94 protein-coding genes, 1 tRNA gene and 1 riboswitch (2 of these 96 cut by a window edge) are annotated in these 115,343 nt (G+C 68.5%); of the genes, 44 read left to right on the forward strand and 51 right to left on the reverse strand.

Annotated features, from left to right (window positions below):
* Both ACJMKZ_RS05160 and petA read right to left on the reverse strand, forming a co-directional pair.
* Positions 1–118 carry the beginning of a cytochrome b gene (locus ACJMKZ_RS05160; protein WP_405232125.1) on the reverse strand. The gene continues 1,139 nt to the left of window position 1, outside the view, so the window shows 118 of its 1,257 coding nt (coding positions 1–118); it begins with the start codon at positions 116–118; the stop codon falls past the left edge of the window.
* 4 nt (positions 119–122) lie between these two features.
* Entirely contained in the window at positions 123–713 is a 591-nt protein-coding gene (gene petA / locus ACJMKZ_RS05165) for a ubiquinol-cytochrome c reductase iron-sulfur subunit (protein WP_405232126.1), read from the reverse strand.
* A gap of 229 nt (positions 714–942) precedes the next feature.
* On the opposite strand from petA, the gene ACJMKZ_RS05170 reads away from it, so the two are divergent.
* Positions 943–2,076 (forward strand): S1C family serine protease, encoded by a 1,134-nt coding sequence (locus tag ACJMKZ_RS05170; protein WP_405232127.1) that lies wholly within the window; start codon positions 943–945, stop codon positions 2,074–2,076.
* On the opposite strand, the gene murA is transcribed toward ACJMKZ_RS05170, so the two are convergent.
* Positions 2,073–3,377, reverse strand: coding sequence for a UDP-N-acetylglucosamine 1-carboxyvinyltransferase (murA, locus tag ACJMKZ_RS05175; RefSeq protein WP_405232128.1), 1,305 nt, complete (start codon positions 3,375–3,377; stop codon positions 2,073–2,075). The genes ACJMKZ_RS05170 and murA overlap by 4 nt on opposite strands.
* A gap of 25 nt (positions 3,378–3,402) precedes the next feature.
* Complete coding sequence (locus ACJMKZ_RS05180; protein WP_405232129.1) at positions 3,403–3,645, reverse strand: BolA family protein; 243 nt, start codon at positions 3,643–3,645, stop codon at positions 3,403–3,405.
* Positions 3,646–3,828: 183 nt separating this feature from the next.
* Here ACJMKZ_RS05180 and ACJMKZ_RS05185 point away from each other — a divergent pair, with 183 nt between their 5' ends.
* The 11 genes from ACJMKZ_RS05185 to mgtE all read left to right on the forward strand — a co-directional run bounded on the left by ACJMKZ_RS05185 (position 3,829) and on the right by mgtE (position 13,125).
* Positions 3,829–4,809, forward strand: coding sequence for a calcium/sodium antiporter (locus tag ACJMKZ_RS05185; protein WP_405232130.1), 981 nt, complete (start codon positions 3,829–3,831; stop codon positions 4,807–4,809).
* Positions 4,810–4,840: 31 nt separating this feature from the next.
* Positions 4,841–5,812: a KpsF/GutQ family sugar-phosphate isomerase gene (locus tag ACJMKZ_RS05190; protein WP_405233138.1), complete on the forward strand. Its 972-nt coding sequence runs from the start codon at positions 4,841–4,843 to the stop codon at positions 5,810–5,812.
* 2 nt (positions 5,813–5,814) lie between these two features.
* Positions 5,815–6,333, forward strand: a complete 519-nt coding sequence (locus ACJMKZ_RS05195) for a KdsC family phosphatase (RefSeq protein ID WP_405232131.1) — start codon at positions 5,815–5,817, stop codon at positions 6,331–6,333.
* Positions 6,330–6,890 carry an LPS export ABC transporter periplasmic protein LptC gene (lptC, locus tag ACJMKZ_RS05200; protein WP_405232132.1) on the forward strand — a complete coding sequence of 187 codons (561 nt, stop codon included), beginning with the start codon at positions 6,330–6,332 and terminating at the stop codon, positions 6,888–6,890. Before ACJMKZ_RS05195 ends, lptC begins: the two co-directional genes overlap by 4 nt.
* Positions 6,865–7,578: a lipopolysaccharide transport periplasmic protein LptA gene (gene lptA / locus ACJMKZ_RS05205; RefSeq protein WP_405232133.1), complete on the forward strand. Its 714-nt coding sequence runs from the start codon at positions 6,865–6,867 to the stop codon at positions 7,576–7,578. Before lptC ends, lptA begins: the two co-directional genes overlap by 26 nt.
* Complete coding sequence (gene lptB / locus ACJMKZ_RS05210; RefSeq protein ID WP_405232134.1) at positions 7,575–8,300, forward strand: LPS export ABC transporter ATP-binding protein; 726 nt, start codon at positions 7,575–7,577, stop codon at positions 8,298–8,300. Before lptA ends, lptB begins: the two co-directional genes overlap by 4 nt.
* A 61-nt stretch (positions 8,301–8,361) precedes the next feature.
* Entirely contained in the window at positions 8,362–9,762 is a 1,401-nt protein-coding gene (locus tag ACJMKZ_RS05215; protein WP_405233139.1) for an RNA polymerase factor sigma-54, read from the forward strand.
* A gap of 103 nt (positions 9,763–9,865) precedes the next feature.
* Entirely contained in the window at positions 9,866–10,186 is a 321-nt protein-coding gene (gene hpf, locus ACJMKZ_RS05220; RefSeq protein WP_405232135.1) for a ribosome hibernation-promoting factor, HPF/YfiA family, read from the forward strand.
* A 58-nt stretch (positions 10,187–10,244) separates the two neighbouring features.
* Positions 10,245–10,739, forward strand: a complete 495-nt coding sequence (locus ACJMKZ_RS05225) for a PTS sugar transporter subunit IIA (protein WP_405232136.1) — start codon at positions 10,245–10,247, stop codon at positions 10,737–10,739.
* A gap of 9 nt (positions 10,740–10,748) precedes the next feature.
* Positions 10,749–11,663 carry an RNase adapter RapZ gene (gene rapZ, locus ACJMKZ_RS05230; RefSeq protein WP_405232137.1) on the forward strand — a complete coding sequence of 305 codons (915 nt, stop codon included), beginning with the start codon at positions 10,749–10,751 and terminating at the stop codon, positions 11,661–11,663.
* A 112-nt stretch (positions 11,664–11,775) separates the two neighbouring features.
* Positions 11,776–13,125, forward strand: a complete 1,350-nt coding sequence (mgtE, locus tag ACJMKZ_RS05235) for a magnesium transporter (protein ID WP_405232138.1) — start codon at positions 11,776–11,778, stop codon at positions 13,123–13,125.
* A 17-nt stretch (positions 13,126–13,142) separates the two neighbouring features.
* Here mgtE and ACJMKZ_RS05240 read toward each other — a convergent pair whose 3' ends face one another.
* The 8 genes from ACJMKZ_RS05240 to tkt form a co-directional block, all read right to left on the reverse strand.
* The gene (locus ACJMKZ_RS05240; RefSeq protein ID WP_405232139.1) at positions 13,143–14,336 is read right to left on the reverse strand and encodes a patatin-like phospholipase family protein; all 1,194 of its coding nucleotides are present in this window, start codon (positions 14,334–14,336) and stop codon (positions 13,143–13,145) included.
* Positions 14,337–14,387: 51 nt separating this feature from the next.
* Entirely contained in the window at positions 14,388–15,563 is a 1,176-nt protein-coding gene (locus tag ACJMKZ_RS05245; protein WP_405232140.1) for a vWA domain-containing protein, read from the reverse strand.
* Between the two features lie 3 nt (positions 15,564–15,566).
* Positions 15,567–16,418, reverse strand: coding sequence for an AAA family ATPase (locus tag ACJMKZ_RS05250; RefSeq protein ID WP_405232141.1), 852 nt, complete (start codon positions 16,416–16,418; stop codon positions 15,567–15,569).
* A gap of 74 nt (positions 16,419–16,492) precedes the next feature.
* Complete coding sequence (locus ACJMKZ_RS05255; RefSeq protein ID WP_405232142.1) at positions 16,493–18,892, reverse strand: penicillin acylase family protein; 2,400 nt, start codon at positions 18,890–18,892, stop codon at positions 16,493–16,495.
* A gap of 12 nt (positions 18,893–18,904) precedes the next feature.
* Positions 18,905–20,338: a pyruvate kinase gene (pyk, locus tag ACJMKZ_RS05260; RefSeq protein WP_405232143.1), complete on the reverse strand. Its 1,434-nt coding sequence runs from the start codon at positions 20,336–20,338 to the stop codon at positions 18,905–18,907.
* A gap of 122 nt (positions 20,339–20,460) precedes the next feature.
* Complete coding sequence (locus ACJMKZ_RS05265; protein ID WP_405232144.1) at positions 20,461–21,639, reverse strand: phosphoglycerate kinase; 1,179 nt, start codon at positions 21,637–21,639, stop codon at positions 20,461–20,463.
* Positions 21,640–21,720: 81 nt separating this feature from the next.
* Complete coding sequence (gap, locus tag ACJMKZ_RS05270; protein WP_405232145.1) at positions 21,721–22,734, reverse strand: type I glyceraldehyde-3-phosphate dehydrogenase; 1,014 nt, start codon at positions 22,732–22,734, stop codon at positions 21,721–21,723.
* 64 nt (positions 22,735–22,798) lie between these two features.
* Entirely contained in the window at positions 22,799–24,829 is a 2,031-nt protein-coding gene (gene tkt, locus ACJMKZ_RS05275) for a transketolase (RefSeq protein WP_405232146.1), read from the reverse strand.
* A 196-nt stretch (positions 24,830–25,025) separates the two neighbouring features.
* On the opposite strand from tkt, the gene metK reads away from it, so the two are divergent.
* The 4 genes from metK to ACJMKZ_RS05295 all read left to right on the forward strand — a co-directional run bounded on the left by metK (position 25,026) and on the right by ACJMKZ_RS05295 (position 29,382).
* A complete protein-coding gene (metK, locus tag ACJMKZ_RS05280; RefSeq protein WP_405232147.1) occupies positions 25,026–26,186 on the forward strand; it encodes a methionine adenosyltransferase in 1,161 nt (386 codons plus the stop codon).
* Between the two features lie 64 nt (positions 26,187–26,250).
* Positions 26,251–27,564 carry an adenosylhomocysteinase gene (ahcY, locus tag ACJMKZ_RS05285; protein ID WP_405232148.1) on the forward strand — a complete coding sequence of 438 codons (1,314 nt, stop codon included), beginning with the start codon at positions 26,251–26,253 and terminating at the stop codon, positions 27,562–27,564.
* A gap of 112 nt (positions 27,565–27,676) precedes the next feature.
* Positions 27,677–28,453, forward strand: a complete 777-nt coding sequence (locus tag ACJMKZ_RS05290) for a metallophosphoesterase (protein WP_405232149.1) — start codon at positions 27,677–27,679, stop codon at positions 28,451–28,453.
* Entirely contained in the window at positions 28,450–29,382 is a 933-nt protein-coding gene (locus ACJMKZ_RS05295; RefSeq protein WP_405232150.1) for a TraB/GumN family protein, read from the forward strand. Before ACJMKZ_RS05290 ends, ACJMKZ_RS05295 begins: the two co-directional genes overlap by 4 nt.
* Positions 29,383–29,400: 18 nt before the next feature.
* Here ACJMKZ_RS05295 and ACJMKZ_RS05300 read toward each other — a convergent pair whose 3' ends face one another.
* Positions 29,401–29,565 carry a rubredoxin gene (locus ACJMKZ_RS05300; protein ID WP_405232151.1) on the reverse strand — a complete coding sequence of 55 codons (165 nt, stop codon included), beginning with the start codon at positions 29,563–29,565 and terminating at the stop codon, positions 29,401–29,403.
* Positions 29,566–29,696: 131 nt separating this feature from the next.
* Here ACJMKZ_RS05300 and hemL point away from each other — a divergent pair, with 131 nt between their 5' ends.
* Positions 29,697–30,971, forward strand: coding sequence for a glutamate-1-semialdehyde 2,1-aminomutase (gene hemL / locus ACJMKZ_RS05305; protein ID WP_405232152.1), 1,275 nt, complete (start codon positions 29,697–29,699; stop codon positions 30,969–30,971).
* A 3-nt stretch (positions 30,972–30,974) separates the two neighbouring features.
* On the opposite strand, the gene ACJMKZ_RS05310 is transcribed toward hemL, so the two are convergent.
* From ACJMKZ_RS05310 to ACJMKZ_RS05320, 3 genes are read right to left on the reverse strand one after another with little or no spacing between them, the layout of a single operon-like run.
* Positions 30,975–31,574 carry an LON peptidase substrate-binding domain-containing protein gene (locus tag ACJMKZ_RS05310; RefSeq protein ID WP_405232153.1) on the reverse strand — a complete coding sequence of 200 codons (600 nt, stop codon included), beginning with the start codon at positions 31,572–31,574 and terminating at the stop codon, positions 30,975–30,977.
* Positions 31,575–31,632: 58 nt separating this feature from the next.
* Positions 31,633–32,994, reverse strand: coding sequence for a UDP-N-acetylmuramate:L-alanyl-gamma-D-glutamyl-meso-diaminopimelate ligase (mpl, locus tag ACJMKZ_RS05315; RefSeq protein ID WP_405232154.1), 1,362 nt, complete (start codon positions 32,992–32,994; stop codon positions 31,633–31,635).
* 26 nt (positions 32,995–33,020) lie between these two features.
* Positions 33,021–33,521 carry a hypothetical protein gene (locus ACJMKZ_RS05320; RefSeq protein WP_405232155.1) on the reverse strand — a complete coding sequence of 167 codons (501 nt, stop codon included), beginning with the start codon at positions 33,519–33,521 and terminating at the stop codon, positions 33,021–33,023.
* 68 nt (positions 33,522–33,589) lie between these two features.
* Here ACJMKZ_RS05320 and rnd point away from each other — a divergent pair, with 68 nt between their 5' ends.
* A complete protein-coding gene (gene rnd, locus ACJMKZ_RS05325) occupies positions 33,590–34,705 on the forward strand; it encodes a ribonuclease D (RefSeq protein ID WP_405232156.1) in 1,116 nt (371 codons plus the stop codon).
* On the opposite strand, the gene ACJMKZ_RS05330 is transcribed toward rnd, so the two are convergent.
* On the reverse strand, positions 34,672–35,316 hold the full coding sequence (locus tag ACJMKZ_RS05330; protein WP_405232157.1) for an adenylate kinase: 645 nt from the start codon (positions 35,314–35,316) through the stop codon (positions 34,672–34,674). The two genes, rnd and ACJMKZ_RS05330, sit on opposite strands and share 34 nt — an antisense overlap.
* Positions 35,317–35,494: 178 nt before the next feature.
* Here ACJMKZ_RS05330 and ACJMKZ_RS05335 point away from each other — a divergent pair, with 178 nt between their 5' ends.
* Positions 35,495–36,769 carry a 6-phosphofructokinase gene (locus ACJMKZ_RS05335; RefSeq protein WP_405232158.1) on the forward strand — a complete coding sequence of 425 codons (1,275 nt, stop codon included), beginning with the start codon at positions 35,495–35,497 and terminating at the stop codon, positions 36,767–36,769.
* A 238-nt stretch (positions 36,770–37,007) separates the two neighbouring features.
* Positions 37,008–39,029, forward strand: a complete 2,022-nt coding sequence (locus tag ACJMKZ_RS05340) for a sodium-translocating pyrophosphatase (protein ID WP_405232159.1) — start codon at positions 37,008–37,010, stop codon at positions 39,027–39,029.
* Between the two features lie 164 nt (positions 39,030–39,193).
* Here the strand turns inward: ACJMKZ_RS05340 and ACJMKZ_RS05345 are convergent, their stop codons facing one another.
* Positions 39,194–41,497 (reverse strand): bifunctional diguanylate cyclase/phosphodiesterase, encoded by a 2,304-nt coding sequence (locus ACJMKZ_RS05345; protein ID WP_405232160.1) that lies wholly within the window; start codon positions 41,495–41,497, stop codon positions 39,194–39,196.
* Between the two features lie 255 nt (positions 41,498–41,752).
* Between ACJMKZ_RS05345 and ACJMKZ_RS05350 the strand changes: the two genes are divergently transcribed.
* From ACJMKZ_RS05350 to ACJMKZ_RS05360, 3 genes are all read left to right on the forward strand, one after another.
* On the forward strand, positions 41,753–42,403 hold the full coding sequence (locus tag ACJMKZ_RS05350) for a protein-L-isoaspartate O-methyltransferase family protein (protein WP_405232161.1): 651 nt from the start codon (positions 41,753–41,755) through the stop codon (positions 42,401–42,403).
* Positions 42,404–42,444: 41 nt separating this feature from the next.
* A complete protein-coding gene (locus tag ACJMKZ_RS05355) occupies positions 42,445–42,765 on the forward strand; it encodes a rhodanese-like domain-containing protein (RefSeq protein ID WP_405232162.1) in 321 nt (106 codons plus the stop codon).
* A gap of 128 nt (positions 42,766–42,893) precedes the next feature.
* Complete coding sequence (locus tag ACJMKZ_RS05360; protein WP_405232163.1) at positions 42,894–44,297, forward strand: TolC family outer membrane protein; 1,404 nt, start codon at positions 42,894–42,896, stop codon at positions 44,295–44,297.
* 13 nt (positions 44,298–44,310) lie between these two features.
* Here ACJMKZ_RS05360 and waaA read toward each other — a convergent pair whose 3' ends face one another.
* The 4 genes from waaA to ACJMKZ_RS05380 all read right to left on the reverse strand — a co-directional run bounded on the left by waaA (position 44,311) and on the right by ACJMKZ_RS05380 (position 50,000).
* Entirely contained in the window at positions 44,311–45,588 is a 1,278-nt protein-coding gene (gene waaA, locus ACJMKZ_RS05365) for a lipid IV(A) 3-deoxy-D-manno-octulosonic acid transferase (RefSeq protein WP_405232164.1), read from the reverse strand.
* Between the two features lie 16 nt (positions 45,589–45,604).
* Positions 45,605–47,029 carry a bifunctional D-glycero-beta-D-manno-heptose-7-phosphate kinase/D-glycero-beta-D-manno-heptose 1-phosphate adenylyltransferase HldE gene (gene hldE / locus ACJMKZ_RS05370; protein WP_405233140.1) on the reverse strand — a complete coding sequence of 475 codons (1,425 nt, stop codon included), beginning with the start codon at positions 47,027–47,029 and terminating at the stop codon, positions 45,605–45,607.
* A gap of 68 nt (positions 47,030–47,097) precedes the next feature.
* On the reverse strand, positions 47,098–47,805 hold the full coding sequence (locus ACJMKZ_RS05375; protein WP_405232165.1) for a TSCPD domain-containing protein: 708 nt from the start codon (positions 47,803–47,805) through the stop codon (positions 47,098–47,100).
* A gap of 62 nt (positions 47,806–47,867) precedes the next feature.
* On the reverse strand, positions 47,868–50,000 hold the full coding sequence (locus ACJMKZ_RS05380) for an adenosylcobalamin-dependent ribonucleoside-diphosphate reductase (RefSeq protein ID WP_405232166.1): 2,133 nt from the start codon (positions 49,998–50,000) through the stop codon (positions 47,868–47,870).
* Between the two features lie 510 nt (positions 50,001–50,510).
* On the opposite strand from ACJMKZ_RS05380, the gene ACJMKZ_RS05385 reads away from it, so the two are divergent.
* From ACJMKZ_RS05385 to ACJMKZ_RS05400, 4 genes are all read left to right on the forward strand, one after another.
* Positions 50,511–50,954 carry an Hsp20/alpha crystallin family protein gene (locus ACJMKZ_RS05385; protein ID WP_405232167.1) on the forward strand — a complete coding sequence of 148 codons (444 nt, stop codon included), beginning with the start codon at positions 50,511–50,513 and terminating at the stop codon, positions 50,952–50,954.
* Positions 50,955–51,171: 217 nt separating this feature from the next.
* On the forward strand, positions 51,172–52,521 hold the full coding sequence (locus tag ACJMKZ_RS05390; RefSeq protein ID WP_405232168.1) for a DegQ family serine endoprotease: 1,350 nt from the start codon (positions 51,172–51,174) through the stop codon (positions 52,519–52,521).
* Between the two features lie 104 nt (positions 52,522–52,625).
* On the forward strand, positions 52,626–54,656 hold the full coding sequence (locus tag ACJMKZ_RS05395) for a transglycosylase SLT domain-containing protein (protein WP_405232169.1): 2,031 nt from the start codon (positions 52,626–52,628) through the stop codon (positions 54,654–54,656).
* Positions 54,653–55,618, forward strand: coding sequence for a complex I NDUFA9 subunit family protein (locus ACJMKZ_RS05400; RefSeq protein WP_405232170.1), 966 nt, complete (start codon positions 54,653–54,655; stop codon positions 55,616–55,618). The genes ACJMKZ_RS05395 and ACJMKZ_RS05400 overlap by 4 nt, the downstream gene beginning before the upstream one ends.
* A 17-nt stretch (positions 55,619–55,635) precedes the next feature.
* On the opposite strand, the gene ACJMKZ_RS05405 is transcribed toward ACJMKZ_RS05400, so the two are convergent.
* Entirely contained in the window at positions 55,636–56,646 is a 1,011-nt protein-coding gene (locus ACJMKZ_RS05405) for an aminopeptidase (protein ID WP_405232171.1), read from the reverse strand.
* Between the two features lie 26 nt (positions 56,647–56,672).
* On the opposite strand from ACJMKZ_RS05405, the gene ACJMKZ_RS05410 reads away from it, so the two are divergent.
* Positions 56,673–57,902 carry a multifunctional CCA addition/repair protein gene (locus ACJMKZ_RS05410; protein ID WP_405232172.1) on the forward strand — a complete coding sequence of 410 codons (1,230 nt, stop codon included), beginning with the start codon at positions 56,673–56,675 and terminating at the stop codon, positions 57,900–57,902.
* A gap of 48 nt (positions 57,903–57,950) precedes the next feature.
* Here the strand turns inward: ACJMKZ_RS05410 and ACJMKZ_RS05415 are convergent, their stop codons facing one another.
* A complete protein-coding gene (locus tag ACJMKZ_RS05415) occupies positions 57,951–58,748 on the reverse strand; it encodes an undecaprenyl-diphosphate phosphatase (RefSeq protein WP_405232173.1) in 798 nt (265 codons plus the stop codon).
* A 46-nt stretch (positions 58,749–58,794) separates the two neighbouring features.
* A complete protein-coding gene (locus ACJMKZ_RS05420; protein ID WP_405232174.1) occupies positions 58,795–60,018 on the reverse strand; it encodes a class I SAM-dependent methyltransferase in 1,224 nt (407 codons plus the stop codon).
* A gap of 71 nt (positions 60,019–60,089) precedes the next feature.
* Between ACJMKZ_RS05420 and ACJMKZ_RS05425 the strand changes: the two genes are divergently transcribed.
* On the forward strand, positions 60,090–60,854 hold the full coding sequence (locus ACJMKZ_RS05425) for a pteridine reductase (protein WP_405232175.1): 765 nt from the start codon (positions 60,090–60,092) through the stop codon (positions 60,852–60,854).
* Between the two features lie 19 nt (positions 60,855–60,873).
* On the opposite strand, the gene ACJMKZ_RS05430 is transcribed toward ACJMKZ_RS05425, so the two are convergent.
* The 4 genes from ACJMKZ_RS05430 to tsaD all read right to left on the reverse strand — a co-directional run bounded on the left by ACJMKZ_RS05430 (position 60,874) and on the right by tsaD (position 64,207).
* Complete coding sequence (locus ACJMKZ_RS05430) at positions 60,874–62,223, reverse strand: S41 family peptidase (RefSeq protein WP_405232176.1); 1,350 nt, start codon at positions 62,221–62,223, stop codon at positions 60,874–60,876.
* A gap of 82 nt (positions 62,224–62,305) precedes the next feature.
* Positions 62,306–62,806: a 2-amino-4-hydroxy-6-hydroxymethyldihydropteridine diphosphokinase gene (gene folK / locus ACJMKZ_RS05435; protein WP_405232177.1), complete on the reverse strand. Its 501-nt coding sequence runs from the start codon at positions 62,804–62,806 to the stop codon at positions 62,306–62,308.
* A 1-nt stretch (position 62,807) separates the two neighbouring features.
* Positions 62,808–63,167, reverse strand: coding sequence for a dihydroneopterin aldolase (gene folB / locus ACJMKZ_RS05440; RefSeq protein WP_405232178.1), 360 nt, complete (start codon positions 63,165–63,167; stop codon positions 62,808–62,810).
* Positions 63,168–63,178: 11 nt separating this feature from the next.
* Complete coding sequence (tsaD, locus tag ACJMKZ_RS05445; RefSeq protein WP_405232179.1) at positions 63,179–64,207, reverse strand: tRNA (adenosine(37)-N6)-threonylcarbamoyltransferase complex transferase subunit TsaD; 1,029 nt, start codon at positions 64,205–64,207, stop codon at positions 63,179–63,181.
* Positions 64,208–64,397: 190 nt separating this feature from the next.
* On the opposite strand from tsaD, the gene rpsU reads away from it, so the two are divergent.
* The 4 genes from rpsU to rpoD all read left to right on the forward strand — a co-directional run bounded on the left by rpsU (position 64,398) and on the right by rpoD (position 68,858).
* The gene (gene rpsU, locus ACJMKZ_RS05450) at positions 64,398–64,613 is read left to right on the forward strand and encodes a 30S ribosomal protein S21 (RefSeq protein ID WP_405227569.1); all 216 of its coding nucleotides are present in this window, start codon (positions 64,398–64,400) and stop codon (positions 64,611–64,613) included.
* A 79-nt stretch (positions 64,614–64,692) separates the two neighbouring features.
* Entirely contained in the window at positions 64,693–65,139 is a 447-nt protein-coding gene (locus tag ACJMKZ_RS05455) for a GatB/YqeY domain-containing protein (RefSeq protein ID WP_405232180.1), read from the forward strand.
* Between the two features lie 84 nt (positions 65,140–65,223).
* Positions 65,224–67,002, forward strand: coding sequence for a DNA primase (gene dnaG, locus ACJMKZ_RS05460; RefSeq protein ID WP_405232181.1), 1,779 nt, complete (start codon positions 65,224–65,226; stop codon positions 67,000–67,002).
* A gap of 38 nt (positions 67,003–67,040) precedes the next feature.
* A complete protein-coding gene (gene rpoD, locus ACJMKZ_RS05465) occupies positions 67,041–68,858 on the forward strand; it encodes an RNA polymerase sigma factor RpoD (protein WP_405232182.1) in 1,818 nt (605 codons plus the stop codon).
* Positions 68,859–68,951: 93 nt separating this feature from the next.
* Here rpoD and ACJMKZ_RS05470 read toward each other — a convergent pair whose 3' ends face one another.
* Both ACJMKZ_RS05470 and ACJMKZ_RS05475 read right to left on the reverse strand, forming a co-directional pair.
* Entirely contained in the window at positions 68,952–69,872 is a 921-nt protein-coding gene (locus tag ACJMKZ_RS05470; RefSeq protein WP_405232183.1) for an endonuclease/exonuclease/phosphatase family protein, read from the reverse strand.
* Positions 69,873–69,889: 17 nt separating this feature from the next.
* Positions 69,890–70,246 (reverse strand): YqcC family protein, encoded by a 357-nt coding sequence (locus ACJMKZ_RS05475; RefSeq protein ID WP_405232184.1) that lies wholly within the window; start codon positions 70,244–70,246, stop codon positions 69,890–69,892.
* Positions 70,247–70,370: 124 nt separating this feature from the next.
* Between ACJMKZ_RS05475 and ACJMKZ_RS05480 the strand changes: the two genes are divergently transcribed.
* Positions 70,371–70,447, forward strand: a tRNA-Ile gene (locus tag ACJMKZ_RS05480).
* Positions 70,448–70,620: 173 nt separating this feature from the next.
* Here ACJMKZ_RS05480 and ACJMKZ_RS05485 read toward each other — a convergent pair.
* The gene (locus tag ACJMKZ_RS05485) at positions 70,621–73,095 is read right to left on the reverse strand and encodes a winged helix-turn-helix domain-containing protein (protein ID WP_405232185.1); all 2,475 of its coding nucleotides are present in this window, start codon (positions 73,093–73,095) and stop codon (positions 70,621–70,623) included.
* A gap of 602 nt (positions 73,096–73,697) precedes the next feature.
* Here ACJMKZ_RS05485 and ACJMKZ_RS05490 point away from each other — a divergent pair.
* On the forward strand, positions 73,698–76,064 hold the full coding sequence (locus ACJMKZ_RS05490) for a TonB-dependent receptor (protein WP_405232186.1): 2,367 nt from the start codon (positions 73,698–73,700) through the stop codon (positions 76,062–76,064).
* Positions 76,065–76,169: 105 nt separating this feature from the next.
* Here the strand turns inward: ACJMKZ_RS05490 and ACJMKZ_RS05495 are convergent, their stop codons facing one another.
* The 5 genes from ACJMKZ_RS05495 to ACJMKZ_RS05515 form a co-directional block, all read right to left on the reverse strand.
* The gene (locus tag ACJMKZ_RS05495; protein WP_405232187.1) at positions 76,170–76,505 is read right to left on the reverse strand and encodes a hypothetical protein; all 336 of its coding nucleotides are present in this window, start codon (positions 76,503–76,505) and stop codon (positions 76,170–76,172) included.
* Positions 76,502–77,761 carry an MgtC/SapB family protein gene (locus ACJMKZ_RS05500; protein ID WP_405232188.1) on the reverse strand — a complete coding sequence of 420 codons (1,260 nt, stop codon included), beginning with the start codon at positions 77,759–77,761 and terminating at the stop codon, positions 76,502–76,504. The genes ACJMKZ_RS05495 and ACJMKZ_RS05500 overlap by 4 nt, the downstream gene beginning before the upstream one ends.
* A gap of 73 nt (positions 77,762–77,834) precedes the next feature.
* Positions 77,835–79,205, reverse strand: a complete 1,371-nt coding sequence (locus ACJMKZ_RS05505; RefSeq protein WP_405232189.1) for an SLC13 family permease — start codon at positions 79,203–79,205, stop codon at positions 77,835–77,837.
* A gap of 83 nt (positions 79,206–79,288) precedes the next feature.
* A complete protein-coding gene (locus ACJMKZ_RS05510) occupies positions 79,289–79,894 on the reverse strand; it encodes a superoxide dismutase family protein (protein WP_405232190.1) in 606 nt (201 codons plus the stop codon).
* A 65-nt stretch (positions 79,895–79,959) separates the two neighbouring features.
* Positions 79,960–80,586 carry a rhomboid family intramembrane serine protease gene (locus tag ACJMKZ_RS05515; protein ID WP_405227548.1) on the reverse strand — a complete coding sequence of 209 codons (627 nt, stop codon included), beginning with the start codon at positions 80,584–80,586 and terminating at the stop codon, positions 79,960–79,962.
* A gap of 189 nt (positions 80,587–80,775) precedes the next feature.
* Here ACJMKZ_RS05515 and uvrA point away from each other — a divergent pair, with 189 nt between their 5' ends.
* From uvrA to ACJMKZ_RS05530, 3 genes are all read left to right on the forward strand, one after another.
* Positions 80,776–86,235, forward strand: a complete 5,460-nt coding sequence (gene uvrA / locus ACJMKZ_RS05520; protein ID WP_405232191.1) for an excinuclease ABC subunit UvrA — start codon at positions 80,776–80,778, stop codon at positions 86,233–86,235.
* A gap of 77 nt (positions 86,236–86,312) precedes the next feature.
* Positions 86,313–87,338, forward strand: coding sequence for a MerR family transcriptional regulator (locus tag ACJMKZ_RS05525; RefSeq protein WP_405232192.1), 1,026 nt, complete (start codon positions 86,313–86,315; stop codon positions 87,336–87,338).
* Positions 87,339–87,344: 6 nt separating this feature from the next.
* Positions 87,345–88,970: a hypothetical protein gene (locus ACJMKZ_RS05530; RefSeq protein ID WP_405232193.1), complete on the forward strand. Its 1,626-nt coding sequence runs from the start codon at positions 87,345–87,347 to the stop codon at positions 88,968–88,970.
* Here the strand turns inward: ACJMKZ_RS05530 and ACJMKZ_RS05535 are convergent.
* The 7 genes from ACJMKZ_RS05535 to ACJMKZ_RS05565 all read right to left on the reverse strand — a co-directional run bounded on the left by ACJMKZ_RS05535 (position 88,859) and on the right by ACJMKZ_RS05565 (position 96,225).
* Positions 88,859–90,034: a saccharopine dehydrogenase family protein gene (locus ACJMKZ_RS05535; RefSeq protein ID WP_405232194.1), complete on the reverse strand. Its 1,176-nt coding sequence runs from the start codon at positions 90,032–90,034 to the stop codon at positions 88,859–88,861. The genes ACJMKZ_RS05530 and ACJMKZ_RS05535 overlap by 112 nt on opposite strands.
* The gene (locus ACJMKZ_RS05540; protein ID WP_405232195.1) at positions 90,027–90,479 is read right to left on the reverse strand and encodes an MOSC domain-containing protein; all 453 of its coding nucleotides are present in this window, start codon (positions 90,477–90,479) and stop codon (positions 90,027–90,029) included. The genes ACJMKZ_RS05535 and ACJMKZ_RS05540 overlap by 8 nt, the downstream gene beginning before the upstream one ends.
* Before the next feature lie 260 nt (positions 90,480–90,739).
* Positions 90,740–91,879: a DUF3570 domain-containing protein gene (locus tag ACJMKZ_RS05545; protein WP_405232196.1), complete on the reverse strand. Its 1,140-nt coding sequence runs from the start codon at positions 91,877–91,879 to the stop codon at positions 90,740–90,742.
* A 10-nt stretch (positions 91,880–91,889) separates the two neighbouring features.
* Positions 91,890–92,123, reverse strand: coding sequence for a DUF4266 domain-containing protein (locus ACJMKZ_RS05550; RefSeq protein WP_405232197.1), 234 nt, complete (start codon positions 92,121–92,123; stop codon positions 91,890–91,892).
* Positions 92,124–92,145: 22 nt separating this feature from the next.
* Positions 92,146–92,817, reverse strand: a complete 672-nt coding sequence (locus ACJMKZ_RS05555; RefSeq protein ID WP_405232198.1) for an outer membrane beta-barrel domain-containing protein — start codon at positions 92,815–92,817, stop codon at positions 92,146–92,148.
* Positions 92,787–93,530 carry an SH3 domain-containing protein gene (locus tag ACJMKZ_RS05560; RefSeq protein WP_405232199.1) on the reverse strand — a complete coding sequence of 248 codons (744 nt, stop codon included), beginning with the start codon at positions 93,528–93,530 and terminating at the stop codon, positions 92,787–92,789. Before ACJMKZ_RS05560 ends, ACJMKZ_RS05555 begins: the two co-directional genes overlap by 31 nt.
* Before the next feature lie 4 nt (positions 93,531–93,534).
* Complete coding sequence (locus ACJMKZ_RS05565) at positions 93,535–96,225, reverse strand: HzsA-related protein (RefSeq protein ID WP_405232200.1); 2,691 nt, start codon at positions 96,223–96,225, stop codon at positions 93,535–93,537.
* A 693-nt stretch (positions 96,226–96,918) separates the two neighbouring features.
* Positions 96,919–97,003: riboswitch (cyclic di-GMP riboswitch) on the forward strand.
* Positions 97,004–97,125: 122 nt separating this feature from the next.
* Between ACJMKZ_RS05565 and ACJMKZ_RS05570 the strand changes: the two genes are divergently transcribed.
* Genes ACJMKZ_RS05570 through ACJMKZ_RS05580 form a run of 3 tightly spaced genes read left to right on the forward strand, consistent with a single transcriptional unit; the run spans position 97,126 to position 102,421 of the window.
* Entirely contained in the window at positions 97,126–98,307 is a 1,182-nt protein-coding gene (locus ACJMKZ_RS05570) for a hypothetical protein (protein ID WP_405233141.1), read from the forward strand.
* A 14-nt stretch (positions 98,308–98,321) separates the two neighbouring features.
* Complete coding sequence (locus tag ACJMKZ_RS05575; protein ID WP_405232201.1) at positions 98,322–100,790, forward strand: LamG domain-containing protein; 2,469 nt, start codon at positions 98,322–98,324, stop codon at positions 100,788–100,790.
* A gap of 29 nt (positions 100,791–100,819) precedes the next feature.
* Complete coding sequence (locus tag ACJMKZ_RS05580) at positions 100,820–102,421, forward strand: hypothetical protein (RefSeq protein ID WP_405232202.1); 1,602 nt, start codon at positions 100,820–100,822, stop codon at positions 102,419–102,421.
* A 68-nt stretch (positions 102,422–102,489) separates the two neighbouring features.
* Here ACJMKZ_RS05580 and ACJMKZ_RS05585 read toward each other — a convergent pair whose 3' ends face one another.
* Together ACJMKZ_RS05585 and ACJMKZ_RS05590 are read right to left on the reverse strand one after the other, a co-directional pair.
* Complete coding sequence (locus tag ACJMKZ_RS05585; protein WP_405232203.1) at positions 102,490–103,413, reverse strand: alpha/beta hydrolase; 924 nt, start codon at positions 103,411–103,413, stop codon at positions 102,490–102,492.
* A gap of 28 nt (positions 103,414–103,441) precedes the next feature.
* Positions 103,442–104,263 carry an SDR family NAD(P)-dependent oxidoreductase gene (locus ACJMKZ_RS05590; RefSeq protein WP_405232204.1) on the reverse strand — a complete coding sequence of 274 codons (822 nt, stop codon included), beginning with the start codon at positions 104,261–104,263 and terminating at the stop codon, positions 103,442–103,444.
* A gap of 53 nt (positions 104,264–104,316) precedes the next feature.
* Between ACJMKZ_RS05590 and ACJMKZ_RS05595 the strand changes: the two genes are divergently transcribed.
* The 3 genes from ACJMKZ_RS05595 (at position 104,317) to ACJMKZ_RS05605 (ending at position 107,454) form a co-directional block, all read left to right on the forward strand.
* Entirely contained in the window at positions 104,317–105,237 is a 921-nt protein-coding gene (locus tag ACJMKZ_RS05595; RefSeq protein WP_405232205.1) for a peptidyl-prolyl cis-trans isomerase, read from the forward strand.
* Positions 105,234–106,448, forward strand: a complete 1,215-nt coding sequence (locus tag ACJMKZ_RS05600; RefSeq protein ID WP_405232206.1) for a HupE/UreJ family protein — start codon at positions 105,234–105,236, stop codon at positions 106,446–106,448. The genes ACJMKZ_RS05595 and ACJMKZ_RS05600 overlap by 4 nt, the downstream gene beginning before the upstream one ends.
* Positions 106,449–106,542: 94 nt before the next feature.
* Positions 106,543–107,454 carry a haloalkane dehalogenase gene (locus tag ACJMKZ_RS05605; RefSeq protein ID WP_405232207.1) on the forward strand — a complete coding sequence of 304 codons (912 nt, stop codon included), beginning with the start codon at positions 106,543–106,545 and terminating at the stop codon, positions 107,452–107,454.
* 6 nt (positions 107,455–107,460) lie between these two features.
* On the opposite strand, the gene ACJMKZ_RS05610 is transcribed toward ACJMKZ_RS05605, so the two are convergent.
* The 5 genes from ACJMKZ_RS05610 to ACJMKZ_RS05630 all read right to left on the reverse strand — a co-directional run.
* Positions 107,461–108,024, reverse strand: coding sequence for an SRPBCC family protein (locus ACJMKZ_RS05610; protein WP_405233142.1), 564 nt, complete (start codon positions 108,022–108,024; stop codon positions 107,461–107,463).
* 2 nt (positions 108,025–108,026) lie between these two features.
* A complete protein-coding gene (locus tag ACJMKZ_RS05615) occupies positions 108,027–109,571 on the reverse strand; it encodes an acetolactate synthase large subunit (RefSeq protein WP_405232208.1) in 1,545 nt (514 codons plus the stop codon).
* A 64-nt stretch (positions 109,572–109,635) separates the two neighbouring features.
* The gene (locus ACJMKZ_RS05620) at positions 109,636–112,839 is read right to left on the reverse strand and encodes an efflux RND transporter permease subunit (RefSeq protein WP_405232209.1); all 3,204 of its coding nucleotides are present in this window, start codon (positions 112,837–112,839) and stop codon (positions 109,636–109,638) included.
* A gap of 4 nt (positions 112,840–112,843) precedes the next feature.
* On the reverse strand, positions 112,844–114,037 hold the full coding sequence (locus tag ACJMKZ_RS05625) for an efflux RND transporter periplasmic adaptor subunit (RefSeq protein ID WP_405232210.1): 1,194 nt from the start codon (positions 114,035–114,037) through the stop codon (positions 112,844–112,846).
* On the reverse strand, positions 114,034–115,343 hold the 3' portion of the coding sequence (locus tag ACJMKZ_RS05630) for an efflux transporter outer membrane subunit (RefSeq protein ID WP_405232211.1). It continues 121 nt past the right edge of the window; 1,310 of the gene's 1,431 nt are visible here — the last part of the coding sequence; its start codon lies off the right edge, out of view; it ends in the stop codon at positions 114,034–114,036. The genes ACJMKZ_RS05625 and ACJMKZ_RS05630 overlap by 4 nt, the downstream gene beginning before the upstream one ends.

Consider the following 115,343-nt stretch of genomic DNA (forward strand, 5'->3'; position numbering starts at 1 on the left):
CGTAGTATTCGGTGACATGCTCCTTCAGCATGCTCTCCAGCGGGAAGCGGTCGTTGATCCACTTCACCAGCCCACCGCCGCGGGTCGACTCGGTCACTTCAGCTTCCGTTCTAGCCATGGTCTTACGCTGCTCCCGTCTCGTCACCGACCAGTATCACGTCGTCATTGATGAAGCGGTACGGCGGCACCGGCAGGTTCAGCGGTGCCGGCACACCCGAGTACACCCGGCCGGACAGGTCGAACTTCGAGCCGTGGCACGGGCAGTAGAAACCGCCGTACCAGTCGTCGCCCAAGTCCGCGGGCTGGACCTCGAACCGCTTGATGGGCGCGCAGCCGAGGTGGGTGCACTGGCCGACCACCACGAAGTACTCGGGTTTCCGCGCCCTCGCCTGGTTTTCCGCATATTCGGGCTGGTCGGATTCGGAGGAGTCCGGGTCGCGCAGGTATTGTTCAACTTTATCCAGCCGCCCCAGCATGTCCTCGCTGCGACGCAGCACCCAGACCGGCTTGCCGCGCCACTCGACACGCACCATCTCGCCGACCTCCAGAGGGCCGACGTCGATCTCCACCGGTGCGCCGAGAGCCTCGGCACGGGCGCTGGGCCGCAGGGAAATAACGAAAGGCGCCGCGGCGAGCACCGCGCCCACACCGCCGGTTACGGCGGTGGCTACAGCAAGGAAATGACGTCTGCTGCGATCAACGTCGTCCGTCATCAGGCACTCCCATACAACCGGCTATGACAAGCTCGTTCTAGGTTTGGCTCGAAACTGGTAAATTGGCTGAGATTCCCGGCGGGAGCCTGACAGGCCCGGAGAGGTCCTGGGCCGGAGGCCGCGCGTGGGTCAAAACCGGGATTATACACACCGCCAGACGGAGTTGCCTACCAGCGGGCCGCCGGATGACCCGGGTCCGGGCGGTGTCCACGAGCGTCACGAGAGCGTTATGGCAGGCATCCAGCGGGCAATCTACTTCCTTGTCCAGTCGGTCGTGATCGGGCTGGCCGCGGCCTTCCTGATCGTGCTGGTGAAACCGGAGCTGATGCCCGTCTCCGGCGGGCCGGAAGCCGCCGGTCTCTCCGCCCCGGGAGGTTACGCCGACGCGGTGGCCCGCAGCGCCCCCGCCGTGGTCAACGTATACACCACGCGGCTGGTGCGCGACGGTGCGCGGCCCGAGGAGCGCCGGCCGGAACGCTTCCGGCTCGACTCCAGTCTCGGCTCGGCCGTCATCATCGACGACGAGGGTTACCTGGTCACCAACTACCACGTGGTCGCCGGCGCGGTGCAGATCCGGGTGCAGCTCGCCGACGGCCGGGTGGCCGACCCGGTGCCCGTGGGCCAGGACCTGGAGACCGACCTGGCGCTGCTGAAGATCGACCTGCCGGACCTGCCGGCGGTGCCACTGGGCCGCTCGGACCGGCTGCGCATCGGTGACGTGGTGCTGGCCATCGGCAACCCCTACGGCCTGAGCCAGACGGTGACCCAGGGCATCGTCAGCGCGACCGGCCGCGGCCTGCTAGGCCTGACCACGTTCGAGAACTTCATCCAGACCGACGCTGCGATCAACACCGGCAATTCCGGCGGCGCGCTGGTGAACACGCGCGGCGAGCTGGTGGGCATCAACACCGCCGTGCTCGCGCAGGACATCGCCACCGAAGGCATCAGCTTCGCCATCCCGGTAAATCTCGTGCGCGGCGTGGTGCGCGAGCTGAAGGAGCACGGCCGCGTCATCCGCGGATGGCTCGGCATGGAGCCCGACGATCTCACACCCGCGGAATTGGCGGCACTGGGCCTCGAGAGTACGGGCGGTATCCTGCTGGAACGGGTCCACGAGGACAGCCCGGCGAGCCGCGCCGGTCTCCGGCGGGGCGACGTGCTGGTGGCGATCGACGGTGCGCCTATCGGCAACACCCAGCAGGCGCTGCTGCGGGTGGCCGGCGTGAAACCGGGCACGCGCCTCGCCATCACGGGCATCCGCGACGGAGAGCGCTTCGCGACCGAGGCGGTCGTCGGCGAGCGGCCGCAGTTCCGGCCGGCGCCCTCTGCCTCGCCCGAGTCGTCGGCCGACTCTCCCCCTTAGCCGGTCGCCCGCCCCGCGCGGGCCTCGCCGGCGCCGGTCTCGCTGCCGGGCACCCGCCGTATCATGGCGCCGAGCTGACGCAGCTTCTCCTCGATGCACTCGTAGCCGCGGTCGACGTGGTAGATGCGGTCCACCAGGGTATCGCCTCTGGCGACCAGCCCCGCGAGCACCAGCCCGGCGGAGGCCCGGAGGTCCGTGGCCATGACCGGGGCGCCCTGCAGTGCCTCCACCCCTTCCGAGATCGCCGTGTTCCCCTCCAGGCGGATGCGCGCGCCCATGCGCTGCATCTCGAGCACGTGCATGAAGCGGTTCTCGAAGATGGTCTCGGTGATGGTGCCCACGCCTTCGGCCACGGCATTCAGCGCGCAGAACTGCGCCTGCATGTCCGTCGGGAAGGCGGGATAGGGCGCCGTGCGGATGTCCACGGCGCGCGGCCGTCGCCCGCCCATGTCCAGTTCGATCCAGTCCTCGCCCGTACTGATCTGCGCACCCGCCTCGGTGAGCTTGGCGAGCACCGCCTCCAGGATATCCGGCCGGGTCTGTTTCAGCCGGACGCGGCCACGCGTCATGGCGCCGGCCACCAGGTAAGTGCCGGTCTCGATCCGGTCCGGCAGCACCGTATGGCGCGTGCCCGAGAGCGTCTCGACGCCCTGGATGCGGATGGTGCCGGTGCCGGCGCCCTCGATGCGGGCCCCCATGCTGTTGAGGAAGTCGGCGAGATCCGCCACCTCCGGCTCGCGCGCCGCGTTCTCCAGCACCGTCTCGCCCCGAGCCAGTGTGGCCGCCATCATCAGATTCTCGGTCCCGGTGACAGTCACCGTCTCGAACACGAAGTGGGTGCCTTGCAGACGGCCGGCGCGGGCGCGGATGTAGCCGTCCTCGATCTCGACCTCGGCGCCCATCGCCCGCAGCCCCGCCACGTGCAGGTCCACCGGCCGGGCGCCGATGGCGCAGCCGCCGGGCAGCGAGACGTCGGCGGCGCCGTGGCGCGCCACCAGCGGCCCCAGCACCAGGATGGAGGCGCGCATGGTCTTCACGAGGTCGTAGGGGGCCCGCAGCTCGCGGATGGCCGAGGCGTCCACCTCCACGCTGAGCCGGTCGTCCACGGTGACCTCCACGCCCATGCGCTGGAGCAGCGAGATGGTGGTGGTCACGTCCCTGAGATGGGGGACATTGGCGACGGTGACCCGGTCCGAGGCCAGCAGGGTGGCCGCGAGGATCGGCAGCGTGGCGTTCTTGGCTCCGGAGATGCGAATCTCGCCGTCCAGCGCCGTGCCGCCGGTGATCTTCAGTTTGTCCATGGTCGCAACCGGGCTGCCGGGCGCCTCAGCCCTGGCGGCTCCACTCGTCGGGCGTGAAGGCGCGGATCGAGAGCGCGTGGATTTCGCGGCCCATGCGCTCGCCGAGACAGCCATAGACCATCTGGTGGCGCCTGAGCGGCCGCTGTCCCTCGAACTGCGGGCTCACGACGACGGCCTCGAAATGGGTGTTGTCGTCGCTGGCCACCTGCGCCCGGGTGTCGGGCAGGCCCTGCTCGATAAGCTGCGAGATTTCCTGAGGTGTAATCATCCCCAAACTGATGAAGCACTCTGTATGATTCCGCGCGCAGTGTAGCCCAAAGGCAGTCCCGACCCAACGGCTGCGCCCGGCGTCGCGGCGGCCGGGTCCTATTGTGTATGATTCTGCCCCTCTTCGCCGCGGGGGGCGGCTGTCGCGGGCGCTGCATCGCCCTTTCGAGGTTGGAACCTGACCATGTTGCTCGATCTCATCTCCGTCGCGATCGGCCTGGCACTCCTGATCTGGGGCGCGGACCGTTTCGTGGTGGGCGCAGCGGGGACGGCTCGCAACCTGGGCGTCCCCACGCTGCTGATCGGGCTCACCATCGTCGGCTTCGCGACCTCTGCACCAGAGATCCTCGTCTCCGTGGTCGCCGCCCTCGCGGGGCGCCCGAGCCTCGCGCTCGGTAACGCGATCGGCTCGAATATCGCCAACGTCGCCCTGGTGCTCGGGGCCGTCGCGGCGGTGCGACCCATCCTGGTGACCTCCACCATCCTGCGCCGGGAGATGCCCCTGCTGCTGGCGGTGACCCTGCTCACGCTCGCCCTGTTCCTGGACCTGCGCCTGACCCGCATCGACGGCTTCGTGCTGCTCGGGGCCCTGATAGTGGTGCTGTACTGGATCGTGCGGCTCGGGACGGGGGCGCGCGCCGCCGATCCCATCGAGGCGGAATACGAGGCCGAGATTCCCCGCGACATGCCGATGCGCACGGCCATCCTCTGGCTGGCGGTGGGCCTCGCCGTGCTGCTCGTGGGCTCGGAACTGCTGGTGGACGGCGCCCTCCAGCTGGCCCGGCAACTCGGTGTCAGCGAACTCGTGATCGGCGTCACCCTGGTGGCCATCGGCACCAGCCTGCCGGAACTTGCGGTGTCGCTGGTGAGCGCGCTGAAGGGCGAGCAGGGCCTGGCCATCGGCAACATCCTCGGCTCCAACATGTTCAACCTGCTGGCGGTCATCGGCCTGGCCGTCGTCATCCATCCGGCGACGGTGGAACCGACGGTGCTTACGCTGCACTTCTTCGTCATGGTGGCCGTCACGCTGGTCCTGTTCGCGATGACGTACAATTACGCAGACGCCGGCCGTATCGGCCGACTGGAAGGCGTGGCGCTGCTCGTCGCGTTCGTGGCTTACCACGCCTACGTGGTCTCGCAGAACCTGGGGCAGACGCTCACCTGAGCCGCGGCGGCGACGCCGCCAGGAGCGAAAGCTGGACGCAAGAGCCACCAGAGAACTGGCCCGCAACGTGCTCGGCATCGAGGCACGGGCGGTACAGGACCTGGCCGAACGCATCGGCGAGGAGTTCGACCGCGCCTGCAGCCTCTGCCTGGCCTGCGCCGGGCGCATCGTCGTCACCGGCATGGGCAAGTCCGGTCACATCGGCGGCAAGATCGCGGCCACCCTGGCCAGCACCGGCAGCCCGGCCTTCTTCGTCCACCCGGGCGAGGCGAGCCACGGCGACCTGGGCATGATCACCGCCACCGACCTGGTCATGGCCGTCTCCTATTCCGGCGAGACCCAGGAGATCGTCACCATCCTGCCGCTGGTCAAGCGGCTCGGCGTGCCGCTGATCACGCTGACCGGCAAGCGCGATTCCACGCTGGCGAGGGCCTCGGACGTGGTCCTCGACGTCGGCGTTCGGGAAGAGGCCTGCCCGCTCAATCTGGCGCCCACCGCGAGCACCACGGCGACGCTGGCGATGGGCGATGCGCTGGCGGTGGCGCTGCTCGAGTCGCGCGGCTTCACGGCCGAGGATTTCGCCCGCTCGCATCCCGGCGGCAGCCTGGGCCGGCGTCTGCTGCTGACGGTGGGCGACATCATGCACACCGGCGAGGACGTGCCGCGGGTGAGCCCCGGAGTCACGCTCAGCGAGGGCCTCCTGGAGATGACCCGCAAGGGCCTCGGCATGACCGCGGTGGTGGACGACTCCGGCCGGGTGGTCAGCATCTTCACCGACGGCGACCTGCGCCGCACGCTCGACACCGGCGTCGACATCCGCGCTACGACCATGGCGGAGGTCACCCATCCCGGCTGCCTGACCGTGACACCGGACACCCTCGCCGCGGAAGCGGTGCACATCATCGAGCAGAACAAGATCACGGCGCTGCTGGTCGTGGACGAGCGCGAGCATCTGATCGGGGCGCTGAACATCCACGACCTGTTCCGCGCCGGCGTCATGTAGCGGTGGCGGACCTGAGCGACAGGCTGGCCCGGCTGCGTCTGATCGTCTTCGACGTGGACGGCGTGTTCACCGACGGGCGCTTCCTCATGGACGAGGATGGCAGGGAATACAAGGCCTTCCACACCCAGGACGGCTATGGCGTGCGCCGGCTGCTCGAAGCGGGGGTGCAGGTGGCCATCATCAGCGGCCGGCGCTCCGGCGCCGTCGACCGGCGCATGGCGGAGCTGGGCGTGACCCGGGTCGTGCAGGGCTGCCGGCACAAGATTCCCGAACTCCGTGCGCTGGCGGACGAACTCGGCATCGACTTGGCCGAGGCGGCCTACGTGGGCGACGACCTGCCCGACCTGGAGGCGATGCGCACCTGCGGCCTCGCCATCGCTGTGGCCAACGCCGTCGACGACATCGTCGCCGGGGCGGATTACGTCACGACCCGCAGCGGCGGCCACGGCGCCGTCAGGGAAGTGGCCGATCTCGTCCTCGCCGCAAGACTCGCCGCCCGCAACGAAGGCGCCTCAGCGTGAACCTCCGCGGCGTCCTCGCCCTGCTGCTGCTGGCGGCGGCCGCCGTCGGCACCTGGCTGCTTAGCCTGCGGGGAACCGAAGAGGTGCCGGAGGCGGCCGATCCGAGCACGATCGTCAGCGGCTACTACATGCGGGATGCCACTGTCACCGGTACGGCCGAGGACGGCGACGTTCTGTACCGGTTGCACGCGGCGGAGGCGACCCAGGCGGCGGACGGCGGGCCGGTGCAACTCACCGACGTGACCGTGCGCTACAGCCCGGAGGCCACCGTGCCCTGGTCGCTGACCGCCGCCAGCGGGGTGCTGGAGCCGGCGTCGCGGAAGATCGTGCTGAGCGGCAACGTGCGCGCGGTCAGCGAGCCGGACGACAACGGCGAGGTCACCGAGCTCACCACTCCGCACCTGGAATTCGACCCGCGCGCGAAGACGGCGAGCACCGAGGAACGCGTCACAATCCGCATCGGCGAGCAGAGTCTGTCGGCGACCGGCATGCTAGCATTCCTGCAGGAAGACCGAGTGGAGCTGAAGTCCAATGTCAGCGGCAAATTCATGCCCTGACGCCGGGCGCATCGTGCGCCGGCGCGGGTTCAAGAAGCGGCTCGCGACCGCGCCCCTCCTGGCGGCGGCCGCCGTCCTGCTGGCGGCTCCCCTCGCCTCCCCGGGCCAGAGCCTCCGCGAGGGCATCGACAGCCGGCTGCCGATCTCGCTGGATGCCGACTCCAGCGAATTCGACCGCCGCAACAACCTGATGATCTTCCGCGGCCTGCGCATCACCCAGGGCACGATCGGCATCGAGGCGGACCTGGGTCAGACGCTGTTCGGAGGCGACAGCAGCCCGGACTTCCGGGACAGTGTGTGGCGCTTCGAGGGGGACGTGACGATCGACGTGGATACCACCAACATCCTCTGCGACAGCGCCGAACTTACGTTCAGGGATCACCGCCTGGCCAGCGCCGTGGCCGCCGGAGACCCCGCACGGTTCCGCGACGTACGGCCCGAGGAAGGCACGGTGACCACCGGCCGGGCCGGCCGTTTCGAATACGACGTGACCGCCGGCAGGGTTACCTTCACCGACGATGCGCGCATCAGCGAGGGCTCCAATACCATCGCCGGCGATCTGCTGGTCTACGACCTCAACCAGCAGGTGGTGACCGCCCGCGGCCGGGAGGGCGAGGACGGCAAGGTGAGCCTCACGATCGTGCCCGAGGAGGTGGAGCAGCGCCTGGACGACGACGAGGCGCCATGAGCATCCTGAGCGTCCAGGACGTCCACAAGAGCTACAAGTTCCGGGAAGTCGTCAAGGGTATCTCGCTGGAGATCTCCAGCGGCGAGGTCGTCGGCCTGCTGGGCCCAAACGGCGCCGGCAAGACCACGGCCTTCTACATGATCGTGGGCCTGATCCCCTGCGACAAGGGACGCATCCTGCTGGACGGTCAGGACCTCACCCACCTGCCCATGCACCGCCGCGCCCGGCTCGGTCTCGGCTATCTGCCCCAGGAGGCTTCCATCTTCCGCAAGCTCACCGTCGAGCAGAACGTGCTGGGGATCCTCGAGACCCGGGACGAGCTGGAGCGCAGCGACCGCGAGCGCATCCTGGACGAGCTGCTGGACGAGCTGCATGTCGGTCACGTACGCACGAGTCTCGGCATGAGTCTGTCCGGCGGCGAGCGCCGGCGCGTGGAGATCGCACGGGCGCTGGCGGCGGACCCGCGCTTCGTGCTGCTGGACGAGCCTTTCGCCGGCGTCGACCCGATATCGGTCATCGACATCCAGCGCATCATCCGCCACCTGAGCGACCGCGGCATCGGGGTCCTCATCACTGATCATAATGTGAGGGAGACCCTCGGAATCTGCAGCCGAGCCTATATACTCAACGAGGGGTCACTGATCGCAGAAGGCACGCCCGAGGAGATTCTGGCGAACCGCCACGTGCGACAGGTCTATCTGGGCGAGGGGTTCCGGCTCTGACCATCGGCAGACGCACACGAACTCACCGGCAGCGCGAAAGCGGCTGCCCGGCAGCAAGATGTTGAAACCGTCACTCCAGCTAAAACTCAGTCAGCAGCTGACGATGACGCCGCAGCTGCAACAGGCCATCCGTCTGTTGCAGCTGCCCGTGATGGACCTGACGGCGCAGATCCAGGAAGCGCTGGAAGAGAACGTGATGCTGGAGGCGGAGGAGCTGCCGGAGCCGCCGCGCGTGAACGGCGAGTCCGCCACCGAAGAGGCACCGGGCGACGTGCGGGCGGTCACCGCGGAGGACAGCTGGCGCGACCTGCCCGCGAGGAGCCAGGACTCCGGCTGGAGCGGCGATCGCGGCATGTCCGAGTTCGCCGACGAGAGCCAGGAATCGCTGCACGAGCACCTGCACTGGCAGCTCGAGCTGGAGAAGTTCACGCCCCGGGAGATGCTGATCGGCGAGGCGATCATCGACGCCATCAACGACGACGGCTATCTCACCGTCTCCCTGGACGAGATCCGCGACATCGCCGGACCCGAGCTGAACGTCAGCGAGGAGGACGCCGAGCGTACGCTCCGGAAGATTCAGCGCTTCGACCCGGCCGGCATCGCGGCGCGCTCGCTTTCCGAGTGCATCGACCTGCAGCTGCGCCAGCTCGCCGGGGACACGCCCGGTCTCGGGCTGGCCCGCGAGCTCGCGGCCGAGCACCTGGAGCTGGTCGCCGAGAACGACCCGGCACACCTGCAGCGCGAACTGCAGGTGTCGGGCGACGAACTCACCGACGCGCTGGCACTCATCCGCGGCTGTCATCCACGACCCGGGCAGGCCATCGCACCCGCCCGCACCGAGTACGTCATCCCGGACGTCTTCGTGCGCAAGATCGACGGCGAGTGGCTGGTCGAGATCGCCTCCTCCGGCATACCCCGGCTGACCGTCAACCAGCGATACGCCGAGATGCTGCGCGGCGACGGCGGGCATACGGCGCTGAAGGCGCAGCTGCAGGAGGCCCGCTGGCTGGTCCGCAGCCTGGAGATCCGCAACGAGACGCTGATGAAGGTGGCCACCTGCATCGTCGAGCGCCAGACCGACTTCTTCGAGCACGGCGAAGAGGCCATGAAACCTATGGTGCTGCGGGACGTGGCGGAGGCCGTGGAGATGCACGAGTCGACGATCTCCCGGGTCACCAACAACAAGTACATGCACACGCCGCGCGGCGTGCTCGAGTTCCGCTATTTCTTCTCCAGTCACGTCGGCAGCGTCGACGGCGAGGACCAGTCCTCCGTGGCGGTGCGCGCGAAGATCCGCAAGCTGATCGGCGCGGAGGACCGCCGCAAACCGCTCAGCGACAGCAAGATCGCGGCGATGCTGAAGGAGGACGGCGTGGTTGTGGCGCGGCGGACCGTTGCGAAGTATCGTGAAGCCATGGACATCCCGTCTTCCAGCCAGCGCCGCGAGCGCAGCTCCGCATGAGGGCTGCGGGGGTCCGGCGCGGCCTCGTTCCGGACGATTCCGGCCGCAGGGCGCGGCGGACCGACGCCCGCCTCCCCGGCCCCACCCAGCAGAGGAGAGAGCCATGCAGCTAGATGTCACCGGTCACCACGTGGACGTGACGCCCGCCCTGAAGGATTACGTACAGACGAAGCTAGGGCGCATCGAGCGACACTTCGACCACGTGACCGACGTGCACTGTATCCTCACCGTCGAGAAACTGCGGCACAAGGCCGAAGCCACCGTGCAGGTCAGCGGCGGCCGGCTGTATGCCGACGCGACGGAAGAAGACATGTACGCCGCCATCGACGGACTCATCGACAAGCTGGACCGGCAGGTCAAGAAGCACAAGGAAAAGCTCTGCGACCACCACGCCCGCGAGGCGGACAAGCGCGCATTCAGTTGACAGTCACCGGGCGGCCCGCCGCAGCGCGCGGCGGGCCGCCTCTTTCACGGTCTTTCCCATGACACTGCACGAACTCGTCAGACCCGATTCCGTACTCTGCAACGTCGAGGCGCGGAGCAAGAAGCACGCCCTAGAGATCCTGAGCGAGCTGCTCGCCCACGGCTCCGACGATCTGCGCCAGCCGGATATCTTCGCCGCGGTCGCAGAGCGCGAACGGCTCGGCTGCACGGCGCTCGGCCGCGCGGTGGCGGCGCCCCACGCCCGCATCGCGGACGCCCCCTTCCCCATCGGCGCGCTGCTGAAGCTCTCCACGCCGGTGGACTTCGACACCCCGGACGACGAGCCCGTGGACCTGATCTTCGGCATGATCGTCCCCGAGGACGTGGACGACCAGGCCATCGAGGACTTCCGCGGCCTGACGGAGATGCTCTCGCAACGGGGCACCCAGGCACGGCTCAGGAAAGCCCGCAGCAGCCGCGAACTCTACGAGGCGCTGATGGCCGAAGACCGGCCCCGCGCCGAGGGCGGGCTGGCGGCCGGCGGCGGGGCCTGAGGAGAGCGCGTGGCGCCGGGCACGGAAGAACGCCGCTCCACGCGCCTGATCATCGTCAGCGGCCTGTCGGGCTCGGGCAAGAGCGTCGCGCTGAACGTCCTCGAGGACCTCGGCTTCTATTGCATCGACAACCTGCCGGCGGGGCTGCTGCCCGCGTTGCTGCCCGAGATCACCCGGGAAGGCGGCGCCGTCGCCACCCAGCGCATCGCCGTCGGTATCGATGCCCGCAACCCCGCCACCGACCTGGAGGCGCTGCCCGGCCTCGTCCAGCGCATGAAGCACGACGGCATCGAATGCGACGTCATCTTCCTGCAGGCCGAGGACGACATCCTGCTGAAGCGCTACAGCGAAACCCGGCGCCGCCATCCGCTGGGTGACAGCGGCCTCGCACTGCGCGACGCCATCGACCGGGAGCGCGAGCTGCTGGGCCCGGTGATCAACACCGCCGATCTGGTCATCGATACCACTCGCACCAGCGTCTACGAACTGCGCGATGCGCTGCGCGAGCGCGTGGCGGCGCGGCTGCCCCGTTCGCTGTCCATCCTGATCGAGTCCTTCGGTTACAAGCACGGCATCCCCACGGACGCCGATTTCGTCTTCGACCTGCGCTGTCTGCCGAACCCGTACTGGGAGGCGAACCTGCGGCCGCTGACCGGAACGGACGCCGCCGTCATCCGCTTCCTGGACGAACAGCCCCTGGTGCAGTCCATGTACCGGGACATCATCGGCTTCCTGCGCCGCTGGATTCCGGAATACCTGAGCTTCCACCGCAGTTATCTCACGGTGGCGGTGGGCTGCACCGGCGGCCAGCACCGCTCCGTGTACATGGCCGAGAAGCTCGCCCGGGCGCTGGCGGAAGAGCACATGCCCATTCACACCCGCCACAACGAACTGCCTGGCAAGAAGGCGCCCGACGCCGGCTGAGGCCCCGCCACCCTTAGCTTTGTCACGGGCCGCGGGCTAAACTGCCCGCTGATTCGGGCGGCCGCGGGGGCCGCCGGACACCCTGCGCCCAACGGGCGTATGCGCCGGCAGCATGGATAACCAGGAACAGAAGCAGACACCGCTGGAGACGCTGCGCGAAGCCCTGGAGGGCGGCGCCATGCGTCCCGTGCGGCGCATGATCGGCAGCCTGCATCCCTCCGAGGTGGCGCGGCTGCTGGAGTCCCTGCCGCCGGCCGAGCGCGCGGTCGTCTGGGAGCTCGTGGACCCGGACGACGAGGGCGACATCCTGGTCGAGGTGGCCGACGAGGTCCGCAGCGGCCTCATCGAGCGCATGGACGCCCAGGAGCTCATCGCCGCCACCGAGGGCATGGAGCTAGACGACCTGGCCGACCTGGTGGCCGGTCTGCCGGAGACGGTCACCCGCCAGGTACTGCGCTCGCTCGACAAGCAGGACCGCGACCGCCTGCGAGAGGTGCTGTCCTATCCGGAGGACAGTGCCGGCGGCCTCATGAACAAGGACACCATCACCGTGCGTCCGGACGTGACGCTGGAGGTGGTGGTGCGCTACCTGCGGGTGCACGGCGGCATGCCGGACCAGACCGAGTCCATATTCGTGGTCAACCGGGATGACATCTTCCTCGGCACCCTGACTCTTTCACGGCTGCTCACCAACGACCCGGACCTGACCGTGGCCGAGGTGATGGACACCGAGACCAGACCCATACCCGCCGAGACCAGCGATCAGGAGGTGGTGCGCTTCTTCGAGAACCGGGATCTCCTCTCGGCGGCGGTGGTGGACATGGACAACCGCCTGCTCGGGCGCATCACGGTGGACGACGTCCTCGACGTCATCCGCGAGGAAGCCGAGCACTCGCTCATGAGCCGCGCCGGCCTGGACGAGGAGGACGACATGTTCGCGCCGGTGGTGACCAGCGCCAGGCGGCGGGCCGTGTGGCTGGGCATCAACCTCGCGACCGCCTTCCTGGCCGCCTCGGTGGTGGATCTGTTCCAGGACACCGTGGACGCCATCGTCCTGCTGGCCGTGCTGATGCCGGTGGTGCCCAGCATGGGCGGCGTCGCCGGCACCCAATCGCTGACCATCATCACCCGGGCGATGGCGCTGGGCCAGATCGACAAGTCGAACGCGCGCCAGATCCTGGCCAAGGAAGTTTCCGTCGGCATCCTGAACGGCATCGGCTGGGCGCTGGTGGTGGCGGTCGTCACGGTGGCCTGGTTCGGCACCTGGATGGTGGCCGCGGTGATCGCCGCGGCGCTGACCCTGAACATGATCGTGGCGGCTGCGGCCGGCTTCGTCGTCCCGCTGACGCTGAAGCGTCTCGGCGTGGATCCGGCCATAGCCGGCGGCGTGGTGCTGACCACGGTGACCGACGTGGTCGGCCTCATGGTGTTCCTCGGCCTGGGGACGCTGCTGCTGCTCTGAGGCCCTGCCGGGCGCGCTCAGACAGCCAGGTCCCGGCGCATCCAGGAGGGAGCGAACAGTCGCGGCACATCCGCGCCGCGCACGAAGGCCTCGAGTTCGTCGCGGACCGTCATGGCATCCCGGTACCCCAGGTCGATCAGCGCGCGGGTGAACTCCGACTCGAACAGCAGGTAGCTCAGGAGCCGCCGCTCGCCCTTGTCGGGACCGCCGAGCCCGCGCATCAGCGCCCTGAGCGGCAACGGCGCCGCCTTGCGGCAACTGGCCGCGATCTCCCGGATGTCCTCGCTGGGAATCACGATCATGGTGTCGATCGGGCGCATCTTCGCCGCGGGGCCGGTGCGCTCGTCCTCCGGTATCGAATCGATCAGATCGTTGATGCGGGACAGTCGCTCCAGGTCCGAGTACAGGCCGTCCAGGAACAGCGTGTCCAGCATGTAGCCGGCGATGTGTCCGAAGCTCGGGTAGATCGGCGGCGTATGGGGATCGCCGGCCGGTTCCGGCGTCTCGTCGCGGATGCCGATCACCAGGATGCGGTCGGCACCGAGATGGACCGCCGGCGACAGCGGTGTGGAATGGCGCATCGCGCCGTCGCCATAGTACTCGCCGCGGATGCACGTCGGCGGGAAGACCAGCGGCACGGCAATGCTGGCCATCAGGTGATCCAGATTGATGGCACAGCGCACGCCGATGCGCCGGGTGCGCTGCCAGGCGCGCGTCCCCGGGGACGCCTGGAAGAATGTCACCGAGCGCGAAGACTGGTAACCGGCGGCCGTGATGGCCAGGGCCTGGACGTGCCCGCGGTCGATGGCGGTCTGTATGCGCGGGAAGCGGATGTTTCGCGAGAGCAGCGAGCGCAGCGGATCGTTGTCGAGCAGCGAGCGAGGATTGTGTTCGCCGAGGCCGCCGAACACGATCGCTGCCAGCCAGTGCAGGCTCGACTTCAGCATGGTCAGCGCATCGGTGCGGAAGACCTGCTCGGAGCGGAAGCCTGCCCAGACGGCCTCCATCTCGTTTACTGCCCAGCGAAACCGGCGCGCGCGGCTCGCGAGCACCGCCGAATTGATGGCGCCGGCGGAGGTGCCGCTCAGTATGGGGAAAGGATTCGGGGCGTCACCGGGCAGGATCTCGGCGATGGCCTTCAGCACGCCCACCTGGAACGCGCCGCGCGCACCGCCGCCGGGAAGTACCAGACCGATTTTGCTGCCGCTCACCTTTCACCTCGCCCGGCCTGCAGCCGGTGTCGTTCAGTGCGTCCGGTGCGCTCAGTGCAGACGCTTGATGCCCTGGTCGAGCCCGGCGACGGTCAGCGGATACATGCGGTCGTCCATCAGCTCGCGGGTCAGCTTCACCGACGGCGTGTAGTCCCACCGGGGCCGGGGTTCCGGGTTCAGCCAGATCGCCTTCGGGAAGGCCTTCAGCAGGCGCTCGATCCACACCGCACCCGGCTCCTCGTTCCAGTGCTCGACGCTGCCGCCGGCGTAGACGATCTCGTACGGGCTCATGGTGGCGTCGCCGACGAACACCAGTTTGTAGTCGTGGCCGTACTTGTGGATGATCTCCATCGTCGGGATGCGCTCCGCGTGCCGGCGCCGGTTGTCCTTCCACAGGCTCTCGTAGACGAAGTTGTGGAAGTAGAAGTACTCCAGGTGCTTGAACTCGCTGCGGGCGGCCGAGAACATCTCCTCGCAGACGCGCACGTGATCGTCCATGGAGCCGCCCACGTCGAGGCACAGCAGCACCTTCACGGCGTTGTGCCGCTCCGGCACCATGCGGATGTCCAGCAGCCCGGCGTTGCGGGCGGTCTTGTCGATGGTGTCGTCGAGGTCGAGCTGGTCGGCCGCGCCTTCACGGGCGAACTTGCGGAGCTTCCTCAGGGCCAGCTTGATGTTGCGCGTGCCGAGCTCCACGGAGTCGTCCAGATTCTGGTACTCGCGGCGGTCCCAGACCTTCGTCGCCTTGCGGTTGCCGCCGCCCTTCTGACCGATGCGCACGCCCTCCGGGTTGTAGCCGTACGCGCCGAATGGCGAGGTGCCGGCGGTGCCGATCCACTTGTTGCCACCCTCGTGGCGTTCGGTCTGCTCCCGCAGACGCTCCTCCAGCGCGCGCATCAGCTCCTCAAAACCGCCCATGGACTCGATCTTCGCCTTGTCCTCCTCCGAGAGCTGGAGCTCCGCCATGCGCTCCAGCCAGTCGTCGGGCACGTCGGCGATCAGGTCGGAGAAGGCGTCCTCGATGCCCTTGAAGTGGGCGCCGAAGATGCGGTCGAAGCGGTCGAACTGGGTCTCGTCCTTCACGAGACAGGCGCGGGAGAGGTAGTAGAAATTATCGACGCTGCGCTCGGCCAGCCCGTTCTTCAGCGCATCGAGCAGGGTCAGCAGCTCGGTGATGGAGGTCTTCAGCCCCCCTTCGCGCAGCATGAAGAAAAACTGGATCAGCACGGCTCAGCGCGCCCTCCTCGACATGAACACCAGCTGCTCGAACAGGTGTACGTCCTGCTCGTTCTTCAGCAGCGCACCGTGCAGCGGCGGTATCGCCTTGCGATTGTCGTCGCTCCTGAGCGCCTCGGGCGGAATGTCCTCGGCCAGCAGCAGCTTGATCCAGTCGAGCAGCTCGGAGGTGGAGGGCTTCTTCTTCAGACCCGGCACGTCGCGCACCTGGTAGAAACTCTCCAGCGCCTCGCGCAGCAGTTCCTTCTTCAGCCCCGGGAAATGGACGTCGACGATCTCGGTCATCGTCTCCTTGTCCGGGAACTTGATGTAGTGAAAGAAGCAGCGGCGCAGGAACGCATCCGGCAGCTCCTTCTCGTTGTTCGAGGTGATGATCATGATCGGGCGGTGCCGGGCCTGCACGAGTTCCTTGGTCTCGTAGACGAAGAATTCCATGCGGTCGAGTTCCTGCAGCAGATCGTTCGGGAACTCGATGTCGGCCTTGTCGATCTCGTCGATCAGCAGCACCGGCTGCTCGTCGCAGGTGAACGCCTCCCACAGCTTCCCGCGCACGATGTAGTTCGCGATGTCGTGCACCTTGGGATCGCCCAGCTGGGAGTCGCGCAGGCGCGCCACTGCGTCGTACTCGTAGAGCCCCTGCTGGGCCTTCGTCGTCGACTTGATGTGCCATTCGAGCAGCGGCTTGCCCAGCGCCCGGGCCACCTCCTGCGCCAGCATCGTCTTGCCCGTGCCCGGCTCGCCCTTGACGAGGATGGGCCGCTGCAGGGTCACCCCCGCATTCACCGCCATCATCAGGTCTTCGGTCGCGACGTAGCGGTCGGTACCCGTAAATCTGCTTTCCGTCATGTCCAGTCCTGTACCCGTGCGTTGCGCACTGAGCCATCCAGTATCCGGGTACAGCCCCGCGCTGACAACCCGGCTCAGCCGCCCGCCGGCGGCACCAGTTCGAGGCGATGCGCCGCCGCGCCCGGCAGGAACGGCGTCGGGCGGCCGTCGGCCCAGTCCCCGTGCCCGGCGTCGTACCAGGGCGAGAGCGGATGGCCGCTCTGGCCGGTCGGCATGTGGAAATAGCCCTGCTCCTCCGCCCCCGGGGAGACTGCGAATCGCTCGGAGGCGCCGAAACGCGCCGACTGGGCCCGGGGCAGATTGGCGTCGCCCGGCAGCGGCTCGTACGGCATGTCCAGCCAGCGCGCCAGGGCCGGCACGGCGCGGGACAGGGGGTGCTGGATGCGCACCGTGTTGCGCTCGCCCCAGGTGCGCTCTGCCAGCGGCGAGTCGTAGTTCTCCCCGTACCAGTCGAGCGAGGCGTCGACGGCGTCCAGCAGCAGCCCGCGCCAGGTGCCGTAGTCCGGGTTCAGGAGGTGAGGAGGCCGCTCGGTGACCAGGCGCCAGGCCGTGCCCTCGAACTGCCGGCTGGGCGCCAGGCGGCGGTCCTCCGGCAGCGCCGGAGTCAGCTCCGCGGTGAGGCCCGCCATGATCCGCTCCAGTACCCGGCTGCGGAAGCTGCGCACGAGCCGGTAGCCCACAGAGTCCACGCTGGCCCGGGGAATCCAGTCCTCCGCCAGCGCCCGGTAGCGGCCGCGGGCCGGCTTCGCCTCGACCGCCTGCCGGTCGAGGAGGTCGAGCAGCAGGCGGCGCCAGCGGGCGAGGAAGACGGCCCGGTCGTCGAGCTGGATGGCCAGCATGTCGCCGGGCCGCGCTTCGTCGATCAGCGCGAGCGCATCGCGGATCTGCCCCGCCCGGGCGCCCAGGTCGTAGTCCCCGGGGCCGATCAGACGGAAGGCCTCGCCGTCGATCACACGGGCGTTGGCGGTCCAGATGCGCCCGGAAGACGGATCGACGATGCGCGGATACGCCTCCGGCGCCAGCCAGCCGTCCCAGCCCGTGTCCGGCCGGCTCCAGTCCGCCGGCCGGCGCGAATCGAAACCGCCGGCGCGCCGCGGGATGCGGCCCGCGATGGTCCAGGCGATGCGGCCGTCCGCGTCGGCCACCGTGAAGTTCTGCGGCGGTATGCCGGCGGCGGCCGCCAGCGGCAGCGCCTCGGTGACGCTGCGCGCTCCCTCCAGGCGCATGAGGCCCAGGTTCACCGACCCGGGGCGGTGCGCGGTCCAGGCGACGGCGAATTCGCCGTCCTCCGGCGTGATGCCCGGTATCACCGGCCCCCAGACCGTCTCGCGCACCACGAATTCCACGGGCGCGGCGCCAGCGACCTCGATGGTCTCGGTGACCCTGCGGTACTCGCGCTCGCCGTCCGGGGTCCTGTAAGTGCCGGGTCGGGAGCCCGGGCGCAGCGCCACCAGGTCCGTCCAGTCGCCGTAGCTGTTGGTGAAGCCCCAGGCGATGCGGCCGTTGGAGCCCGCGACGAGGGCCGGCGTACCCGGCAGGGTGACGCCGCACAGGCGCACGCGGTCCGCCTCGTGCACGAGACAGGCGCGGTAGAAGGTATTCGGCACCGCCAGACCCAGGTGCATGTCGTTGGCGACCAGGCCGCGGCCGTCCGCGGTCAGCGCGCCGGCGACCGCCCAGTTGTTGCTGCCCGGGATCACGGACGGCTCCGGCTCCGCCGCGGGGGCCGGCGCGACCCGGCCGGTGACGGTGCGCAGGTCGTAGCGCGTCTCGGCCGGCAGCGGCGGTGCCGGCGCGGGCCCGCCCGCCAGCGGCGCGTCCCATTCCGTGCCGAGCGGATAGAGCAGGTCGTACAGCGCGCGGGGCACGCGGCGATGGACGAAACCCCGCTCCATGTCGCGCCGGCCGGTCTCGTCGTTCAGCTGCAGGAACATGGCGTAGAGGACAAGCACCGTGTCCTCCGGCCGCCAGGGCACCGGCTCCTGGCCGAGCAGGAGATACTCGAACGGCCGCGCGCCGAGGCTCGCGAGCCCCGCGTTCACACCCGCCGTGTAGGCGCGGATGATCGCCTGCTCCGTGGCACTCGACGCGGCCACCACGGCCTCGGCCCGGCTGCGGTATCGGTGCAGGCGCAGGCCGCGGTCCATCTCCACCGCGGCCTCGCCGAACAGGGCGGCCAGCTCGCCGGCCGCACCGCGGCGTGAGAGATCCATCTGGAAGTAGCGGTCCTGGCCGTGCACGAAACCGGTCGCGAACGCGAGATCGGTGCGGTTGCCGGCGCTCAGCGTCGGCACGCCGCCGGCATCCCGCTCGATGGCGACGGGCGCCGCCAGGCCCGCCTGCTCCATACGGCCTTCGATGGGAGGCAGACTCGCCCGCAGGAGCAGCCAGGCGGCGGCGAACGCGCCGAGAGCGGTCAGCCCCAGCGCCGCCGCGCCGCGCACGAGCCAGCGTCGTCCCCGCCCCGCTGTCACAGTCTCCGCCGTTCAGTCACCGCGCACGACGCGCAGGATCTTCATCGCGTTGGTGCCGCCCTGCACGCCGGTCATGTCGCCCTTGGTGAAGATCACGAGGTCGCCCTCCTCCACCAGGCCGCGGCCGAGCATCAGGTCGAAGACCTCACGATAGACGCTCTGCGCATCCGTGTGGGTGATATCGAAAGACACCGGATAGACGCCCCGGTAGAGCACCACCCGGCGCCGCGTGCGCTCGTGGCGCGTGAAGGCGTAGATGGGGATGTCCGATCGCACGCGCGACATCCAGCGGGCCGTGGATCCGGACTCGGTCAGCGCGATGATCGCCTTCACCGCGAGGTGGTTCGCCGTATACATCACGGCCATCGCGATGGCCTCGTCGACGTAGCGGAAGGTCTCGTCGATGCGCTCCCGGCGCCGGGAGCCGGCGGTGCCATACTTCTCCGCCCCCACGCAAACCTCGGCCATGGCGCGGACGGCCTCCACCGGATACTGGCCGACAGCGCTCTCGGCGGAGAGCATGACCGCGTCGGTGCCGTCGATCACGGCGTTCGCTACGTCCGAGACCTCCGCCCGGGTGGGCATGGCGCTCGAGATCATCGACTCCATCATCTGGGTGGCGGTGATGGCGATCCGGTTGCGCTGGCGGGTCCTGGCGATGATGCGTTTCTGCAGGCCGGTGAGTTCGGCGAATCCCATCTCCACGCCGAGATCCCCGCGGGCCACCATGACGACATCGGACGCCTCGATGATGGAATCGATCTCCGCGACCGCCTCGGCACGCTCGATCTTCGCCACCATCAGGCCCTCGCCGCCGGCCTCGCGAAACAGCCGGCGGGCTTCCTCGATATCGGCGGCGGTGCGCACGAAGGAGACGGCCAGGTAGTCGAAGTCCAACTCTGCCGCCAGGCGGATGTCCTCCCGGTCCTTGTCCGTGAGCGCCGGGGCCGAGAGTCCGCCGCCGCGCAGATTGATGCCCTTGTGGTCGGACAGCACGCCGCCGATGACCACCCGCGTGTGCACCCGGTTGCCCTCGATGCCGGTGACCTCCAGCTCGATCTGGCCGTCGCTCAGCAACAGCATGTCGCCGGGTTCGACGTCGGCGGCGAGGCCCTCGTAGGCGATGCCCACGCCGGCATCGGTGCCCGCGTCGGCGTCCAGATCCGGATCGAGGAAAAAGCTCGCGCCGCGCGCCAGCTGCTCGCTGCCGTTCTGGAACCGGCGAATGCGGATCTTCGGCCCCTGCAGGTCGCCGAGCAGGGCGACGTAGCGCCCCTCCGCCGCGGCCACGCGCCGCAGGCTGTCCGCACGCTCACGCATCTCGTCCGCGCTGCCATGGGAGAAATTCAACCGGGCCACGTCGAGGCCGGCGCGGATGATCTCCGCCATGACTTCCGGCTTTGCGGTGGCCGGCCCGAGGGTCGCCACGATCTTCGTTCTTCTCAAGTGTCTGCCCTCCTGTCAGAAGCGCGGGATTATCGCACAGCGCCTCCGGCGCATTGCGGGCACACGACCGGGCGGTCCGATACACGGGGCCACGAGCGGCCGTGGCCCCGTCCCGGACGCCCTCAGGATTCCGCGGCGCGCTCCTCGAGCATGGCCACGGCGGGAAGCGTCTTGCCTTCCAGGAACTCCAGGAAGGCGCCGCCGCCGGTGGAGATGTAGGAGATGCCGTCGGCCACGTCGTACTTCTCGATCGCCGCCAGCGTATCGCCGCCGCCGGCGACGGAGAATGCATCGCTGTCGGCGATGGCCTGGGCGAGTATGCGCGTGCCCTCGCCGAACTGGTCGAACTCGAACACGCCGACCGGCCCGTTCCAGACCACGGTGCCCGCCTCCGCGATGATCGCGGCGAAGCGCTCCGCGGTATCCGGGCCGATGTCCATGATCATCTCGTCCTCGGTCACCGCTTCCACCGGCTTCACGTCCGCTTCGGCCGCGGCATCGAATTCGCGTGCGACGACCACGTCGCTCGGCACCGGGATGTCCGCCCGGTCCGTCTCGTCGGCGGCCAGGCGCTTCGCGACGGCGAGCATGTCGGCCTCGTGCAGGGACTTGCCCACGTCGTGGCCGGCGGCCGCAATGAAGGTATTCGCGATGCCGCCGCCGACGATGAGATGGTCCACCTTGTGCACCAGCGCCTCCAGCACCGACAGCTTCGTCGATACCTTGGAACCGCCGACGATGGCCACCACCGGCGCCGCCGGATGCTCCATCGCCTGGGTCAGCGCCTCGAGCTCGCGTGCCAGCAGCGGACCGGCGCAGGCCACCGGCGCGAACTTCGCCACGCCGTAGGTGCTGGCCTGGGCGCGGTGGGCGGTGCCGAAGGCATCCATCACGAACACGTCGCACAGGGCCGCCATGCGCCGCGACAGGGATTCCTCACAGCCCTTCTCGCCCTGCTCGAAGCGCACGTTCTCCGCCAGCACCACCTCGCCCGGCGCGACGTCCACACCGTTCAGCCAGTCGGTGACCAGCTTCACCTCGCCGCCCAGCAGCTCCCCGAGCCGCCGGGCCACCGGCGCCAGCGAGAACTCAGGCTGCACGGCGCCTTCCTTCGGCCGGCCGAGATGGGACATCACGATGACCGCGGCACCCGCGTCCCGCGCCAGCCGGATGCCTTCCAGCGCGGCTCGGATGCGGGTATCGGAGGTGATGCGCCCGTCGTCGAGCGGCACATTGAGATCTTCGCGGATCAGAACCCGCTTTCCCTGCAGATCCAGATCCGTCATCTTGAGGATAGTCATTACCTGCTCCCCGGAGGTGGGCCGGCACGGCCCGGCGGCGGCCACCGGCCGCCGTCCGGCGCCGCGCCGGAGTTGGAAGGGTCAGCCGGCTTTCGCCAGCGCCAGGGCCGTGTCCAGCATGCGGTTGGAGAAGCCCCACTCGTTGTCGTACCAGGCGCAGACCTTCACCAGCGTGCCCTGCATGACCTTGGTCAGCGTCGAGTCGTAGGTGGAGGATGCCGGGTCGTGGTTGAAGTCGACCGACACCAGCGGGCCGTCGCTGTAGGCCAGGACGCCCTTCAGGGGACCCTCGCTGGCCTCCTTCAGGATCTTGTCGATCTCCTCCTTGCTGGTCTCCCGCGAGGCGACGAAGGTCAGGTCGACCATGGAGACGTTGATGGTGGGCACGCGCACGGCGAACCCGTCCAGCTTGCCTTGCAGCTCCGGCAGCACCAGGCCCACGGCGGCGGCCGCGCCGGTCTTGGTCGGGATCATCGACATGGTCGCCGAGCGTGCCCGGCGCAGGTCCTTGTGGAAGACGTCGGTGAGCACCTGGTCGTTCGTGTAGGCGTGGATCGTGGTCATGATGCCGTGCTCCACGCCGATGGCGTCGTGCAGCGGCTTCACCATGGGCGCCAGGCAGTTGGTGGTGCAGGATGCATTCGAGACCACGGTGTCCGAAGCGGAAAGAGTGTCGTGGTTCACGCCGTAGACGATCGTCGCATCGGCATCACCACCTGACGGCGCCGAGATCAGCACCTTGCTCGCCCCCGCCTCTATGTGGGCCGACGCCTTCTCCTTGGTGCGGAACAGGCCGGTGCACTCCAGCACGATGTCCGCGCCGAGTTCGCCCCAGGGCAGCTTCGCCGGATCCCGCTCGGCCATCACCCGGATGCGGTCGCCGTTGACCACGATCGCATCGTCCTCCACCTCGACGGTGCCCGGAAACTTGCCGTGCGCGGTGTCGTAGCGGGTCAGATAGGCGTTGGTCTCCGCGTCGCCGAGATCGTTGATACCCACGATCTCGAGTTCCGCGCGCCGATTACTCTCGTAGAGCGAGCGCAGGACCATGCGTCCGATCCGTCCGTAGCCATTGATGCCAAGCTTGATAGTCATCGATTCCTCCTGGTGCGACGCGCGAAGGCGCGCCTGCTCTACTGACCGCTCCGTCAGATGGCCCTCAGGCGCCGAGCCTGCGGGCCACCGTCACTACATTCTCCACCGAGAAGCCGAACTTCTCGAATAATTCTCCCGCCGGGGCGGACTCGCCGAACCGGTCGAGACCGATCACGGCCCCGTCGGGCCCGACGTAGCGCCACCAGCCGGCGGTGGCTCCTGCCTCGATGGCCACCCTGCGGGTCACCGACGGCGGCAGCACCGCCTCGCGATACGCACGGTCCTGACGGTCGAAGACTTCGCAGCAGGGCATGGAAACCACGCGGACCGCGAGGCCGTCGCCGGCGAGGTCCTCGGCCGCGGCCACGGCGAGATGCACTTCGGAACCCGTCGCTATCAGGATGAGCTCCGGGTCGCCATCCGCCTCGCGCAGCACGTAGCCGCCCCGCGCGATGGCCTCGATGCGTTCGTCCTCACGCTGCTGATGCGGCAGCCCCTGGCGGGTCAGCACCAGCGCCGTAGGCCCGTCGCGGCGCTCCAGGGCCGCGCGCCACGCCACGGCCGTCTCGACGGTGTCGCAGGGCCGCCAGACCCGCAGGTTCGGCATCAGGCGCAGGCTGGCGGTGTGTTCGATCGGCTGGTGGGTGGGGCCGTCCTCGCCCAGACCGATGGAGTCGTGGGTGTAGACGAGGATGTTCGGCACCTCCATCAGCGCCGCCATCCGCACCGCATTGCGGGCGTAGTCGGAGAACACGAGGAAGGTGCCGCAGTAGGGCCGCAGCCCGCCGTGCAGGGCGATGCCGTTGGAGATGGCGGTCATCGCGAACTCGCGCACCCCGAAATAGACATAGTTGCCCGAGGCGTCACCGGCATTCACGGCCTTCGAGCCGTCGTGCCAGGTGTTGTTCGAACCGGTGAGATCGGCCGAGCCGCCCACCAGCTCCGGCAGCCGGGGCGCGAACGCGTTCAGCGCGATCTGCGAGGCCTTGCGGGTCGCCACGTCGGCGCCGGCGGCGGCGATCTCCCGGATCGCACCCGCGGCAGCCTCCGCCCAGCCCGCCGGCAGCTCGCCCGCCATGACCCGGCGGTATTCTTCGGCCAGCCCGCCATGGGCCTCGCCGTAAGCCTCGAGCAGACGGTCCCACTCCGCTTCGGCCGCGGCGCCGCGCTCGCGCGCGTCCCAGGCGGCGCGGACCGGCTTGGGCACCTCGAACGGCGGGTAATGCCAGCCCAGTTCCACGCGGGCGGCGGCGATCTCGTCCTCACCGAGCGGCGCGCCGTGGGTGTCGGCGCTCCCCTGCTTGTTGGGCGCGCCGTAACCGATCACGGTGCGACAGCAGATCAGCGTGGGACGTTCGGTCTCGGCCCTGGCCGCCTCCAGCGCCTCGGCCACGGCATCGGGATCGTGGCCATCCACGTCCGGTATGACGTGCCACCCGTAGGCCGCGAAACGGCCGGGCGTGTCGTCGGTGAACCAGGAGTCCACCTCGCCGTCGATGGAGATGCCGTTCTCGTCGTAGAGGCACACCAGCTTGCCGAGGCCCAGCGTGCCCGCGAGCGAGCAGGCCTCGTGGGAGATGCCTTCCATCAGGCAGCCGTCGCCCAGGAAGACATAGGTATGGTGATCCACGATCGGGAAATCGGGCCGGTTGTAACGGGCCGCCAGCATCTTCTCGGCGAGTGCCATGCCCACGGCGTTGGCCAGACCCTGGCCCAGCGGCCCGGTGGTGGTCTCGATGCCCAGGTCCGGCTCGCGCTCGGGATGGCCGGCCGTGCGATAGCCCAGCTGGCGGAAATTCCTGAGCTCGTCGAGGCCCAGCTCGTACCCGGTGAGGTGCAGCAACGAGTACAGCAGCATCGAGCCGTGCCCGTTCGAGAGCACGAAGCGGTCGCGATTGTCCCAGCGCGGATTCGAGGGATTATGTCGCAGGAAGTCGTTCCACAGCACCTCGGCGATGTCCGCCATGCCCATCGGCATGCCGGGGTGGCCGGACTTCGCCGCCTGCACGGCGTCCATGGACAGCGCACGCAGCGCGTTGGCCCGTTCCCGCCGCGGCGGACGGCCGGCGCGCGTGTCTTCTGCGGTGCTCGACATCGGAATTCCCCAAACGATGAGGCGCGCATTTTCGCTTTTTGGTAGGGTGCGGGCAAGCGCGGGCCGGGCCGGTCCGCGCGGGCCCTGTCCCGCTTCTGCGCAGCAAACTGTCCGGTGGCCGAGGCGGGCCCGAAATAAATTCTTGTATCATTGACTGTTACGTTGACAATTACGTCTCAATTGCGGAAAGAAGCTCATGAGCAACGCCTTCCTGTTCACCTCCGAGTCTGTCTCCGAGGGCCATCCTGACAAGGTCGCGGACCAGATCTCCGACGCGGTGCTGGACGCCATCCTGGCCGACGACAAGAACGCCCGCGTGGCCTGCGAGACGCTGGTGAAGACCGGCATGGTCATGGTGGCCGGCGAGATCACCACCACGGCCTGGGTGGACATCGAGGCCCTGGTCCGCGAAGTGGTCACGGACATCGGCTACACGAGTTCCGACATGGGCTTCGACGGCGACTCCTGCGCCGTGCTGAACGCCATCGGCAAGCAATCGCCGGACATCGCCCAGGGCGTGGACCGGGAAGACCGGCGCAGCCAGGGCGCCGGCGACCAGGGACTGATGTTCGGCTACGCCACCAACGAGACGGACGTGCTCATGCCCGCGCCGATCACCTTCTCCCACCGCCTGGTGAAGCGTCAGGCGGAGGTGCGCAAGTGCGGCGACCTGACCTGGCTGAGGCCGGACGCGAAGAGCCAGGTGACCTTCCGCTACGAGGATCACAAGCCGGTCGCCATCGACGCGGTGGTACTGTCCACCCAGCACGCCCCGGACATCTCCCAGGCCGAACTCCGCGAAGCCGTCATGGAGGAGATCATCAAGCCGGTGCTGCCGGCCGAGTGGCTCGATAAGGATACCGTCTATCACATCAACCCCACCGGCAGCTTCGTGATCGGCGGCCCCATGGGCGACTGCGGCCTGACCGGGCGCAAGATCATCGTGGACACCTACGGCGGCAGCGCCCGTCACGGCGGCGGGGCTTTCTCCGGCAAGGACCCCTCCAAGGTGGACCGCTCGGCGGCCTACGCCTGCCGTTACGTGGCCAAGAACATCGTCGCGGCCGGCCTGGCGGAGCGCTGCGAGATCCAGGTCTCCTACGCCATCGGCGTGGCCGAGCCCACCTCCATCTCGGTGAGCACCTTCGGCACGGGCAAGGTGCCGGAGGACCGGCTCACGGCCCTGGTACGCGAACACTTCGACCTGACACCCTACGGCATCCTGGAGATGCTGGACCTGATCCGGCCCATCTATCGCAAGACCGCGGCCTACGGCCACTTCGGTCGCCTGGACGCCGACTTCACCTGGGAGCGCACGGACGTGGCAGAGACACTGCGGGGTGCCGTCGCCGCCTGATGCATCCGCGCGGCACGCCGGCACGAAAGAACAGACCCCTGGAACATCTGACGGAGAAGACCCAATGAGCAGCAACGCCGCCGAAATGCCGGCACAGGACTACCGGGTAGCCGACATCGGCCTGGCCGAGTGGGGCCGCAAGGAGATCGCCATCGCCGAGACGGAGATGCCCGGCCTGGTTGCGGTCCGCGAGGAGTTCGCCGAACAGCAGCCGCTGGCCGGCGCGCGCATCGCCGGCTGTCTGCACATGACGATCCAGACGGCGGTACTGATCGAGACGCTGACCGCGCTGGGCGCCGAAGTGCGCTGGTCCTCCTGCAACATCTTCTCCACCCAGGACCACGCGGCGGCGGCCATCGCCGCCTCCGGCGTGCCGGTATTCGCCTGGAAGGGCGAGACCGAGGAGGAGTACTGGTGGTGCGTCGACAAGACGATCACCGGCCCCGACGGCTGGAAGCCGAACATGCTGCTGGACGACGGCGGCGACCTCACCCAGGTGGTGCACGAAAAGCACCCGGAGCTGCTCGAGGAGATCCGCGGGCTCTCCGAGGAGACCACCACGGGCGTGAAGCGGCTCTACGAGATGCAGCGTGAAGGCACGCTGGGCTGCCCCGCCATCAACGTCAACGACTCGGTCACGAAATCCAAGTTCGACAATCTCTACGGCTGCCGGGAATCGCTGGTGGACTCCATCAAGCGGGCCACCGACGTCATGGTCGCCGGCAAGATCGCCGTGGTCTGCGGCTACGGCGACGTGGGCAAGGGCAGCGCGCAGAGCCTGCGCGCCCTCGGCTGCACCGTGTGGATCACCGAGATCGACCCCATCTGCGCGCTGCAGGCAGCGATGGAAGGCTACCGGGTCGTCACCCTGGAAGAGGCCGTCGACAAGGCGGACATCTTCGTCACCGCCACCGGCAACTACCACATCATCGGGCCCGAGCACATGGAGCGGATGAAGAATCAGGCCATCGTCTGCAACATCGGCCACTTCGACAATGAGATCGACGTGGCCTACCTGCGCAAGCTCGAGTGGGAGAACATCAAGCCACAGGTCGACCACGTGATCTTCCCGGACGGCAAGCGCATCATCCTGCTGGCCGAGGGCCGGCTGGTGAACCTCGGCTGCGGAACCGGCCACCCGAGCTTCGTGATGTCCAACTCGTTCACCAACCAGGTGCTGGCACAGATCGATCTCTGGCAGCATCCGGAGAACTACGAGAAGAGGGTCTACGTGCTGCCGAAGCACCTCGACGAGAAGGTCGCCCGGCTGCACCTGAAAAAGATCGGCGCCAACATCACCACGCTGAGCGAGGAGCAGGCGCGCTACATCGGCGTGCCCGTCGAGGGGCCCTACAAGCCGGACCATTACCGCTACTGAGTCCTGCGCACGGCACCGCGGCAGCCGCGGCCGAGGCGCGATATGATCGGGGCGGAGCCCGGCCGGGCTCCGCCCTTTTTCGTGCCCGGCCGTCCGAGGGAAGGAGCCTCCGGTGACTGACGATTCGACGACGATGCGGATACTGCACATCACGGACCCCCATCTCTACGCCGATGCGGACGGCGAGCTGCGCGGCGTGCGCACGGCGGAATCGCTGGCGGCCGTGCTGCGCGATGCCTGCGCCGAGGAGACACCGGACGCAGTGCTGGTGACCGGCGACATCGCGCAGGACGAATCCCGCGGCGCCTACGAGCGCTTCCGCGACCTGCTGGCCGGCTGCGGGGCTCCGGTGTGGTGCCTGGCCGGCAATCACGACGACCCCGTCCTCATGGGCGAGGTCGTCGCGGAGACGCCGTTCACCTTCGGCGGGGTCGCAACCGCGGGCGCCTGGCGCGTGCATCTCCTGTCCACCTGGGCGGAGGGCGAGATTGGCGGACGCCTGAGTGCCGAGGCACTGTCGGCCGTCGAGGCGGACCTCACCGCCCACGGGGACGCTGCTGCACTGCTCTGCCTGCATCACCATCCGGTGCCGGTGGGCAGCCGCTGGCTGGACGGCATCGGGCTGGCGGAGGCCGACGGCCTGCTCGAGCTTGCCGACCGCCACACGCAGGTGCGCGGCATCGTCTGGGGTCACGTGCACCAGGAACTCGACCGGCGGCGCAACCACTATCGGCTGCTGGCAACGCCCTCCACGTGCCGGCAGTTCATGCCGGGCCGGGACGAATTCGCCGTCGACGACCGCCCGCCGGCGTGGCGCTGGCTGGAGCTCAGTGCCGACGGCAGCCTCGACACCCGGCTGCGCTGGCTCGACCGGAGCACCCGGCCTTGAACCGATGCGGCTCTGCCTGGTCGCGCCGCCCGTCAGGCCTCCGCCGGCTCGTCGTTCTGCTGCTCGTGCTCGTGGCCCCTGCCGCGCCAGCCGGTGCCGACTCGCTGCCGCTCTGGCAGATCCGCGACGCCGATACGCGAGTGTGGCTGCTCGGCTCCATCCACCTGCTGCGCGAGAGCGACTACCCCCTGCCCGCACCGATCCGGGAAGCCTACGGGCAGGCCGATGCGCTCGTGATGGAGCTGGACATGGACGACCTCGACTCCGCGATGGTCTCGGCGGTCATGTTCGCCCGCGGGACGCCGCCGGAAGGCGAGACGCTGGCCTCGCTCATGGGCGGCGAGAAATACGCCCGCGCGCGGGAGGCGGCCGCCGCGGCCGGGATCGACCTGGACCGGCTGCAGGGCGCCGAGCCCTGGTATGCCGCGCTCACGCTCACCCAGATGCTGCTCATGCGCCATGGCTACGACCCCCGCCAGGGGCTCGACGTACACATGGCCGCCCTCGCCCGCCGCGACGGCAAACCGGTGGAGGGGCTGGAGACGTTCGAGGAGCAGATCGTCTTCTTCGACACCCTGCCCATGGCGCTGCAGAGCGACATGCTGCTCGAATCGCTGGCCGAGATCGACGATCTCGAGGCGGGCATGGGGCGCACGGTCGACGCCTGGCGGCGCGGCGACACCACCTACCTGGCCGACGAGCTGCTGGAGGAACTGCGCCGCTTTCCGGACCTGTACGAGCGGCTGGTCACGGAGCGCAATCGCAAATGGGTACCGCGCCTCGCAGCGCTGCTGGAGCGTGACGGCGACTATCTGGTCGTGGTGGGGGCGCTGCACCTCGTCGGCCCGGACAGCGTGCTGGCCATGCTGGCCGCCGAAGGCGTGCGGGCCGAGCAGCTCGGCGCGGCGCCTCCCGCCGATGGCCCCTGAGGGTTCAGCAGCGAGCGGTCACACCTCGACCATCTCGAAGTCTTCCTTGCCGGCGCCGCAGTCGGGGCAACGCCAGGAAAGTGGCACGTCCTCCCACCGTGTATTCGGCGGGATACCGGATTCGGGATCGCCCTCGGCCTCGTCGTAGATATAACCGCAGATAAGGCACATGTAGCTCTTCATGGGAGATCGCTCTTCATGGGAGATTCCGGCGCATTGCAGTTACGGATATCGACGGCAATGATACGGACCGGCCGGCGGGTTTTGAAGGCGCTTCGGCCTCGGTTAGGATGCACCCAGCACAGGAGGTAAGCATGAGTCTGTTTTCCGAAGCCAGCAAATACATCCCCGGCGGCGTGAATTCCCCCGTGCGGGCGTTCGCGGCGGTGGGCGGCGAGCCGCTGTTCTTCAAGCGCGCCAAAGGCCCGCGGGTGTGGACCGAGGACGGTCGGGAGCTGATCGACTACGTCGGCTCGTGGGGCCCCATGATCCTGGGCCACGCCCATCCGAAGGTCATCGAGGCCGTGCAGCGAACGGCGGAAGACGGCCTGTCGTTCGGGGCGCCCTGTGTGCTGGAGACCGAGATCGCACGCAAGATCACCGAGCTCGTGCCCTCCATGGAGCTGGTACGCATGGTGAGCTCCGGCACCGAGGCCACCATGAGCGCCATCCGGCTCGCCCGCGGCTACACCGGCCGCGACCTGATCGTGAAGTTCGAGGGCTGCTATCACGGCCATTCGGACTCGCTGCTGATCAGCGCCGGCTCCGGCGCGCTGACCTTCGGCGTGCCGAGTTCTCCCGGCGTGCCGGCGGGACTGGCCGAGCTCACGCTCACGCTGGAGTTCAACAACAGCGAACAGGTGCGCGAAGCCTTCGCCGAGTACGGCGAGCGTATCGCCTGCGTCATCGTCGAACCGGTGGCCGGCAACATGAACTTCGTGCCCCCGGTGCCGGGCTTCCTCGAGACGCTGCGCGAGACCTGCTCGGACGCCGGCGCCGTGCTCATCTTCGACGAGGTGATGACCGGCTTCCGGGTGGCCAAGGGCGGTGCCCAGTCGGTGTTCGGCATCAAGCCGGATCTCACCACCTTCGGCAAGGTCATCGGCGGCGGCATGCCGGCCGCGGCGTTCGGCGGCAAGCGCGAGATCATGGAGCACATCGCGCCACTCGGCCCCGTGTATCAGGCCGGCACGCTGTCCGGCAATCCGGTGGCCATGGCCGCAGGCCTCGCCACGCTGGAGGGCATCGACCAGGAAGGCTTCTACGAGGACCTGACGGCGCGGACCCGGCAACTGGCGGACGGCATGGCCGGTGCGGCGGCCGAGGCGGGCGTCCCACTCGCCACCGGCTCCCTGGGCGGCATGTTCGGCTTCGTCTTCACCGACGACGGCCCCGTGCGCACCTACGGCCAGGTCGCGGGCGCCGACGTGAACCGCTTCCGCCGCTTCTTCCACGCGATGCTCGAGCGCGGCGTCTACCTCGCGCCATCGGCCTTCGAGGCCGGCTTCGTCTCGGCCGCCCACGGCGAGACCGAGATCGCGACGACGCTGGAGAAGGCGGCCGAGGCCTTCGCGGAGATCGCCGACTGACGCTCAGCCGTCGTCTTCGTCCGCCTCGTCCGCGGAATGCAGTATCACGCGGATGATCTCCAGCCGCTGCAGCGCATCCTCCGTCTCGAGGCAGAACTGTTTCTGCTCGGGCGTGATCGGCAGGATCTCTGCGAAGCGGTAACCCACCCAGGTCGCGTCGTCGTAGCGGCGCTCCAGCAATTCGTACAGCCGGCCGAGATCGTCCAGCACGCCCCGCAGGATATCCACCATCGGCCGGAAGGCGGCCGGCAGGTCGACCCGGGGCTCGGGCGGCAGCCAGGAGACCCGCGCCAGGTTGAGTCCGTCCGGCGCCTGCCGCACAGACTCCACGCGGAATCGCTCGCTGCCCTGGGCCGTGATACCCAGCAGCCCGTCGCTGCCCTGGTACCAGTCGACGATCTTGGCCAGCGTGCCGGTGCCGTAGGTGCTTGCCGTGCCCGTCTCCGTCCCCTCGCGGATGAGGACGACGCCGAAGCCCTCGTCCTCGCGCAGGCAGCGGCTGATCATGTCGAGGTAGCGGGTCTCGAAGATGCGCAGCGGCAGTGGGCCCTCGGGGTAGAGGACCGTGCGCAGGGGGAACAGCGGGATTTCGGTTTCGCTCATGTTCACCTGCATTCGCTGCCGGGCGGCGTGCAGATGCGCCAGCCGCGCCGGCCGGGCTTCAGCCGCGTTCGGTCAGCGCGGCAACCACCCGCTCACGCAAACCGCCGAAGCCGCCGTTGCTCATCAGCACGAGGATATCGCCGGCGGCCACCTCGCGCAGCACTCCCTCGGCCATTTCGCCGTAATCCCCGGACAGCGTCGCACGATCGCCCAGCGATGCGAGCGCCGCGGCCAGGTCCCACTCGAGACCGTCGGGCGCGAAGACGAATATCCGGTCGGCGCCGGCGAGCGAACCCGCCAGCGTCTCCCGGTGCACGCCCAGACGCATCGTGTTCGAGCGCGGCTCCAGGGCCACCACGATACGCGCATCGGGCTCGCGCCGGCGCAGACCCGCCAGCGTCCGGGCGATGGCGGTGGGATGATGGGCGAAGTCGTCGTACACCCGGACGCCGCCGCCCTCGGCCGCCAGTTCCAGGCGCCGCCGCACGCCACGGAAGCGGGCGACCGCGGCCAGTGCCGCCGCCGGCTCCACCCCCACCGCCGCCGCGGCAGCGACCGCCGCGGCCGTATTCTCCAGGTTGTGTTCGCCGGCCAGCGGCCACTCGTCCTGCAAGCGTTCCCCGCCCGGCCCGGCCAGACTGATCCCCTCGCCGTCGGGGCCGAAATCCACCCGCCAGTCCGCCGCGCCGCCGGCCGCGAAGGTCTCCACCGGCGTCCAGCAGCCCATCGCCAGCGTCTCGGCGAGTTCCGCATCGCCCGCCCGCACCACCAGCCGTCCGCCGCCCGGCACCGTGCGGATCAGCTGATGGAACTGCCAGCGGATGGCCGCCATGTCGGCGTAGATATCGGCGTGGTCGTATTCCAGGTTGTTCAGCACCGCGACCCGCGGCCGGTAGTGCACGAACTTGGCGCGCTTGTCGAAGAACGCCGTGTCGTACTCGTCGGCCTCCACCACGAACAGGTCGGAGCCGCCGAGACGGGCGGAGGCGCCGAAGTCGAGCGGGACGCCGCCGATCAGGAACCCGGGCTCGAGTCCGTTGGCCTCCAGTATCCACGCCAGCAGGCTGGAGGTGGTGGTCTTGCCGTGGGTGCCGGCCACCGCCAGCACGCGCCGTCCAGCCAGCACGTGCTCGGCCAGCCAGGCCGGTCCCGACGTGTAGGGCAGCCCCTGCTCCAGGACCGCCTCCACCAGCGGGTTGCCACGGCTCATCACGTTGCCGATCACCACCATATCCGGCGCCGGCTCGAGCTGGCCGGGATCCCAACCTTCGGTCACCTCGATGCCGAGACGCGCGAGCTCCTCGCTCATTGGCGGGTACACCTCCCGGTCGCAGCCCGTGACCCGGTGGCCGGCCGCCTTGGCCAGGCCGGCGATACCGCCCATGAAGGTGCCGCAGATGCCGATGACGTGGATGTGCATGGTGAGAAGGAGGGCCGGGCAGAGGCTCAGGCCGCAGGGAATTGCTGGTACAGCACGAGTTGGCCCGAGAACACCGCCAGTGCCAGCAGCGTGCCGCCGATCAGCGGCACCTCCAGCGCCCGCGCCATGATGTGGCCGTCCACCAGAATCGACCAGGCGATCAGCGCCAGTAACACCATCACGCCGCCCTGCCCCTCCGCGTCCAGCGCACCGGTGGCGAGCAGGGGCAGCTCGGCGAGGCTGATCAGCGCGGAGGAGCCGAACAGCGCAGCGAAGGTCTGGGGGATGCGCCCCTCATGACCCCGCAACCGCAGGGCCACGGTGTAGGTGCCCAGCGACAGGCCGAGGCTCAGCGCGAAGAAGACCGGAGACCAGGGCTGCCAGCCGCCGGACAGCGCCAGCCCGGTGAAGCTCGCGCACAGCATGGCAGCGAACAGCAGGACGGCCAGGAAGAACGAGCGCGGCAGCGCGTCCGGCCCCAGCCGCAACAGCACGATACCCGTCAGTGTCCGGAGCAGTATCAGCACGCTGCGGCAGTGTATCCTCCCATGCAGCGCATAGTCTCACGATAATACCGGAGGGCAAAGACCCGCCCATGAGCGACATCCTCTTCATCGATACGCAGGCTTCCCTGCAGCAATTCATGGAAACCTGCGCGGCCGGCGAGAGGCTCGCAGTGGATACGGAATTCCTTCGGGAGCGCACCTATCACGCCCGCCTTTGCCTGGTGCAGCTCGCCGCGGGCGAACGCATCGCCTGCATCGATCCGCTGGCCGGACTGGACCTCGAACCGTTATGGCGGTGCTTCGACCGCACCGAGCTGACCCTGCACGCCGCGCGCCAGGACCTGGAGGTGCTACTCGGCACGGCCGGCCGTCTGCCCGGTCGCATCTTCGACACCCAGGTGGCCGCCGCCCTGTGCGGCTACCCGGCGCAGATCGGCTACGCGTCCCTGGTCCGGGAACTGCTCGGCATCGACCTCGGCAAGCATCACACGAGAACGGACTGGTCCCGCCGGCCGCTCAGCGCCGAACAGCTCGAGTACGCCGCCGACGACGTGCGCTACCTGGAGGAGATGCGCGCCATGCTCAGCGCCCGCCTGGCGGAACTCGGCCGGCTCGACTGGGCTGTCGCTGACAGCAACGAGCTACTGGACCCGGCGCTCTACGACCCCGCACCGGAGTCGGCGTGGCAACGGCTGAAGGGGCTCGCCCGCATGGACGAACGCAGCGCGGCCGCGGCCGCCGCTCTCGCCGTGTGGCGGGAGGAAGAGGCCCTGCGGGCGGACCGGCCGCGGCAGTGGATATTAAAAGATGCGGCTCTCATCGCACTCGCCCAGGGCCGGCCGTCGAGCCGTGAGGCGCTGGCGGAGACCGAGGGCGTCCCCGCCGGGCTCGCCCGACGGGCCGGAGACCAGCTGCTGCGGGTCATCGGCCGCGCCGGACCGTCGCCGGTGGTGCGACGGGGCGCGCCGTCCGCAGCGGAGAAGGCGCTGGTGGCCAAACTGTCCGCCGTGGTGAAGGGCAAGGCCGAGGAACTCGGCATCGAGCCCGAGCTGATCGCCTCGCAGAAGGACCTGCGCCGGGCGGCCGCCGGCGGCGACGGACTCCGTGCGCTTACCGGCTGGCGCAGGGAACTGGTCGGCGAGGATTTGGAGACACTCCTCGCGGGCGGGGCTCAGTCCTCGACCGCGGAGACGAGTCGCTCGTAAACGACCTCGACGGTGCCTTCGGCATCCACGGTCTTCAGCAGGCCCCGGTCGCGGTAGTAACCCACCAGTGGCGCCGTCTGCTCCCGGTAGACCTGCAGCCGGTTGGCGATGGTCTCCTCGTTGTCGTCATCGCGCTGCAGGAGTTCGCCGCCGGCCTCCAGGCAGGCGTCCAGCTCTTCCTGCGGCGAGAAATAGATATTGAGCACCTTGCCCGTGGCCGAGCAGGTGCGCCGCCCGGTCAGCCGCTTCATGAGGATCTCGAAATCCACGTCCATGAGCACCGCGGCGTCCAGGGGCTGACCCAGCTCCTCCAGCAGATCGTCCAGGGACTCGGCCTGGGACTCGTTGCGGGGGAATCCGTCCAGGATGAAGCCGTCGGCCACGTCGTCCTCGTTCAGCCGTTCCCGGATCATGCCGAGCACGAGGTCGTCGGAGACGAGCTCGCCGGCGTCCATGGCCGCCTTCGCCTTGCGGCCCAGCTCGCTGCCCGAGGCGACGGCCGCGCGCAGCAGGTCGCCGGTGGATATCTGCGGGATGCCCTTCTCGGCCATCAGCCGCTGGGCCTGGGTCCCCTTTCCGGAGCCGGGGGCGCCGAGCAAAACGATGCGCATGATTGAACTCCCTGCCGCATACCGGCCACTTGCCGTCAATACGCCGACGATACGCCTGTGAGGCGCGCAACCGTAGCCGCTCCCCGTGACGCCGTCAATTCGGCCCGCCGCATGAAGGCCGGCGGGAAATTGGCTATGCTCCCGGGCCAGTCGTCCATTGAGCCGAGCGAGGGATCCCATGTCAGCAAAGAAGGCAGCCAAGAACGCATTCTATGCCCAGTCCGGCGGCGTCACTGCCGTCATCAATGCAAGCGCCTGCGGCGTCATCGAGACGGCCCGCCAGCACAAGGGCCGCGTCGGCAAGGTATACGCCGGCCGCAACGGGATCATCGGCGCGCTGACCGAGGATCTGATCGACACCAACCGGGAATCGGCCAAGGCGATCGCCCAGCTCAAGCACACGCCCGGCGGTGCGTTCGGCACCGCCCGCTACAAGCTGAAGGGACTGGACGAGAACAAGCGCGAGTACGAGCGGCTGATCGAGGTGTTCGAAGCCCACGACATCGGCTACTTCTTCTACAACGGCGGCAACGACTCCATGGACACGGCCCACAAGGTGTCCCAGATCGGCCACAAGCTCGGCTTCCCCATCACCTGCATCGGTGTGCCGAAGACGGTGGACAACGACCTCCCGGTCACGGACAACTGCCCGGGCTTCGGCTCCGTGGCTAAGTACGTGGCGGTCTCCACCCGGGAGGCGGCCCTGGACGTCGCCTCCATGGCCGAGACCTCCACCAAGGTGTTCATCCTCGAGGTCATGGGCCGGCATGCCGGCTGGATCGCCGCGGCCGCCGGACTGGCGGGCGAGGGCCCCGACGAGCCGCCGCACATCATCCTGTTCCCGGAAGTCCCCTTCGAGAAGAAGAAATTCCTGGCCCGGGTGAAGCGCTGCGTGAAGGACTACGGCTACTGCGTGATCGTCGTCTCCGAGGGCGCACGCTACAAGGACGGCCGGTTCCTGGCCGATGCGGGCACCAAAGACGCCTTCGGCCACGTGCAGCTCGGCGGCGTAGCCTCGGAGGTCGCGACGATGGTGCGCGACAGCACCGGCTTCAAGTTCCACTACGCCATCGCCGACTACCTGCAGCGTTCCGCCCGCCACATCGCCTCGGCCACTGACGTGGAGCAGGCCTATGCGGTCGGCCGCGCAGCCGTCGAGATGGCCCTCGCGGGCGAGGATGCGGTGCTGCCGGTGATCAAGCGCACCTCGGACAGCCCCTACCGCTGGAAGATCGAGAAGGCGCCTCTCGGCCGGGTCGCGAACCGGGAGAAGAAGCTGCCAAAGCGCTACATCACGAAGGACGGCTACGGCATCACCGGCGCGGCCCGGCGCTACCTGGCGCCGCTGATCAACGGCGAGGACTACCCGCCGTATTCCCGCGGCCTGCCCGTCTACGCGAAGCTGCGCAACGTCCCGGTGAAGAAGAAGCTCAAGAAACGATTTGTGGTATGATGCGCGCGCTGTCGCCGCCGGGGACTGGTGGCGGCGACCTCTTGAGCGCCAATAAAATCCTATAAACCAGCGAGTTACGAATCGAGCACCGGACCAGAAAAGCAGCCGTAGCGGTGTGCATCTCGCCACCGTCTGCGCAGCGGTTCCGGGGCCCGTGCGGAGTGCGCTCCAGCTGAACAACCACGAATAGCCGACGGCCCGCCGGGCCGATTGGTGGACATGATCGGGAGGAATACTCATGTCGTATGAACTCGCGCTGTGGCTATGCATCGGCGCCGGCGTACTCGCCATCCTGTACGGGCTGTTCTCGGTCCAGTGGGTCCTGAAGCAGTCCGCGGGCAACGAGCGGATGCAGGAGATCGCCGCGGCGATCCAGGAAGGCGCCGCGGCTTACATGAACCGCCAGTACACGACCATCGGCATCGTCGGCGTCGTGCTTGCGGTGGTCGTCGGCTTCGCGCTCGACTGGTGGACGGCGCTCGGATTCGTCATCGGCGCGGTGTTCTCGGCGATGGCCGGTTATATCGGCATGTTCGTCTCGGTACGCGCCAACGTGCGCACCGCCGAGGCCGCACGCAAGGGTCTCGACCCGGCGCTGGACGTCGCCTTCCGGGGCGGCGCGATCACGGGGCTCCTGGTCGTCGGCCTGGGCCTGCTGGGTGTCGCCGGCTATTACGGCCTGCTGGGCGCTTTCGGCATCGAGGGCGAGAAGGCCATCAAGGCGCTGGTCGGCCTCGCCTTCGGCGGATCGCTGATTTCCATCTTCGCGCGACTCGGCGGCGGCATCTTCACCAAGGGCGCCGACGTCGGCGCCGACCTGGTGGGCAAAGTCGAGGCGGGCATCCCCGAGGACGATCCCCGAAATCCCGGCGTAATCGCAGACAACGTCGGTGACAACGTGGGCGACTGCGCCGGCATGGCGGCAGACCTGTTCGAGACTTACGCGGTGACCATCATCGCCACCATGCTCCTCGGCGTCCTGTTCCACGCCGACTGGGGCTGGGCCGCCTGGGTCTATCCGCTGGTCCTCGGCGCCGCCTCCATCGTGGCCTCGATCATCGGCACCTTCTTCGTGAAAGCCGGATCGAAGGGCTCCATCATGGGCGCGCTCTACAAGGGCATGATCGCGGCCGGCCTGCTGGCGGCGATCGCTTTCTACCCCATCACCACGGTGATGATGGGCGGCACGGGCGAAGCCATGAATCTGCTCGGCGCCGCGGTCATCGGACTCGCGCTGACCGCCTTCATGGTCTGGATTACCGAGTACTACACCGGCACGAACCACAAGCCGGTGCAGCTGGTGGCCGAATCCTCGCTGACCGGTCACGCCACGAACATCATCGCCGGCCTCGGCGTCTCCATGAAGGCGACGGCATGGCCGGTGCTGGCGGTGTGCGCCAGCATCTGGGGCGCCCACGAGCTGGCCGGCCTGTACGGCATCGGCATCGCGGCGACGACCATGCTGTCGATGACCGGTATTGTGGTGGCGCTGGACGCGTTCGGGCCCATCACGGACAACGCCGGCGGCATCGCCGAGATGGCCGAGCTCGAGTCCGAGGTGCGCAACATCACCGACCAGCTGGATGCGGTGGGCAACACGACGAAGGCGGTGACCAAGGGTTACGCCATCGGCTCCGCCGGTCTGGCAGCACTCGTGCTGTTCGCCGACTACACCCATGCGCTGGAGGCGAACTTCGACCGCGTGTTCGAGTTCAACCTGTCCGATCCCATGGTGATCATCGGTCTGCTGATCGGCGGTCTCGTACCGTATCTGTTCGCCGCACTGGCAATGGAGGCCGTGGGCCGTGCCGCCAGCTCGGTAGTGAACGAGGTGCGCCGGCAGTTCAAGGAGATGCCGGGCATCATGGAAGGCACCCAGAAGCCGGATTACTCCCGCGCGGTGGACATGCTGACCAAGGCGGCCATCAAGGAGATGGTGGTGCCCTCGCTGCTGCCGGTGCTGGTGCCGATCGTGGTTGGCCTGGTGCTCGGCCCGCTCGCCCTCGGCGGCATGTTGCTCGGCACGATCATCACGGGCCTGTTCGTAGCCATCTCCATGACGGCGGGCGGCGGTGCCTGGGACAATGCCAAGAAGTACATCGAGGACGGCAACTTCGGGGGCAAGGGCTCCGAGGCACACAAGGCCGCGGTGACCGGCGACACGGTCGGCGACCCCTACAAGGACACCGCCGGCCCGGCCATCAACCCGCTGATCAAGATCATCAACATCGTGGCGCTGCTGATCGTACCGCTGCTCTGATCGGGATCGGCCTTACGGCCCTAAACCGCCGGGCTCCTCAGGGACCCGGCGGTTTTTTTGGTACCGGTCACTCGCAATTTGCGGATTGGAGCTTTTGTGAGTTTCATGCGTTTGGGTGCCGGACACCGAAACTTCAGGAAGTCACGAAAGTTGCGAAAGTTGGATTAGTTCGGTCCGGCACCCAAGAGGCGGGGGCGGTCGATCAGGTAGCCCTGGGCGAAGTCCACGCCCATCTCGCGCAGGATGTCGAAGTCGCCCTGCTCTTCCACCTGCTCGGCCACGGTGCGGAAGTTCATCTTCCGGGCGAGCTTGATCATCGCGCTCACCATCTCCTGATTGACCGGGTCGCGGCCGAGGTGGCGGGTGAAGCTGCCGTCGATCTTGAGATAATCGATGGGCAGATGCTTCAGGTTGGAGAACGCGCCGAGGCCGCTGCCGAAGTCGTCCAGCGCGAACTTGCAGCCCATCCCGTGCAGCACCTCGATGAAACGCTGGGCCTCGCGCGGCTCCATGATCAGCGCCGCCTCCGTCATCTCGAAACAGATCCGGGCCGGCGCGACGCTCGTGCGGTCCAGCGACTCGACGACGAACTCCAGAAAATCCGCATCGCCAAGGGTCTGGCCCGACAGGTTGATGATGCAACTGCGCCCGGCCGGAACCCGGATGTCTCCGGCTGCGATGGCGGTCAGTGTGGCGCTGACCACCCAGCGGTCGATCCGCGGCATGAGGTGATACTGTTCCGCCGCCGGCAGGAAATCCTTCGGCGACTCCGTCCTGCCCTGGGCATCCTGAAAACGCAGAAGCACCTCCATCGCCGGTCCGGATTCCCGCTCGGCATCGAGCGCGATGATGGGCTGGGTCGCCAGCACGAAGCCGCCGTTGGACAGGGCATCCTGCAGGCGCCGCAGCCACTGGATCTCGCCGCGCTCGCGCGCTGCCGCCTCGTCCGCCGAGGAGTACACGTGCACCTGGCCGCGGCCCCGCTGCTTCGCCATGTAGCAGGCGGAATCCGCGGCGGCAAGCATATCCTGCACCGAGCCGCTGTCGGGTCCCAGCTCGACGATGCCGACGCTGACGCCGATGGTGAAGATGCGGTCCTGCCACACGAAGCGGTGATCCGCCACCGCCTGCACGACGTCGCCGGCGATCTGGCGCGCCTTCTCCAGCGGGCAGCCCATCAGCAGCATGCCGAACTCGTCGCCGCCGATGCGGGCGACGGAATCCGAGTCGCGCACCTGGTCCTTGATCAGCGACGCCACCTCGCGCAGCAGTGCGTCTCCGGCCATGTGCCCGCAGGTATCGTTCACCGCCTTGAAGCGGTCCAGGTCCATGTAGCAGAGCACGTGGTTCGCCTTCTCGCGGCGGGCATTGTCGATGGCCTCCTCGATCCGCCGCTCGAGCTCGCGCCGATTGATAAGACCGGTCAGCGCATCGTGCGCCGCCTGATAGCTCATCTGCCGCGTGAGCCCGCGCATCTCGCTCACGTCGTGGAAGACCACCACCACGCCGCGGATGTCCCCGTCACCGGCGCGAATGGGCGATGCCGTCAGCTCCACGGAATGCTCGTGCTCGTCGTCGCGCCCCATCATCAGCGCCCGCCGCCCCATGTTGACCCGCTGGCGCATGGACAGACACCGTTCCACCGGATCGCCGAGCGATCGCTTGTCGAGCTCGTCGATCAAACGCATGATCTCGCCGAAAGGCCGTCCCTCGGACTCGTCCCGGCTGTAGCCGGTGAGGAGCTCGGCCTCCCCGTTCATGTATTCGATGCGGCCGCGGGTATCGGTGGTGATCACGCCGTCGCCGATGGACTCCAGTACCGTCAGTGCCTGCCGTCGGTCGCCGTGCAGGCCCGAATCGTTTTCGTGCCGATGACTAATGTCGCGGCCCACCGTCAGCACGAGCTGACGATCGCCCCACGCCACCACCGCCATGCCGGCCTCCACCCACATGCCCTGTTCGCCGCCGTTGATGAGTTGCATCTCCAGCGTCTGGGGGCCGACCTCACCGGCGAGGAGCCGGCTGACGGTGCGCCGGAACAGCGCCCGGAAGGCCGGACGCACGAGGTCGCTGACCGGCCGTCCCTCCAGCTGTTCGGCCTCCAGTCCCACGAGCCGCGCCGCGGACTCGTTGGCGAGCTGCACGCGGTCGTCGTGCAGCAGCACCACCTCGGGCATCGTGCGAATCAGCCGCCGCAGCGCGCGGTCGCGTTCGAACACGGCCTCGTCCTTTTCGGCGAGCGCATCGAACAGGCGGTTCAGGGAGCGCCCGAGGGGGCCGAGCACGGGGTCGTCCGCAGGGCGCAGCCGGCGCCCCACCGCGGCATCCGCAGACACCTCGACGATCTCCTGGTTGAGCCGCCGCAGCCGTTCTTGGAAACGCCGCCGCAGCACGATGAGCAGTATGGCCAGCACCAGTACCGCCGGCACCAGGATGGTGACGGCGACGATCAGTGCGGTTTGCGGCATGGTTCGCTCATCGGCCCCGGCTCCAGGACAGTGCAGGGTTAAAATTCTTGTTCTTTCAAGAGCCTAGACTCTCGGCACGGTAAGCATAGCCTAATCCGTATCGGCACGGCCGACCAATTCACCATAACGCCCGCCGGATCGTCCTGCGGCATGCTTGTCAGCCTTCTGTAAACTCCGTAATCTCACCCGCCGTCCTGCCGCTTGCGGCCCATCGTGCAGCTGCTGCAGCTGCCACCAATAGCACGACCATCGAACATGGATATCGAGACCGCACGGGAACAGATGATCGACCAGCAGATCCGCGCCTGGGATGTGCTGCAGCCCCGGGTCCTGCGGATCCTGGGGGAGATCCGCCGCGAGCGGTTCGTGCCCGACGCCTGGTCGAGCCTGGCTTTCGCCGACACCGAGATTCCGCTCCCCCACGATGAAAACATGATGGCGCCGAAGGTGGAGGGCCGTGTGCTGCAGGCGCTGGAGATAGAGCCCGGCGACCGGGTACTGGAGATCGGCACCGGCACCGGTTTCCTCACCGCCTGCCTGGCGCGTCTGGGAGAACACGTGGTCAGCGTCGACTGTTATTCCGACTTCGTCGCCACCGCGGGCGACAAGCTGCGCGAGGCCGATATCGTCAATACCGAACTCCTGACCATGGACGCCATGCGGGAACTGCCGGCAGGCGAGTTCGACGCCATCGCGGTGACGGGATCGGTGCCCCGCTTCGAGCAGCGCTTCGCCGATGCACTGGCCATGGACGGGCGCCTGTTCGTGGTGGTGGGCGAGGCACCGGTGATGGAGGCTCTTCTGATCACGCGTACCGGCGAGAACGAATGGAGCCGCGAGAGCCTGTTCGAGACCGTTCTGAAGCCGCTGCGCAATGCGACGCCGCCGTCCGGGTTCCGCTTCTGACCCGGGGCGCGCCTGCCGCCGGTGACGAGGGAGATCCTGCCATGGTGGAAGAACTGAGGCCGGCCGAACTGGCCGCACGCATCCGCGCGGGCGAGGACTGGCAGGTGCTCGACGTACGCGAGCCGTGGGAACTCGGCATAGTGTCGCTTGCCGACGCCGTCGTAATCCCGATGAACCAGGTTCCCAACCGCCACCGCGAACTGGATTCGGAGCGGCCGCTGGCCGTACTCTGCCACGGTGGCATGCGCAGCTACCGGGTGGCCGCGTGGCTGCAGGAACAGGGATTCCGGCGCGTGGTGAACGTGGCCGGCGGCATCGATGCCTGGGCCACGGAGGTAGACTCGTCGATGTCCCGCTACTGAGCGGGAGTCGATGCCCCGCTACTGAGCGGGAGTCGATGCCCCGCTATTGAGAGACGCCGGAGACCGGTGCTATAGTGATATACCTGACTAAAACACCTGCCACGCAGAACAAGGATACGAAGAGAACGATGGATATCCGCAGATCCAGGCTGCTGCTGCCGCTCGCCGCCCTGTTCGCCGCATTGCCCGCCGGTGCGGAGTCTCTGCTGGAGGTCTACCAGCGCGCGCTGCAGAGCGACCCCCTCATCCGCGAGGCGGAGGCGAATCGCCGGGCGACGGAAGAGGCCGTACCCCAGGCCCGCGGCCTGCTGCTGCCCCAGCTTTCGGCCTCGGCGAGCGAGAGCCGGGGCACGGCAGAGGGCGCGTCCGCATTCCAGCAGGTGTCGCCGACGGGCGAGACCATCACCGTCACCAGTGACTTCCAGGACGAGAGCATCGAGACCACCCAGTGGCAGATCGAGCTGCGCCAGACCGTGTTCCGCTGGGACCAGTTCGTCGGCCTGAAGCAGGCCGGCAAGCAGGTGGCCCGCGCCGAGGCGGACTTCGAGGCGGCCCAGCAGGACCTGATCGTCCGGGTGGCGAACCGTTATTTCGAAGTGCTCGCCGCGGAAGACGCACTCGAGGCCGCCCAGGCCAGCAAGCGTGCCATCGACCGCCAGCTGGAGCAGGCACAGCAGCGATTCGAAGTGGGGCTGATCGCCATCACCGACGTGCAGGAGGCCCAGGCCGCCTACGACCAGGCCATCGCCGACGAAATCGCCGCCAAGCGTCAGCTCGCCTCGGCGCGTGAATTCCTGCGCGAGATCACCGGCGAGTACCTGAAGGATCTGGAGACCCCGGGTCAGCAGCTCGCGCTCGAGACGCCGGACCCGGCGGAAGAAGACGACTGGGTGGACACCGCTTTCGAGCAGAACCTGGCCCTGATCGCGGCGCGGCTGAACGCGGAGATCGCAAGCCAGGAGATCGACTCCCGCCGGTCGGGTCATTACCCGACACTGGATCTCGTCGCCACGCGCAGCGACTTCGACCGGGAGTTCGAGCGTTCGAACGAGAACGGGCCTTTCAACGACGTCTTCAACAACCAGACGTCCGACAGCATCGCGCTGGAGTTCCGCATCCCGCTGTTCTCCGGCGGCAGGACCTCGGCCCAGGTGCGCGAGGCAGTCCACCTGCATCGCGCGGCCAGGGAACAGCTGCAGCGCGTAGCCCGGGAGACGGAACGCCAGGCCAGGGACGCCTACCTCGGCGTGCTGGCGGAGATTTCCCGGGTGAAGGCCCTGCGCCAGGCTCTGTCGTCGGCGAAGACGGCGCTGGAGGCGACGGAGGCCGGCTTCGAGGTGGGAACCCGCACCACGGTGGACGTGCTGGACGCCCAGCAGCAGGTCTTCTCCGCCCGCACGAACTACCGCCGCGCGCGCTACGACTACCTGCTGAACGTACTCAGACTGAAGCAGGCGGCCGGCATCCTGCGCATCCAGGATCTGGAAGACATCGACTCCATCCTCGTGCCCCGGAGCGAGATGGGCGACTGAGGCCGGGTCCGGTTCAGCCGTTATCGAACTGGCGGGTGAGTGGTTCCAGTAGCTCGAGCAGACTCCTGAGCGAGCCCCGGTTATCCAGCAGCAGACGTCGCGCCCGCTCACCCATCTCCCGCCGCGCCGCCTCGTCGGCGAACAGCCGCTCCAGCGCGGCGGCGAGTTCCGCCTCGTCGGTGACCACCCGGGAGGCGCCCCGCTCCGCGAACATGGCCGCGATGTCCTCGGCGTTGAACAGGTGCGGGCCCGTGAGGATGGGCAGCCCGAGGGAAGCCGGTTCCAGCAGATTGTGTCCGCCGATGGGCACCAGACTACCGGCGACGAAGGCGATGTCCGACGCGGCATAGAACAGGGGCAGCTCGCCCATCGTGTCGCCGAGGAAGACGCGTGTCTCCGGGCTGCAGCGCTCGCCGCCGGTGCGGCTGACGTAATCGAGGCCCTGCTCCCTGACCATGTCGGCGACCGCGGGAAAACGCTCGGGATGCCGGGGGACGAGCACCAGCAGCGCGTCCGGCACGTCTGCGAGGAGGCGCCGGTGGGCGGCGAGGACGATCTCCTCCTCGCCCGCGTGGGTGCTGGCCGCGATCCAGACACTGCGGCCGGGGAAGTGCTCCGCCGCGAACTCCCGTCCCCGGGCCGCGAGGCTCTCGTCGATCTCCACGTCGAACTTGATGTTGCCGGTCACGAAGGTGCGTGCCGGGGCCGCCCCGAGGTCGCGGAAGCGTTGCGCATCCTGCTCGCTCTGGGCGGCGATGATGATGCCGTGGGACAGGGCCTCCCGGAACAGCGGCGTCAGGTGGCGGTAGCGGGCCACCGAGCGGGGCGAGATCCGCGCGCTGGCCAGCACCAGCGGGACCCGGCGACGACCGCACTCGGCGTACAGGTTCGGCCAGAGTTCGGTCTCGATGATCACGGCCAGCTCCGGACGGATGCGGTCGAAGAAGCGCCGCACCGCGCCCGGCGTCTCGAAAGGCGCGAAGCAGTGCACGACCTCGTCGCCGAACAGGCGGCGCACCCGCTCGGCCCCGGTGGGAGTCACGGTGGTGACCACGACGGCCCGGGACGGGAACCGGTCCTTCAGCGCCTTGATCAGCGGCGCGGCGGCCTGCACCTCGCCTACGGAGACGGCATGGATCCAGACCGACCCGGAGCGGATGTCCGGGAAGCCGATGCCGAAGCGCTGGCCGAGGCGGTCGTGATAGCCCTTGCGGGTGAAGCCGCGCCAGAGCCAGAAGAGGAAGACGAACGGCGTGGCCAGATAGACCAGCAACTGATAGCCGAATCTCACCGTCGCGCTTCCGGCCTCAGGGCAGGCCGCGGATGGATTCGATGATCCGGGAGCTGGATCGTCCCTCGCGGAATGCGAGCACGCGCACCTCGCCGCCGGCCGCGAGTACGGCCGGGCCGCCCGCGATCTCCTCCGGGCGGTAATCGCCGCCCTTCACCAGCACCTCCGGCAGCACGGCCTCGATCAGGCGGGCGGGCGTGTCCTCGGCGAAGGGCACCACCCAGTCGACGGCCGCCAGTCCGGCGAGAACCGCCATCCGGTCTTCCACCGGATTCACGGGCCGGCCCTCGCCCTTCAGCCGGCGCACGGAGTCATCCGTGTTCACGGCCACGACCAGCCGGTCGCCCAGCGACTTCGCTTCCTCCAGATAGGTCACATGACCGGCGTGCAGAATGTCGAAGCAGCCGTTGGTCATCACGACGCGCTCGCCCCGGCTGCGCGCCTCGCTCACGAACTCGAGCAGCGCCGTCTCGTCCACCATGCCGCGGCCGCCCTTGCCGCGCCGGTGCAGCGCCACCCTGAGTTCGGACGGGGTGACACCGGCCACGCCGATCTTGCGCACCACCAGCCCGGCCGCGAGGTTGGCCAGCGCCGCCGCCTCCCCCAGCGTGGAGCCCGCGGCCATCGCGGCGCCGAGTGTGGCGATCACCGTGTCGCCGGCGCCGGTCACGTCGAAGACCTCCCGGGCCTCGGTGGACAGGAACTGCGCCTCGCCGCTGCGCTCCACCACGAGCATGCCGCGTTCGCTGCGGGTGATTACCAGTGCTTCCAGATCGAGTTCGTCGAGCATGAGCCGGGCGCGGCGCAGCAGATCTTCGTCGTCGCGCGCCGCGCCGGCCACTGCCTCGAACTCCGCCTGATTCGGCGTGAGCAATGTGGCACCCCGGTATCGCGCGAAGTCTGTCCCCTTCGGATCGACCAGCACCGGCACGCCGGCCTCGCGGGCGGCGGCGATCAGCTGGCCCACCTCGTGCAGCGCCCCCTTGGCGTAATCGGAGAGGATGACGAGCCCGGCATCCTGCAGCGCCGCGGCGAACGGTTCCCGCACCGATACGGCAACCCCGGTCGCGGTCTCCTCCCGGTCCAGACGGATGAGCTGCTGACCGCGGGAGAGTACCCGCAGCTTGGTCGTGGTCGGCGCCGCCGGCGAGACGGCGAAACGGCATTCGACGCCCCGCTCCACCAGCAGCGCCTCTAGGCGCCCGGCGGCCTCGTCGGCGCCCACGATCCCCACCAGCGCCGCGGGCGCGCCCAGCTCGGCCAGGTTCACCGCCACGTTGGCCGCGCCGCCCGGCCGCTCCTCGCCGTCGCGCACGTGGACGACCGGCACCGGTGCCTCCGGCGAGATGCGGCCGGTGGCACCGAACCAGTACTGGTCGAGCATGAGATCCCCGGCCACCAGGAGACGGGCGCCGGAGAAGTCTGGTATCTGCAGGGTCACGAGCTTGCCGCCGGGGAAACCTCGGAAGCCCGGCATGTTAGCAAAGAGAGCGTCCCTTTACGCGGCGCTCAGCCGCACTTGGACTCGCCGCAGCTCAGACAGGTCATGCAGCCGTCCATCATGATGACGGCGGCCACGTTGCACTTGGCGCAGAGCTGCGCGCCCTCCGGAAACTCGCTCTCGGAGAAGGCGTCGGTCTGCGCCGCCCGCGCCTCGAACTCCGCCCGCTTCTCGGCGATCAGCTTCTGCTGGTGCTCGTCCGGGCCGGCCGGCTTCAGCAGGCCGATGGTATTGAGGTGCTTCTCAACGATGTGGCCCAGCTCGGCGATAATGGAGGGCATGAACTTGCCGCCCGGCTGCCAGTAGCCGCCGCGGGGATCGAACACGGCCTTCAGCTCGTCCACGAGGAAGGTCACGTCGCCACCCTTGCGGAACACCGCCGAGATGATGCGGGTCAGCGCCACGATCCACTGGTAGTGGTCGAGGTTCTTCGAGTTGACGAAGATCTCGAACGGCCGGCGCTGCTCGTGGGGCGTGTCCTCGTTCAGCACGATGTCGTTGATGGTGACGTACATCGCGTGATCCGAGACCGGCGTCTTGACCTTATAGGTGGAGCCGATCAGCACCTCGGGGCGCTCGAGACGCTCGTGCATGCGGATGACGGTGGCGCCGTCGCCCTCCTGCTCCACCTCGTACGCGCGCTTCTTCTCCGCCTTGTCCTCCGGCTTCTTCACGGAGTAGCCGACGATCTTCCTGTCTATCTTCTTTGCAGCCATTCTTCGGTTCCTCGTCTGGCCCCGCCGCGGCGGGGCCGCATCAATTCTTGCCAGCTCCGCGCTCAGAACTTGCCGTAGTAGCCTTCCTTCAGCGCATCGAACAGGTTCGCGGCGGTATGCATCTCGCCGTCGTACTCGATCTCCTCGTCGCCCTTCAGCTCCACCGTGCTGCCGTCATCCAGCTCGAAGACGTAGGTGGTGTTCTTCAGGTCCTGCTCCTTCACGAGCACGCCCTGGAAGGCCTCCGGATTGAAACGGAAGGTGGTGCAGCCCTTCAGGCCCTGCTCGTAGGCGTAGAGATAGATGTCCTTGAAATCCGCGTACGGATACTCGGTGGGCACGTTCGCCGTCTTCGAGATGGACGAGTCCACCCACTTCTGCGCCGCCGCCTGGATGTCCACGTGCTGCTTCGGCGTCACGTCGTCCGAGGTAATGAAATACTCGGGCAGCTTCTCCTCCGGCGACTCCGAATTCGGCATCGCCCGCGGATTGATCAGCTCCCGGTAGGCGAGAAGTTCGAACGAGAACACGTCCACCTTCTCCTTGGACTTGCGCCCCTCGCGAATGACGTTGCGGAAGTAATGGTGGGCAAAGCTCGGCTCGATGCCGTTGCTCGCGTTGTTGGCCAGCGACAGCGAGATGGTACCCGTCGGCGCGATGGAGCTGTGATGGGTGAAGCGGGCGCCCACCCGTTCCAGTTCCTGCACCAGCTCGGGCGCCTCGGCGGCGACCTTCTGCATGTAACGGCTGTAGCGCGAGTGCAGCACGCGGCCGGGCAGGCGATCGCCGGGGCGGATGCCGTCGGCGGCCATCTCGGGACGCTTGCGCAGCATCTCCGGCGTCACCTCGAAATCCTCCTCCATGATCGGCGCCGGGCCCTTCTCCCGGGCGAGTTCCAGGCCGGTCTCCCAGCCCGAAATCGCGAGCTGCTTCGCCACCTTCTCGGTGAACTCCACGGAGCCCGGCTCACCGTATTTCATGCCCATCATGGTGATGGTGGAGCCGAGCCCCAGGAAGCCCATGCCGTGGCGGCGCTTGCGCGTGATCTCGTTGCGCTGCTCGCCCAGCGGCAGGCCGTTGATCTCGACGACATTGTCCAGCATGCGCGTGAACACCTTCACCACCTCGCTGAACTCCTCCCAGTCGAAACGCGCCTCGTCCGTGAACGGAGAAATCACGAACTTTGTCAGGTTGACCGAGCCCAGCAGGCAGGAGCCGTAGGGCGGCAGCGGCTGCTCGCCGCAGGGGTTGGTGGCGCGGATGTTCTCCGTCCACCAGTTGTTGTTCATCTCGTTCACCCGGTCGACCAGCACGAATCCGGGCTCGGCGAAATCGTAGGTGGAGGCCATGATCATGTCCCACAGCCGCCGCGCGGGCACGGTCTTGTAGATGCGGCAGGCCACCAGACCGCTCTCGTCCTGCACGTAGTCGCCGCCGCCGGGCCACTCGCGCCAGATGAACTGCTCCCGATCGGCGAGATCGAGTTCGTCGTGCTTCGCCTCGTCGACGGAGACGGGGAAGGCCAGCTTCCAGTCGTCGTCGTTCTTCACCGCCTGCATGAACTCGTCGGTGACCAGCAGCGACAGGTTGAACTGGCGCAGGCGGCCGTTCTCGCGCTTGGCGCGGACGAAATCCATGACATCGGGATGGCCGACGTCGAAGGTGCCCATCTGGGCGCCGCGGCGCCCGCCCGCCGACGACACCGTGAAGCACATCTTGTCGTAGATATCCATGAACGACAGCGGCCCGGAGGTGTAGGCGCCGGCGCCGGTCACGTACGCGCCCTTCGGCCGCAGGGTGGAGAACTCGTAGCCGATGCCGCAGCCCGCCTTCAGCGTCAGGCCGGCTTCGTGCACCTTGTTCAGGATGTCGTCCATCGAGTCCATGATGGTGCCGGACACCGTGCAGTTGATGGTGGAAGTCGCCGGCTTATGTGCCTGGGCGCCCGCATTGGAGGTGATGCGGCCGGCCGGGATGGCGCCGCTCCTGAGCGCCCACAGGAAGCGCTCGTACCAGTGCTCGCGACGGTCGGCCGGCTCCACGTCGGCCAGTGCGCGGGCGACCCGCTGGTAAGTGGCGTCGACAGAGGCATCGATTTCCGTGCCGTCCTTGGCTTTCAGCCTGTACTTGGAATCCCAGATGTCGATAGACGCATCCTGGAAAGCGATCTCCGAGACTGCGGTCGGTGCCATCATCTCTGCCGGTTTCATCGTACGAGAACCCCCAAAAAGCCGGGCCGTCGGCCAAGTGCCTGAACGGCGGTATATTCTGTCAAATGCGGTGGCCAGAACACCGCATACGAACCCCCTGGTATCCGACGCGAGCGAGCCGGATACCTGCCCTGAAGCAAGGTTTATGCTTGTTTTGCGAGACACAAGATGTTGTGCCTGCGAGTGGTTAGATTAGGACCGTGAGGGGCCGCTGTCAAGGGGAATTCGGAAACTTTTTCCCTGATAAAAACTTATATATTTCAATTAGTTAAAATACCTATCGGCAAAATCGGTTTAAAATTCGGCTATTTTCTGCACGCCGCGCTGTCATATCACTGACACAATATCTTGTGCGGGCGCCGAGAGCACGCGAAACGCCCTTGCAGACGGCCTTCCGGCTGTCCGGACCACTTGAAAAGCGGTGGGCCGGTCCGCATTTCGGCCTCATCGAACAGGAGCGGGCAGAGCGCCCCGCAAGCAACGAGGAGGTCGATTATGAGCCTTGTAACCTACGAACCCTGGAGCCTGGTGAACCGGCTGCACCGTGATCTCGACAAGCTGATGGCAGGCCGCATGCCGGCGGACCCGGAGAGTTCGTCCGCCGTCGCCGACTGGATCCCCGCCGTCGATATCAGCGAGGAGACCGATCGTTTCGTCCTCACCGCCGACGTACCGGGCGTCGACCCCAAGGACATCGAGGTGAGCATGGAGAACGGCGTGCTTACGCTGAGCGGCAAGCGCGAGTTCAGCAACCGGGACGAGCAGAACGGCTACCGCCGCGTCGAGCGGGTCAGCGGCAGCTTCTTCCGCCGTTTCACGCTGCCTGAGACCGCGGATGCCGAGAGCATCACGGCGAGGAGCTCGCACGGCGTGCTCGAAATCAGCATCCCGAAACAGCCCAAGGTAATGCCGCGCCGCATCGACGTCACCGTCGAATGAGGCCGGCGTCGGGCACGGCACGGCCCTGCCCGACGGGCGCATCACGGACGGCGGAGTCCGGAACCAACCGGTCTCCGCCGTTGTCTTTGCTGGACGGGTCCCATCACGAGCGTTCATGATGGATTCAGGAGGTCGGGCCCAGGATGACTCGCAGTGGCCCGGACCGCACTGGCTGTGCCGTTCAGCGACATCCAATTCGCACAGAGGAACTCATCGCATGACAAGACGTAGCGTCCTGGCAACCCTCATCCTGGCGGTCGGCCTGGCAGGCCCCGGCTGGGCCGCCCTGCCCCAGCTCGTGGATGACGAGAAGGTGCCGAGCCTCGCCCCCCTCGTCCAGCGTGTCTCTCCCGCCGTCGTGAATATCCGCGTCAGCGCCACCGTCGAGATGCGCACGCCCTTCCACGACAACGACCCGTTCCGCCGCTTCTTCGGGGTGCCCGAGCAGCAGCCGCGTGAGCGTCAGATGCAGAGTGCGGGCTCCGGTGTGATCGTGGATGCGGACAATGGTTACATCATCACGAACCACCACGTGGTGGACGGCGCGGACGAGATCGAGATCACGCTGTTCAACGACCGCACGCTGGACGCCGAGATCATCGGTTCCGACCCGGGCACGGACATCGCGATCCTGAAAGTCGAGGAGGACGGGCTGGTGGAACTGCCCATCGGCGATTCCGACGTCCTCGAAGTCGGCGACTTCGTCATCGCCATCGGCAACCCGTTCGGGCTGCAGCACACGGTGACCTCGGGCATCGTCAGCGCACTCGGGCGCTTCGGCCTGAATCCGGACGGCTACGAGGACTTCATCCAGACGGATGCCTCGATCAATCCGGGTAACTCCGGCGGCGCGCTGGTGAACCTGCGCGGCGAGCTGGTCGGCATCAATTCGGCGATCATCTCGCGCTCCGGCGGCAACGTCGGCATCGGCTTCGCCGTGCCCTCCAATATGGCCAATGCGATCATGCGCCAGATCCTGGAGTACGGCGAGGTGCGGCGCGGTCTGCTGGGCGTGCAGATCAGCACCGTCGACGAGGATACCGCCGACGCGCTGGGCCTCGACGACGTGCGCGGCGCGCTGGTCCAGTCCGTGAATCCGGGCTCCTCGGCCGAACAGGCAGGCATCCAGGTGGACGACATCATCGTCGAGGCGAACGGCGAGCCGATCGCGAGCGGCACGGAGCTGCGTAACACCATCGGTCTGCTCCGCGCCGGCGACGAGGTGGACATCCGGCTGCTGCGCGACGGCCGTGAGAAAACCGTCACCGCCATCCTGGACGACCGCAATGCCACGATGAGCAGCGCCGGGGTCGACCTGCATCCCGGCCTCGAGGGCGCCGAGTTCGCTCCCGCAACGGGACCCGACGCCAACGGCGTGGAGGTGGTCTCCGTCGAGGCCAGCAGTCCGGCGGCGCAGCGCGGCCTCAGACCCGGCGACGTCATAGTCGAGGTGAACCGCAGCCCCGTTACCAACATGACGGAACTGCGCGAGGCGGTCGGCGACAGCCGGATCCTGTTCCTGAAGGTCATCCGCGGCGACCGCGTGCTGCTGCTGCAGATACGCTAAGCAGATAAGCAAGGCCCGTCCATCGTAGCGAGGCCGGCCCGCAGCGGATGCGGGCCGGCCTTTTTTACCTTGCCTCCGCCCGGGCCGCTGAGTATGTTCTCAACATGCACGGCTCGCGCGCGCTTCCCTTCTCTTTCCCGGCCATGGCGGCCCTCGGTGCCCTGGCGGTCATGACTGCCATGGCTGCAATTGCGGGCGGCCCGCCGTCCGCCGTCGACGACGTCGACGATATCGAAGCGCGCCGAGAGCTGTTCGCCGCCGTCTACGCCGAGGCGCGCGAAGGAGAATGGGCGTCGACGGAAGCCGCCGCCGCCGAGCTGCGCGACTATCCGCTCTGGCCGGATCTGCGTTCGGCCTGGCTGCAGGCGACAATCCGGCGCGCGGATACCGCGGACGTCGAGGCCTTCCTGCGGGAGCATGCGCAGCTGCCGCCCGCCCGACGGCTTGCCGACCGCTGGATCCACGAGCTGGCGCGGCGGGGCGACTGGCCGCGTTTCCTGACACTGTATGGCGATCGCTATGCGGACGCGCGCATCACCGCACTCGACTGCACCGCGGCACGGGCGCGGAGCTTGACCGTAGCCGGCCATCGCTACACGGAGGACGACGTCGAGCGGCTCTGGCTCGCAGGCCGCAGCCAGCCGCGGGAGTGCGATCCCGTGTTCGACGCCATGCGCGCTCAGGGGCTGCTGGACACCGCACGCTACCGGCAGCGGTTCGCGCTCGCCATCGACGCCCGGGAGTTCCGGCTCGCCCGTTATCTGGCACGAGAGCTCGGTGACGACGCCCGGCGGGAAGCGGCGGCCTGGATCGCCATGCAGAACGATCCCGCCGCGGAACTCGTGCGGCTGGACCCGGCCGGCGCCGACGAAACCGTCCGGGCGCGTGCCCTCTGGGGCGTCGAGGCGCTCGCGCGCCGTGATCCCGCCTACGCGGCCGAACTCTGGCGCCGGCTGGCGCCACAGCTGGCGGTCTCCGGCCGCGAGCGCTGGGACGTGACGGGCTATATCGCCATCCGCGCCGCCCTGCGACGCGAGCCCGCGGCACCGGGCCTGCTGAAAGCGATTCCCGCCCACCTGGCGTCCGCCGACGTGCTCGCGTGGCGCACCCGGGATGCGCTGCGCCGCCAGGACTGGCCGGACGTCCTGGCCACCATCGAAGCAATGCCGCCCGAATTGGCCGACGAGGATATCTGGCGCTACTGGCGCGCGCGGGCGCTGGCCGCGACCGGCGAGAAGGCCGCTGCCGACAGCCTGTGGCGCGCACTTGCCGCGGAGCGCAGTTATCACGGCTTCCTGGCCGCGGACGCGCTGGACCTGCCCTACGCCTTCGGCCATGCGCCGCTGCCGGCCGACGACGAGACGCTCGCAGCGCTGGCGCGCGACCCCGCGATCCGCCGGGCCGGAGAGCTGTTCCACGTGGGCCTCGAGAGCCAGGGCCGCAGCGAGTGGAACGAAGCCGTCGCCGCACTCGACAACCACCGGCTGACCCAGGCCGCGCGGCTCGCGCACCGCTGGGGCTGGCACTCCCGGGCGATCGCCACCGCGGCGAAGGCCGGCCACTATGACGACCTCGGGCTGCGCTATCCGCTGCCGTGGAAGACGGATTTCGAGACCCACGCCGCGGCCGCCGATATCCGGGAGGCCTGGGCCTACGGCATCGCCCGCAGCGAGAGTCTGTTCATGGCGGACATCCGTTCGTCCGCCGGTGCCATCGGCGTGATGCAGCTCATGCCGGCCACGGGGCGCGGCACCGCGCAGCGCGCGCGGCTGCGCTGGCGCGGGTATGCGACGCTGATCGACCCGCCGGCCAACATCCAGCTCGGCACGCGCTATCTGGCCGAAGTCTACGAACGCTTCGACGCGAATCCGGTGCTGGCCACCGCGGCCTACAACGCGGGTCCGCACCGGGTCGAGCGCTGGCTGCCGGAGGCAGACGCACTGCCCGCCGACATCTGGATCGAGACCATCCCGTTCGCCGAGACGCGCAGCTACGTCAAGCGCGTCCTGACGGCGGACAGCATCTTCAGCTGGCGCCTCACCGGCCGCGAGCTGCGGCTCTCGGCGCTGCATCCGCCCGTCGCGCCGCCGGGGGAGCGTCTGGCGCTGGCGCGGGCGGAGGACGGCGGACGATGACACAGCGCATCTGCGTACTGGGCGGCACGGGCTTCGTCGGCACCGAGATCGTAGAGCGTCTCGCGGCAGATCAGCATCGTGTACTGGTGCCCACGCGCAACGTGGAGAACGGGCGCCACCTGAAGGTGCTGCCCACGGTGACGCTGGTCGCCGCCGACGTGCACGAGCCGGCCGCCCTGGAGCGACTGTTCCAGGGACAGGACACCGTGATCAACCTGGTCGGCATCCTGAACGAGTCCGGCCACAGCGGCCGCGGCTTCGACGCCGCGCACCGGGAGCTCACCCGCAAGGTGGTGGCCGCCTGCCGGGCGGTCGGCGTCGGACGCCTGCTGCAGATGAGCGCCCTGAAAGCCAGCCCGGCCGGCCCGAGTCACTACCTGCGCACGAAGGGCGAGGCCGAGGAGATCATCGAGCGGGACAGCGGCGACGCGCTGGCATGGACCATCTTTCAGCCCTCGGTGATATTCGGGCCGGAAGACGGCTTCGTGAACCGCTTCGCCGGTCTGCTGAAATTCCTGCCCGTGCTGCCGCTGGCGATGCCGGACTCGCGCTTCGCGCCCGTCTCGGTGGACGACGTGGCCGAGGCATTCGCCCTCTCCCTGGACGACGCCGAGACCGAGTCCCGCCGCTTCGAACTCTGCGGCCCCAGGAGCTACACGCTGCGCGAACTCGTCGACCTCATCTGCGCGACGCTGGAGATCCGCCGCCTGATCATAGGCCTGCCGGAATGGGCGTCGCGGCTGCAGGCCCGCATCTTCGAGTACGTGCCGGGCAAGCCCCTGTCCTGGGACAACTACCTGTCCCTGACGGTGCCCAGCGTCTGCGAAAGCGACGGCTTCGAGCACTTCGACATCCGCCCCCGCTCTATCGAGACCGCGATGCCCCTGTACATCGGCAAGGCAGGACGCAACGCGCGTTATTCCCGCTACCGGCGCGAAGCCGGACGCATCACTCAGCGCTAGGCCTTCAGGCCGATCATTCAACGCCAGGCTGCAAGGCGCTCGCGCCGCGTTGCCGGCTCCAGCTCCGCCAGCGCGGCGGCCCGGTCGTAGAAGCAGTCGAGTTCGCCGTCGCAGGCCTCCAGCATCCCCGTGAAGCCGGGCACCAGCCCGTGGTAGGCCATCGCCGGCACCAGCGCCGCATTGTCGTTCGGCACCTGCCGGGGAGAGATGGGCGAGCGCGCGAGCTCGGCGAACAGACGCGCCTTTTCCTCGCGCATCCTCGCCGGCCGCAGCCCGCTTGCGTACAGCGCCTGCAGACGACTGCGCAGCGCCTCCACCTGCTCCATCCAGTCGCGCATCCACTGCACCCGCCGCTCCAGCGCCGCGAGACCCTCCGCGTCGCCGCGCGACTGCAGCCAGCGGCGCACGCCCACGCGGCCCACCACGGTGGCGAACGACTCATTGAACTCGGTGTCGTCCTGCACGTACAGGCGCTGGTGCGCGAGTTCGTGGAACAGGGTCTCCACCAGCCGCGGGTCGGACCAGCCCATCATCGTGTTGAGCACGGGATCTTCGAAGCGGCCCAGCGTGGAATAGGCGGCTACACCGGCCACGTGGGTGTCGTAGCCGTCCGCGACCAGCCGCGCCGCCTCCGCCTCGGCCGCCTCCCGGTCGAAGTAACCCCGGTAGGCGACGCAGCCGGCCACGGGAAAGCACCAGCGCTTCGGCTCCAGCGAGAATTCCGGCGCCGCGAACACGTTCCAGACAACGAACTCGCGCCCGAGGTCGGCATAGCTGCGATAGCTGCCGTTGTCGGGCAGGCCGAGCTCGGCCACGCCGAAGTCCCGCGCCGAGCGCACCAGCTCCAGGCGCCGGCGCAGCGACGGGGACGTCGCCGGATCCGCCATCACCTCGGCGATGGGCGTGCGCTTGCGCACGATCTCCAGCTGCCCGCGGGCGGCCTGCAGGTAGTAGCAGCCGCCGAGGCCTGTCGAGAGCACGACGACGAGCGCCGCCGTGACCGTACGGATGAGGGATTTGCGGACCATTCGTGTCTTCACGTTAGAATGCGGCGATGAAAGTCTACCTTGTCGGCGGGGCGGTCCGTGATCGCCTGCTCGGGCTGCCGGTCAGGGAGCGGGACTGGGTCGTCGTCGGCGCCACGCCGGCCGAAATGATCGATCAGGGCTATCGCCAGGTCGGCAAGGACTTCCCGGTATTCCTGCACCCGGAGACGGGCGAGGAGTACGCGCTGGCCCGCAGCGAGCGCAAGTCCGGTCACGGCTATCACGGTTTCGAGTTCGACACCTCGCCGCACGTTACGCTGGAAGACGATCTCCGGCGCCGCGACCTCACCGTCAACGCCATCGCCGAGGCGCCCGATGGCGCGATCATCGACCCCTATGGCGGCCGCCGCGACCTGGAGGAGCGCATACTCCGGCACGTCTCCCCGGCGTTCTCCGAGGACCCGCTGCGGGTACTCCGTGCCGCGCGCTTTACTGCCCGTTTCTCGGACCTGGGTTTCACCCTCGCCGGCGAGACCCTCGGCCTGATGGCGGAGCTCGCACAGTCCGGCGAGCTGGAGCATCTCACTCCCGAACGGGTCTGGCAGGAGACGGCCAACGCCCTCGAGGGGCCGCGCCCCGCCGTCTATTTCCACGTCCTCTACGTCTGCGGCGCCCTGGCCGTCCTGTTCCCCGAGGTGGATGCCCTGTTCGGCGTGCCCCAGCCCGAGGAATGGCACCCCGAGGTCGACACCGGCCTGCACACCCTGCTGGTGCTGGAGCAGGCCGCCCGGCTGTCGCCGTCGCTGGCGGTGCGCTTCGCCGCCCTCACCCACGACCTGGGCAAGGGCGAGACCCCCGAATCGGAATGGCCGCGGCACCGGGGACACGAACGGCGCAGCGTGCGCCTGCTCGGACGCCTTTGCGAACGCCTGCCCGTGCCGAAGGCCTGCCGCGACGTCGCCCTGCTGGTGGCGGAGTATCACGGGCTCTGCCACCGCGCGACCGAACTCAGGCCGTCGACGGTGATGAAGCTGCTGGAGGCCGCGGATGCCTTCCGGCGGCCGGAACGCTTCGAGGAATTCCTGCTCGCCTGCGAGGCCGACGCCCGCGGGCGCACCGGTCTCGAGGATCGCCCCTACCCCCAGGCCGACCGGCTGCGCCGGGCCCGACAGGTCGCCGCCGCGGTCTCGGCCGACGACGTGGCCGGCGAGAATCTCGAGGGACCCGCCATCGGCCGGGCCATCCGGGAAGCCCGTATCGACGCCCTGCGCGGAGCGCTGCCCCGCGACGCCGGCTAGCGTACGCCGACAACGCGCCGACGGCGCGCCGGCGCTAGTGACAGGACACTAGACCACCAGCCAGAGAATCACCGCCGCCAGCACCAGCCGGTACACGGCGAACGGCCACATGCCGATGCGTTCGATGAAGCCGAGGAACAGCCGTATCGCGAGATAGGCGGTAACGGCGGAGATGGCGGTGGCGCCGGCCAGGATGTCCCAGCGAACCGGGTCGGTGGACTCGATCAGGTTCCAGGTCTCCAGACCGGTCGCCGCCAGGATGGCGGGCACCGACAGCAGAAAGGAGAAGCGCGCCGCCGCGCTGCGGGTCAGTCCCAGCGCCATCGCGGCGGTCATGGTGATGCCCGAGCGCGACGTCCCGGGTATTAGCGCGAGCACCTGCGCCAGCCCGACCAGCAGGGCATCGCCGAGCCGCAGGGAGTCCTCCGATCGGCGTTGGGCGCCGAACGCATCCGCGAGCCACAGTGCGACGCCGAAGCCGCCCGTGGCCGCCGCGATGACGAGCGCAGAGCGCAGGTTCGCCTCGATCCAGTCGTGCCCGACGAAGCCTACCAGGCCCAGCGGCAGCGTACCCACGATCACCGCCCACGCCAGCCGGGACTCCGGCGACGGGCCGCGCCCGCCGACCTGACGGAACCAGCCGCCGGCCATCGCCAGCAGGTCGCGGCGGAAGTAGATCAGCACGGCGGCCAGCGTGCCGAAGTGCACGGCCACGTCGAAAGCGAGGCCCTGGTCCTGCCAGCCGGCGAGCACCGGCACCAGCACCAGATGACCCGAACTGGAGATGGGGAGGAACTCGGTCAGCCCCTGCAGGAGGGCGAGGACGACCGACTGCCACCAGGTCACGGCAGGGGACTCGGCAACGGACTCGGCAACGGACTCGGCAACGAACTCAAAGGGTGCGCCTGAGATCGCCGAGGGCGAAGCCCCTCGCTCGCAACGCTTGCCCGGGTTGCAACGGACGCCGGTCCGCCGCCCGGCTGAAGCCCATGAATCTGAATGCCTCGCCCATCTCGCCGGGGAGCGTAAGGGTTTTGACCTCGGCAGACAACGACAGCCGCTGCCGCTCGTCGAGGGTGTCCAGCCCGGCCAGTTCGGCCTCCAGTCCCGCCGCGATCAGGAAGTGAGCCTGGGTCGTATAACCGACCAGGTCGAGGCCGGCCGCCAAGCCCGCCTCTGCCAGGGCCGTAAAATCGACCCACGCGGTCAGGTCCTGCAGGCCCGGCCAGAGCAGGGCGTCCTCGTGGGCGCGGTGACGGTAGTGGCAGCGGAACGTGCCGCCGCTGCGCTCGGGCGCGTAATACTCGGATTCACTGAAGCCGTAATCGGCGAGCAACAGGAAGCCCTCGCCGAGCGCCGCGGCCACGTCGCCCATCCAGCCGGCGAGACCAAGGGAGAGTTCGGAGACGTAACCGGGCGCCAGGCGCCTGCCGAGCCGCGCCTCCACGGCGGCCACCGCGCCGGCCAGCGTCGGCGACGCAGGCGCCCAGCCCAGCGCGAGGCCAGCCGGCGTCTCCGTCACCACGGCCCGGCTCACGCCCTCCGGCTCGCGGCGGAAACGCTCCACCGGCAAGGCGTCGACGACCTCGTTGCCCACGATCACCCCGCGCAGCGGCTCGGCGGGCAGCCCTTCCAGCCAGTGCACCCGCTCGAGCTGCCCCGGCACACGCTCGGCGATCGTCTCGCGCTGCCGGGCCCGGAGATCCGCGCTCACCTCGAGGATCCGATAGCGCTCCGGCAGGGCGTCCGCCGCGGCGAGCGAGGCCAGGATCTCCGCCGCCATCACACCGCTGCCGGCGCCCAGCTCCAGGATGTCGCCGCCGTCCACCGCTGCGAGCATCTCGGCGAGCTGCCGCGCCAGCACCCGGGAGAATAGCGGGCTCACTTCCGGCGCGGTGACGAAGTCCCCGCCCGGACCGAACTTCCGAGCGCCGGCCGAGTAATAGCCCAGCCCCGGCGCGTAGAGGACCAGATTCATGTAGTCCGCAAAGCCCAGCGCGCCGCCGGCCGCACGGATGCGCTCTCGCACCAGCGCCTCGAGGCGGGCGGAGTGGGCCCGGGCGTCGGGTCCTGGCGCCGGCAGCGCTTCCGTTCTCTCGCCCCGGACTTGCATCATCCCCGGCGAATCCGTATGACTGCCGGAGCCGAAACACAGGCTCGGCGACGGGCGGACGGAAGGCGGCCGGCATGGGCGAAAACGACAGTCACAAGAATCTCGACTCCCGCTGGGTACTGATAACCGGCGGCGCGAAACGCATCGGCGCGGAGATCGCGCGCACGCTGCACGGGGCCGGAGCGAACGTCGCCGTGCATTATCGCAGCTCCGCCGGGCCCGCCGAAGCGCTGGTATCCGAACTCGATTCCGCACGGCCCGGTTCGGCGGCCGCCTTCGCCGCGGACCTGCTCGACGACGATGCCCGCGACTCGCTGGTGCAGCGGGTCGTGGAGCGCACCGGGCGTCTGGACGTGCTGGTGAACAACGCCTCCACGTTCTATCCGACGCCGGTCGGTACCATCACGCGGGAGCACTGGGACGACCTCCTGGGCACCAACCTGAAGGCACCGCTCTTCCTGTCCCAGGCGGCGGCGCCGCACCTGCGGAAGACCGGCGGCGTGATCATCAACCTCGTGGATATCCACGCGCGCCGGCCGCTGCGCGATCATCCGGTCTACGGGCCCGCCAAGGCGGGGCTCGCCATGCTGACCCGCTCGCTGGCCAAGGACCTCGGCCCGGAAATCCGGGTCAACGGCGTCTCGCCGGGCGCCATCCTGTGGCCGGAGGACGAGGACATGAAGGAGTCGGTGAAAGAGAACATCATCGGCCAGACGGCGCTGAAGCGCACCGGCTCGCCGGCCGACATCGCCGGCTGCGTCCTCTACCTGGTGCGCGACGCCACCTACGTCACGGGCCAGATCATCGCCGTCGACGGCGGCCGCAGCCTCGGCTGGTAGCCGCCAGAGTCACCCGCGGTCAGTACACCCCGTTGAGGTTCCGCCACGGCGGGCTGCGGTCCTCCGGCAGCACCTGTCTCGCAGCGTCCGCCGTCTTCTGCAGCGTCGCCGGCGCCGGGCAGGCACCGTTCTCCACGTATGCGAGCGACGTCGTCAGCGACGGATCATTGTCGCCGCCCACCGGGAAGTCGAGGTCGTCCGGCGCCGGGCAATCGACCGGCAGCCCGCCGAAGTAGTCGCCCTCGCCCAGCCCGTTCACCGTCTTGAAGGCCACCGGGCGCAGGATGAAGTCGCAATCCTCCAGCACCTCGGCCGTCTGCCCCACGGGCTTGCCGAAGGTACGATCGCCGACGATGACGACCTCCGCCTCGGGGAACAGGCCGTTGATCACGAGTTCGCTCGCCGACGCGGTGCTGCGCGAGGCGATGACGATCAGGCGCGACAGGTTCAGCGAGGACGCCAGCCGCTCGAACAGCTCGATGTCGTTGCGGGCGGCGTTCTGCGCGTTGAAAAGCGTCTCCGAGAACACGTCGCCCTCGGCGATGAAGCCGCCCAGGTAGTCGCCGAGCAGCTCCGCCGTGCGCACCAGGCCGCCGCCGTTGTAACGCAGGTCCAGCACCAGGTCGGCCACGTCCCGGCCGGCAAACTCGGTGAAGGCCTCGGCCAGCGGTCCGGCGGGTCCCTCGGCCGTGCTGATGAACTGGGCGAATTCCAGGTAGCCCACCGGGCCGCCCGGCGTGTCGATCACCCGCCACTGGGGCACCGGGTCGATGGTGACCACGCCTTTGCTCACGACCACGTCGAAGGTGCTTCCGTCCAGGCGTTCGATGCCGAACTGGATGGTGTCCGGGGTGAAAATGTCGGCGATCTCGCCGGCTGCCTGGATCTCCGCGATGGTGCGGCCGTCGACGGTGCGGATGTACTGACCGCGGGCGAAACCCGCATCCGCCGCGGGGCTGTCGGAGAACACGCGCACGAAACGGACCTCGTCCGACTCTCCGTCGCCGTCCGTGTCGATGAAACGCGTGCTGAAGCCGAAGCCTTCGTACTGACCCTCGCCGAAGAAGGCGGAATCCGCTGAGGCGGTATCGATGTAGCTGAAGCGGTCGAGCGGCTGGTCCGCCACCAGGAAGTCCAGCAGCTCCTCGGGTGTGGCGTACTGGTCGATGTCCACGGTCGGGGGCAGGTCTTCGACCCAGAAATAGATGTCACGCATCCGCGCCAGCACGAACTCCTTCTGCGCGGTAGCGCTGCAGTCGGTTGTCCCGGTCGGCGGCGGCGTGGTGCCGCCGCCTCCGCCGCCCCCGCCGCAGGCGGCGGTCGCCAGCGCGGCAGCCATCATGATCCCGACGGTTTTGAGTCTCTTCATCCCTGTCGCCTCTCTCGCCCGTATGCCGTATCGGACCCTCGTCCCACCCAATCTATCCCGGCTGGCGCCGATTTTCGAGACCTCAGACCCGGGCCTCGACGTCGACGTCCTCGACGGTGAGCCGGCGGCCGCCGTTGTCGAAGGCCTCCCAGAGTTCGGCGACACGGCGCCCGTCCACCGGGTGGACGAGATCGGGGGCGAGCTCCGCCAGCGGACCGAGCACGAAATCGTACTTGAGCACGTCCTCCCGGGGCAGCGTCAGCGGCGGACCAGCGGTCACGAGGTCGTCGTAGAGCAGCAGGTCCAGATCCAGCGTCCGCGGCCCGAAGCGCTCTCCGTCCCGGCGCCGGCCGGCCAATTCGTGGATCTCCTCCAGCTCGGCGACCACGGCTTCCGGGTCGGCCTGCGTATCGAAAGCCGCCACCAGGTTGAGGAAGTCCTGCCCGTCGAAGCCCACCGGCGGATTGCGGTACACGGAGGAGAGCTCCAGGCCGCCGAAGCGCCGCTCGAGTTCGCCGCAGGCAAGGCGAAGGTTCTCCTCGGGCCGCACGTTGCTGCCGACGCTGACGAATACCCGCGCCATCTCAGTCCGGCCTCACGCCGCGCTCGATGCGCACGCCCACGTCCCGGGAACCGCGGATCGCGCCGGGCTTGTTCACCGTGACCCGAACCCAGGGCACCTCGAATTCCCCCAGGACGATCTCGGCGATGCGCTCGGCCATGGTCTCGACCAGCTGGAACTCCGACGCCTCGACGTAGGCGATGAGCCGCTTCGCCACTCTCTTGTAATTGAGCGTATCGTCGATGCTGTCCGTCGCGGCCGCGCGGGCGATGTCCGCGGCCATCTCCAGATCGATGCTCACCGTCTGGCGGATGCGCCGCTCCCAGTCCCAGATGCCCACCACGGTGTCGATGCGCAGGTCGCGCAGGAAGATGATATCCATGAGTTCTCCGCTCAGGCGGCCACGGCCGGCAGTTCCTCCAGCGACCAGCGGGCCCGCGCCAGGATGCGGGGCTCGTCGCCGGATTGTGCCAGCCGGAGCGCACCGGCCAGCGCGATCATCGCGCCGTTGTCCGTACAGAACATCGGACGCGGAAAGTACAGGCGGCCGCCGCGGGCGGAGACGTCCGCCACCAGGCATTCGCGCAGCCGCCGGTTGGCGCCCACACCGCCCGCCACCACCAGACGGCTGCGCCCGGTCGTCTCCAGCGCCCGGCGGCACTTGATGGCCAGGGTCTCCACGACCGCGGCCTCGAACGACGCGGCCATGTCGGCCCGGGCGCCCTCTTCCCAGGAGCCGGCCTCGCGCAGGCGCCGGGCCTCGACCAGCACCGCGGTCTTCAGGCCCGAGAAGCTGAAATCCAGCCCCGGCCGCCGCGTGAGCGGACGGGGGAATGCGAAGGCGTCCGGATCTCCCCGCTCGGCCAGCGCCGCCAGCGCGGGGCCGCCCGGATAGCCGAGCTCCAGCAGTTTCGCGGTCTTGTCGAAGGCCTCCCCGGCCGCATCGTCCAGCGTCGTGCCGAGCACCGTGTAGCGGCCGATGCCGGCCACATCCACCAGCAGGGTGTGGCCGCCGGACACCAGCAGCGCGACGAACGGGAACTCCGGCGGCTCCGGCTCCAGCAGCGGCGCCAGCAGGTGCGCCTCCATATGATGCACGGGCACGGCGGGCAGGCCGGCGGCGGTGGCATAGCTGGCGGCGAAGGTCGCGCCCACCATCAGCGCGCCGATCAGGCCGGGGCCAGCAGTATAGGCGATCCCGTCCAGGTCGCCGGCCTCCATGCCCGCGTCGGCCATCACCTCTTCCACCAGCGGCACCAGGCGCCTGGAGTGGTCCCGGGAAGCCAGTTCGGGCACCACGCCGCCGTAGCGCGCGTGCAGGTCCACCTGGCTGTGGAGACGATGCTCCAGGAGCCCGGCCTCGGTGTCGTACAGGGCCACCCCGGTCTCGTCGCAGCTCGTTTCGATGCCCAGTACCAGCATAGCGGGCGGATAATACCCCAGGAAACGGACAAAAGGCTTTTGCATTCGCCGGGGAGCAGTCGTAAAATTAGCGGTCTTTGTCCGCTGCGGCGGATTTGTCCAACGAATTGTCCAACCAAGTGTCCGAGCGCCCCGCCGGCCCGATGCCGTGCGCCAGGCTCGACTCGAGAGCAGATAGACCGGGAAACCTATGCCGAGCGTTAAAGTCAGAGAGAACGAATATTTCGACGCCGCCCTGCGGCGTTTCAAGCGCGCCTGCGAGAAGGCCGGCGTTCTGACGGAACTGCGTCGCCGCGAGTTCTACGAGAAGCCCACCCAAGAGCGCAAGCGCAAGAAGGCGGCCGCCGTGAAGCGCCACATGAAGCGGATCTCCCGCGAGCAGAACCGCCGCAAGCGGCTGTACTGAGCGCCGCCGCCCCGGCCATCCGGGTTATGGGGCCTTACGAGGCCATGGATAACCGAGGGTAACCGAGGGCCACCGAACCATGAACCTGAAAGACCGGATCACGGCCGACATGAAAGCGGCCATGAAGGCGGGCGAAAAGGACCGCCTCGGCGTGATCCGCATGACGCTCGCAGCCGTGAAACAGCGTGAGGTGGACGAGCGCAAGGAAATCACGGACGCCGACGCGCTCGCCGTCATCGAGAAGATGGTGAAGCAGCGCAGGGAGTCGGTGAGCCAGTACGAGGCCGGCGGCCGCGCCGATCTCGCAGACAAAGAGAAATACGAGATCGGCGTGCTGTCGGAGTATCTCCCCGAGCCGCTCTCGGACGACGAACTCGCGGCACTCATCGACGCCGCCATCGCCGAGACCGGCGCCGGGTCGCTGCGCGACATGGGCAAGGTCATGGCCCGGATCAAGACCGAAGCCCAGGGGCGGGCCGACCTGGGCGCCGTCAGCGCCCAGGTCAAGGCGAGGCTCGCCGGCTGACCCCATCCGCGCCGCCTATTCGCGTCCGCGCCGCACGCCGGCTATCCTGTGCCGGGCACGCCGGAAGCTCCGGATGAGGGCATTATGAGCGGCCGCATCCCCCAGGAATTCATCGACGACCTGATCGCCCGCGCGGACATCGCCGAGGTGCTGGGTACCCGCATCCAGCTGAAGAAGGCCGGCCGCGAGTACAAGGCGTTGTGCCCCTTCCACGGCGAGAAGACGCCGTCTTTCACCGTCAGCCCGGACAAGGGCTTCTACCACTGCTTCGGCTGCGGCGCCCACGGCACCGCCATCGGTTTCCTGATGGAGCACGATCATCTCGGTTTCCCGGAAGCCATCGAGGAACTGGCCGGCCTGATGGGGCTGGAGGTACCTCGGGAGGCCGATTCCCGGCCCACGCGCAAGCTGGACCGGCTGCTGGAGCTGACCGCCGCCGTCGAGCAGTACTACGTCGATTGCCTGCGCGACAGCGACGAGGCCGTGGCCTATCTCAAGCAGCGCGGCATCGACGGCACCACCGCCCGGGCCTACCGCATCGGTTTCGCACCCGCGGGCTGGGATCACGTGCTGAAGCGCTTCGGCACCGACGACGAAGGCGTCGAGCGGCTGCACGCCGCCGGGCTGGTGATCCGGCGCGACAACGGCGGCTACTACGACCGCTTCCGCCATCGCGTCATGTTCCCCATCCGCGATTCACGAGGACGCACCATCGGCTTCGGCGGTCGGGTACTCGGCGACGAGGAACCCAAATACCTGAACTCGCCCGAGACGGTGCTGTTCCACAAGGGCCGGGAACTCTACGGCCTCTACGAGGCGAAAAAGCGCCTGCGCGACATCCAGCGTCTGGTGGTGGTGGAGGGCTACATGGACGTCGTCGCCCTCGCCCGCCACGGCGTCGGCTACGCGGTCGCCACCCTCGGCACGGCCACCACCGCGGATCACCTCTCGCGGCTGTTCCGGCTGACCGACGCCGTCTGCTTCTGCTTCGACGGCGACCGGGCCGGCCGCGCGGCCGCGTGGCGCGCCCTCGAGAACGCGCTGCCCCAGGTACGCGAGGGCCGCCAGATCTACTTCGCCTTCCTGCCGGAGGGCGAGGATCCGGACTCCCTCGTCAGCGGCCATGGCGGCGCGGCCTTCGAGGCGGTGCTGGACGACGGCATGCCGCTGTCGGACTTCCTGGTCGGCGAACTGGCCGGACAGGTCGACCTCGGGTCCGTGGACGGCCGCGCCCGGCTGGCCGAACTCGCACGACCGCTGGTGGCGAAGATCCCCGCCGGCATCTACCGGGAGCTGCTGCTCGAGCGCCTCGGCGAGACGGTGGGGCTGTCCGGCGAGCGGCTGGCCGGGATGATGGAGGTTCCCGAGGAGAAGAAGGCGGAGCCGCGGCGGCCGGCCCGGCCCCGCATCCAGACCGGCCGGCCCACCCTGGTACGGCGGGCCATCACGTTGCTGCTGCATCACCCGGCGACGGCCTCCTCCGTGGACGTGGAACGGCTGGCCGGCCTCGACCGCCCGGGCGCCGACCTGCTGGTGGAACTCCTTGAAACACTGCAGGCCGAACCTCATATGAATACCGCAGGCATCCTGGAACGCTGGCGGCATCGTCCCCACGGCCGGCACCTGGCAGCACTGGCCGCCGCCGAGACCCCCGGTCACGCGGATTTCGACGCGGCGGCCGAGCTCGAGGGCTGTGTCCGGCAACTCGTCCAGGCCGCCCGGCACGACCGGGTGGAATTCCTGCGGGAGAAAGGCCGGAGCGGTGAGCTCTCGGCCGAAGAGCGGGAGGAGCTGCGCCAGTTGCTCTCCCGACCCGCGCATCCGGCATCCGATGATGGAAATATCACGGAAAATTCAGTATAGTTAGCCGTTTGCCCAACCCACGCACAGAGGTTCTGTTTGTGAGCGAAAAACGCAACAGCGCGTCCGCGATCCCGAACGATAAGCAGTCTCAGCTCAAACTGTTGATCGCGCGGGGCAAGGAACAGGGTTATCTGACCTACGCGGAGGTCAACGATCACCTCCCGAATGACATCGTCGATCCGGAACAGATCGAGGATATCGTCAATATGATCAACGACATGGGCATCACGGTGCACGAGAAGGCGCCGGATGCCGAGTCCCTGCTGCTATCGGACGCCGCGGTCTCGAACGACGACGACGACACCGAGGAGGCGGCCGACGCGCTCGCCTCGGTCGACAGCGAGTTCGGCCGCACCACCGATCCCGTGCGCATGTACATGCGCGAGATGGGCACGGTGGAGCTCCTCACCCGGGAAGGCGAGATCCAGATCGCCAAGCGTATCGAGGAAGGCCTGGATCAGGTCAAAGCCTCGCTGTCGCACTTCCCGCCCAGCGTCCAGTTCATCCTGGACGTCTTCGCGGCGGTGCAGGACGGCAACGCGCGCATGCAGGACCTGGTGGTGGGCTTCATCGACCCGAACGAGCCGGACGAGATCCCGACGCCGGGTCAGCGCAGCGACGACGAGGAAGACCCCAACGCACCGCCCGACCCGGCGGACGTTGCCAAGCGCCTGAAGAAGCTCCAGAAGCTGCACATCAAGGTGATGACCGCGCTGGACAAGTACGGCAGCCGCGACAAGAAGACGAAGAAGGCCCGGGACGAGCTGACGGCCGAGCTGATGGAGCTGAAGCTCTCGCCGAAGCTGTTCGACTCGATGATCACCATCCTGCGCGACACGGTCCAGACGATCCGCTCCCAGGAGAGGGCCGTGATGCAGATCTGCGTCAAGCAGGCCGGAATGCCGCGCAAGGACTTCATCGCCAGCTTCCCGAAGAACGAGACCAACCTGAAGTGGGTGGAGAAGCACATCCGCGCCAAGCGCAAGCACTCCTCCACGCTGTCGAAACTGAAGGAAGACATCCTTCGCGCCCAGCGTAAGCTGGTGCAGGTGGAGGAGGAGACCGGGCTCTCGATCGCCCAGATCAAAGAGATCAACCGGGCCATGTCCATCGGCGAGGCCCGGGCGCGGCGGGCGAAGAAGGAGATGGTGGAGGCCAACCTGCGTCTGGTGATCTCCATCGCCAAGAAGTACACCAACCGGGGCCTGCAGTTCCTGGACCTGATCCAGGAGGGCAACATCGGCCTCATGAAGGCCGTGGACAAGTTCGAATACCGGCGCGGCTACAAGTTCTCGACCTACGCCACCTGGTGGATCCGGCAGGCCATCACCCGCTCCATCGCGGACCAGGCTCGCACCATCCGCATCCCGGTGCACATGATCGAGACCATCAACAAGCTGAACAGGATCTCCCGGCAGATGCTGCAGGAGATGGGCCGAGAACCGACGCCGGAGGAACTGGCCGAGCGCATGGAGATGCCCGAGGACAAGGTACGCAAGGTGCTGAAGATCGCCAAGGAGCCCATCTCCATGGAGACGCCCATCGGCGACGACGAGGACTCGCACCTCGGCGACTTCATCGAGGACCCGTCGGTGGAATCGCCGGTCGATTCGGCGACCTCGGAGGGCCTGAAAGAGACCACCCACGGCGTGCTGGCAGGGCTCACGCCGCGGGAGGCGAAGGTGCTGCGCATGCGCTTCGGCATCGACATGAACACCGATCACACCCTCGAGGAGGTCGGCAAGCAGTTCGACGTCACCCGTGAGCGCATCCGCCAGATAGAGGCGAAGGCGCTCAGGAAGCTGCGCCACCCGAGCCGCTCGGATCAGCTCAGGAGCTTCCTGATCGAGGACTGATCCGGCCGGCCGATGCGGAGAACGGAGGGCGGCATCCCGCGGGGTGCCGCCCTTTTTCGTGGGCGGCCGCGGCGTGCCGCTACGGGGAAGCCGTTACCAGCGAAACTCCGCCACCAGCGGGTAGTGATCGGAGCCCACATCGGGCCCGCTCTGTACCCGCACCGGCACGAGCCCGCCGCGGTAGACACAGTGATCGATGGGGATCCAGACCGGCAGCCAGCCGGCCGGGAAAGTGGCAGGGTAACCCTGCCCTGCCGCCGCATTCGCCACGCCCGCGCGCGCCGTGAAGGCGCGGAAGCTGGCCGAGAACGGCGTGTCGTTGAAGTCGCCGCAGACCAGCGTGGCTCCGCGGGAGTCCCGGACCAGGTCTGCCACGGCGGCGAGTTGGACGTTGCGCTCGGCCGTGTAGCCCGCCGAGATCGGCGAGCGGGGATGGATACCCAGCACCCGCAGCCGGCGGCCGCCCGTATCCAGCACCGCATCCAGCGCGAGGCTGTCGACACCGGCGGGGCGGATCACCCGGCCCGAGGCGATCGGATGGCGGCTCAGCAGGGCGATGCCCCAGGCGCCCTCCCGCGCCGCCTCCAGGCGATGAGGATAGACGTCGGTCAGCGACGCGAGGCGCCGCGCGGCGGCCGGCGTGTACTCGGGCAGCACGACGACGTCGGCCTGCACTTGCCGCAGCCAGGCCTCAGCCGCGCCGAAGTCCGGATTGCGCCAGTCGAGATTGAGGACCGCGGCCGTGAGGTCGGTGGGGGAAGCCTCCGCCGTCGCGATGCGGGGCAGTTGCTCGCGGGCCTGGAAGAGGCAGACTGCGACGACCCCCGCGAACACCAGCGCCGGCACCCGCTGCCGGGCTGCCAGCGCGACAGCGAGGAGCAGCAGGCAACCGGCGACGATCTGCAGCGGGAAGTGCACCGGCAGGCCGAACACCCACCAGACGGGCTCGGCGAGGGGCAGCGCGAGCAGCGCCACGCTGCCGGCCGCCGCCGTGATCAGCACGCCTCTACTCATCTCGCCTGCTCACGCCCTCAATGCCTCGACCCGTCTCCGCCGGCCTCGCCCGCAGTGATCACCTCGTCGAAACGCCGGATCAGGGACAGCAACTGGCCCGTGTCCCGCGGATCCTCGCGCAGGCACTCCTCGGCGTAGGCGTGGATGCCGCTTTCCGACGGCATCCCGGCGCCGCCGGCGGCGAGTATGCGCTGCATCCGGGGCAGGAACAGCCACTGCAGCCACTGGTGGAATCTCAGCGTGTCGAAACAGAACGGCTGGGCGCTGCCGAGGCGGCTGAGCGCCGGGCGTTCTTCCTCCCAGAGTTCGATGCGCCTCATCTCCGTCTCGATCCCGTCGACGATTTCAGCCACTGCCTGCTGGAATCTGTCCATTTTCCAATTCTGGCATAAAGGGGACGCTGGCGACCCGGCAGCGGTTCGCAGAATCGGGCGGGACGGGCCGGCCGGGGGCCGTGATGACGAGACCCGACTTCGTGGCTATACTGGCCCGCCCGACGGGCCCTTAGCTCAGTTGGTTAGAGCAGCGGACTCATAATCCGTAGGTCCCAGGTTCAAGTCCTGGAGGGCCCACCATTTTTCAACAGGTTACGGCACACCAGAAGTCGTACCCGACGGTCGATACCTCGCTGCCGCCCTTCAGTCCCTGTTTCTCAAATCTGGCATCACTTCCTCAACAACTCTCCTTGCAGAACGACCGGTCCAAACCCGGTGGTCCTGCCTCGCGGGACCAAACGATCACCGGTCGCTCATCGGCTCCAGGGTATGGTCCCGGTTGACCCGGGCTGGCTTCGGTCCCTTTCCCGCTGCGATGCAATCACCGCATTTACCGCTTCGAGCGTCGGCAACTCGCCGCGTCTTTCCATCTCACGGACGTTCTGGAGTTGTTCCGAAAGTTTCGCCTTGACGCGGGCGACGAGTGCCTGGAATCGTGGGTAATCACGCATATTGTCAAAGGTGATGTTGGTTTCGAGAGCGAAGGGTGGACCGAGATAAGTCCAGTTGAGCCAATCCTCATCTACGAGTGTCTCCAGCACGTCCAGCGCCTCATCGAATCGTCCGAGCACAGAGAGTCCTTCTGCGTAAAACAGAGATGCCGAATAGTGTGGATACCTCTCAAACCACATCTCGATGGGCCTGAGTCGCTTCTCTGCCATTTCGCGAGCACGCTGATAATCGCCGGCCGCCTCCATGACAGTCATCATCTGGAACGGACAGAGCAAAAGGTCGTCAACGCTGTCGTCGAAACAGGCATCGGGAACGATTTCTCGGTATCTCGCAAGCGCGTTTTCGGGTCGCCCCGTCCTGGTGTCGATCATCGCGAGGGTTTGGATCCGCCAGGCAGCATCCGGGCCTTGCGCCTTTTCCAGGATATCCTTCAGTCGTCCCGATCGAATCTCGCCGGATAGGAGCCGCTGGCAGATTTCACCACGAAACTCGTAAGACGGCCTCACGTCAGGTGGCGCCAGCTGTCTGGCGTGCTCAAGGTATGCCATTGCCATCTCGGCGTCACCGAGAGCGCAGTAAAGGTTGCCGATCTCACTCAGCAAAGTGCTATTTTCCCTATCTCGGCTCGCTGCTTTCTTGAGCCACGGAATTGCCTCGTCGAGTCGCCCGTAAGCGTACGATTGGATGTCCGCCATCGCCGCGTATCCCTGCGGCGAGTCCGGCGCAATCTCGATCATCTTGCTGGCATGCGCGACGGCTTCTTCTCGGGTCGACGAATTCCTCGGATACTTCGTCTTCATTTGATGCAGGCTTAGCGACAGGGGGTCGATTTCCAAGCCGCGTTCGATGACAGACTGCCAGTGGTGGTTCTCCCAAGCTGTCAGCCATCCATTCGGTGGATCGTCATAAGCGTAAATGTACTGAAGCGAGAAGGCGTACCAGGCGTAGGCCTGGGAGAAACTCGGACTAAGCTCTATGCCCTTCTTGAACGCCGCCTGCGCCTCCCGAATCAGGTACATCACATCGGGGCCGCCACCTCGCACATGCGCTTTTCTTCGAAGGACCAAGCCCAGCGTCACCCATGCTTCGCCAACCCCGTCGTCGATGCTCAGCGCCTTGCGCACCAGGGGCTCTATGTCGATTTTGTCCGCCCTGACACCTTCCTCGGCCGACGCAGGACAATGCTCGTTGACATGGCCGCCGCTGAATCCATAAAGAAGCCAGCACGCATCGGCGAGTCCCGCGTAGGCGTGAGCAAACTGCGGATCGAGTTCGATGGCATGTGCAAACCGGTCGACCGCATCGTTGAGTTCGCCCACTTTACGGTCGCGCAGCCGCTCCCGGCCCAGCAGGTAGGCCGTGTAAGCCTCGGTGTTCTCGGTGGGCGGCTGCTGCAGGCGTCGCTCGTCCGCTTCGGTAAGTGTGCTGCGCAATTGGTCCGTGACTGCCCGCGCAATCTCGCTCTGCACCTGAAACAGATTTACGGCGCTTAGGTCGCGGTCATAGCTGTCCGACCACACGTGCGTGCGGCTGCGGGTATCGATCAGCTGTGCCGTAACGCGTACCTGGTCGTCCCAGCGCCGCAGACTACCCTCCAGCACCCAGCGCGCATCGAGGCGCCTGGCGATGGTGGCTATGTCAACGTCCTTGCCTTTGAAAAAGAACGACGAAGTCCGGGAAATTACCCGCAGTCCGGTCAATCGCGAGAGCGAGTTCAGTATCTCTTCGCTTAATCCATCGGCGAAATATTCGTCGTCGGGGCCGTTGCTCATCGCGACAAATGGCAGCACCGCCAGGGAAACTGCCTCGTCGGGCTCGGCAGATTGCCTGCCGATAATGAGCGTTGCCGAAGCCGCCAGGACAAGGCCGGCCAGCGAAAGCCAGATCCAGCGCCGGAAATTGCCCGATGCCGTTTGTGGCGGGCCTTCCAACCGGCCCTGGGACTCCGGTACGTCGGTGTAAGACACCGGCAGCCTCAGCCGGTAGCCCTTTTTGGGCACTGTCTGGATCGCGTCCAGACCGTCACCGCCCTCTCCGAGGACATGCCTGAGTTCCGCGACGCAGTTGTAGAGCGTCGCGTCAGAGACAATCTTCCCCGACCACAAGTCGTGCATCAGGGCATCTGAGCGGACCACTTCGCCCTGTCGCTCCGACAGATAGGCGAGTACGCGCATTACCTGGGGCCGCAGGTGAATTCGCTGCCCCCCGCGGGAGATTCGGTCGAGGTCCGGCTCTACCGTCCAGTCCCCGACCCTGAACGGTGCGATGGCGGGCATAGCCTTAGTCTCTAACCGCCGACGACGCTCGCCCCGGCGCAGACGTCCGGGGACGTCTCTATCTCTAGGAGTATAGCCCCTGTTTGCCGACTGTGTGGAAGAAGTGAGACGGAAATTGCACCGCTGTCAGGCATTTAAATCACCTGCCCCCTATCTTGAAGCTGCGATCACCGCAGTTCGTTGCATACAGGGGGACGTGGAATGAGCACTCGATTACCCAGGCATATCCTGACCCGCCATCGCCGGCGGCAACCGGCCGGGGACACGGAAATCCGGACCTGGCGGCCGCTTCGACGTAAAGCACTCCTGACACCGGGTACCGAGCCGGCGGCGCCGACGCGCACGGAAGAATCTGACAGCGCTGGCCTCCGACGTCGGGAACGCCGCAGAAAACGCCATCGTCTCAGCGGCAGGCACCGGACCGGTCCGCGGGTGACATTTCTGAACATCGACTAGATCGAGGACGTATTGGAGGATTCGTCCGACGACATCGAGAACATTGTATCGGCCTGTCGTTCTCCCCGATGGCGGCTATGTAGATTTGCGGATAGACAATCTTCCTCCTTTGCAGTCAGAAGTGGCCTGTAGGGATCGGTTCTCGATTGAACGAGCCGATCCGGCAGCTGCGGCACCTGCTGGCGCAGAATTCAATGGATTGGAAATGCAACGTGCCGCCAGTCACGGGGGGTTGGCACATGCAGGTCCGTTGTTCCCTTTCCGTACGATTATTCGCCACGACCATCTTTCTCGCGTCCGGCGTAGTCGCCATTGCGCAGGGTTCGGAAAACGAACCCGGTCAGCGGAATCCGGAATCGGCTCCGGCAGAACAGTCGGATCAGTCAATCGACGAAATCATCGTGGTCGGTTCCAAACGCCGCGAGTTGCTGCAGGACGTCGGCCTCGCCATATCCACCATCGAGCCTGAAGAGCTCGTCACTGCGGGGCTGGTGACGCTGGAAGACGCTATCGATTACACGGCCGGCGTGCATTACAAGGGAGACGGTAACTGGGGACTGGGTACGGTATTCATGCGTGGCGTGACGCAGGAAAGTTCCACGCCGGTGGTCGCCATCTACGTCGACGACATCCCGCTGACGCCCGAGGTTCCTTACATATGGGCGCAAATCCGCTTGTTCGATGGAATGCTGGGCGACATCGAGCGGGTCGAAGTCATCAAGGGCCCGCAGGGAACGCTTTACGGTGCCGGCGCAGTTGGTGGTGTCATTCGTTACGTGACGCGTGATCCATCACTTGAAAAGGCCTCGGGCCGTGTCGCCCTCGACCTGTCAAATACTGCTCACGGTGATTGGAACGAAAGGTACAAGTTCTATGGCTCGCTTCCGATCGTCGGAGACCGGCTGGCAATTGCCGTGACCGGTATGTACGCGGACCAAGGCGGGTACCTCGATCGCATCGATCCCGTATCCGGTTCGATCGAGCGGGATATCAATCCGTTCGACCTCGGCGCGGGCAGCGTAACCGGATTGTGGCAAGTCAGCGACACCACCCGCCTGAAATTCCTCGCGTCCCGATACGAGTCAGATTTCGCGCACAGGACGCAGGGCGTCAATTACGACTATCCGTCGCTGACGCCTACCTACGGCTATTACATAACCGACGGACCGTCGACGCCCGGGACGATGACTTTCGATGCCTTTGCAGCAACGCTCAACGTCGACTTCGACCGGGCGAGCCTGACATACGTGACGGCTCTGACCGGCTCCGATGACCGCGAAATGCTTGACGTTACATCTGCGTTCGGCGGGCTGATCGACGGCGAAGTCGGCGCGCCACCGGGCACCAACACGGTACCGATCACGATTGATGCCGAAGCCGAGAAACGCACCCACGAACTCCGGCTGATCTCCGATGACAATGACACGCTCGAATGGCTTGCAGGCGTTTACTTCGCCGACGTCGACGCCGATATGCTGCAGAACAGCTTCAGCGTGCCGTCCGGCTATCATCTCTTTACTTTCGATATCCCGCAGAAATACCGGGAACTCGCGCTGTACGGCAACCTGACGTGGTTCCTACGTCCTGATCTGGACATTACGCTGGGAGCCCGGCACAGCGACTTCGAGACGAGGTTACGCAGTCGGAACGCAGGGCTGCTCGGCGCGGGCGACCCGGACGGCGAGGTCATTTTGGTCGGCAAAATCGACGATCGCGTCACGACGTGGCTGCTCGGCGCCAGATGGCGGCCGAGCAGCAACTCGTCAATCTACTTTCGATTCGCCAACGGCTACAGGCCGGCCGTTCCTCGCGTGGTTCTGCCGGGTGAAACGAACGAACAGGGATCAGATTCCCTGGCCAAGTCGGACGAGCTCTGGAGTTACGAGATCGGCGCGAAGGGCTCACGACTGGATGGAAAGCTGGAGTATGACGTCGCCCTGTGGGCCATCAACTGGAACGACTTTCAGGCAATAGTTATCGTGAATTCGCTCGCGAACATCGGCAACTCGGAATCGGGTATCTCCGCCCATGGTTTCGAGGCTGCTCTGCGATATCGACTGAGTGACGCGTTAGAGATCGACGCATCCATCGGTTATGCGGACAGCCGCCTCGACAACGATGCGCCGACACTGGGTGGACTCGAGGGTGACCGATCGCGGTATCTGCCACGTTGGACCGGATCGCTGCGCGGCAAGTACGAATTACCGAGTGAGGGCTTCAATGCCAGCGTCAGCACCGGCCTGCGCTACGTCGGCAGTTACCCTACCGCCTACAGCAGCGGCGTTCCCGGCTGCGGCTGCGCCCTGAACTTCCCGGTCGACGCCTCTATCCTGCTCGACGGAAACCTGACGCTGGCCACGGAAAGGTACGGCTTTTCGCTGTATGCCACCAACCTGCTGGACGACACCGGGCTGGCCTCGGCGAGTGCAGGGGACGTTTTCAGCAATCAGCTGGCGTCCGGCGCCAGCGTAAGGCCGAGAACGATCGGCATCTATTTGCGGACGGACTTCTGAAGCGTTGAAACATGACCAATAATAACTTCTACAGATCTGTTGGTCCTCTTCCGGCCCCAGATTCAAGTCCTGGACGGTCCACCATCTCTCCCGCGGCCGCTTCGCCTAGCGCCGCTTCCGCCCGCCCAGCGCCACCCGATCCAGCCACCAGCCGCTGCGGAAGGTGAGATAGGCGAGCATCGCCATGTCCGCGACGGTGATGGCGAGCTTGTGGGAGATGCCCTCTGCCACGTCGATCACGTGCAGCAGCAGCACGGCGATCAGCGCCTGGACCACGATGAAGCGGAACCGCTCGATGGCGTCGCCGCCCAGTGTCTCGCTGAGGAGATTGCGCCGCCTGCGATAACCGGCGACCAGATCCATGTAGAGGCTGCGCAGGAACACCGCCACGAACCCCGCGTGCAGGACCCAGAAGACGACGGGATCGCTGTCGAGATTCATGCCGGCCAGAGGAAGACGAGCGCCGTGCCGAACAGGATCGACACGCCCATCGTCGCCAGGGCGTAGGCCGCCAGCCGCCGTCCGCCCAGGACCGCCGTGGCCCCGATCTTGAACGCCAGGTTCGACAGCGTCGCGATCAGGATCGCGCGCCAGGCGGCGTCGCCGGACAGCCGGCCCTGGGAGAACAACTCCGCCGTGGACAGCGTTAGGGCGTCCACGTCCGTCAGCCCGGAGATCACGGCGACGCCGTAGATGGCGCCGTCCTGACCGAACTCCTCGCGCACGGCCGTCACCAGCAGCAGGATCACGGCGTACAGGACGCCGAACACGATGGCGGTGCGGATCTGGGCCGGGTTCTCGAGGTTCGGCGGCTGCATGTCGCTCGAGTCGATCTTCGCCAGCAGGCCGACGCAGAGCAGCGCCATGAAGGCCATCATCACGGCCAGCGGCAGCGCGGCCTGGCGCAGCAGGTCAGGGGCGACCGCCCCCAGCTCGATGCCCACGCGCACGTAGACGATGGTGGAGGCGATCAGCACCACCAGCGCGGCGGCCGGTGCGGCGGCCGGGTTGCCGGCGCACTGGCGGGCGTAGCTCACCGTGGTCGCGGTGCTCGAGATGAGGCCGCCCAGCACGCCGCCGGCCAGCGAACCGCCGCGCACACCCAGAACCCGATAGGCCAGATAGGCGGCCAGGCTGATGCCGACGATGAGAGTGACCATGAGCCACAGCGTGAAGGGGTTGAGGACGTCGTAGGGGCCGATGGTCTGGTCCGGCACCACCGGCAGGATCACGAGCGCCACCAGCACGAACTGCATCATCGCCGCGAACTCACGCTCGCCGATGGCGCCGATGAGCCCGTGCAGCTTGGTCTTCCACTGCAGCAGCACGGCGGCCACGCCGGCCAGCGCGACCGCCGGCGCCTCGATGCCGCTGGTCAGCATCGCGCCCACGCCGAACATGAGCAGGCCGGCGACCTCTGTCGTGAGGCCGAAATGGGCCGGATTGCCGCCCTCGCCCTGTGCGCGCAGAAGATTGCCGAGGATGAACAGGGCCGTGATGCCGAGCAGGCCGGCGGCGATCATCCAGCCACCGTAGTCTTCCGCCAGGAGGCCGCAGACAGCCCCCACCAGCGTGATGAGCGCAAAGGTGCGCACGCCGGCGATGCGGCGGTGTTCCTCGTCACGCTCTCGCTGGCTGCCGACGAGCAGGCCCAGACCGAGCGCGATAGCCAGGGGTTCGAAGATGCCGAAATCCATCAATCCGTCGCCTGTCTGCTCGCTTCGAGGGTAACCCAGGCTACCGGCGGCGGCGAGCCGGGACATGCCGCAGTCAGGTGAACAGCAGATAGCAGCCGCCGGTGACCACCGCGGCGCCGATCAGGTTCAGCGCAAAGCCTTCCCGCGCCATCTCTTTCACCGCCAGCTCGCCCGAGCTGAAGATGACGGCATTCGGGCCGGTGGCCACGGGCAGCATGAAGGCGAAGCTGGCACTCATGGCCGCCGGCACCATGATGAGACGGTGGTCGAAACCCGCGGTGGTGGCGGCCGCCGCCAGGATGGGCATCAGCAGCGTAGTGGTGGCCGTATTGCTGGTCACCTCGGTCAGGAAAGTCACGGTCAGGCAGGTCAGCAGGATCATCACCACCACCGGCAGTACGTCGAGGGCGGCGACCATCTCACCGAGCGAGGTGCTGAGCCCCGAGCTCACGAACGCCTTGGCGATGGTGATGCCGGCGCCGAACAGGATGAGGATGCCCCAGGGGATGCGCACGGCGGTCTCCCAGTCCAGCAGGCGCCCGCCCCGCCCGTTCGGGACGAGGAACATCGCCACCACCGCCAGCAGGGCCACGCTGGCGTCGTTCGCCGTCGGCAGGCCGAGCCACTCGCTCCAGCCGCCGAAGGGTTCGCGGCGGGTCATCCACAGCATCGCGGTGATGGCGAACACGACCAGCGTGCGCACCTCCTCGCTGCGCCAGGCCGCCACCGGCGGCATCTCGATGGCCGGGCCGTGAGCGAGTTTACGTGTCAGCCAGAGAGCAGTCAGAGGGATCATGACCGCCACCACCGGCAGCGCCCAGGTCATCCAGCCAAAGAACGTCACCTCATTGCCGGTGTTCTCCTGGTAGACCTCCATGAAGATCAGGTTCGGCGGCGTGCCGATAGGCGTGCCGACGCCGCCCACGCTGGCGGCATAGGCCACGCCGAGCAGAAGGCTCACCTTCAGGCGATGGTCCTCGACCCGCTCCAGCACCGCGAGCACGATGGGCAGCAGCATCAGCGTGGTGGCGGTGTTGGAAATCCACATGCTGAGGAAGGCGGCGGCCGCCATGAAGCCGAACACGAGATGCCGGCCGCTGCGGCCGCCGAACAGGTTCACCATGCCGAGCGCGATGCGCCGGTGGGCGCCGCTCTTCTCCATGGCGGTGGACAGGATGAAGCCGCCCAGCAGCAGCAGGATCAGGGGGTTGCCGTAAGCCTCGCCGACCTGCCCGGGCGTCAGCACGCCCACCAGCGGGAATACGGCGATGGGCACCAGCGAGGTGGCGGGGATGGGGATGGGCTCGAAGATCCACCACACCGCGCAGAGCGTCGTGACTGCAGCGGTCCAGGCCACCTCGGCGGAGGCGCCGCGCGACTGCAGCAGGAAGAAGACTGCGAGGGCGGCGAGCGGCCCGGCATACAGCGCGATCCGGCGCACCATGGTCGGGTCCGCGCCTCAGTCCTCGGCGGGCAGCAGGCCGGCGCAGGCGGCCGCCATGGCGGCGGCCGCTTGCGGCTTTCCGGTCACTGCAGGAGCTCGATCACTCCGCAGGCGATGCGCGCGCCGGCGGCGCCGGTGGGCTGGGTCTCGAAATCGTCGGGCTTGGCATGGACGATCACACCGCGGCCGACGATGCCGGTCTCGCCCTCGAAGGTGAGTCCCTCTCCCAGCACCCGGTCGAAGCGGGCCTGGCCGTGCTCATCGAAGGTGATATTGCCGAGGTCGCCGGCGTGGTGCTGGCCGTCGGGGTCGTCGGGCGCGCCGTGGGGTGCGCCGGCGGGGTTGAAGTGCGGCCCGGCCGAGGTGCCGTCCGGCGCGCTGCAGTCACCCACTTCGTGGATGTGGATGGCATTGGTGCCCGGCTCGCCGCCGTCCAGCACGCCGCCCATCACCATCGGCCCCTCGAAGGCCGTGAAGACCACCGCACCGCTCACCGAGGAACCGGATTTCGGTTCCATGCGGGCGATCGCCCTGAGCGTGCTGCCCGTCGACTGACGGGCCTGCGGCTGCTGCGCGGCCGGCTCCGAGGCCGACTTCTGTTCCATCGGCGGCGGAGACTCGCCGCCGCAGGCCGCCAGCAGGACGGCACAGGCCGCTGCCGCCATCAGATTCTTCCGATACTCTCCCATGATCGCTCCCCTGTCGGTTTACGTATTGATTCCGTCAACAAATTCCGGCCGGCAACGCCGCCGCCTCAGCGCGCCCGGCGCCAGTATTGTATCAGCAGGAAGCCGAACAGCATGCCGCCCAGATGGGCGAAGTGGGCCACGCCGGGCTGCATGCCGGTGACGCCGTACATCAGCTCCAGCACGCCGAACAGGATCACCAGGTACTTCGCCTTCATCGGTATCGGCGGTATCAGCAGCAGTATCTGCCGGTTCGGGAACATCAGGCCGTAGGCCAGCAGGATGCCGAAGACGCCGCCGGAGGCCCCGATGGTGGGATAGATCTCGGGCTGGAAGCTCGCCACCACCAGCTGCACGATGCCCGCACCCACGACGCAGACCAGATAGTAGATCGCGAAATAGCGCGGCCCCCAGAAACGCTCGATGTCGCGGCCGAACATCCACAGCGTGAACATGTTGAACAGCAGGTGGGTCAGGTCGCCGTGCAGGAATCCGTAGGTGACGAACTGCCAGGGCGCGAAATACTCGGAGCCGGCCGGCCACAGCGCCAGCGACCCGAGCAGGGTCACGAACATCTCCCGGGAGGCGTTCTGGGCGGCGAAGGCCAGGCCGTTCGCTACCAGCAGCGTGAAGATGACCGTGGGGATGAGACTGTTGTTGCCGGGGGGTTGCGGCCGGATCCTGTAGGCACCCATGCCGACGTTATACAGGAAAGCCGGGGCCGGGGTCAGGAGCGCCCAGGCAGGGCCCGGCGGAGACGAGCGCGCCTCGGTCTGTCGCGCTCCTGTCCAACCGCGGTTGCGGTAACATCTCATTCAGTCCGGCGGGCCGCCATCGTGTTCGCGACCCGCCCGTCCCCCACACCCACCCGGAACCCGGAGCTTATGGCTGCCGACAGCATCGTCATCCGCGGCGCACGACAGAACAACCTGCGCGACCTGGACCTGGAGATCCCGCTGAACGAGCTCGTCGTCGTCACCGGCGTGAGCGGGTCCGGCAAGTCGTCGCTGGCCTTCGACACGGTCTATGCGGAGGGTCAGCGCCGCTACGTGGAGACCTTCTCGCCCTACGCCCGGCAGTTCCTGGACCGCATGGACAAGCCGGCCGCGGAGCGCATCGAGGGCATCCCGCCGGCGATCGCCATCGACCAGACCAACCCGGTGCGCACCTCGCGCTCCACGGTGGGCACGATGACGGAGCTGAACGACCATCTGAAGCTGCTCTACGCCCGCGCCGCCACGCTGTATTGCAGCGGCTGCGGCCGGCCGGTGCGCCGGGACCATCCGGAATCGGTCTGGGCGGAGCTGGGCGAGGCGTGGTCCGGGCACCGGGCGGTCATCACGTTTCCGGTGGAGCGTCCGGAGAACTTCAGCGAGGCGGAGATCCGCAGCTACCTGGAGGCGCAGGGCTATCTGCGCGTGCAGGAGGCCGAGGGGCGCACCCTCTACGTGGTCGCGGACCGCCTCCGCGTGACGGACGACAACCGCAGCCGCTTCATCGAAAGCGTCGAGGCGGCAATGCGCCGGGGCGACGGGCATGTGCGCGTCTACGACCACGACGACGCTGGCGTGCAACGCCGCTTCTCCGACCGGCTCCACTGCGCCGACTGCGACCTCGACTACCGCGATCCCCTGCCGAGCCTGTTCTCCTTCAACTCCCCGGTCGGCGCGTGCGAGACCTGCCGCGGATTCGGCCGCACCATGGGGATCGACCGCGACCTGGTCGTGCCCGACGCCTCGCTCACCCTCGCCGGGGGCGCCGTCAAGCCGTGGCAGAGCAAGAGCTACCGGGAATGTCAGCGAGACCTGGAGCAGCACGCGCGCCGGGCCGGCGTGCCGCTGGACGTGCCCTGGAACGAACTGACGGCGGCGGAGCGCCGCTGGGTGTTCGAGGGCGAAGGCAGCTGGGACGACGGCGTCTGGTACGGGGTGGACCGCTTCTTCGACTGGCTCGAGAGCCGCGCCTACCGGATGCACGTGCGCGTGCTGCTGTCCCGCTACCGCAGCTACGACCTCTGCAGTGCCTGCGGCGGCGCCCGGCTGAAGCCCGAGGCACTGCTCTGGCGGGTCGGCGGCGATAACAATGTGGCCGGCTCCTCCGGCACACCGGGGCTGAACGTCCACGAACTGACCTGCCTGCCCATCGAGCGTGCGGTGGCATTCTTCGCCGCGCTGGCATTGCCCGCCCCGCTGGACGAGGCCACCGACCTCCTGCTAACGGAGATCCGCACGCGCCTCGGCTACCTGCTGGAGGTGGGCCTCGGCTACCTCACCCTGGACCGCCAGTCGCGGACGCTGTCCGGCGGCGAGGTACAACGCATCAACCTCACGACGGCACTGGGCACCTCTCTGGTGAACACGCTGTTCGTGCTGGACGAGCCGTCCATCGGCCTGCATCCCCGGGACATCGACCGCATCAACGGCGTGCTGCGGCGCCTGCGCGACGCCGGCAATTCGCTGCTGGTGGTCGAGCACGACCCCCAGATCATCCGCGCCGCCGACAGGGTTCTCGACATGGGCCCCGGGCCGGGCGAACGGGGCGGCGAGGTGGTGTTCTTCGGCACGGCGAAGCAGCTCGCCCGCTCCCGGCGCTCGCTGACGGCGCAGTATCTGCGCGGCGAGCGCCTCGTGAACGCGGAGCGCGCCGCGCGCCCGGTCGGCGACGATACCCCCGTCCTGCGGGTGCGCGGCGCCCGCGCCCACAATCTCAAGGGCACCGACGCCGCCTTTCCGCTGGGCCGGCTGGTGTGCGTGACCGGCGTGAGCGGTTCCGGCAAGTCCACCCTGGTGGAGGACGTGCTGTGGCGGGGGCTGCAGCGCCAGCGCGGCAAGGCGGGCGACGCACCCGGCGAGCACGACACCATCGAGGGCGGCGACGACCTCGGCGACGTGGTGATGGTGGACCAGTCCCCCATCGGCAAGACCACCCGTTCGAACCCCGCCAGCTTCGTGGGCGCCCTCGCCCCGATCCGCAAACTCTTCGCCGACGCCCCGCTGGCCGTCGAGCGCCGCTACACCGCCGGCACGTTCAGCTTCAACTCCGGCGACGGCCGCTGCCCGGAGTGCGGCGGTAACGGCTTCGAGCACGTGGAGATGCAGTTCCTCTCCGACGTCTACCTGCGCTGCCCGGCCTGCGACGGCCGCCGCTATCGCTCGGAGGTGCTGGAGGTGCGCATCGGCGGCGATGCCGGCGAGCGCTCCCGCTCCATCGCCGACGTCCTCGAGATGACCGTGGCCGAGGCGATCGCCTTCTTCGCCGGCGAGCCCGCCGTGCTGCGCGGGCTGGAGCCGCTGGCCGCCGTCGGCCTGGACTATCTCGCCCTCGGCCAGCCGGTGCCCACCCTGTCCGGCGGCGAGTCCCAGCGGCTGAAGCTGGCCGCGCACCTGGCCGAGGCCCGGGGCCGGCGCTCGCCCGGCGAGCGCAAGCTGTTCCTGTTCGACGAGCCGACAACCGGGCTGCACTTCCAGGACATTGCCACTCTGCTGGATGCCCTGCAGGAACTCATCGCCGACGGCCACTCGGTGATCGTGATCGAGCACAACCTGGACGTGATCGACGCCGCCGACTGGATCGTCGACCTCGGACCCGAGGGGGGCGAGGGCGGCGGCGAGGTCGTGTTCGAGGGCACGCCGGACGCGCTCGCAAAGCGCCGCGGCAACCACACGGGCAAGGCGCTCGCCGCCTATCGCCGGGAACGGGGCAGCCCGGCCGCGGCGACCGCGAAGAGCGCGCGGCGCGAGAAGCCGGGACGCGGCGACCACGACATCCGTATCCATCATGCCCGGGAACACAACCTGCGCAATGTGGATATCCGCATCCCGCGGGACCGCTTCACCGTCATCACCGGCGTCTCCGGCAGCGGCAAGAGCACGGTGGCCTTCGACATCCTGTTCAACGAGGGCCAGCGCCGCTATCTCGAATCGCTGAACGCCTATGCGCGCCAGTTCGTGCAGCCGGCCAGCCGCCCGGACGTGGACGCGGTATTCGGCATACCGCCCACCGTGGCCATCGAACAGCGCACCAGCCGCGGCGGGCGGAAGAGCACCGTGGCCACGATGACCGAGGTCTACCACTTCCTGCGCCTGCTGTTCGTGAAGCTGGGCACCCAGTACTGCCCGGACTGCGACGTGGCCATCGAGCCCCAGAGCGAGGAACAGATGCTGGGCCGCCTGCTCCAGACGCGCCGCGGTGAGCGCATCGCCCTGCTGGCCCCGCTGGTGGTCGGTCGCAAGGGCTACTACACGGATCTCGCGAAGTGGGCGGCGAAAAAGGGCTACGACAGCCTGCGGGTCGACGGCGACTATCTGCCCACCGGGCAATGGCCCCGGCTGGACCGCTTCCGCGAACACGACATCGACCTGCCGGTGGGCGAGATCCGGGTGGCCCCGGGCGCGCGCGGCGAGCTGGCCGGCCTCCTCGGGCGCGCCCTCGACCTCGGCGGCGGCGTGGTCCGGGTGGTGGCGGACGACGGCGAGACCCTGCTGTCGGCGCGCCGGGCCTGCCCCTCCTGCAACCGCAGCTTCGACGAGCCAGACCCGCGGCTGTTCTCGTACAATTCGGCCCGGGGCTGGTGCGAGGGCTGCGCGGGGACGGGCCTGGCCGCGGCGGCCGAAGACGAGGACGACGGCGCCGGCAGCGACCGGGAGCCCTGCCCCGCCTGCGCCGGCGCGCGGCTGAACCCGGTGGCACTGAATGTTCGCTTCCGCGGGCGCAGCATCGCGGACTATGCCGCGCTGCCCGTGGAGCAGGCGGAGGCCTGGTTTCGCACCCTGGAGCTGACCGGTCGCCACGCCGAACTCGCCCGCGACGTGCTGGCGGAACTCTGTGCCCGGCTCGAGTTCCTGCAGAAGGTCGGCCTCGGTTACCTCACCCTGGACCGGGCCGCCCCGACACTGTCCGGCGGCGAGGCGCAGCGCATCCGGCTCGCCTCCCAGCTCGGCTCCAACCTGCAGGGCGTGTGCTACATCCTGGACGAGCCCACCATCGGACTGCACGCCCGCGACAACCGCCGGCTGCTGGATACGCTGAAGGGACTCGAGGCACGGGGCAACACCGTCGTGGTGGTGGAGCACGACGAAGACACCATCCGTGCGGCCGAACACGTGGTGGACCTGGGGCCGGGTGCCGGCACCCACGGCGGCCGGGTGGTCGCGGAGGGATCGGTGGCGGCGATGATGCGCAGCAAGGACTCCCTGACCGGCCGCATGCTGGCTCACCCCCTCGCCCATCCCCTGATGGAGCGGCGCCGGGCAGTGAATCCGCGGCGCCGGGACGTGGCCTCCATCCGTATCGCCGGCGCGGAACTGAACAACCTGAAGGGCTTCACGGTGAACCTGCCGCTGCATGCCCTGGTGGCCGTCACCGGCGTCTCCGGCAGCGGCAAGTCCACGCTGGTGCGCGACATCCTGCACGACAACCTCCGCGCCCTGCTGGCCGCCCGGCGCTCGCGCGGCAGGAAGGCACCCGCCCCGGCGGGCTGCGCCGAGCTCACCGGCTGGGAAACGGTCGACCGGGTGCTGGAGGTGGATCAGACGCCCATCGGCAAGACGCCGCGATCGTGCCCCGCCACCTACATCGGTTTCTGGGACGAGATCCGGCAGTTGTTCGCCCGCACGCCCGAGGCGCGCATGCGCGGCTACGAGCCGTCCCGGTTCTCGTTCAACGTCAGGGGCGGGCGCTGCGAGGAATGCGAGGGCCAGGGCGTGCGGCGCATCGAGATGAACTTCCTGCCCGACGTACGCGTGGACTGCGAGGCCTGCGGCGGGCAGCGCTTCTCGCGCGAGACGCTGGCCATCCGCTACCGGGACCGCAGCATCGGCGAGGTACTGGCGATGAGCGTGGAGGAGGCGCGGGAATTCTTCCATGCCCATACGCGCATCCATCACGCCCTCGACCTGCTGGTGCAGGTGGGCCTCGGCTACCTCACGCTGGGCCAGCCCAGCCCGACGCTGTCCGGCGGCGAGGCGCAGCGCATCAAGCTGGTCACCGAGCTGGCGAAGGCGGGTCCGGACCTGCCGGACAACGAAGGCGGCGGCAAGCGGCGCAGCCGGGACCACACGCTGTATGTGCTGGACGAGCCGACCGTCGGGCTGCACATGGCGGACGTCGAGAAGCTGATCCGGGTACTGCACCGTCTGGTCGAGGCGGGCAACAGCGTCGTGATCATCGAGCACAACCTCGACATCATCGCGGAGGCGGACTGGGTCGTCGATCTCGGCCCCGAGGGCGGCGACGACGGCGGCCGGATCGTGGCCCGCGGCAAGCCGGAGGACCTGCTCAAGCGGCCGGAGCGTTCCCACACGGCCGCGGCGTTGCAGGAATTCCTGGCCGACCGGAGCCGCTGAGATTCACCGATGGCTGGACTAAGTGACGAGTTTGTGTAGAATTTCAACCGTAGACACAAAGTAGACGGGAGAGAGACATGGCACAGACAGGAGCCGGACAAGGGAATGACGGCAAGAGCAGCAACGATTACGCCATCGGCGCCGTCTCGCGGCTGACCGGCATATCCACGCACACGCTGCGCATCTGGGAGCGGCGCTACGGCGCCGTGGTCGCCGAGCGCACGGAGAGCGGTCGGCGGATCTATTCGCGGCGGGACGTGGAGAAACTCGGCCTGCTGAAGATCCTCGTGGACCGGGGCTTCTCCATCGGCCAGATCGCCAATCTCGATCTCGAGGAACTGCGCGCCCGCCGGGAAGAGGTCGTGCGCCAGGCCAACGACCTGCAGCTCGCCCGTGCCGACCAGCCCATCCGGGTGGCGGCGCTCGGCCGCTTTGCCCTGCAGGGGCTCGGCCGCAGCGGCGTACTGCCGGAACAGGTGGAACTCACCGCTCTCGAGAGTGACCCGCGGCGTTTCCGGGCGGATATCCGCCGGCTGCGCCCCGACGTGCTCCTGATCGAAGTGCCGGTCGTCGACGAGCGGACCGCCGAGCGCATCGCGGGCCTGCGCGACCTCTGCGGGGCCGGGCGCGTCCTGGTGCTGTACAACTTCGGCCGCGGCGAGGACGTGAACCGGCTCGCCGCCGCCCAGTTCGAGCTGTTCCGGGCGCCCACCACCACCCTGACGCTCGTCGAGGCGCTCCTGCGCGGCCCGCGGGTGACCAATACGGCCCCGCGGCCGGCCCGTTCGGAGCAGAAGCGTGCCGCCGGCGACGCGCCGGAGGTGCCGGTGCTCACCGAAGAGCCGCCGCCGCGGCGTTTCGACGACGGCCAGCTGGCCACCCTGGCCGGCATCCGCACGGACGTGGATTGCGAGTGCCCGCACCATCTGGCGGACCTGGTGCAGAGCCTGACGGCATTCGAGGTCTACAGTGACCAGTGCGAGTCCCGCACCAGCGAGGACGCCGCCCTGCACGCCTATCTGCATGCCATGACCGCCCGGGCACGCGCCCTCATGGAAGAGTCGCTCGCGACCCTGGCGCGCGTCGAGAAGCTGGAGTACTGAGTCGTCGTGATCCGCGCCGCCGGCATCGTGACGGCAGCACTGCTGGTGCTCGGCGGCATGGCGGTGCCGGTCGCCGCGGCGCCGGGCTTCGGCGTGCGCATCTCGCCGGTCGCCAATCTGGTCTATCACCTGGATTGCCTGAGCGGCTACCGGCGCTGCACCCGGGCCGCCTTCGACGAGCTCTGGCAGCGGCTCGACTGGAGCGCCGAGGACGAACGCCGCCTCGCCCGCTGGCGCGAGCTGCAGGAGCGTTACCGGCTGTACGCAGACTTCACCACGTCGGCGCCGGACACGCCCTATCCCTACACCTTCCCCTACCTGCAGGCGCGCGGTGTCGACATCGGCGAGAAGCTGCGCCTGGCCAGCCTGCAGGCCCGCGATCTCGCCGACTACGGCGAGCGGCTGCGCCTGCTGCTGCAGCCGCGCGATGCCCGCGCGGCCCTGGCCGTCGTCCGGCACTTCGAGCCCCGCTTCGAGGCCTGGTGGCGGGATGGTGCGGCCGGCGACCTCGAGCGACTCGCCGCCGGCTACCAGGGCACCGCGCGGCGCGCGCAGCTCGACACCCTGCTCGTCCGCGTCGGGAGACTGTTCGACCTGCGGCTGGAGGACGTGGCCGATCTCGAGGTGAACCTCGTGGCCCTGCCGGAGGGCGCGAGGGCCTCCCGGGCGACGCTGATCGAGAACCAGGCCATCGTCGAGAGCCGGCGCGGCGAGGCGCCGGCCGACCGCATCGGCGTGATCGTCCACGAATTCGTCCACTACCTCTACGCGCTCAGCCCGCGCGAACGCCACGAGGCGCTGCTGGCGGCCTTCCTGGCGAGCGAGCGGCCCTGGAGCCTGCGGGCCTACAACCTGATCAACGAGGCGGTCGCGAGCGCCATCGGCAACGGCATTGTCGAGCGGCGGCTGCAGTCGGAGGCGGAATATCGGCGTTACCACGCGCTGCCGGATTCCTTCTACGCGGATTTCTACGTCGACACGCTGGCCAAGGCCCTCGTGCCTGTGCTGGACCGCCACCTGAACGACGGCCGTCCGCTGGACGCGGGGTTCGCCGCAGACTACCTGGACACCGCCGCCCGGGCGCTGGAGGGGCGGCTGGACGACCTGGCGCTGCAGCTGGTCTCCTCCGCGGTGGTCGCCACCGACCCGGCGCTGGCCGAACTGGCCCGCCTGCCCGCTTCGGCGCTGACCACCTTCTCGCTGTTCACCCACGTCACCGCCGAACCGGGAATCCCGGCCACCGCGCTCACGCGCTATCCGGAACTCTCCGGCATCGTCCTGGTGCGCGCCGGCGACCTGGCCCGGCTGGCCGGATTCGCCGACGAGTCGGTGATCGAACTGATGGAGGGACTGTCCGCGCGTCTGGGCACGTTCGTCTACGGCCAGCCGCGCAGCAAGCAGGCCACGGTCTACTACGTTTGCGGCAGCGACGAGGCGGGCGTGGAAAAGGCGCTCGGGCATCTGCTGTCGCGCAGCGCGAGCTTCACCGGGCTGAGCCTGCCGCCCGGCACGTCGGTCCGCTACTCAGACGATTCCGGCTCGTCGGACAGTATCTCGAAGCGGATGCCGATGGCGCGCAGTCTCGCCAGTAACGCATCGCCCATCGCCTCCGCGGGTGTCAGTACCCCGTAACGCGGCGGCAGCGAGTCCGCGTCCAGGGAAAGGCACAGCGCCGCCTCGGCCAGCATGCGGGAGGTCTCCGCGTAGCCCGGTTCGCCGCCGGACGCCTCACCGATCAGGCGCCGGCCGTCGCCGCGGGCGACGAAGGTCACGCGGAAAGACCCGGTGGCACGGGTCCGTTCGTCGGGACCGGAACCCGACGGCTTGAGCCCGCCGAGCCAGCGGCGTATCGGCCCCACCTGCGCCAGCCCGGTGACCGCGGCGATGCCCGAGGACAGGGCGACCAGCTTCGGCAGCGAGCCCACCCGGATGTAATGCGCGTAGGTGAACTCACGCCCGTAGGCCGGCAGCGCCGCCGCCGAGCGGATGATGATCTGTCGGTCGATGCTGGGGAACGGCATCACCCAGCCGTTGACCAGTTTCTCGTAGTGGGCCCCGCGCCGGTCCACACTCACCCGGCGCTCGCCGCTCACGCCCTGCTCCATGCGCGCCGCGACCCGCCGGGTCTCGCCGAGATTGCCCAGGGCCTCCAGCGCGGAGTTCCAGGTGCCTCCCGAGATGCCGCCCTTCGCGGAGACGAAGCCCTCGAGCTGCACGCTGGCATCCGCGGGCAGTGCGTTGACCATCATCCAGGCGCCGAGGTCGTGGGGGATGCTGTCGAAACCGCAGCAGTTGACCACCCGCACCTGCTGCTCGCGGGCGCTGGTGCCGCAATGGCCGATCACCTGATCCACGAAGGCCGGCTCCCCGGTCAGGTCCGCATAACTCGTGCCCGCCTCGACGCAGGCCATCACCACCGCCTCGCCGTAGCGGATGTACGGGCCCACGGTGGTGGCCAGCACGCGGGTGCGCCGCGCCATCTGCAGCAGCGTGTCGTAATCGCCGACGTCCGCGCGGATCACGCCCGGGCTGCCGCCCAGTTCCGCCGCCAGCGCCTCGAGCTTGTCCGCGTCCCGACCGGCGATGGCCCAGCGGAAGTCCTCGCCGGTCTTCTGCGCCAGATAGGCCGCCGTCAGCCGGCCGGTGTATCCCGTCGCCCCGAACAGGACGACGTCGTATTGCCGGTTGTCAGCCATGAGTATCCTCCAGGCACACCGTGTCTCCCACCCCGATCTCGCCGCCGGCGAGCACCCGGCAGGTCACGCCGCCGCGCCACTCGGTCACCAGGGCCTGTTGCAGCCCCTCGCCGGCCTCCTCCATCCGCGAGCAGGGATCCAGTTCGCCGGTGATCTCGAGTATCAGGGAGCCGATCACGAGCCGTCGGCCGGCGGTCTCCGCGAGCAGGATTCCGTCGACGAAGAGGTTGGCCCGACGCGTCGTCCAGGGCAGCTCGCGCCCGAATTCCCGGCAGGCATCGTTCCAGCCCGGCGCCGTCAGCACCGTCACCTGCCGCCGGCCGGGTCGGCCCCGGAAGTCGCCGGCCACGCCGCCGGCGGTGTCGACCCGCGCGTGCTCCAGAACCTCCATGGGGGCGCGCTTGCGCTCTCGCCGCGCGATCCCGATCAGCCTGCCCTCTGTCATGGAGCAGATGGTAGCAGGTAGGAGGGCCTTCAGGCCCGATCCGGCCTCTTTTGACGTTGGCCCATCATCGGGTGGACCAGGGTCGCGGGAGCTGGCACCAGTCAGCAGGCGCTGCTGACTGGCACTTCCTTTACGCCACCGCGAGCACGGCCGTCGGGCGGGGGTATCCATCGCCGCGACCTTTTGTCGGAAGCAAGATGGATACCCCCGCCCGACGGCCAGGAAAGAAGGGAATCGGGCCTGAAGGCCCTCCTACGAAGTCAGAACCAGAACGAGACGAACAGCTGGACCACGTCGGCATCGAAGCCGTACAGGGGTTCCTCGCCGGGGGCGGCGCCGGGCACCCTGAGGTCGCGGAAGTTCTCGTAGTCGAAGCGGATGCGGTCCCAGAACAGGTTCAGGGAACCCTTCTCGACGACGCTCCAGCCGTCGCTGACGAACTCCCAGCTCACGCCGGCGCGGATGGTCGCGCTCTCGAAGGTGCTGAGTTCCTTGTCGCGCCCCATAAAGTTCTGTGCGTTCGAGCGCGGGAACAGGTCGGCGTAGAAGTCCGCCTGCTCCTGGGTGTAGTAGCGATAGCGGGTCGAGAAAGTGAGCCCGTGCTTCCAAGGATGGACGTAACCGATCTCCCCGGTGTGCGATTCCACGCCCCAGGTGTCGGAGAAATACCGGTAGCTTCCGTGCAGCGCCGCCCGCCAGGGCATGCGGTAGCGTGCGGTGATCGAGCCTGCGCCGCTGGTGCGGGTGTTCGGGTAGATCTCGGGCTCGAACTGATAACCGGCGGGCTGATCCGCCGCAAGGTAGCGCACGGACCGGTAGGGGTTGTTCAGGAAGCCCTCGTCGGTGATGGCGTCGAAGGCGAAACTCATGATCAGGCTGCGGGTGACGATCTGCGTGACCGCGAGACTGTACTGCTGGCGGTCGACCTCCCGGCGGAAGTCCGGGTCATTGGACTTGCCCACCTCGTCCCAGCCGAGGGCGTAACCGAGCGTCACGGTGGTCATCTGCCCGAACAGGTCCTGGCTCACGCTGAAGTTCAGGCTGTTGGCAGCGTAGTCGCTCTCGTCGCTGCGCGTGTAGCCCACATTCATCAGCGTGTTGCCGTACAGGTAGGTCGCGCCCAGGGAGCCCTGCTTGCGCTCCTCGGTGTAGGGGCTGGCGGTGGTCACCACGTCGATGGACGCGCTGGAGACCATGTCGAGGTAGTAGTTGGCCGACAGCGAGAAGCTCTTGCCGACCTGCTTGCGCAGCAGCACCGACGGGCCGTCGATGGTGACGCCGCCGCCCTCGTAGCGATGGTAGAGCACATCCGCCCGGTCCTCCGGCAGCACGGTGGCGAGCACCGTGCCCGGCAGCAGTGCGAGCAGGACGAGCAGACTTGCGAGGTGGCGGGCGATCATGACGCGATGCTCAGTTGCACCCGCAGCCGCCGCCGGCGCCGCCCGTGCCGCCGCGGGCCCCCTCGCGGGCATCCCAGACGTGCATCTCGTAGGCGCTGGCCACCGGATGCATGTCCAGGGCCATGATCGGATCGGCCAGGTGGTCCCGTTCGTAGGGCTTCACCCAGGGCTCGATACTGGAGCAGCCGGCGGTGGCAATGAGCACCGCGCAGGCCGCCGCCGTACGGATCAGTGTCTTTTTCATCGTCCTCACCCCGTTTCCCGGATCAGAAGAAGATCGTGAAACCGATATGCCCCTCGATGTTGTGGGCGGTCTTCTCCTCGCCGAGGATGTCGATATCGAACAGGTGGTCCCGGACGTCGGCATGCAGTGCGATCACGTCGTTCAGCAGCAGCCTGTAACCGAAACCGAAATTCACCGTGAAGCGGTCGTCGCCCGCGAACTCCGTGCTGCCGATCCCGGCGATGAGATACAGCGCCTGGGAGAAAGCCAGGTTGCGTCCGACGAAAGCTTCACCCGGTAACACGTTGTACCCGAGAGAAGCGTTGTAGTATGTGAACTCGCGCTCATCGTCGGTCAGAATCTCCGCCGCACCACTGAGCCGCTCGAAGCTGGTCTCCTCGGTGTCGGTGCGGCCGTACGCGGCCTCGACGAACAGCCCCTCGGTGATGTGATAGGCCAGGCGCACGCCGTAGACCGGGTTCACCCCGAAGTCCTCCACGCTCATGAGCCCGGTGTAGGCGCCGATCTCGAAGTTCTCGCTGTCGATCTTGGGCGGTTCCACGTCGCGGCGCTCCACCTCGGGTTCGATCACCTGCTCCGGCACCTCGGCGACCGCATCGTCCGGCTCGTCGCCGCCCATGAATGGCAGGCTGCCGCAGCCGCTCAGGGCGAAAGCGAGCCCGGTCAGAAAAAGAACCCGAATCCGACTTTCCATTCTTCGATTTCCTCATTCTCGTCGCGGCTGGTGAATACGACATAACTTTTGTATTCGGCGCGAAAAATAAAACGTCTCGTCACCCAGGCCCGTACGCCGACGCCCACGTGGGCGGTCTGATCGGTACGGTCGCTCGGCTGCACCAGGGTGGCCACCGGTTCGATGCGCAGCACGCCGGTGCCGAGGGTGAAAAACGGGGAGACGCGCCAGTGCGGCCAGGTCTGGTGCACGATGCTCACGTTGGCCATCCAGCCGTCGGAGAAATTGCCGAGCAACTGGGTGCCCCACAGCTCCAGCGCCAGGTTCGGCGTGAACGAATAGCCCAGGTAGCCGCTGATGACGTTGGCGCCGCCGAAGTCGCCGGTGAGCCCGCCGGATTCCCAGCGCCGCACGAGATACTCCTCCCGGCCGGCCGTCTCGAACTCGGTGGGCGCGCCGGCCTCGTCCAGCGTCATCAGCATCTCTCGCTCGTGCACCCAGCCCTCGCGGCCGCGCGTATCGCGCACCTTGAACCACTCGGTGCGCCGCTTCAGCAACTCGACGGCGTCACCGCGCTCCACCACGTTGAACACGGGATAGCCCCGCCCCGGCCCGGTGTGCATCTCCAGATACGGCTCAGCCACGGTGACCTGACGGTAGCGCTCCTCTGCTTGCGCGTCCGTCGCGAGCACGCAGCAGAGGAACAGGGCGAACACTACCGCCAGGGACCGCATGGCATCAGTTCTCCGGCGCGTCGAACGGGTTGTTGTAGTACTGGGCGCCGATGTCCAGCCATTCCGACAGGAGCTTCAGCTCGGCCGGGGTGAGCCAGCCCGCGTGGCTGCCGCCGGTTGCGAACCGGTCGAAGAAGCGACCGGACGCATTGGCGCCTGCCGTACTCATGCTGGACGGCACGGTCACCGGCTCGAGGATGGGATCGCCGGTGTCCGGGTCGATACCCACCTCCACCAGCAGGTCCACGAGGGCACCCATGTCGAGCACCTGCTCGTTGTCGTCGGCCAGCAGCTCCCGGTAGGCGTTGAAGTGATCGGGTTCGTCGGGAGACGCGCCGTCGGTCAGCTCGAGCTGCCCGTCGGGCACCTTCAGCTGGCCCATGGCATCGGTGCGGGTGTGGCAGGTGATGCAGGTATTGTCGGCCTCGGGGATGCCATCCTGGTCCACGTCCACGATCCGCGGCTTCGACCACAGCGGATGGATGTGGGCCTCGTAGTTGATCACCGCCCGGCAGGTCGCGCTCCAGTCGCCGATACAGTCGGGCGTGGCCGGCGCCAGGGTGTCCAGGCCGGACTCGTCGGGCACCACCGTGGGGCCGTAGCGCCATGCGAACGGCTCGTCCTTCGCCCGGCCGGCGGCGGCCTCGTCGGTCCAGACGTCCTGGTAGACGATATCCAGAGAAGGCTCGATGGCGGCGCAATCGGTGGCGCAGCTGGTGCGCGCCCGCACCTCGGCCATGGTCTCGCCCACGTCGGCGAACAGGGTCGGGTCGGTGTTGGGGAACGGCTGCCCGGTCACCTCGGCGCCCTCGTTCAGCACGGGATACGCGTCCGCGCGGCCGTGGGACTCGCCGCTCGACGGGTCGTGGCAGCCGGAGCACTCCAGCAGCTGGCCGGGCCGCAGCTGCAGCCAGTTGTTGTGCCGCGGCCCGATGCGCCGACCTTCACCGTCGAGCACGCTGACGCCGAGGGCCACGTTGGCCGGGACCTTGATCATCACCGAGCCGTCGGGCTCCACTTCCGCGTAACCCACGATCTCGCGCATGCCCTGGCCTGCGGAGACGCCGAAGGCGCTGTTGTCGAAGTCGCGTACGTCCTCGTCCGGGATGGAGACGGCCTTCACCACCCGCAGGAAGCGCGCCGGCCGGTCGGCCGCGGTCGTCTGGGCCGGGTCGGCGAGCACGTCGATGCCCGCGCCCGAGACGTCCTCGCCGGCGACGTCGTAGACGCTGCGGATGTGGATCACAGCCGCGCCCTCGGCCGCGATGTCCGGGTCCAGGGTGAACGGCTCGGAATCATCGAAGATCACCGGCGGCGTGCCGGTGCCCGGCTCCGCGGCGACGATGTCCGTGTACATGAAACCCTCTTCGGGCGCGACGACCGGCTGCTGGGTCTCATCGCTGCGGTCGTAGATCCAGACGCCGTAGAGCGGCGGCGCCTCGACGAGTGCCGCGTCCGCCAGGTTGTCGTCGGTGCACGGCACGATCCTGAGATCGACCGGATCCTGCAGGCGGCACTGGCTCCAGCTCACCAGCAGCCGCTCTGTGCCGTCGCGCAGCGGGAACACGGAGTTGTAGCGACCGCCCGGCGAGGGCGTATCGGTGTCGATCAGCACCTCGTTGATGGTGGCCGCGGTCTGCGCCGGGCCGGACAGCACGCCGATGTTGTCCCGGTTCGGCTGGGTGTTCTCGATGTAATTGGCGACGTCGATCTCGATGATGTCGCCGCCGCCCCCGGCGCCGTCGAAGGGGCGCAGCAGGGCCATGACGTTGCCGTTCGGCAGCTCGCGGGGGCGCAGGAACTGCACGGGCTCGCCGCCGCTGCCGGTGTCGTGGCTGTTGGCGCCGTACAGCAGTTCGAGCGCGGCTCCATCAGGGTTCATGCGGTAGAGATGGATGCCGTCGTTGCCCGGCGCGTTGTCCCAGCGGCTGAACACCACCTGGCCGTTGGAGAGCACCGCCGGATCCAGATCGTGACTCTGATTGAAACTGACCTGCCGGATCTCGGTGCCGTCCGCGTTCATGACGTGCAGCACCAGCGCCGGCACGTTGCGGTCCTCGTCGAGGGCCGCGAACTGAGGCTTGCCTTCGTCCAGCAGCACGGCGCCGGACTGGCGCTGGCGCGTGGAGGAGAAGATGATGCGCCCGTCGGGAAGGTACGCAGGCGCGAGGTCGTGGCCCGACTCCGCGACGATGTCCGAGGCGATGATCCGCCGCAGCGTCTCGCCCGGGATGTCGTACTCCCACACGTTCCAGGTCGGCTGATCCTCCTCGTCGGCGCCCTCGATGAACTGCGCCCGCATCGCGAACAGCACCTTCGTGCCGTCGCGCGATATCTCCAGGTCGCGGACGTCGCCCAGGCCTTCGGTGATCTCCCCGGTGACGTTGACGTCCGCTGTGCTGGGCGAGGCGCGGTCGCGCACGTACAGATCGGCGCCGATGTCGAAGGTCACCGGCTCGCGCACGTCGAAGTCGGTCGGGTCACCGTTGTCGTCGACCGGGACCGGCCGCTTCACGTAGGCGATGGGGAAGTCGAGTACGACGGGGTCGGGATCCTGCCCGCTGCCGAAGCCGATGCGGCCTTCGCCGCTGCCGCCGCCGCCGCAGCCCGCGGCGGCCACCAGCGTGCAGGCGACGGCGACGAGAGCCGCCCTTGCCGGCGTCCTCCGGGTAACTGTCTGCATCGTGCTGTTCATGGGACATCCTCTTTCCTGCAGCCGTCACGCGACGCACTCCTGCGATCACTGCGGGAATGCTGCAGGCGCCCTGCACCGCCGGTCTTCCGACACGCGGCTGGAAGGCTCGCGACCAGCCGTGACCAATGGTGGAGAGGGGCCTCACTGCATTCTGTTAACAAGATCACAAATCCATGGAGTTCGTCGCGCGCACGTCCTGGCGGCTCTGATGAATAACGAGCGGCGCAGTATAGGGAGCGTTCCGGGACGCGCGTAATGTGGAAATTCGCCGACAGAGAAAGCGCACCGATGGCCTCGTAATATCGGCTGCGAGGTGACGCGAGGGCCGTCACCCGGACGCACGTTGTCGTGGATTCGCGACAAGCCGAAACGCCCGCCGAATCAGGGGGTTGTCCTCCGGTCGCCGACAAAGTGTCGATTTCCGCCGACAAGTGGTTGACATATGCCGGCCCGGCGCCGCCGCCCCGATCAAACGCAACCCGTTGTTCTGTATTCGAAACGGCTTTTCCTGTGACCCGAGTCGTGATCTGGCACGCGGCTTGCAACCGTCTGCCCGCAACAGTAGCCGGCCGCGGGGGAGCACGCGTGGCGGGAGTCCCGGGAGACCACGGGACTTGTGAATGGAGTCACGGTGGCCCTGTCGGCGATCTGCGAGCATCGGACGCTTTGAATAGCGCGATGCGCACGCAGGGCTTCTGAAAAGGGCAAACCCGTCGAAAGGCGGGGACGCAAAGCCAGCGGTCTACGGACTCACGTCCAGGACGGCGAAGCTGCCACGAGTGAAAGCTGACGATCAGCACGGATGGTCCGCGCGGACACGTCCTCCGCTCCCGACGGTCTTCGCCCCCTGGCAGTAAGGGAAGACGGAAACGTATGAGCAGGATCGTCATGAACGTACCCATGAACGTACAGAAGCAGTTCGCGCACGCGCTTCCGCGCCGCGCCCTACTCGCCATCGCCTGCCTCGCGCTCGCGCTGGTCGCCACGGCCGAAGCGGGTCCGCGGGAACAGGCGAAACGGCTCCACGACCGTCTCGCGGGCGTGCCCCCCACCGAGCAGGTGCTGGCCGACATGGAAGCCGACATTCTCGCCGGCAACCCCATCGCGGCCGCGGAGACGGCCATGGAGAACAGCGCCTTCTACAACGTGACGCTGAAGAACTTCGTGACGCCCTGGACGAACCGGGAGCAGACGGTGTTCGCGCCGCTGAACGACTACACCGCCACGGTCATCGGCATGATCCGCGACGACGTGCCGTTCAATACCGTGCTCTCCGCCGACATCCTCTACGTCGGCGACAGCGGTCTCGGGCTGCCTCCCTACTCCATGTCCGACAACGCCCATTACGAGGCCATGGAGGAACAGGGCATCGATCTGAAGACCACGCTGGTGCAGACCAGCCAGTCCGCGGTCACGGAGCTGCCGGCCTCCGCCACCGCCGGCGTGGTCACCAGCCGCGCCGCCGCCGAGGCCTTCTTCATCGCCGGCACCAACCGGGCGATGTTCCGTTTCACGCTGATGAATCACATGTGCAACGACCTGGAGCAGGTCAAGGACGGCTCGCGCTCGCCGGACCGCATCCGCCAGGACGTCTCGCGCAGCCCGGGCGGCGACAGCCGCGTCTTCCTGAACAACTGCGTGGAATGCCACGCGGGCATGGATCCGCTGGCGCAGGCCTACGCCTACTACGACTTCGACCCGGACACCGGCCGCATCGAGTACACCGAGGGTCAGGTGCATCCCAAGTACTTCAATAACGATGCCAACTTCCCGTTCGGCTTCCGCACGCCCGACGACCGCTGGGACAACTACTGGCGGGAGGGGCGCAATGCCAGCCTCGGCTGGGATCCGTCGCTGCCGGGCAGCGGCAACGGCGCCAAGTCCCTCGGCCAGGAGTTCGGCGCGAGCGACGTCTTCGCCGAATGTCAGGTGAAGAAGGTGTTCGAGGCCGTGTGCTTCCGCCTGCCACAGGATGCGGCCGACCGGGCGGCCCTCGACAGGATCACCGGCGTATTCCGCGCCGATCAGTACCGCATGAAGACGGTGTTCGCCGAGACCGCCGTGCACTGCATGGGCGAATGAGGAGGTCGGCAATCATGGATAGAAACAACAGGGTCTCTCTGCCCGCCCGCGCTCGCCTCGTCGTCGCTCTCGCAGCCGCCGCCGCGCTGGCCGGCTGCTCCAGCGGCGCCGACGTCGAGGAGAATCCGGTGACGAGCGTCACGCCGTCGCCCGACTACACGGGCCCGGCGCCCGCCACCGACGATGTGCAGTCGTTCAAGATCGAGGTCTGGGACAACGTGCGTCCGGACAACCGCTGCGGCGCCTGTCACGGCACTGGCGGCCAGGCGCCCACCTTCGCCCGCACCGACGACGTCAACCTGGCCTACGAGGAGGCGAACGCCATCGTCGATCTGACCTCGCCGGCCGACTCCCGCATGGTGACGAAGGTGGCAGGCGGCCATAACTGCTGGGAATCCAGCGACGCAGTCTGCGGCGAGATCCTGACGACCTGGATCGGCAACTGGGCCGGCGACGCCGCGGGCGGCGGCAAGAACATCGAGCTGGAAGCACCGGTGGAGAAGCAGCCCGGCGCCAGCAAGAGCTTCCCGGACGACGCCGGCGCGCTGTTCGGGCAGACCGTGCACCCCGTCCTCACCGAGTACTGCGCCGGCTGCCACACCAGCGCCGCGGCCACGTCGCAGTCGCCGTTCTTCGCTGAGGCCGACGTGGCGGCCGCCTACGATGCCGCGAAGTCGAAAATCAATCTGGACGACCCAGCGGCCTCGCGCTTCGTCGTGCGCCTGGCGAGCGAGTTCCACAACTGCTGGAGCGACTGCGCAGCGAACGCGGCGCAGATGCAGTCGGCCGTGGAGGCTTTCGCCAATCAGGTGATGCCCACCGAGGTCGACCCCGATTTCGTTCTCAGCCGCGCGCTGGCACTGACCGACGGCATCGTCGCCTCCGGCGGCAATCGCTACGAGCGCAACGTGATCGCGCTGTGGGAGTTCAAGACCGGCCAGGGCGACACCGCTTTCGACACCAGCGGCGTCGAGCCGGCGCTGAACCTCACCATCAGCGGCGCCTACAACTGGGTCGGCGGCTGGGGCATCGCGCTGCGCGAGGGCAAGGCCCAGGGTACGACCACGGCGAGCCGCAAGCTGCACGACCTGATAAAGGGCACCGGCGAGTACGCGATCGAGGCCTGGGTGGTGCCCGCCAACGTCGTCCAGGAGGAGTCCCGGATCGTCAGCTATTCCGCCGGCACCACCGCGCGCAACTTCACGCTCGGCCAGACCCTGTACAGCTACGACTTCTTCAACCGCTCGGATGCCACCGACGGCAACGGTGACCCGGTGCTGACCACCTCCGCCGCCGACGAGGACCTGCAGGCGACCCTGCAGCACGTCGTCGCAAACTTCGACCCGGTGGAGGGCCGCAGCATCTACGTGAACGGCGTGCCCACCGACGACATGGACCCGCTCGGCACGGGCGGCAGCATCGCCGACTGGGACGACACCTTCGCCTTCGTCCTCGGCAACGAGGTGTCGGGCGACCGGCAGTTCGCCGGTACGTTCCGCATGGTGGCCATCCACAACCGGACGCTGACGCCGGAGCAGATCGTGCAGAACTTCGACGTCGGCGTCGGCGAGAAATTCTTCCTGCTGTTCGGCGTGAGCCACCTGATCGACGTTCCCGAGGCCTACGTCCTGTTCGAAGTGGCGCAGTTCGACAGCTACTCGTATCTGTTCACCAAGCCCCACTTCATCAGTCTGGACGATACGGCCACCTGGAGCGGCATCGCACTGGAAGGCATGCGCATCGGCCTGAACGGCGGCGAGCCCGTCGCGGGACAGGCCTACAAGACGGTCTCCACGACACTGTCGAGCGACGCGGCCACCGCCGACCTCGGCCAGCCGCTGGCGGACGTGGGCACGATCATCGAGCTGCAGAAGGGCCCCGAGTCGGACGAGTTCTTCCTGACCTTCGAAGTGCTCGGCGCAAACACCAACGTCCGTACCGAGCCGACGCCGCTCACGCCGGCCGCGACCGACCGCGAGCCGTCGCCGGACGTGGGGGTGCGGGTCTTCGACGAGCTGAACGCGTCGATGTCCCAGATCACCGGCGTACCCATGACCCATCCGGACGTGGTGCAGACCTTCGAGACCGTGAAGCAGCAGCTGCCTACGGTGGAGAGCTTCGGCGCGTTCTCGTCCTCGCAGCAGGTGGGCGTGTCCCAGCTCGCCATCGAGTACTGCAACGCGCTGGTCGAGGACACCGGGCTGCGCGCCCAGGTGTTCCCGGGCTTCAATTTCGACGCAGCAGTGACGACGGCTTACGGCACCCCGGCCGCACGCGACCAGCTGCTGGATCCGCTGATCACGCGGATCAACAACACCAATGTCGTAAGCCAGCCGCATCCGGACGACGTGAAGGCCGAGCTGAACAGCCTGATCGACCGGCTGACCGTCTGCGGCGGCAGCTGCGAGCCGGGCCGCACGGAGACCGTCGCCAAGGCGACCTGTGCCGCGATCATCGGCAGCGCCACGCTGACGATCCAGTAACCGACGAAGTTTGAATCGAGGCAACAACCATGGCCAAGAAGTACGGACCCATCGATCCCGACGCCCCGATCCGCCACCCGGATCATCCGCGCCCGATCACCCGTCGACAGTTGCTCTCCCAGGGTTTCATCGCCGGCACGGGCACGCTGATGGGCTCGGGCGTGATGAGCCTGTTCGCCAACCCCAGGGCCGCCTACGCAGCGCTGAGCCCGGATCTGCAGGCGCTGACGCAGTCCTGCGGCATCGCCGTGCAGGGGGCGGGAAAGATCCCGTTCATCGGCTTCGATCTGGCGGGCGGTGCCAACATGGCCGGCTCGAACGTACTGGTCGGCAAGGAGGGCGGTCAGCTCGACTTCCTGTCCACCGAGGGCTACGCCAAGCTCGGCCTGCCCGGCGACATGATTCCGCCGGTCACCAATCCGCAGACCGGCACCAATGACTTCATCAACACCGACCTGGGGCTCGCCTTCCACTCCGACAGCGCGTTCCTGCGCGGCATGATGATGCACCTGTCGCCGTCCACCATGGCCAACATCAACGGCTGCGTGATCCCCGCGCGCTCGGAGAACGACACCGGCAACAACCCGCACAACCCGATGTACGGCATCGCGCGGGCGGGCGCCGACGGCGAGCTGCTGACGCTGATCGGCTCGCGCTCGTCGGATTCCGGCGGCAACTCGATGGCGCCCTCGATGCTGATGGACCAGTCGATCCGGCCGACCAAGGTCGACCGGGCGAGCGACGTGACCGGCCTGGTGGATACCGGCAAGCTGGTCGGCCTGCTGGCCCAGGAGGACGCGGTGGCCGTGATGGAGTCCATCCAGCGCATCAGCGACATGAAGCTCGGCCGGGTGGATACGAAGCTCGAGATCACCGCGGACGACGTGCTGAAGGACCTCGTGAACTGCGGCTACGTCAAGGCGGCCGATCTGGCCGACCGCTTCGGCGAGCCCGGCATCCTCGATCCGGACGCGGACCTCGATATCGTCGGCGACGACCTCGCGAGCATCTTCACCCAGGCCGATTACCAGGACGACCGGGAGTTCCGCAAGACCGCCGCCGTCATGAAGATGGTGGTGAACGGCTTCGCCGGTGCCGGAACCGTGGCCATGGGCGGCTACGACTACCACGGCGGCATGCGCCGCGAGGGCGAGGTGAAGGACTTCCGCGCCGGCCGCTGCATGGGCGCGTGCCTCGAATACGCCGCGCGCAAGGGCCTGCCCCTGATGCTCTACGTGTTCAGCGACGGCTCGCTGTCGGCGAACGGCACCATCGACAACTCCGAGGAAGGGCGGGGCAAGTTCGAGTGGACGAGCGACAACCAATCCACGGCGGCGTCGTTCTTCCTGGTCTACAGCCCCACCGGCAGGCCGCAGCTGCTCGACAGCAACGGCGGACCCGAGCGCCACCAGCAGATCGGCTGGTTCCAGGCGGACGGCTCCGTGCAGAACGCCTCCACCCCGGCGGCGAACAACGTCAACCTGCTGGTCGAGACGGTGATCCTGAACTACATGGCGCTGCACGGCGAGCAGGGCCTGTTCCCGAACGTATTCCCCGGCAACGGCCTCGGCAACAATCAGTTGCGGGACAGCCTCACCGCCTTCGCGCCGATCGTGAACGGCACCATCTGAACGATCTCTCCCTGGCCGGCCCGACCCTGCCGGCAAGCCACGGGGACAGTTAACCCGATTCGTGCGGGTTAACTGTCCCCGGCACTCCGCCGGCCGGCGGCCATCCGCGCCTCCATGAAGGCGGCCATCTCCAGGATGGCCTGCTTCGCCTCGGGCATGCGCCCCACGAAGAAGTGCCACACGTGCCACATGCCGGGCCAGACCCGCAGCGTCACGTCCACGCCAGCCTCCCGCGCCTTCTCCGCCACCCGGGTCGAATCGCTGAGCAGCACCTCGTGATCACCCACCTGCAGCATCAGCGGCGGCAGCCCCTCCAGCGAGGCGTACAGCGGCGACACCAGCCGGTGGCGGGGGTCCGTGTCCTGGTGGTAGTTCTGCGCCATCGGCGCGATCTCGTCGGCATCGAACCAGGGATCCTTGTCGTTACGGCTTTTCAGCGAGCCGCCGGTCGCGGCGAGGTCGGTCCAGGCAGAAATGAGGGAGGCTGCGCCGGGCAGCGGCGTTCCCTCGTCCCGGGCCGCCACCATCACTGCAAGCGCCAGCCCGCCGCCGGCCGAATCGCCGGCGAGGATCACCTTGCGGGGATCCGCCCCCTGCTCCAGCAGCCACCGGTAGGCGGCGAGTCCGTCCTCCAGGGCGGCGGGGAAAGGGTGCTCCGGTGCCAGCCGGTATTCGGGCATCAGCAGCCGTATGCCGGCGGCACGGGTGATGTGGGAGACCGCGTTGCGGTGGCTGGCGCAGGAGCCGGCCGTGTAGGCGCCCCCGTGCAGGTAGAGCACCACCTCGTCCTCGGCGGAGGCCTCAGGAATGAGCCACTCCGCATGCAGGCCGGCCACCTGCTCCGGGACGATCCGCACGCCGTCCGCCGCAGGGATGGCACCGCCCATCCGGTCCAGCCGCGCGCGCCGCTCGGACATCGGCGCGTCCGGCTTGCGGAAACGCACGCGCAGTCGCAGCAGTGCCCGCGTCAGTCTCGCTCTCAGGCTGATCATGGAAATCCCGTCCCCGTCGCCGTCCCGGTCAGCCGGACTCGCCGGCGGGCCGGGTGCGTTCCTCGAATCGCCGGCCGAACCACAGTACGAGCCGCGGCAAGAAACGCTGCAGCAGGTGCAAGCGACGCGCCATCGGGTCCGGGAACACGTACTCGCGGTCTTCGCGGATACCCCTCAGTATGGCGCGCACAACGTCCGCCGGCTCGGTGACGATGTCGTCGGGGACCTTGCGCGGCGGGTCCTCGCCGAACTGTATCGAGTCGAGGATGGGCGTGCGGCTGAAGAACGGGAAGACGGTGGTCACGCGGACGCCGGTGTCCTCCAGGTCCCGGGTGAGGCTATCGCCGAAACCGCGTACGCCGAACTTGGAGGCGGAGTACACGGACATGCCTCCCGCGGCCACCCAGCCCGCGATGGAGGAGACGTTGACGACGTGGCCCGAGTCGCGCTCGAGCATGGACGGCAGGAACAGTGCGGTGAGGCGCATCACCGAGAGCAGGTTCACCTGCATGAGTGTCTCCCATTGCTGCCAGGGGATCCGATCGATGCGCCCGCTCATGCCGATGCCGGCGTTGTTCACGAGGATATCGGGCACCGCAACTGCCCGGACCTTTTCGTAGAGCCGCTCGCAGCCGTCGCGGGAAGAGAGGTCCGCCTCGGGCACCGCAAGAATCTCGCCTCGTGCCCCGGCCTCCACCTGGATGGTCCGGGCGGCCTCCGCCAGCGCCGCGGCGTCCCGGTCCGTCACGATCATCCGGCTGCCCGCCGCGAGGAACTGGCGCATCATCTGCCGGCCGAAACCGCCGGATGCGCCGGTCACCAGCACCGTCGCCCCGTCGAGAGTCGTCATTGCGCATACTCCGCCGTCGTCCAGCGGCGTAATGTACCGGAGCCGGCCCTATAATGCCCACGGTGAGCGACCCGAGCGACAACCCGCAGGACCAGCCGGCGGCCGACCGCCGGCCCCGGGCGAACTCCCGTGGCGATCGCCGGAACCTGACGATCCTTGCCGCCGGCGCCTGCGCCGGCATCGCGCTCGCGGTCTACGGCCTGCTCGCCACGGACGCGCCGCGGGACCTGCCGGCCGACGCGGCGGCGCGGGTGAACGATCGCCTCATCGGCAATACCGAATTCGCGGACGCCCTCGCCGCCCTCGGCAGCGATTCCCGCGATGCCCTCGACCCCGCGGACCGGGACTGGATACTGCGCCGCCTGGTGGAGGAGGAACTGCTCGTACAGCGTGCGCTGGAACTCGACCTGGGACACACCGACCGCGCGGCGCGGGACGCGCTGGTGGACGCCATGATCCGGCGAATCACCCGGGACGCCGCGGCCCGCCCGCCCTCCGAAGACGAGCTGCGTGCCTGGTACGCGGACAACCGTGCCCTGTTCGCCGGCGCGCCGCGGCTGCGCGTGCAGGCCCGCGCGGCGCCCGACGAGGCGGCGGCCCGCGCCCTGCGGGAACGGCTCGTGAGCCATGGCGGCGGCGAGCCGGCGGGTGCCTCGGCAGGTGAGCCGGTAACCGGCCTGCCGGATGCCCTGCTGCCGCCGGCGAAACTGCGCGACTACCTCGGCCCCCGCGTCACCGCCGCGCTGAGCAATGCACCGACCGGGGAATGGCTGGCGCCGCTGCCCTATGCCGGGCGCTGGATCGTCGCCCGCGTGGCCGGACGCGGCGAGGCCGCGGCGCCGCCCTACGGCGAGATCCGCGACCGGGTGGAGGCCGCCTGGCGGCGCGCGCAGATGGACACCGCCCTCGCCCGCTATCTCGACGAACTGCGGACGCGGGCGGACATCGAGACGGCGGAGACCGCGCAGCGGTGAGCCGGCGCGCGGGCACACTCGCGCTGCTGTGTCTGCTCGCGGGCGCCGCGGCAGCCCACACCCGCAGCGAATCCTGGTCGGAATGGCACACCGGCGCCCGGAGCGCCACGGGCATCGTGACCGTGCCGGCGCGCGAGGTCACCCGCCTGCCGGAGGTGACCCGGGACGGCGAGCCCCTTGGCCAGTCTCTTGGCCGGCTCTTCGCCGACTATCTGGCGGGCCGCGTCGTCGTGCGCTCGGCGGAAGGCCCCTGCGCGCTGATCGCCGCCGAGCCGCTGACGGCCCGGGCCGGCTACGTCAGGGTGGAACTGCGCTACGATTGCCACGGGCCGCCCGAGAGCGTGCGGGCGGGCGTGCTGTTCGATCGGGTGCAGGGCCACACCCACTTCGCGCGGCAGGCCGGCACGCTCACCGAATCGCTCATCCGCGAGGGCGACCCCGAATTCCGCTTCCACAGTGGCGGCGACGCGCGATCGGACGACCGCGCGAGCTTCGACAATTATCTGCAGCTTGGCATCACCCACATACTGAGCGGGCCGGATCACATCGCGTTCCTGCTGGCCCTGCTGCTCGCCGCCGCACGCTGGCGCAACGTGGTCATTGCCGTCACCGGTTTCACGATCGGGCACAGCGTGACGCTGTCGCTCGCCGTCACCGGGCTGGTGCAGGCTTCACCGCCCCGGGTGGAGGCCTTCATCGGCTATACCATCGCCCTCGTGGCAGCGGAGACGGTGGCGCTCCGGGACGGCTACTGGCGCCGGCTCGCCGTCGCCGCCGCGCTCGTGGCCGGCGTCGCCGGCATCGCTGCCTGGGCGTTGGCCGACCTGCCGCTCCGGGGCCTGGCCGCCTATGCCGGCCTCGCGCTCTTCTCCGGCTGCTACCTGGCCCTGGCCGGCGAGGTCGACGACCGCCGCCGGCGCAGCGGTTTCCTCGGCGCGGTCGCCATCCTTTTCGGCCTCATCCACGGGCTGGGGTTCGCCGGCTTCCTGCTGCAGACCGGCCTGCCCGAAGACGCAGTCGCCCTGCCGCTGGTCGCCTTCAACATCGGCGTCGAGCTGGGCCAGCTGATGCTGGTGGCCGCCGTGCTGGTCGCGGCCGCCGTCGCGGGCCGGCTGTTCCGGGTGACACGCGCCGAGCCGGCCGAGACCCTGCTGGCGGCCGTCCTCTGCGGCCTGGGGCTCGCCTGGTTCGCGGGACGCAGCCTCGGCTGAGCGCCTCTTCCGAGAGCGCGGTCCAAAGTCCGGGTGCTTGCGTCCATGACCGGTGGGACCCGAGAATGAGGGCCAATCAGCAGGGGGAGCCGCCATGGAAGTCCTGAAGACGCCGCCGGAGCGATTCCGGGATCTGCCCGACTACCCGTTCGCCGAGCACTGGACCGAGGTCGACGGACTCGCCCTGCACTACGTGGACGAGGGACCGCGGCAAGGCCGGCCGGTGCTGCTGCTGCACGGGGAGCCGAGCTGGTCCTATCTCTACCGCCACATGATCCCGGTCATCGTCGATGCCGGCCACCGCGCCGTGGCGCCGGACCTCATAGGCTTCGGCAAGTCGGACAAGCCGGCGGCGGTGGCCGACTACAGCTACCAGCGCCACATGGACTGGCTCACCGCCTTCCTGCTGGAGTTGGACCTCAGGGACGTGACCCTGGTCTGTCAGGACTGGGGGTCGCTGCTCGGCCTGCGGCTCGCCGCCGAGAACCCGGAGCGTTTCAGCGGCATCGTACTGGCCAACGGCGGCCTGCCCACCGGCGACCAGCAGCTGCCGGCCGCGTTCAAGGTCTGGCAGCTGTTCGCCCGCTGGAGCCCCTGGTTCCCGATCGGCCGTATCGTCGACCAGGGCACGACCACGCCGCTCCCGCCGGAGGTGATCGCCGCCTACGACGCGCCATTCCCTTCGGCGCGTTACAAGGCGGCCGCGCGGGCCTTCCCGCCGCTGGTCCCGACCCGGCCGGATGATCCGGCGGCACCCGCCAATCGCAAGGCCTGGGAGGTACTCGACCGCTGGGAGAAACCGTTCCTGACCGCCTTCAGCGACAAGGATCCGATCACCCGCGGCATGGACAAGGTGGCCCGGGCGCGCATCCCCGGCGCGGCGGGACAGCCGCACACGACCATCTGCGGCGGCGGCCACTTCCTGCAGGAGGACCGCGGTCCCGAGCTGGCCCGGGTGGTGGTGGAGTTCATGCAGGCAAACGAGCCGGCCGCCGCCACCGGCTGAGGCGGATCAGGCTTCGCCGTCGTCCGGCGTGCCGGTTTCGATCAGCCTCTGCAGCCGCAGCAGCTGCTCGGCCAGCACCCGATCCACTGCCGGGGCGATCTGGTCCAGCCCGCGGGGGTCGTAGCCGCCCACCGCGTAGTCAAGGGCGATGCGGGTGCGGCCTTCCTCCGCGGCGAGACTCCAGGTCATGTTGCCGTTCACCCCCATCAGGCCGAGTGGCCCGAGGCCGCCGGTCAGACGCAGCATGCGGCCCGGCTCGACGAACGTGACGGTCATGTGCACGACCGCGCCGTCCTCGCCGAGCTTCTCGCAGAAGCAGCCGTTGGGGCGGGTCTCGATATAGAGGTTGTCCGGCCGGCCGGAATAAGTGTGCGCGCCGTCCCACCATTCACCCACGTGCGCGGTCAGCATGCGCCACGCCGTCTCCGGCGGCGCGTCCACGGCGGTCTCGACGTGCACCGTGAAGCCGTGCGCCGCCGCTGCGGTCACCTCGGCGCCGGCGGGCGGCGGCGCGGCCCCGATCGAGAGGACCAGGACTATTAATGGCAGCGGCATCCGCACGGCCCGCATCGTCACAGCACCAGCTCGATGAGGTTGGGGCCGGGCTCCGGCACGAAGTCGGCCAGCGCCCGGTTGAACTCCTCGAGCGTCGTCGCCCGCCGGGCGGTGACGCCCATCCCTTCGGCCAGCGCCACCCACTCCAGGTCCGGCCGGCCGATGTCCAGCATGTCCCGGGCCTTGGGTCCCGGTTCGCCGGCGCCCACCCGCATGAACTCGATGTTCAGGATGCGGTACTGGCGGTTGGCGAAGATGACGTTGGTGACATTCAGTCCTTCCCGCGCCTGGGTCCACAGCGACTGCAGGGTGTACATGCCGCCGCCGTCGGCCTGCAACGCCAGCACCTTGCGGTCGGGACAGGCGATCGCGGCGCCCGTGGCCACCGGCAGGCCCTGGCCGATGGAGCCGCCGGTGAGCATCAGCCAGTCGTGGGGCGGCGCAGTGGCCGTGGCCGGCAGCAGGGCGCCCCCGCTGGTGGCGGATTCGTCGGAGACGATGGCGTTCTCGGGCAGCGCCGCGGCGATGGCGAGTGCCAGCGTCTCGGCGCCGAGGTCGCCGGTCGGCGGCCCGGACTGGCGGGCCGGTGCCAGTTCGGCCCGATCCGGGCCCGCCCCGAGTTCGTCGGCCAGCGCCTCCAGCGCGCCGACGCCGTCCTCGCCCGGTTCGGCCAGGCTCATGATTTCGCAGTCGTCCGGCGCGATGCGGCTCGGCACGCCCGGGTAGGCGAAGAACGTGACCGGCTCGCGGGTATTCACCAACACCAGGTGGCGAATGCCGGCGAGCGCTTCCCGCGCCTCCTCGGCGAAATAGGGCAGGCGACCGATGACGGCGCGGCCGGCGCCGCGCTCCTGACGGCCGACGAAGGTATCCGTGAGCAGCCGCGCGCCGCTGGCATTGGCGACGCGGCTGGCGAGCTCCAGGCCGCGGCTGCGCAGCACCGGCCCGTTCACGAGGATGGCGGCCGGTTCACCGCTCGCGAGCGCCCGGCCCACGGCGCGGATGTTTTCGCCATCGAGCGGGGCCGGTGCGGCCGCCGGCAGGGCATCGCCGGGCGGCGGGCCGTCCTGCCAGGCGAGGTCCGCCGGCATGATCAGCGTGGCGATTCCGCCCGGCGGCGCCGTGGCGGCGGCCACCGCCTCGGCCGCATCGCCGGCCAGCGCACTGCCGTCCTCGCAGGTACGCACCCAGTCCGACACCGGCCGGGAGACCCCTTCGATATCTGACGTGAGCGGCGCGTCCAGCTGGCGATGCCAGGTGGCATGCTCGCCGATGATGTTGACGATGGGCGTATGGGCGCGCCGGGCATTGTGGAAATTCGCGAACGCGTTGCCCATGCCGGGACCGAGATGCAGCAGGGTGGCGGCCGGCACGCCGCGCATGCGCCCGTAGCCGTCCGCCGCGCCGGAGACCACGCCCTCGAACAGGGCGAGCACGCTGCGCATGCCGTCCACCCGGTCCAGGGCGGCGACGAACTGCATCTCCGATGTGCCGGGATTGGTGAAGCACACCTCGACCCCGGCGGCGAGCAGCGTCCGCAATAGTGATTCGGCACCATTCATGGCGCCGATATTAGCAGACAGCGGCAGCCGGTCAGACGGACGCGGAGCAGCGCCCGGGCCCGCGTCAGCCCGAATGCTGCGGCAGCCGTGCCGCGCGCCGGCCGGCGACCCAGCGCTGGACGTCGGTCATCGCCAGATAGCTTGCCGGCACCAGCAGCAGCGCGATGGCCGTGACGAACAGCACGCCGAAGCCCAGGCTGATGGCCATGGGGATCAGGAAGCGGGCCTGCAGCGACGTCTCGAAGATGATCGGCGTGAGGCCGAAGAAGGTCGTCAGCGACGTGAGCACCACCGGCCGCACGCGGCGCACGGTGCCGGAGATCACCGCGTCCTGCAGTTCCACACCCTCCTTGCGGAAGTCGTTGATGGCGGTGATCAGCACCAGCGAGCCGTTGATGACCACGCCGGAGAGCGCAACCAGGCCGAGCACGCTTACGAAACTCATCGTGTAGCCCATGATCGCGTGGCCGAGCACGGCGCCGATCAGGCCGAAGGGGACGGCGAAGAGCACCAGCAGCGGCTGCACGTAGCTGCGGAAAGCGACGGCCATCAGCGCGTACATGGCGAGCAGCGCCAGCACCATGCCCCGCATCAGGCCGCCGATGGACTCCGCCTGCGCCTCCTGCTCGCCGGACAGGCTCCAGGTGAGCCCCGGCAGCTCCTGCTGCATGCGCGGCAGCACCTCGCCCGTCAGCGCGGCGGTGATCTGCCCGGCGTTGGCGACGTTCTCGTCCACGTCGGAGCTGACCTCGATGACCCGCTTGCCGTCCTCGCGCCGGATCTCCGTGAACGAGCGCCCCTCCGTCACCCGGGCGGCCTGCCCCAGCGGAATCTCACCGCCGCCGGGCGTGCGCACGATGAAAGTCTCCACGGAATAAAGCGTCTCGCGCTCGGACTCGGGCAGCCGCACGTACACGCGCAACTCGTCGCGCCCGCGCTGCTGGCGCAGGGACTCGGCGCCGAAGAAGGCGGCGCGGATCTGATTGGCGAGATCGCTCTCGGTGATGCCGAGGCTGCGGGCCGCCGGCTTCAGCTCCAGGTCGAGCTGGGGTTTGCCTTGCTCCAGGCCGCTGTCCACGTCGAACACGCCCGCGTAATCCGCCAGCTCCCCGGCGAGCCGGGCGGCCGCGTGCTCCAGGGTCAGCACGTCCCGGTGCGAGAGCTGGATGGCCACCTTGGCGCCGGCGGCGGGACCCACGGAATAGTTGTAGGTCATGCGCTCGGCCGCCGGCGGCTCGCCCACCTTGCGGCGCCAGCGGTTGGCGAACTCCTCGGCGCTCACCTCCCGGTCGCCGGCCGGCGCCAGGTACACGGTCACGAGCGCCCGGTGGCCGCCGGTCTGGGTGCCGATGCTGATGTCGCCGCCGCCGGTGTTGGGCTGGCTCTTGCCGATCTCCGAGTAGATGCCGGTGACCAGCGGCTCGTCGCCGGTGACCACGTCCTCGCCACCGAGCTCCTTCTCCACCTCCCGGGCGGCGGCGATCATACGCTCCATGACGCCGCGGGTCTCGTGCACCGGCGCGCCGAAGGGCAGCTCGACGCCCGCCGAGACGAAGTCGGCCTCCACCCGGGGGAAGAAGGTCAGCGGCACGCGGCCGCTGGCCAGCATCGCCCAGGCGACGATGAGCACGCTGAGTGCCGCCGACAGCGCCAGGTAGCGGCGCTCGGCCACCCGCTCGGCCGCCGGCCGGAAGCGATTCTCGATCCAGTTCTCCAGTCCGTTGGAGAACTGCTTCTGCCAGCGGTAGATCGGCCGCATCACGGGGTTCGGCCGGAACTGTCCGGAGCGGCGTACGTGGGCGAGGTGAGCCGGCAGGATCAGCAGACACTCGACCAGCGAGAGCAGCAGGATCGGGATGACGATCATCGGGATGTTGATGAAGAATTTGCCGATGATGCCGGGCACGAACAGCAGCGGCATGAATGCCAGCACGGTGGTGAGGACGGCGAACACCACCGGCGTCAGCACCTCCCGGGTGCCGGCCACCGCGGAGGTGAGCGGGTCGTTGTAGCGGCTGCGGTTGGCGAATACGGCCTCGCCCACCACCACCGCGTCGTCGACCACGATGCCCAGCGTCAGGATGAAGGCGAACAGAGAGATGATATTGATGGAGATGTCCGCCATCGGCATGAACAGGAATACGCCGAGGAAGGAGATGGGCATGCCGAGCGTCACCCAGAAGGCGAGACGCGGCTGCAGGAAGATGCCCAGCACGATCAGCACCAGCAGTGCGCCGAGGCGGCCGTTCTCGATCAGCAGGCCGATGCGGTCGCGGAAGGCCTCCGAGGAGTCGTCCGTGACCACCAGGTTCACGGTGTCGGGCAGGTCGCCCTGCCGGGCGTCGATAAACTCGTGCACGGCGTCTGCGACGGTCAGCGGCGACTCGTCGCCCACGCGGAACACCTTCAGCCGCACGGCCGGGTGGCCGTCGTAGAACGCCTCGGTGTCGGTGTCGCGGTAGCCGTCGACGATGGTCGCCATCTCGCCCAGTGTCACGCGGGAGCCGTCCGGATTGCTGATGACGGCGATGTCGTCGAACTCGTCGCCGAACTCGCGCCGCTCGGTGGTGCGCACCAGCACGTCGCCGCCGGCCGTCTTCACCGTGCCGCCCGGCAGGTCGATGGAGGCGGCGCGCACCCGCCGGGCGATCTCCGGCAGCGTGAGGCCGTAGCGGCGGAGCTGCTCCTGGGGCACCTCGATGCTGACCTCGGGCGGCGGCAGGCCGTCCACCTCGATGAGCGTGATGCGCGGGTCGTCCAGCAGCTCGCCGCGCAGCTGCTCCGCCAGCCCGTCCAGCTCGCGAAGCTCAAGATCGCCGTAGACGATCAGGTTCAGCACCTGCTCCCGGTTGGTCGCCAGGGAGATGACCGGGCGCTCCGCGTCCTCGGGGAAGGAGGTGATGCGGTCCACGGCGCTCTTGACGTCGTTCAGCGCCTGGTCGGCATCGGTGTCGAGCAGCAGCTCGGCCAGCACGACGCCGCGCCCCTCGTTCACGACCGAGCTGACTTCCTTGATGCCGTCGACACCGCGCGCGGCCTCCTCGACCGCGAGCACCACGCCCTCCTCCACCTCCTCGGGGCTCGCGCCCGGGTAGGACACGCTCACGGTGATGATGTCGAGATCGATCTCCGGGAAGACCTCCTGGCGCACCTGTTGGGCGAACAGCAGCCCGCCGACGATCAGCAACAGCATCAGCAGGTTCGCCGCGACGGCATTGCGCGCCATCCAGGCGATGGGACCCCGCATGGCTGTGGGATCGGCGCTCATCCCGTCACGGGTTCCCGGCAGCCTCTTCCGCCCCGACCGGGAGTTCGTCCTGCAGCCTGAGCTTCATGCCCGGCACCGGCGAGGCGAGCGGGCTGGTCACCACCAGCTCGCCGGCCTCCAGGCCGCCGGTGATCATCACCTGGTCCGGCTTGCGCCAGCCCACTTCCACCCGACGGATGTCGAGCCGGCCGTCCTCGCCGTAGACGTAGACCCGGTCGCCGGCGTGCAGCCAGGCGCGCTCGAGCGCCACCACTTCGGTGACCCGGTCGCTCCCGATCTCCACGTCGACATAACTGTCGAACAGCAGCGGCAGGCCGCCCGTCTCCAGCGCCAGCGGATCGTCGATGCCGACCAGCACCCGGGCGAGCCGGCCGGCCGGGTCCAGGTCGCCGAGCAGCCGGAGCAGCCGGCCGCGGCGCACGACGGTCTCGGCGCCGCTGTCGTAACGGATCTCGACCGTCGAGCCGCCCCGGCCCTGCGCGTCCGGCAGCTCGAGGGCGCCGAGCCGGTCCACGGGTACGGCGGCGCGCACCCACGCCCGGTCGGTACCGGCCAGGGTGGCCGCCTGGCTCTGCGGCGACAGGGTCTGCCCCGGGTCCACGTTCTCTGTCAGCACCAGCGCATTGAACGGTGCGGTCACCCGGGTACGCTGCAGGTTCAGCTCGGCCTGGCGCAGCTGCGCCCGGGCCGCCGCCACCGCAGCCTCGGCGGCGGCCAGCTGGGGCTCGCGCAACGCCAGCGAGGGGTCGGCGGCCTCGTCCCGCTCGTCGGCGAACAGCCGCCACTCGCGCTCGGCGACCCGCCGGCGGCCCTGCTCGAGGGCGAGTCTTGCCTCGGCATCCGCCAGCCGGGTGCGGGCCGTCTCCACCGCCAGCTCGTAGTCCTCCGGCTCGATGCGGAACAGCAGCTCGCCGGCCTCCACGAGCCCGCCGGGCACCAGCGCATCGTTGAGTTCCACCACACGTCCGCCCACCTGGGGCTGCAGCACCACGCGGAGCGACGGCGTCACCACGCCCTGCGCCGGCACGGTAAAGCGTTCGGTCCGGCTCTCGGCGGGCCAGGTCTCCACCAGCGTGCCCCGATCCACCCGGGGCGCCTTCTGGGGCTCCGTGCGGGTGGCCAGCAACACGGCCGACAGCGCGATGCCGCCGACCAGCACGAGGGCCGCCGCGAGGGCCTGCCGACGGCCGGGGCTCAAGCGGCCCCCTTGCGCAGCAGCGAGACACCGAGGGCGCGGCACAGCTGGATGCGGCCGCTGTACTGGTCGCGCCGGGCGCCGATCAGCGACTGCTCCAGGCTCTGCTTCGATTGCAGCGCGAGCAGCACGTCGAGGAAATCCACCTGCCCTTCCTGATAAGCGGCGCGCGTCAGCGTCAGCACCCGCTCCGCCTCCGCCAGCTGGCGGCGCAGGCTCGTCACCAGGTCGTCCCGGGCACGGGTCTGCGCCAGGGAGACGGCCACTTCGGTCCAGGCATCGAGCAGCGCGCCGGCGTACCCGGTCAGCGCTTCCTCCGCCTCGGCGTCGCGCAGGTCGATGTTGGCGCGGCGCTGGCCGAAGTCGAACAGGTTGGTGGTGACCTCCGCGCCCGCCTGCCACAGCGTGTCGCTGAAAAGATCCTCCAGCATGGTCTCCACGGAAATCAGGCTGCCGCTCAGCGACAGGGACGGGAGGCGCTGCGCGATGCTGGCCGCAAGCCGGCGGTCGCTGGCGGCGAGCGCCAGACGGGCGGCGCGGACGTCGGGACGGGCCTCCGGCAACGTGGCCGGCACGCCGGGATCCGGCAGCGGCGGCACGGCCGGCAGTCCCTGGTCGTCCGGCAGCGGGGCGGTATCCGGCGGGGTGCCGAGCAGGGCGGCGAGCTGATGCTCCAGCACCCTGCGCTGACCGCGCGCCACGCCCAGCTGGCCGTCCAGCCGCTGCAGCTGCTGGCGCTGGCGCCCCAGGTCGGCCGCGCCGCTCTGGCCCAGGCCGAACCGCAGCCGGGTAAGTTCGAGGAACTTCTGCGAGGTGGCCACCTGCTGCTCCAGCAGGGCCACCAGTTCACGCTGCGCGAGCAGGGACGCCCAGGTATCCGCCAGCTGGGCGCCGAGGCTCACCTCGAGCGCCGCCAGCGACTCCGCGGCCGCCTCGGCCTGCAGTGCCGCCGCCCGGTACTCGTTGCGCACCCGGCCCCACACGTCCACCTCGTAGCTCGCCGCGAGGGAGCCCTGGTACTGCTCCGATACGCCGCCGGCGGGGAAGCCGGGAGGCAGCGCGTCGCCGGGGATCTGCGCGGCGAGGAAACCCGCACCCACCGCGTCGCCCCGGCTGCCCTCGATGGCGAGGTCCAGACGCGGCAGCAGCGGCGAGCGGGCACCCCGGGCCATGGCTTCGGCCTGGCGCAACCGCGCCACCGCCCCGCGCAGCTCGAGGCTGTCCGCCGCCAGGCGCGATTCCAGGGCGGCCAGGGATTCGCCGCCGAGGTCCCGGCACACCGCCTCCGCCGGTGCGCCGGCTGCCGGAG

This window comes from Lentisalinibacter salinarum, assembly GCF_040706555.1.
GTDB lineage: Bacteria > Pseudomonadota > Gammaproteobacteria > Steroidobacterales > Woeseiaceae > Lentisalinibacter > Lentisalinibacter salinarum.

Coding starts and splice junctions, on each gene's coding strand:
- ACJMKZ_RS05385 (WP_405232167.1), top strand. CDS start 50,511: ATGAGCCTTGTAACCTACGAACCCTGGAGCCTGGTGAACCGGCTGCAC.
- ACJMKZ_RS05565 (WP_405232200.1), bottom strand. CDS start 96,225: ATGAACAGCACGATGCAGACAGTTACCCGGAGGACGCCGGCAAGGGCG.
- uvrA (WP_405232191.1), top strand. CDS start 80,776: ATGGCTGCCGACAGCATCGTCATCCGCGGCGCACGACAGAACAACCTG.
- ACJMKZ_RS05225 (WP_405232136.1), top strand. CDS start 10,245: ATGACACTGCACGAACTCGTCAGACCCGATTCCGTACTCTGCAACGTC.
- ACJMKZ_RS05360 (WP_405232163.1), top strand. CDS start 42,894: ATGGATATCCGCAGATCCAGGCTGCTGCTGCCGCTCGCCGCCCTGTTC.
- folK (WP_405232177.1), bottom strand. CDS start 62,806: ATGGCGCGGGTATTCGTCAGCGTCGGCAGCAACGTGCGGCCCGAGGAG.
- ACJMKZ_RS05405 (WP_405232171.1), bottom strand. CDS start 56,646: ATGGTCCGCAAATCCCTCATCCGTACGGTCACGGCGGCGCTCGTCGTC.
- ACJMKZ_RS05500 (WP_405232188.1), bottom strand. CDS start 77,761: ATGGATTTCGGCATCTTCGAACCCCTGGCTATCGCGCTCGGTCTGGGC.
- ACJMKZ_RS05495 (WP_405232187.1), bottom strand. CDS start 76,505: ATGAATCTCGACAGCGATCCCGTCGTCTTCTGGGTCCTGCACGCGGGG.
- ACJMKZ_RS05300 (WP_405232151.1), bottom strand. CDS start 29,565: ATGAAGAGCTACATGTGCCTTATCTGCGGTTATATCTACGACGAGGCC.
- ACJMKZ_RS05540 (WP_405232195.1), bottom strand. CDS start 90,479: ATGACAGAGGGCAGGCTGATCGGGATCGCGCGGCGAGAGCGCAAGCGC.
- ACJMKZ_RS05585 (WP_405232203.1), bottom strand. CDS start 103,413: ATGATCAGCCTGAGAGCGAGACTGACGCGGGCACTGCTGCGACTGCGC.
- dnaG (WP_405232181.1), top strand. CDS start 65,224: ATGAGCGGCCGCATCCCCCAGGAATTCATCGACGACCTGATCGCCCGC.
- ACJMKZ_RS05185 (WP_405232130.1), top strand. CDS start 3,829: ATGTTGCTCGATCTCATCTCCGTCGCGATCGGCCTGGCACTCCTGATC.
- ACJMKZ_RS05345 (WP_405232160.1), bottom strand. CDS start 41,497: ATGCCGCAAACCGCACTGATCGTCGCCGTCACCATCCTGGTGCCGGCG.
- lptA (WP_405232133.1), top strand. CDS start 6,865: ATGTCAGCGGCAAATTCATGCCCTGACGCCGGGCGCATCGTGCGCCGG.
- ACJMKZ_RS05340 (WP_405232159.1), top strand. CDS start 37,008: ATGTCGTATGAACTCGCGCTGTGGCTATGCATCGGCGCCGGCGTACTC.
- lptB (WP_405232134.1), top strand. CDS start 7,575: ATGAGCATCCTGAGCGTCCAGGACGTCCACAAGAGCTACAAGTTCCGG.
- metK (WP_405232147.1), top strand. CDS start 25,026: ATGAGCAACGCCTTCCTGTTCACCTCCGAGTCTGTCTCCGAGGGCCAT.
- mpl (WP_405232154.1), bottom strand. CDS start 32,994: ATGCACATCCACGTCATCGGCATCTGCGGCACCTTCATGGGCGGTATC.
- ACJMKZ_RS05170 (WP_405232127.1), top strand. CDS start 943: ATGGCAGGCATCCAGCGGGCAATCTACTTCCTTGTCCAGTCGGTCGTG.
- ACJMKZ_RS05505 (WP_405232189.1), bottom strand. CDS start 79,205: ATGGTGCGCCGGATCGCGCTGTATGCCGGGCCGCTCGCCGCCCTCGCA.
- ACJMKZ_RS05560 (WP_405232199.1), bottom strand. CDS start 93,530: ATGCGGTCCCTGGCGGTAGTGTTCGCCCTGTTCCTCTGCTGCGTGCTC.
- hemL (WP_405232152.1), top strand. CDS start 29,697: ATGAGTCTGTTTTCCGAAGCCAGCAAATACATCCCCGGCGGCGTGAAT.
- ACJMKZ_RS05420 (WP_405232174.1), bottom strand. CDS start 60,018: ATGATGCAAGTCCGGGGCGAGAGAACGGAAGCGCTGCCGGCGCCAGGA.
- ACJMKZ_RS05430 (WP_405232176.1), bottom strand. CDS start 62,223: ATGAAGAGACTCAAAACCGTCGGGATCATGATGGCTGCCGCGCTGGCG.
- ACJMKZ_RS05555 (WP_405232198.1), bottom strand. CDS start 92,817: ATGGAAAGTCGGATTCGGGTTCTTTTTCTGACCGGGCTCGCTTTCGCC.
- ACJMKZ_RS05595 (WP_405232205.1), top strand. CDS start 104,317: ATGCCCACGGTGAGCGACCCGAGCGACAACCCGCAGGACCAGCCGGCG.
- ACJMKZ_RS05355 (WP_405232162.1), top strand. CDS start 42,445: ATGGTGGAAGAACTGAGGCCGGCCGAACTGGCCGCACGCATCCGCGCG.
- ACJMKZ_RS05620 (WP_405232209.1), bottom strand. CDS start 112,839: ATGAGCGCCGATCCCACAGCCATGCGGGGTCCCATCGCCTGGATGGCG.
- mgtE (WP_405232138.1), top strand. CDS start 11,776: ATGGATAACCAGGAACAGAAGCAGACACCGCTGGAGACGCTGCGCGAA.
- ACJMKZ_RS05535 (WP_405232194.1), bottom strand. CDS start 90,034: ATGGCTGACAACCGGCAATACGACGTCGTCCTGTTCGGGGCGACGGGA.
- ACJMKZ_RS05590 (WP_405232204.1), bottom strand. CDS start 104,263: ATGACGACTCTCGACGGGGCGACGGTGCTGGTGACCGGCGCATCCGGC.
- tsaD (WP_405232179.1), bottom strand. CDS start 64,207: ATGCTGGTACTGGGCATCGAAACGAGCTGCGACGAGACCGGGGTGGCC.
- ACJMKZ_RS05470 (WP_405232183.1), bottom strand. CDS start 69,872: ATGAGTAGAGGCGTGCTGATCACGGCGGCGGCCGGCAGCGTGGCGCTG.
- ACJMKZ_RS05310 (WP_405232153.1), bottom strand. CDS start 31,574: ATGAGCGAAACCGAAATCCCGCTGTTCCCCCTGCGCACGGTCCTCTAC.
- ahcY (WP_405232148.1), top strand. CDS start 26,251: ATGAGCAGCAACGCCGCCGAAATGCCGGCACAGGACTACCGGGTAGCC.
- murA (WP_405232128.1), bottom strand. CDS start 3,377: ATGGACAAACTGAAGATCACCGGCGGCACGGCGCTGGACGGCGAGATT.
- ACJMKZ_RS05390 (WP_405232168.1), top strand. CDS start 51,172: ATGACAAGACGTAGCGTCCTGGCAACCCTCATCCTGGCGGTCGGCCTG.
- ACJMKZ_RS05400 (WP_405232170.1), top strand. CDS start 54,653: ATGACACAGCGCATCTGCGTACTGGGCGGCACGGGCTTCGTCGGCACC.
- ACJMKZ_RS05180 (WP_405232129.1), bottom strand. CDS start 3,645: ATGATTACACCTCAGGAAATCTCGCAGCTTATCGAGCAGGGCCTGCCC.
- ACJMKZ_RS05545 (WP_405232196.1), bottom strand. CDS start 91,879: ATGATCGCCCGCCACCTCGCAAGTCTGCTCGTCCTGCTCGCACTGCTG.
- gap (WP_405232145.1), bottom strand. CDS start 22,734: ATGACTATCAAGCTTGGCATCAATGGCTACGGACGGATCGGACGCATG.
- rnd (WP_405232156.1), top strand. CDS start 33,590: ATGAGCGACATCCTCTTCATCGATACGCAGGCTTCCCTGCAGCAATTC.
- petA (WP_405232126.1), bottom strand. CDS start 713: ATGACGGACGACGTTGATCGCAGCAGACGTCATTTCCTTGCTGTAGCC.
- ACJMKZ_RS05410 (WP_405232172.1), top strand. CDS start 56,673: ATGAAAGTCTACCTTGTCGGCGGGGCGGTCCGTGATCGCCTGCTCGGG.
- folB (WP_405232178.1), bottom strand. CDS start 63,167: ATGGATATCATCTTCCTGCGCGACCTGCGCATCGACACCGTGGTGGGC.
- ACJMKZ_RS05610 (WP_405233142.1), bottom strand. CDS start 108,024: ATGCGGGCCGTGCGGATGCCGCTGCCATTAATAGTCCTGGTCCTCTCG.
- ACJMKZ_RS05570 (WP_405233141.1), top strand. CDS start 97,126: ATGAACGTACAGAAGCAGTTCGCGCACGCGCTTCCGCGCCGCGCCCTA.
- ACJMKZ_RS05455 (WP_405232180.1), top strand. CDS start 64,693: ATGAACCTGAAAGACCGGATCACGGCCGACATGAAAGCGGCCATGAAG.
- ACJMKZ_RS05425 (WP_405232175.1), top strand. CDS start 60,090: ATGGGCGAAAACGACAGTCACAAGAATCTCGACTCCCGCTGGGTACTG.
- ACJMKZ_RS05485 (WP_405232185.1), bottom strand. CDS start 73,095: ATGCCCGCCATCGCACCGTTCAGGGTCGGGGACTGGACGGTAGAGCCG.
- ACJMKZ_RS05335 (WP_405232158.1), top strand. CDS start 35,495: ATGTCAGCAAAGAAGGCAGCCAAGAACGCATTCTATGCCCAGTCCGGC.
- ACJMKZ_RS05380 (WP_405232166.1), bottom strand. CDS start 50,000: ATGATGGCACCGACCGCAGTCTCGGAGATCGCTTTCCAGGATGCGTCT.
- ACJMKZ_RS05580 (WP_405232202.1), top strand. CDS start 100,820: ATGGCCAAGAAGTACGGACCCATCGATCCCGACGCCCCGATCCGCCAC.
- ACJMKZ_RS05375 (WP_405232165.1), bottom strand. CDS start 47,805: ATGGCTGCAAAGAAGATAGACAGGAAGATCGTCGGCTACTCCGTGAAG.
- ACJMKZ_RS05330 (WP_405232157.1), bottom strand. CDS start 35,316: ATGCGCATCGTTTTGCTCGGCGCCCCCGGCTCCGGAAAGGGGACCCAG.
- ACJMKZ_RS05510 (WP_405232190.1), bottom strand. CDS start 79,894: ATGGGAGAGTATCGGAAGAATCTGATGGCGGCAGCGGCCTGTGCCGTC.
- tkt (WP_405232146.1), bottom strand. CDS start 24,829: ATGTCGAGCACCGCAGAAGACACGCGCGCCGGCCGTCCGCCGCGGCGG.
- ACJMKZ_RS05550 (WP_405232197.1), bottom strand. CDS start 92,123: ATGAAAAAGACACTGATCCGTACGGCGGCGGCCTGCGCGGTGCTCATT.
- ACJMKZ_RS05575 (WP_405232201.1), top strand. CDS start 98,322: ATGGATAGAAACAACAGGGTCTCTCTGCCCGCCCGCGCTCGCCTCGTC.
- ACJMKZ_RS05615 (WP_405232208.1), bottom strand. CDS start 109,571: ATGAATGGTGCCGAATCACTATTGCGGACGCTGCTCGCCGCCGGGGTC.
- ACJMKZ_RS05350 (WP_405232161.1), top strand. CDS start 41,753: ATGGATATCGAGACCGCACGGGAACAGATGATCGACCAGCAGATCCGC.
- hpf (WP_405232135.1), top strand. CDS start 9,866: ATGCAGCTAGATGTCACCGGTCACCACGTGGACGTGACGCCCGCCCTG.
- rpsU (WP_405227569.1), top strand. CDS start 64,398: ATGCCGAGCGTTAAAGTCAGAGAGAACGAATATTTCGACGCCGCCCTG.
- ACJMKZ_RS05265 (WP_405232144.1), bottom strand. CDS start 21,639: ATGACTATCCTCAAGATGACGGATCTGGATCTGCAGGGAAAGCGGGTT.
- ACJMKZ_RS05515 (WP_405227548.1), bottom strand. CDS start 80,586: ATGGGTGCCTACAGGATCCGGCCGCAACCCCCCGGCAACAACAGTCTC.
- ACJMKZ_RS05605 (WP_405232207.1), top strand. CDS start 106,543: ATGGAAGTCCTGAAGACGCCGCCGGAGCGATTCCGGGATCTGCCCGAC.
- ACJMKZ_RS05250 (WP_405232141.1), bottom strand. CDS start 16,418: ATGACGGAAAGCAGATTTACGGGTACCGACCGCTACGTCGCGACCGAA.
- ACJMKZ_RS05395 (WP_405232169.1), top strand. CDS start 52,626: ATGCACGGCTCGCGCGCGCTTCCCTTCTCTTTCCCGGCCATGGCGGCC.
- ACJMKZ_RS05525 (WP_405232192.1), top strand. CDS start 86,313: ATGGCACAGACAGGAGCCGGACAAGGGAATGACGGCAAGAGCAGCAAC.
- ACJMKZ_RS05475 (WP_405232184.1), bottom strand. CDS start 70,246: ATGGACAGATTCCAGCAGGCAGTGGCTGAAATCGTCGACGGGATCGAG.